This window comes from Nocardia sp. CY41, from assembly GCF_009829325.1.
GTDB lineage: Bacteria > Actinomycetota > Actinomycetes > Mycobacteriales > Mycobacteriaceae > Nocardia.
The window spans coordinates 1-114,803 of record NZ_VUOS01000023.1 but is presented as its reverse complement, the minus strand read 5'-3'; the positions used below and the strand labels follow the sequence as shown (position 1 = coordinate 114,803).

99 protein-coding genes and 1 tRNA gene (1 of these 100 running past the window's edge) are annotated in these 114,803 nt (G+C 69.5%); 51 read left to right on the top strand and 49 right to left on the bottom strand.

Features of this window, described 5'->3' with window-relative positions:
* On the top strand, nucleotides 1–1,502 hold the 3' portion of the coding sequence (locus GVY64_RS25425; RefSeq protein ID WP_236567166.1) for a hypothetical protein. It extends 106 nt beyond the left edge of the window; only the last 1,502 of its 1,608 coding nucleotides appear in the window; its start codon lies off the left edge, out of view; it ends in the stop codon at nucleotides 1,500–1,502.
* 217 nt (nucleotides 1,503–1,719) lie between these two features.
* On the top strand, nucleotides 1,720–3,552 hold the full coding sequence (locus tag GVY64_RS25420) for a phosphoenolpyruvate carboxykinase (GTP) (RefSeq protein WP_159846319.1): 1,833 nt from the start codon (nucleotides 1,720–1,722) through the stop codon (nucleotides 3,550–3,552).
* 113 nt (nucleotides 3,553–3,665) lie between these two features.
* Here the strand turns inward: GVY64_RS25420 and GVY64_RS25415 are convergent, their stop codons facing one another.
* On the bottom strand, nucleotides 3,666–4,442 hold the full coding sequence (locus GVY64_RS25415) for an HD domain-containing protein (RefSeq protein ID WP_159846316.1): 777 nt from the start codon (nucleotides 4,440–4,442) through the stop codon (nucleotides 3,666–3,668).
* 85 nt (nucleotides 4,443–4,527) lie between these two features.
* On the opposite strand from GVY64_RS25415, the gene GVY64_RS25410 reads away from it, so the two are divergent.
* A complete protein-coding gene (locus GVY64_RS25410) occupies nucleotides 4,528–5,484 on the top strand; it encodes a GlxA family transcriptional regulator (RefSeq protein WP_201298148.1) in 957 nt (318 codons plus the stop codon).
* 332 nt (nucleotides 5,485–5,816) lie between these two features.
* A complete protein-coding gene (locus GVY64_RS25405; protein WP_159846310.1) occupies nucleotides 5,817–6,020 on the top strand; it encodes a hypothetical protein in 204 nt (67 codons plus the stop codon).
* Here GVY64_RS25405 and GVY64_RS25400 read toward each other — a convergent pair whose 3' ends face one another.
* Complete coding sequence (locus GVY64_RS25400; protein WP_159846307.1) at nucleotides 6,021–7,466, bottom strand: aldehyde dehydrogenase; 1,446 nt, start codon at nucleotides 7,464–7,466, stop codon at nucleotides 6,021–6,023.
* Between the two features lie 209 nt (nucleotides 7,467–7,675).
* Here GVY64_RS25400 and GVY64_RS25395 point away from each other — a divergent pair, with 209 nt between their 5' ends.
* Nucleotides 7,676–7,987 (top strand): hypothetical protein, encoded by a 312-nt coding sequence (locus GVY64_RS25395; protein WP_159846304.1) that lies wholly within the window; start codon nucleotides 7,676–7,678, stop codon nucleotides 7,985–7,987.
* On the opposite strand, the gene GVY64_RS25390 is transcribed toward GVY64_RS25395, so the two are convergent.
* Nucleotides 7,984–8,769: a class I SAM-dependent methyltransferase gene (locus GVY64_RS25390; RefSeq protein WP_236567165.1), complete on the bottom strand. Its 786-nt coding sequence runs from the start codon at nucleotides 8,767–8,769 to the stop codon at nucleotides 7,984–7,986. The genes GVY64_RS25395 and GVY64_RS25390 overlap by 4 nt on opposite strands.
* A gap of 115 nt (nucleotides 8,770–8,884) precedes the next feature.
* Between GVY64_RS25390 and GVY64_RS25385 the strand changes: the two genes are divergently transcribed.
* Entirely contained in the window at nucleotides 8,885–10,057 is a 1,173-nt protein-coding gene (locus GVY64_RS25385) for a glycosyltransferase family 4 protein (RefSeq protein ID WP_159846299.1), read from the top strand.
* Nucleotides 10,058–10,116: 59 nt separating this feature from the next.
* Here the strand turns inward: GVY64_RS25385 and GVY64_RS25380 are convergent, their stop codons facing one another.
* Complete coding sequence (locus GVY64_RS25380; RefSeq protein ID WP_159846269.1) at nucleotides 10,117–10,713, bottom strand: RBBP9/YdeN family alpha/beta hydrolase; 597 nt, start codon at nucleotides 10,711–10,713, stop codon at nucleotides 10,117–10,119.
* A 54-nt stretch (nucleotides 10,714–10,767) separates the two neighbouring features.
* Here GVY64_RS25380 and GVY64_RS25375 point away from each other — a divergent pair, with 54 nt between their 5' ends.
* Entirely contained in the window at nucleotides 10,768–11,115 is a 348-nt protein-coding gene (locus tag GVY64_RS25375) for a MerR family transcriptional regulator (protein WP_159846266.1), read from the top strand.
* 22 nt (nucleotides 11,116–11,137) lie between these two features.
* On the opposite strand, the gene GVY64_RS38025 is transcribed toward GVY64_RS25375, so the two are convergent.
* Nucleotides 11,138–13,225, bottom strand: coding sequence for a hypothetical protein (locus tag GVY64_RS38025; RefSeq protein WP_236567164.1), 2,088 nt, complete (start codon nucleotides 13,223–13,225; stop codon nucleotides 11,138–11,140).
* Between the two features lie 251 nt (nucleotides 13,226–13,476).
* Here GVY64_RS38025 and GVY64_RS25365 point away from each other — a divergent pair, with 251 nt between their 5' ends.
* On the top strand, nucleotides 13,477–14,649 hold the full coding sequence (locus tag GVY64_RS25365) for a polysaccharide biosynthesis protein (protein ID WP_236567181.1): 1,173 nt from the start codon (nucleotides 13,477–13,479) through the stop codon (nucleotides 14,647–14,649).
* A gap of 24 nt (nucleotides 14,650–14,673) precedes the next feature.
* Nucleotides 14,674–15,033 carry a VOC family protein gene (locus GVY64_RS25360; RefSeq protein ID WP_159846263.1) on the top strand — a complete coding sequence of 120 codons (360 nt, stop codon included), beginning with the start codon at nucleotides 14,674–14,676 and terminating at the stop codon, nucleotides 15,031–15,033.
* Nucleotides 15,034–15,100: 67 nt separating this feature from the next.
* Here GVY64_RS25360 and GVY64_RS25355 read toward each other — a convergent pair whose 3' ends face one another.
* A complete protein-coding gene (locus tag GVY64_RS25355; RefSeq protein WP_159846260.1) occupies nucleotides 15,101–16,261 on the bottom strand; it encodes a DUF3068 domain-containing protein in 1,161 nt (386 codons plus the stop codon).
* 203 nt (nucleotides 16,262–16,464) lie between these two features.
* Here GVY64_RS25355 and GVY64_RS25350 point away from each other — a divergent pair, with 203 nt between their 5' ends.
* Complete coding sequence (locus GVY64_RS25350) at nucleotides 16,465–17,649, top strand: acyltransferase family protein (protein WP_159846257.1); 1,185 nt, start codon at nucleotides 16,465–16,467, stop codon at nucleotides 17,647–17,649.
* Nucleotides 17,650–17,665: 16 nt separating this feature from the next.
* Here GVY64_RS25350 and GVY64_RS25345 read toward each other — a convergent pair whose 3' ends face one another.
* The 6 genes from GVY64_RS25345 to GVY64_RS25320 all read right to left on the bottom strand — a co-directional run bounded on the left by GVY64_RS25345 (nucleotide 17,666) and on the right by GVY64_RS25320 (nucleotide 25,380).
* Nucleotides 17,666–18,112 carry a DinB family protein gene (locus tag GVY64_RS25345; protein WP_159846554.1) on the bottom strand — a complete coding sequence of 149 codons (447 nt, stop codon included), beginning with the start codon at nucleotides 18,110–18,112 and terminating at the stop codon, nucleotides 17,666–17,668.
* Nucleotides 18,113–18,284: 172 nt separating this feature from the next.
* On the bottom strand, nucleotides 18,285–22,646 hold the full coding sequence (locus tag GVY64_RS25340; RefSeq protein WP_159846254.1) for an alpha-(1->3)-arabinofuranosyltransferase: 4,362 nt from the start codon (nucleotides 22,644–22,646) through the stop codon (nucleotides 18,285–18,287).
* Nucleotides 22,627–22,797: a DUF2613 domain-containing protein gene (locus GVY64_RS25335; protein WP_159846251.1), complete on the bottom strand. Its 171-nt coding sequence runs from the start codon at nucleotides 22,795–22,797 to the stop codon at nucleotides 22,627–22,629. The genes GVY64_RS25340 and GVY64_RS25335 overlap by 20 nt, the downstream gene beginning before the upstream one ends.
* A gap of 147 nt (nucleotides 22,798–22,944) precedes the next feature.
* The gene (locus GVY64_RS25330) at nucleotides 22,945–24,039 is read right to left on the bottom strand and encodes an isochorismate synthase (RefSeq protein ID WP_159846248.1); all 1,095 of its coding nucleotides are present in this window, start codon (nucleotides 24,037–24,039) and stop codon (nucleotides 22,945–22,947) included.
* Between the two features lie 53 nt (nucleotides 24,040–24,092).
* Complete coding sequence (locus GVY64_RS25325) at nucleotides 24,093–24,581, bottom strand: universal stress protein (RefSeq protein ID WP_159846551.1); 489 nt, start codon at nucleotides 24,579–24,581, stop codon at nucleotides 24,093–24,095.
* A gap of 211 nt (nucleotides 24,582–24,792) precedes the next feature.
* The gene (locus GVY64_RS25320; protein WP_159846245.1) at nucleotides 24,793–25,380 is read right to left on the bottom strand and encodes a hypothetical protein; all 588 of its coding nucleotides are present in this window, start codon (nucleotides 25,378–25,380) and stop codon (nucleotides 24,793–24,795) included.
* Between the two features lie 488 nt (nucleotides 25,381–25,868).
* Between GVY64_RS25320 and GVY64_RS25315 the strand changes: the two genes are divergently transcribed.
* From GVY64_RS25315 to GVY64_RS25305, 3 genes are all read left to right on the top strand, one after another.
* Nucleotides 25,869–27,029, top strand: coding sequence for a glycoside hydrolase family 3 N-terminal domain-containing protein (locus GVY64_RS25315; protein WP_159846242.1), 1,161 nt, complete (start codon nucleotides 25,869–25,871; stop codon nucleotides 27,027–27,029).
* A gap of 99 nt (nucleotides 27,030–27,128) precedes the next feature.
* On the top strand, nucleotides 27,129–27,728 hold the full coding sequence (locus GVY64_RS25310) for a TetR/AcrR family transcriptional regulator (RefSeq protein ID WP_159846239.1): 600 nt from the start codon (nucleotides 27,129–27,131) through the stop codon (nucleotides 27,726–27,728).
* A gap of 110 nt (nucleotides 27,729–27,838) precedes the next feature.
* Nucleotides 27,839–29,089 carry a DUF5685 family protein gene (locus GVY64_RS25305; RefSeq protein WP_159846236.1) on the top strand — a complete coding sequence of 417 codons (1,251 nt, stop codon included), beginning with the start codon at nucleotides 27,839–27,841 and terminating at the stop codon, nucleotides 29,087–29,089.
* Nucleotides 29,090–29,207: 118 nt separating this feature from the next.
* Here GVY64_RS25305 and GVY64_RS25300 read toward each other — a convergent pair whose 3' ends face one another.
* Nucleotides 29,208–30,098 carry a MaoC family dehydratase gene (locus GVY64_RS25300; protein WP_236567163.1) on the bottom strand — a complete coding sequence of 297 codons (891 nt, stop codon included), beginning with the start codon at nucleotides 30,096–30,098 and terminating at the stop codon, nucleotides 29,208–29,210.
* The gene (locus tag GVY64_RS25295) at nucleotides 30,095–31,453 is read right to left on the bottom strand and encodes a 3-oxoacyl-ACP reductase (RefSeq protein ID WP_159846233.1); all 1,359 of its coding nucleotides are present in this window, start codon (nucleotides 31,451–31,453) and stop codon (nucleotides 30,095–30,097) included. Before GVY64_RS25295 ends, GVY64_RS25300 begins: the two co-directional genes overlap by 4 nt.
* A gap of 212 nt (nucleotides 31,454–31,665) precedes the next feature.
* On the opposite strand from GVY64_RS25295, the gene GVY64_RS25290 reads away from it, so the two are divergent.
* Entirely contained in the window at nucleotides 31,666–32,988 is a 1,323-nt protein-coding gene (locus GVY64_RS25290; RefSeq protein WP_159846230.1) for an acetyl-CoA C-acetyltransferase, read from the top strand.
* Between the two features lie 54 nt (nucleotides 32,989–33,042).
* On the opposite strand, the gene gnd is transcribed toward GVY64_RS25290, so the two are convergent.
* Complete coding sequence (gene gnd / locus GVY64_RS25285) at nucleotides 33,043–34,071, bottom strand: phosphogluconate dehydrogenase (NAD(+)-dependent, decarboxylating) (RefSeq protein ID WP_159846227.1); 1,029 nt, start codon at nucleotides 34,069–34,071, stop codon at nucleotides 33,043–33,045.
* A 439-nt stretch (nucleotides 34,072–34,510) separates the two neighbouring features.
* Here gnd and GVY64_RS25280 point away from each other — a divergent pair, with 439 nt between their 5' ends.
* Nucleotides 34,511–36,268: a VanW family protein gene (locus tag GVY64_RS25280; RefSeq protein WP_236567162.1), complete on the top strand. Its 1,758-nt coding sequence runs from the start codon at nucleotides 34,511–34,513 to the stop codon at nucleotides 36,266–36,268.
* A 71-nt stretch (nucleotides 36,269–36,339) separates the two neighbouring features.
* Here GVY64_RS25280 and GVY64_RS25275 read toward each other — a convergent pair whose 3' ends face one another.
* The 3 genes from GVY64_RS25275 to GVY64_RS25265 form a co-directional block, all read right to left on the bottom strand.
* Nucleotides 36,340–37,425, bottom strand: coding sequence for a DUF4185 domain-containing protein (locus GVY64_RS25275; RefSeq protein WP_159846221.1), 1,086 nt, complete (start codon nucleotides 37,423–37,425; stop codon nucleotides 36,340–36,342).
* 37 nt (nucleotides 37,426–37,462) lie between these two features.
* Entirely contained in the window at nucleotides 37,463–38,215 is a 753-nt protein-coding gene (locus GVY64_RS25270; RefSeq protein WP_236567161.1) for a helix-turn-helix domain-containing protein, read from the bottom strand.
* A 245-nt stretch (nucleotides 38,216–38,460) separates the two neighbouring features.
* On the bottom strand, nucleotides 38,461–40,296 hold the full coding sequence (locus GVY64_RS25265; RefSeq protein ID WP_159846215.1) for an acyl-CoA dehydrogenase: 1,836 nt from the start codon (nucleotides 40,294–40,296) through the stop codon (nucleotides 38,461–38,463).
* A gap of 538 nt (nucleotides 40,297–40,834) precedes the next feature.
* Between GVY64_RS25265 and GVY64_RS25260 the strand changes: the two genes are divergently transcribed.
* Nucleotides 40,835–41,425 (top strand): alpha/beta hydrolase family protein, encoded by a 591-nt coding sequence (locus tag GVY64_RS25260; protein ID WP_159846212.1) that lies wholly within the window; start codon nucleotides 40,835–40,837, stop codon nucleotides 41,423–41,425.
* Nucleotides 41,426–41,429: 4 nt separating this feature from the next.
* On the opposite strand, the gene GVY64_RS25255 is transcribed toward GVY64_RS25260, so the two are convergent.
* The 4 genes from GVY64_RS25255 to GVY64_RS25240 form a co-directional block, all read right to left on the bottom strand.
* Entirely contained in the window at nucleotides 41,430–42,101 is a 672-nt protein-coding gene (locus GVY64_RS25255; RefSeq protein WP_159846209.1) for a class I SAM-dependent methyltransferase, read from the bottom strand.
* A 9-nt stretch (nucleotides 42,102–42,110) separates the two neighbouring features.
* A complete protein-coding gene (locus tag GVY64_RS25250; RefSeq protein ID WP_159846206.1) occupies nucleotides 42,111–43,067 on the bottom strand; it encodes an erythromycin esterase family protein in 957 nt (318 codons plus the stop codon).
* A gap of 49 nt (nucleotides 43,068–43,116) precedes the next feature.
* On the bottom strand, nucleotides 43,117–44,223 hold the full coding sequence (locus tag GVY64_RS25245; RefSeq protein WP_159846203.1) for a DUF4185 domain-containing protein: 1,107 nt from the start codon (nucleotides 44,221–44,223) through the stop codon (nucleotides 43,117–43,119).
* A 176-nt stretch (nucleotides 44,224–44,399) separates the two neighbouring features.
* On the bottom strand, nucleotides 44,400–45,143 hold the full coding sequence (locus tag GVY64_RS25240) for a crotonase/enoyl-CoA hydratase family protein (protein WP_159846201.1): 744 nt from the start codon (nucleotides 45,141–45,143) through the stop codon (nucleotides 44,400–44,402).
* Nucleotides 45,144–45,260: 117 nt separating this feature from the next.
* Between GVY64_RS25240 and GVY64_RS25235 the strand changes: the two genes are divergently transcribed.
* Genes GVY64_RS25235 through GVY64_RS25225 form a run of 3 tightly spaced genes read left to right on the top strand, consistent with a single transcriptional unit; the run spans nucleotide 45,261 to nucleotide 48,228 of the window.
* Nucleotides 45,261–46,790 carry a thiolase C-terminal domain-containing protein gene (locus GVY64_RS25235; RefSeq protein ID WP_159846198.1) on the top strand — a complete coding sequence of 510 codons (1,530 nt, stop codon included), beginning with the start codon at nucleotides 45,261–45,263 and terminating at the stop codon, nucleotides 46,788–46,790.
* The gene (locus tag GVY64_RS25230; RefSeq protein ID WP_159846195.1) at nucleotides 46,787–47,551 is read left to right on the top strand and encodes a crotonase/enoyl-CoA hydratase family protein; all 765 of its coding nucleotides are present in this window, start codon (nucleotides 46,787–46,789) and stop codon (nucleotides 47,549–47,551) included. Before GVY64_RS25235 ends, GVY64_RS25230 begins: the two co-directional genes overlap by 4 nt.
* A 50-nt stretch (nucleotides 47,552–47,601) precedes the next feature.
* Nucleotides 47,602–48,228: a TetR/AcrR family transcriptional regulator gene (locus GVY64_RS25225; protein ID WP_159846545.1), complete on the top strand. Its 627-nt coding sequence runs from the start codon at nucleotides 47,602–47,604 to the stop codon at nucleotides 48,226–48,228.
* On the opposite strand, the gene GVY64_RS25220 is transcribed toward GVY64_RS25225, so the two are convergent.
* Nucleotides 48,212–49,003, bottom strand: coding sequence for an alpha/beta fold hydrolase (locus GVY64_RS25220; protein ID WP_159846192.1), 792 nt, complete (start codon nucleotides 49,001–49,003; stop codon nucleotides 48,212–48,214). The genes GVY64_RS25225 and GVY64_RS25220 overlap by 17 nt on opposite strands.
* A 97-nt stretch (nucleotides 49,004–49,100) precedes the next feature.
* Between GVY64_RS25220 and GVY64_RS25215 the strand changes: the two genes are divergently transcribed.
* The 4 genes from GVY64_RS25215 to GVY64_RS25200 all read left to right on the top strand — a co-directional run bounded on the left by GVY64_RS25215 (nucleotide 49,101) and on the right by GVY64_RS25200 (nucleotide 50,825).
* The gene (locus GVY64_RS25215) at nucleotides 49,101–49,325 is read left to right on the top strand and encodes a hypothetical protein (RefSeq protein WP_159846189.1); all 225 of its coding nucleotides are present in this window, start codon (nucleotides 49,101–49,103) and stop codon (nucleotides 49,323–49,325) included.
* Nucleotides 49,312–49,608: a hypothetical protein gene (locus GVY64_RS25210; RefSeq protein ID WP_159846186.1), complete on the top strand. Its 297-nt coding sequence runs from the start codon at nucleotides 49,312–49,314 to the stop codon at nucleotides 49,606–49,608. Before GVY64_RS25215 ends, GVY64_RS25210 begins: the two co-directional genes overlap by 14 nt.
* A 132-nt stretch (nucleotides 49,609–49,740) precedes the next feature.
* Complete coding sequence (locus tag GVY64_RS25205; protein WP_228829302.1) at nucleotides 49,741–50,070, top strand: hypothetical protein; 330 nt, start codon at nucleotides 49,741–49,743, stop codon at nucleotides 50,068–50,070.
* A 119-nt stretch (nucleotides 50,071–50,189) separates the two neighbouring features.
* Nucleotides 50,190–50,825 carry a hypothetical protein gene (locus GVY64_RS25200; protein ID WP_159846180.1) on the top strand — a complete coding sequence of 212 codons (636 nt, stop codon included), beginning with the start codon at nucleotides 50,190–50,192 and terminating at the stop codon, nucleotides 50,823–50,825.
* 33 nt (nucleotides 50,826–50,858) lie between these two features.
* Here GVY64_RS25200 and GVY64_RS25195 read toward each other — a convergent pair whose 3' ends face one another.
* Nucleotides 50,859–51,161, bottom strand: coding sequence for a DUF1905 domain-containing protein (locus GVY64_RS25195; protein ID WP_236567159.1), 303 nt, complete (start codon nucleotides 51,159–51,161; stop codon nucleotides 50,859–50,861).
* A gap of 388 nt (nucleotides 51,162–51,549) precedes the next feature.
* Between GVY64_RS25195 and GVY64_RS25190 the strand changes: the two genes are divergently transcribed.
* Together GVY64_RS25190 and GVY64_RS25185 are read left to right on the top strand one after the other, a co-directional pair.
* Nucleotides 51,550–52,773, top strand: coding sequence for an acyl-CoA dehydrogenase family protein (locus GVY64_RS25190; protein ID WP_159846174.1), 1,224 nt, complete (start codon nucleotides 51,550–51,552; stop codon nucleotides 52,771–52,773).
* Nucleotides 52,770–54,203: an LLM class flavin-dependent oxidoreductase gene (locus GVY64_RS25185; RefSeq protein WP_159846171.1), complete on the top strand. Its 1,434-nt coding sequence runs from the start codon at nucleotides 52,770–52,772 to the stop codon at nucleotides 54,201–54,203. Before GVY64_RS25190 ends, GVY64_RS25185 begins: the two co-directional genes overlap by 4 nt.
* Before the next feature lie 62 nt (nucleotides 54,204–54,265).
* On the opposite strand, the gene GVY64_RS25180 is transcribed toward GVY64_RS25185, so the two are convergent.
* Nucleotides 54,266–54,748, bottom strand: a complete 483-nt coding sequence (locus GVY64_RS25180) for a GAF domain-containing protein (protein ID WP_159846168.1) — start codon at nucleotides 54,746–54,748, stop codon at nucleotides 54,266–54,268.
* A gap of 98 nt (nucleotides 54,749–54,846) precedes the next feature.
* Here GVY64_RS25180 and GVY64_RS25175 point away from each other — a divergent pair, with 98 nt between their 5' ends.
* From GVY64_RS25175 to GVY64_RS25150, 6 genes are all read left to right on the top strand, one after another.
* Nucleotides 54,847–56,253, top strand: a complete 1,407-nt coding sequence (locus GVY64_RS25175; protein WP_159846166.1) for a styrene monooxygenase/indole monooxygenase family protein — start codon at nucleotides 54,847–54,849, stop codon at nucleotides 56,251–56,253.
* A 127-nt stretch (nucleotides 56,254–56,380) separates the two neighbouring features.
* The gene (sfnG, locus tag GVY64_RS25170) at nucleotides 56,381–57,496 is read left to right on the top strand and encodes a dimethylsulfone monooxygenase SfnG (RefSeq protein ID WP_159846163.1); all 1,116 of its coding nucleotides are present in this window, start codon (nucleotides 56,381–56,383) and stop codon (nucleotides 57,494–57,496) included.
* Complete coding sequence (locus tag GVY64_RS25165) at nucleotides 57,496–58,713, top strand: SfnB family sulfur acquisition oxidoreductase (protein ID WP_159846160.1); 1,218 nt, start codon at nucleotides 57,496–57,498, stop codon at nucleotides 58,711–58,713. The genes sfnG and GVY64_RS25165 overlap by 1 nt, the downstream gene beginning before the upstream one ends.
* Before the next feature lie 11 nt (nucleotides 58,714–58,724).
* Nucleotides 58,725–59,240: an NADPH-dependent FMN reductase gene (locus tag GVY64_RS25160; protein ID WP_159846157.1), complete on the top strand. Its 516-nt coding sequence runs from the start codon at nucleotides 58,725–58,727 to the stop codon at nucleotides 59,238–59,240.
* Nucleotides 59,233–59,748 (top strand): flavin reductase family protein, encoded by a 516-nt coding sequence (locus GVY64_RS25155; protein WP_159846154.1) that lies wholly within the window; start codon nucleotides 59,233–59,235, stop codon nucleotides 59,746–59,748. Before GVY64_RS25160 ends, GVY64_RS25155 begins: the two co-directional genes overlap by 8 nt.
* Before the next feature lie 346 nt (nucleotides 59,749–60,094).
* Nucleotides 60,095–61,207 (top strand): methyltransferase, encoded by a 1,113-nt coding sequence (locus GVY64_RS25150; RefSeq protein ID WP_159846151.1) that lies wholly within the window; start codon nucleotides 60,095–60,097, stop codon nucleotides 61,205–61,207.
* A 93-nt stretch (nucleotides 61,208–61,300) separates the two neighbouring features.
* Here GVY64_RS25150 and GVY64_RS25145 read toward each other — a convergent pair whose 3' ends face one another.
* From GVY64_RS25145 to GVY64_RS25125, 5 genes are read right to left on the bottom strand one after another with little or no spacing between them, the layout of a single operon-like run.
* Entirely contained in the window at nucleotides 61,301–61,495 is a 195-nt protein-coding gene (locus tag GVY64_RS25145) for a hypothetical protein (RefSeq protein ID WP_159846148.1), read from the bottom strand.
* Between the two features lie 12 nt (nucleotides 61,496–61,507).
* Nucleotides 61,508–61,963 carry a hypothetical protein gene (locus GVY64_RS25140; RefSeq protein ID WP_159846145.1) on the bottom strand — a complete coding sequence of 152 codons (456 nt, stop codon included), beginning with the start codon at nucleotides 61,961–61,963 and terminating at the stop codon, nucleotides 61,508–61,510.
* Nucleotides 61,964–62,004: 41 nt separating this feature from the next.
* Nucleotides 62,005–62,331, bottom strand: coding sequence for a hypothetical protein (locus tag GVY64_RS25135; RefSeq protein WP_159846142.1), 327 nt, complete (start codon nucleotides 62,329–62,331; stop codon nucleotides 62,005–62,007).
* Nucleotides 62,328–62,552: a hypothetical protein gene (locus GVY64_RS25130; RefSeq protein WP_159846139.1), complete on the bottom strand. Its 225-nt coding sequence runs from the start codon at nucleotides 62,550–62,552 to the stop codon at nucleotides 62,328–62,330. The genes GVY64_RS25135 and GVY64_RS25130 overlap by 4 nt, the downstream gene beginning before the upstream one ends.
* The gene (locus GVY64_RS25125) at nucleotides 62,552–62,857 is read right to left on the bottom strand and encodes a hypothetical protein (protein ID WP_159846136.1); all 306 of its coding nucleotides are present in this window, start codon (nucleotides 62,855–62,857) and stop codon (nucleotides 62,552–62,554) included. Before GVY64_RS25125 ends, GVY64_RS25130 begins: the two co-directional genes overlap by 1 nt.
* Before the next feature lie 27 nt (nucleotides 62,858–62,884).
* On the opposite strand from GVY64_RS25125, the gene GVY64_RS25120 reads away from it, so the two are divergent.
* Entirely contained in the window at nucleotides 62,885–64,327 is a 1,443-nt protein-coding gene (locus GVY64_RS25120) for a transcriptional regulator (RefSeq protein WP_159846133.1), read from the top strand.
* Between the two features lie 4 nt (nucleotides 64,328–64,331).
* Here GVY64_RS25120 and GVY64_RS25115 read toward each other — a convergent pair whose 3' ends face one another.
* The 4 genes from GVY64_RS25115 to GVY64_RS25100 form a co-directional block, all read right to left on the bottom strand.
* Entirely contained in the window at nucleotides 64,332–65,033 is a 702-nt protein-coding gene (locus GVY64_RS25115) for a 2'-5' RNA ligase family protein (RefSeq protein ID WP_159846130.1), read from the bottom strand.
* A 180-nt stretch (nucleotides 65,034–65,213) separates the two neighbouring features.
* Nucleotides 65,214–65,287 (bottom strand) — tRNA-Gly (locus GVY64_RS25110).
* Nucleotides 65,288–65,528: 241 nt separating this feature from the next.
* Nucleotides 65,529–66,251, bottom strand: coding sequence for a phosphatase PAP2 family protein (locus tag GVY64_RS25105; protein ID WP_159846128.1), 723 nt, complete (start codon nucleotides 66,249–66,251; stop codon nucleotides 65,529–65,531).
* A 316-nt stretch (nucleotides 66,252–66,567) separates the two neighbouring features.
* Nucleotides 66,568–67,341 carry an SDR family NAD(P)-dependent oxidoreductase gene (locus GVY64_RS25100; RefSeq protein ID WP_159846125.1) on the bottom strand — a complete coding sequence of 258 codons (774 nt, stop codon included), beginning with the start codon at nucleotides 67,339–67,341 and terminating at the stop codon, nucleotides 66,568–66,570.
* Nucleotides 67,342–67,453: 112 nt separating this feature from the next.
* Between GVY64_RS25100 and dcd the strand changes: the two genes are divergently transcribed.
* Nucleotides 67,454–68,053, top strand: a complete 600-nt coding sequence (dcd, locus tag GVY64_RS25095; RefSeq protein WP_159846122.1) for a dCTP deaminase — start codon at nucleotides 67,454–67,456, stop codon at nucleotides 68,051–68,053.
* Between the two features lie 74 nt (nucleotides 68,054–68,127).
* Here dcd and GVY64_RS25090 read toward each other — a convergent pair whose 3' ends face one another.
* A complete protein-coding gene (locus GVY64_RS25090) occupies nucleotides 68,128–68,577 on the bottom strand; it encodes a hypothetical protein (RefSeq protein WP_063016495.1) in 450 nt (149 codons plus the stop codon).
* 230 nt (nucleotides 68,578–68,807) lie between these two features.
* Between GVY64_RS25090 and GVY64_RS25085 the strand changes: the two genes are divergently transcribed.
* The 3 genes from GVY64_RS25085 to GVY64_RS25075 all read left to right on the top strand — a co-directional run bounded on the left by GVY64_RS25085 (nucleotide 68,808) and on the right by GVY64_RS25075 (nucleotide 73,170).
* Nucleotides 68,808–70,145, top strand: a complete 1,338-nt coding sequence (locus GVY64_RS25085; RefSeq protein WP_159846119.1) for a helix-turn-helix domain-containing protein — start codon at nucleotides 68,808–68,810, stop codon at nucleotides 70,143–70,145.
* A 100-nt stretch (nucleotides 70,146–70,245) separates the two neighbouring features.
* Complete coding sequence (locus GVY64_RS25080) at nucleotides 70,246–71,499, top strand: pyridoxal phosphate-dependent aminotransferase (protein WP_159846116.1); 1,254 nt, start codon at nucleotides 70,246–70,248, stop codon at nucleotides 71,497–71,499.
* 393 nt (nucleotides 71,500–71,892) lie between these two features.
* Nucleotides 71,893–73,170 carry a YibE/F family protein gene (locus GVY64_RS25075; protein WP_159846113.1) on the top strand — a complete coding sequence of 426 codons (1,278 nt, stop codon included), beginning with the start codon at nucleotides 71,893–71,895 and terminating at the stop codon, nucleotides 73,168–73,170.
* A gap of 206 nt (nucleotides 73,171–73,376) precedes the next feature.
* Here the strand turns inward: GVY64_RS25075 and GVY64_RS25070 are convergent, their stop codons facing one another.
* Together GVY64_RS25070 and GVY64_RS25065 are read right to left on the bottom strand one after the other, a co-directional pair.
* On the bottom strand, nucleotides 73,377–74,684 hold the full coding sequence (locus GVY64_RS25070) for an Hsp70 family protein (protein WP_236567158.1): 1,308 nt from the start codon (nucleotides 74,682–74,684) through the stop codon (nucleotides 73,377–73,379).
* 150 nt (nucleotides 74,685–74,834) lie between these two features.
* On the bottom strand, nucleotides 74,835–76,157 hold the full coding sequence (locus tag GVY64_RS25065; RefSeq protein ID WP_159846110.1) for a UDP-glucose dehydrogenase family protein: 1,323 nt from the start codon (nucleotides 76,155–76,157) through the stop codon (nucleotides 74,835–74,837).
* Between the two features lie 134 nt (nucleotides 76,158–76,291).
* On the opposite strand from GVY64_RS25065, the gene GVY64_RS25060 reads away from it, so the two are divergent.
* The 4 genes from GVY64_RS25060 to GVY64_RS25045 all read left to right on the top strand — a co-directional run bounded on the left by GVY64_RS25060 (nucleotide 76,292) and on the right by GVY64_RS25045 (nucleotide 80,644).
* Complete coding sequence (locus tag GVY64_RS25060) at nucleotides 76,292–76,828, top strand: YdcF family protein (protein ID WP_159846107.1); 537 nt, start codon at nucleotides 76,292–76,294, stop codon at nucleotides 76,826–76,828.
* 282 nt (nucleotides 76,829–77,110) lie between these two features.
* Nucleotides 77,111–78,340 (top strand): acyl-CoA dehydrogenase family protein, encoded by a 1,230-nt coding sequence (locus GVY64_RS25055; protein WP_159846104.1) that lies wholly within the window; start codon nucleotides 77,111–77,113, stop codon nucleotides 78,338–78,340.
* Nucleotides 78,340–79,488: an acyl-CoA dehydrogenase family protein gene (locus GVY64_RS25050; RefSeq protein WP_159846101.1), complete on the top strand. Its 1,149-nt coding sequence runs from the start codon at nucleotides 78,340–78,342 to the stop codon at nucleotides 79,486–79,488. The genes GVY64_RS25055 and GVY64_RS25050 overlap by 1 nt, the downstream gene beginning before the upstream one ends.
* Before the next feature lie 79 nt (nucleotides 79,489–79,567).
* Nucleotides 79,568–80,644, top strand: a complete 1,077-nt coding sequence (locus GVY64_RS25045; RefSeq protein ID WP_236567156.1) for an ADP-ribosylglycohydrolase family protein — start codon at nucleotides 79,568–79,570, stop codon at nucleotides 80,642–80,644.
* 74 nt (nucleotides 80,645–80,718) lie between these two features.
* Here GVY64_RS25045 and GVY64_RS25040 read toward each other — a convergent pair whose 3' ends face one another.
* Nucleotides 80,719–83,838, bottom strand: a complete 3,120-nt coding sequence (locus GVY64_RS25040; RefSeq protein WP_159846098.1) for a (Fe-S)-binding protein — start codon at nucleotides 83,836–83,838, stop codon at nucleotides 80,719–80,721.
* Nucleotides 83,839–84,298: 460 nt separating this feature from the next.
* Between GVY64_RS25040 and GVY64_RS25035 the strand changes: the two genes are divergently transcribed.
* On the top strand, nucleotides 84,299–85,003 hold the full coding sequence (locus GVY64_RS25035; RefSeq protein ID WP_159846095.1) for a hypothetical protein: 705 nt from the start codon (nucleotides 84,299–84,301) through the stop codon (nucleotides 85,001–85,003).
* Nucleotides 85,004–85,067: 64 nt separating this feature from the next.
* On the opposite strand, the gene GVY64_RS25030 is transcribed toward GVY64_RS25035, so the two are convergent.
* From GVY64_RS25030 to GVY64_RS25005, 6 genes are all read right to left on the bottom strand, one after another.
* Nucleotides 85,068–85,955: an NRDE family protein gene (locus tag GVY64_RS25030; protein WP_159846092.1), complete on the bottom strand. Its 888-nt coding sequence runs from the start codon at nucleotides 85,953–85,955 to the stop codon at nucleotides 85,068–85,070.
* A 138-nt stretch (nucleotides 85,956–86,093) separates the two neighbouring features.
* Nucleotides 86,094–87,419 carry a S1 family peptidase gene (locus tag GVY64_RS25025; protein ID WP_159846089.1) on the bottom strand — a complete coding sequence of 442 codons (1,326 nt, stop codon included), beginning with the start codon at nucleotides 87,417–87,419 and terminating at the stop codon, nucleotides 86,094–86,096.
* A 112-nt stretch (nucleotides 87,420–87,531) separates the two neighbouring features.
* Nucleotides 87,532–88,890: a S1 family peptidase gene (locus GVY64_RS25020; RefSeq protein WP_159846086.1), complete on the bottom strand. Its 1,359-nt coding sequence runs from the start codon at nucleotides 88,888–88,890 to the stop codon at nucleotides 87,532–87,534.
* A 161-nt stretch (nucleotides 88,891–89,051) separates the two neighbouring features.
* On the bottom strand, nucleotides 89,052–90,164 hold the full coding sequence (locus tag GVY64_RS25015; protein ID WP_159846083.1) for a hypothetical protein: 1,113 nt from the start codon (nucleotides 90,162–90,164) through the stop codon (nucleotides 89,052–89,054).
* 46 nt (nucleotides 90,165–90,210) lie between these two features.
* Complete coding sequence (locus GVY64_RS25010) at nucleotides 90,211–92,790, bottom strand: LuxR C-terminal-related transcriptional regulator (protein WP_159846080.1); 2,580 nt, start codon at nucleotides 92,788–92,790, stop codon at nucleotides 90,211–90,213.
* Complete coding sequence (locus GVY64_RS25005) at nucleotides 92,783–94,558, bottom strand: Hsp70 family protein (RefSeq protein WP_159846077.1); 1,776 nt, start codon at nucleotides 94,556–94,558, stop codon at nucleotides 92,783–92,785. Before GVY64_RS25005 ends, GVY64_RS25010 begins: the two co-directional genes overlap by 8 nt.
* Before the next feature lie 297 nt (nucleotides 94,559–94,855).
* Here GVY64_RS25005 and GVY64_RS25000 point away from each other — a divergent pair, with 297 nt between their 5' ends.
* From GVY64_RS25000 to GVY64_RS24985, 4 genes are all read left to right on the top strand, one after another.
* The gene (locus GVY64_RS25000; RefSeq protein ID WP_159846074.1) at nucleotides 94,856–98,290 is read left to right on the top strand and encodes a beta strand repeat-containing protein; all 3,435 of its coding nucleotides are present in this window, start codon (nucleotides 94,856–94,858) and stop codon (nucleotides 98,288–98,290) included.
* A 37-nt stretch (nucleotides 98,291–98,327) separates the two neighbouring features.
* Complete coding sequence (locus tag GVY64_RS24995; protein ID WP_159846071.1) at nucleotides 98,328–100,190, top strand: dynamin family protein; 1,863 nt, start codon at nucleotides 98,328–98,330, stop codon at nucleotides 100,188–100,190.
* Nucleotides 100,187–101,740, top strand: coding sequence for a dynamin family protein (locus tag GVY64_RS24990; protein WP_442939627.1), 1,554 nt, complete (start codon nucleotides 100,187–100,189; stop codon nucleotides 101,738–101,740). The genes GVY64_RS24995 and GVY64_RS24990 overlap by 4 nt, the downstream gene beginning before the upstream one ends.
* Before the next feature lie 116 nt (nucleotides 101,741–101,856).
* A complete protein-coding gene (locus tag GVY64_RS24985) occupies nucleotides 101,857–102,501 on the top strand; it encodes an endonuclease (RefSeq protein ID WP_159846068.1) in 645 nt (214 codons plus the stop codon).
* A gap of 7 nt (nucleotides 102,502–102,508) precedes the next feature.
* Here the strand turns inward: GVY64_RS24985 and GVY64_RS24980 are convergent, their stop codons facing one another.
* Nucleotides 102,509–103,672: a zinc-binding dehydrogenase gene (locus GVY64_RS24980; RefSeq protein ID WP_159846065.1), complete on the bottom strand. Its 1,164-nt coding sequence runs from the start codon at nucleotides 103,670–103,672 to the stop codon at nucleotides 102,509–102,511.
* A 385-nt stretch (nucleotides 103,673–104,057) separates the two neighbouring features.
* Here GVY64_RS24980 and dnaK point away from each other — a divergent pair, with 385 nt between their 5' ends.
* The 5 genes from dnaK to GVY64_RS24955 all read left to right on the top strand — a co-directional run bounded on the left by dnaK (nucleotide 104,058) and on the right by GVY64_RS24955 (nucleotide 109,866).
* Nucleotides 104,058–105,908, top strand: a complete 1,851-nt coding sequence (gene dnaK, locus GVY64_RS24975; protein WP_159846062.1) for a molecular chaperone DnaK — start codon at nucleotides 104,058–104,060, stop codon at nucleotides 105,906–105,908.
* Nucleotides 105,905–106,564, top strand: a complete 660-nt coding sequence (gene grpE, locus GVY64_RS24970; protein WP_159846058.1) for a nucleotide exchange factor GrpE — start codon at nucleotides 105,905–105,907, stop codon at nucleotides 106,562–106,564. The genes dnaK and grpE overlap by 4 nt, the downstream gene beginning before the upstream one ends.
* A gap of 24 nt (nucleotides 106,565–106,588) precedes the next feature.
* Nucleotides 106,589–107,749, top strand: coding sequence for a molecular chaperone DnaJ (gene dnaJ / locus GVY64_RS24965; RefSeq protein WP_159846055.1), 1,161 nt, complete (start codon nucleotides 106,589–106,591; stop codon nucleotides 107,747–107,749).
* A complete protein-coding gene (locus GVY64_RS24960) occupies nucleotides 107,749–108,165 on the top strand; it encodes a heat shock protein transcriptional repressor HspR (RefSeq protein ID WP_159846052.1) in 417 nt (138 codons plus the stop codon). The genes dnaJ and GVY64_RS24960 overlap by 1 nt, the downstream gene beginning before the upstream one ends.
* Nucleotides 108,166–108,696: 531 nt before the next feature.
* Nucleotides 108,697–109,866, top strand: coding sequence for an FAD-binding oxidoreductase (locus GVY64_RS24955; protein ID WP_159846049.1), 1,170 nt, complete (start codon nucleotides 108,697–108,699; stop codon nucleotides 109,864–109,866).
* Nucleotides 109,867–110,194: 328 nt separating this feature from the next.
* Here the strand turns inward: GVY64_RS24955 and GVY64_RS24950 are convergent, their stop codons facing one another.
* The 4 genes from GVY64_RS24950 to GVY64_RS24935 all read right to left on the bottom strand — a co-directional run bounded on the left by GVY64_RS24950 (nucleotide 110,195) and on the right by GVY64_RS24935 (nucleotide 114,299).
* Nucleotides 110,195–110,956: an FAD-binding oxidoreductase gene (locus tag GVY64_RS24950; protein ID WP_159846533.1), complete on the bottom strand. Its 762-nt coding sequence runs from the start codon at nucleotides 110,954–110,956 to the stop codon at nucleotides 110,195–110,197.
* Between the two features lie 29 nt (nucleotides 110,957–110,985).
* Nucleotides 110,986–112,143, bottom strand: coding sequence for an FAD-binding oxidoreductase (locus GVY64_RS24945; protein ID WP_159846046.1), 1,158 nt, complete (start codon nucleotides 112,141–112,143; stop codon nucleotides 110,986–110,988).
* 297 nt (nucleotides 112,144–112,440) lie between these two features.
* On the bottom strand, nucleotides 112,441–113,328 hold the full coding sequence (locus tag GVY64_RS24940) for an LLM class flavin-dependent oxidoreductase (RefSeq protein WP_159846043.1): 888 nt from the start codon (nucleotides 113,326–113,328) through the stop codon (nucleotides 112,441–112,443).
* Between the two features lie 35 nt (nucleotides 113,329–113,363).
* Entirely contained in the window at nucleotides 113,364–114,299 is a 936-nt protein-coding gene (locus GVY64_RS24935) for an NADP-dependent oxidoreductase (protein WP_159846040.1), read from the bottom strand.
* Nucleotides 114,300–114,625: 326 nt separating this feature from the next.
* Between GVY64_RS24935 and GVY64_RS24930 the strand changes: the two genes are divergently transcribed.
* The coding region (locus tag GVY64_RS24930; protein ID WP_159846037.1) for a Clp protease N-terminal domain-containing protein at nucleotides 114,626–114,803 on the top strand (178 nt) is incomplete at its 3' end.

Genomic DNA, 114,803 nt, shown 5'->3' with positions numbered 1-114,803 from the left:
CCGCGACCACGCTGACGCCCGAGCTCGCGGCCGTGGTGGAGCGGTGGAATCCGCAGGGCATGGCGCTGCTGCGCGCGGTGCACGGCTCCGGCGGCGCGGGCGCCGTTGTGGTGATCGGCCCCGCCGACGTGAACACGACCTTGTTGCGCACCGAGCTGGCCCGGTTCGAACCGCGCGTCACGCTGTCCGAGCCGCCCGCGGACGCGGGCGCGGGGTTGGAGGCCACCTCGCCCGCCGGTGCGGCCCCGCCCGCGGTGGCGTTGATCCTGCTCGACGCGGGCACCATCATCGGCGCGGACCTATTGGGCGTGATCGGCCGGTTGCGCGCGGACGGCACCCGCCTGCTGCTCGCCATGAACGGCGTCCACGCCTACCAGGACTGGCGGGCGGTGCGGGAGCGCGACTTGGAGTTGCTCGCCGCGCAAGGGGCGGGCGACCTGGACATCGTGCCGGTATCGGCGCGGCTCGCGGCCGCGGCGCGCACCGCGGGCGACGCCGGACTGCTCGATCGCTCCGGTGTCGGGGCGCTGCACGCGCAGCTCACCGCGGCCGCCGCCGCGGGGGGTGACCGGCCGGGCGCGGTCACCGCACGGGTGCTGGCCGATACCCGCCAGCGGGTGGCCGAGCAGGTGGCGACGCTGCGCTCCGGCGCCGAACCGGCGCGGCTGCGCGAGGAACGCGCCGTCCTGCTGGCCGGGCGCGACGGCGGACGAGCGACCGCCATGTCCACCTTGCGCGGGCAGCTGCACCTGGCCCGGGTGGATCTGATGACCGAGATCGGAGCGAGCATCCGGGCGCTGCACACTGCCGTGCGTGCCGATCTGGACCGGCTGCGCCCCGCCGATCTCGCCGGCTATCCGGCCCGGCTCCAGCAGTCCGTCACCGAACTGACCGGTGCTCTCGACCACGTCATCGATGAACGCATCGCCGATCTGAGCGCCCGGATCGAGAGCGGAGATCGCGGTGCGCCGACGCGACGGCGCGACCCGGCTCCACGGGTCGGACCGGATCCGGAGCCGCGCCATCGGGGTGTCGAAGATCACCTTATGATCGCGCTCGGCGCGTCGGCCGGTGTCGGCCTCGGTCGCTTGCTGGTTGCTCCGTTCTCCCTCGTCCCCGCCCTCGACGTCGCGACCGTGCCGGTAACGCTGCTGCTCGGCGGGGGCGCGGCGGCGTGGGTGGTGCGCGCCCGACGCCAACTGGCCGATCGAGCGCACATCCGGCAATGGGTCGCCGACGCGCTGGTCAACGTAAAAGCACAGCTCGAGCAACGTGTGGTGACCGCGCTCGTGGAAGCGGAGACCGTTTTGGCCGATCATGTGGTCCAAGCAAGCACCGCGCGAATGGTCGAGACGGATCGCCGGGTGGCCCGGTTGGAGGCCGATTTGCGCCGGATCGCGGCCGAACGGCCGGGGCAGCTCGCCGCGTGCGAGCGCGACATCACGATCCTCGATCGGTGGATCTCCCCTGTTGAAACGAACGACCGATTGGGTACACAGTGAGGAACCCGATACCGTACCGGCCGTCACATCGCGTTAACCTCTATTCAGGAACTTGGGCGTCCGCTAAGTCCTGATCTGCCGCCCTCCTGGGTGCGTGTTCGACCGGTCGGAGCGGGCGCCTTCCCGCCAACGGTGGCGCTCGGTGCATTCGCGCTGGTCATGGGCCTAGGGCCAGGCGGCGAAGCAGCGAGTAGCCGCCCATCTCAGGAGAGTTTTCATGACGTCAGCGACCATTCCTGGTCTTCGTGGATCCGACGGCAAGGCGCCGACCGAGCACAGCGAACTACTCGCCTGGGTACAAGAAGTCGCCGAACTCACCCAGCCGGATCGAGTGGTGTGGGCGGACGGCTCCGACGAAGAGTGGGAGCGGCTGACCGAGCAGCTCGTGGCAGCGGGGACGTTCAAGCGCCTGGACGAGAAGAAGAAGCCGAACTCCTTCCTCGCTCTCTCCGATCCCTCCGACGTGGCCCGGGTGGAGTCCCGCACGTTCATCTGCTCCAAGACCGAGGCCGACGCGGGCCCGACCAACAACTGGGTCGACCCGGCCGAGATGCGCGCCACGATGACCGAGCTGTACCGCGGCTCGATGAAGGGCCGCACCATGTACGTGGTGCCGTTCTGCATGGGCCCGCTGGGCGCCGACGACCCGAAGCTCGGCGTCGAGATCACCGACTCCGAGTACGTCGTGGTGTCGATGCGCGTGATGACCCGCATGGGCGCCGCCGCCCTGGAGAAGCTCGGCGCCGACCGTCCGTTCGTGAAGGCGCTGCACTCCGTGGGCGCGCCGCTGGCGGAGGGTCAGGCCGACGTGCCGTGGCCGTGCAACGACACCAAGTACATCACCCACTTCCCCGAGGACCGGGAAATCTGGAGCTACGGCTCCGGCTACGGCGGCAACGCGCTGCTCGGCAAGAAGTGTTACTCGCTGCGGATCGCCTCGGCGATGGCCCACGACGAGGGCTGGCTGGCCGAGCACATGCTGATCCTCAAGCTGATCTCCCCGGAGAACAAGGCGTACTACATCGCCGCCGCGTTCCCGAGCGCCTGCGGCAAGACCAACCTCGCGATGATCCAGCCGACCGTGCCGGGCTGGCGCGCGGAGACCCTGGGCGACGACATCGCCTGGATGCGTTTCGGCAAGGACGGCCGCCTCTACGCGGTGAACCCCGAATTCGGCTTCTTCGGCGTCGCGCCGGGCACCAACCGCAGCTCGAACCCGAACGCCATGGCCACCATGGAGGCGGGCAACACCGTCTACACCAACGTCGCGCTGACCGACAACGGCGACGTCTGGTGGGAGGGCCTGGAAGGCGAGCCCGATCATCTGATCGACTGGAAGGGCAACGACTGGTACCTCCGGGAGACCGAGACGCTGGCCGCCCACCCGAACTCCCGCTACTGCACGCCGATGGCGCAGTGCCCGATCCTGGCGCCCGAGTGGGACGACCCGCAGGGCGTGCCGATCTCGGCGATCCTGTTCGGCGGCCGCCGCAAGACCACCGTCCCGCTGGTCACCGAGTCCTTCGACTGGCAGCACGGCGTGTTCATGGGCGCCACGCTGTCCTCCGAGCAGACCGCGGCCGCCGAGGGCAAGGTCGGCACCGTCCGCCGCGACCCGATGGCCATGCTGCCGTTCCTGGGCTACCACGTCGGTGACTACCTGGGCCACTGGATCAATGTCGGCAAGAACGCCGATGCCGCCAAGCTGCCGAAGATCTTCTACGTCAACTGGTTCCGGCGCGGTGACGACGGCCGCTTCCTGTGGCCGGGCTTCGGCGAGAACTCCCGCGTGCTGGAGTGGATCGTCGGCCGCATCGAGGGTTCCGCGCAGGCCGAGGCGACCGCGATCGGCAACGTGCCGACCGCCGCGCAGCTCGACCTGGACGGGCTGGACGTCGACGCCGAGGACGTCGACGAGGCGCTCGCCGTGAACGCCGAGGAGTGGCGCAAGGAGATCCCGCTCATCGAAGAGTGGTTCGAGTTCGTCGGAGACAAGCTGCCTTCCGGCGTGCGTGACGAGTTCGAGGCGCTCAAGCAGCGTCTGGGCTGACACTCCACCCAAAGTAGCATTCGCCCGCACCATCTGGCAGATGGTGCGGGCGTTTTGTTCTGCGCGACAGACGTTTTGCGCGCACTGCGGGGGAATCCGGTGGGGCGACCGCGTTATTCGTGGAACGGTGACAGCCGGATCATGGTCAGGAAGCCCGCGCGGTTGAGCCAATGGATGCGGCCTTCCGGCATGGCCTTCGCTTCCGCCCGGAACGCCGCGATCACGTGCCGCTCGAATTCCAGGCGCGGGTGCCGCCGCAGCAGTTCGATGACCCAATCCCGGTCCAGTTCCGCGAGCCGCGTCCCGAGCACGTCCACGGACGCTCCGGCGGAGACGAAGCCGCCGGGATCGCCGAGATCGTCGGCGACGCCGGGCGTGATGTGCGCGGCGATCGCCGCGCCGATCGCGTCGGCCCGTTCCGGCGTGGCACCCGCATCCCGTGCGATCGCGGCTGCCCGTTGGCCGCCGACCACCGCGAAACACTTTCCGGTTGTGGGTCTTTCGAGTTGCAGGTCGTGCAGCAGGCAGGAGACGTAGACGAGTTCGTCGTCGTAGGGTGCGCCGTCGAGTTCGGCGAGGACCCGCCCGAAGTAGTAGGTCCGCAACGAATGGTGCAGCACATGCGGCGACAGCGACTCCCGCGCCTCGGTTTCCGCCGCGACGGCGAGCTTCGAATCGGGGAGCCGCAGACCGGCGAACTCCAGTTTCCCGCGGCCGCGCCTGCCCAGCGCGATCCGGACCCGGTTGGGCGCCATGGCGGGCAACGTACGGGCGATCGCGACGGCCAGTCCGCGGCGTTGCTCCTTCGACAAGGCGCCCCCCGTGCGGGTGGCCCATGCCCAGTCGAGACCCGTCGGTGCGGCCACGATGTCCTCCTTCTCCCCGGTCATTCGGTATGCCCTTGGAGTCAAGTGTGCGGCGAGGCCCGCGACGAGTGGCGGAAATGACAGTAATGCTCGGATTCGTGCCAAACTGCTGGGGATGAAGCAAGTGGTGGCGCTCGCGCTCGACGGGGTGATGACCTTCGACCTGGCCTGCGCTGTGCAGGCGTTCCGGCACGGGCCGGGGAAGGCGGGGGAGCCGTCCGGCTTCGAGATGCGGACGTGTGGGGTGCGGCCGGGTCCGGTGTGGACGCCCAACGGCTTCGACCTGCGGGTCGAGCACGGACTGGAGGCGCTGGCGGACGCGGATGTGGTCGTCGTGCCCGGAATCGGCATTCCGACGCTGCCGACGCCGCCGCGGGCGTTGACCGCGTTGCGGAGCGCGGCCGGGCGCGGCGCGACCATGGTGAGCATCTGCGTCGGTGCGTTCGTTCTGGCCGAGGCCGGACTCTTGGACGGACGACCGGCGACGACGCACTGGGCCTACTGCGGCGAGTTCGCCGAGCGGTATCCGGCGGTGCGGCTGGACCCCACCGCGCTGTACGTGGACGACGGTGACGTGCTGACTTCGGCCGGGCTGTCGGCGGGCCTCGATCTGTGCCTGCACATGGTGCGCCGGGAGCTGGGCGCGCACGCGGCGGCGGAGCTGGCTCGGTGGAATGTCACCGCGCCGCACCGGGAGGGCGGCCAGGCGCAGTACATCCCCGATGGACCGGCCGCGCGTGCCACCGACGGAGGTCTCGCCGCGACTCTGGCCTGGGCGGTCGCCGAACCCGCTGCGGCAGTGGACGTTTCCGCACTGGCCGCGCACGCGTTGATGAGCGAGCGCACCTTCATCCGCCGCTTCAAGGCGGAGGTGGGCACTACGCCGCGGCGCTGGCTGGACGCTCAGCGCACCGCTCGGGCCAGGGAACTTCTGGAAACCACATGTTTGCCAGTGGAAGTCGTCGCGGCCAAGGCCGGGTTCGGCAGCGTCACCGCGTTGCGGGTGCACCTGCGTGCGGCGACGGGCGCCACACCTGCCGCCTATCGCCGATCAGTGGGCGGGTGAGTTCGCCGCAGTGACCACGAATGCCATTGCAGGAGAAGTCATTCCGCCGAACCGCAGCGGTGATCGGCGGTGCGCCCGGTGCGGGCCGTCGTGGCGTCGGTCGCTGGTCGACGAAATTCCTACGGATCAAGGGGTTTAGCCGGGGGTGGGAAGGGGTAATGATCTTGTTGAGAGATTTCGTGTATTCGTAACTTATGCTTGGCGTGTTCTTCCTTCCGCATCACCCAGTCGGATTACTGACAGTTAACTGATCGACTGAACTACTTCCCTACCGACATCGGACCCGCGATGCCGCGGCGCACGGCGAGATCGACGCGAGAGGTGGATGGAGCATGGCCGATCTGGAGACGGCGACGTCCCTTGCCCCCACGGTGGCCGAATTCGAGTTCGCGACCGCGAGCACCCCGCTGCGCCGGGTCGCAGGGCGGCTGCGGGCAGTGCTGCCGCCGGGGTGGCGCGTCGAGATCGTCGAGGCGCCACCCCGGCGTTACGGCAACCGTGCGCCGCTGCTGCGGGTGGTCATGCCACCGGACTGATCACCCGGTCCAGCCGAGCGGCATGAGCAGCGACTTCTGCTCGCAGAACGAATCGAGACCCTCCGGGCCGTTCTCGCGTCCGAGCCCGGAGGCCTTGTAGCCGCCGAACGGCGAAGTCGGGTCGAAGGCATACCAATTGATCGCGTAGGTGCCGGTACGCACCCGCGCCGCGATTTCGGCGCCGTGCTCGATGTCGGTCGTCCACACCGAGCCCGCGAGGCCGTAGACCGAGTCGTTCGCGATGGCGACGGCCTCGTCCTCGGTCTCGTACGGGATCACCGACAACACCGGCCCGAAGATCTCCTCCTGGGCGATGGTCGACTTGTTGTCCACGTCGGCGAAGATCGTCGGCTCGACGAACCAGCCCCGGTCCAGCCCCTCCGGGCGGCCGCCGCCGAGCACGAGGCGCGCGCCTTCGGCCTTGCCCTTGGCGATGTAGCCCTCCACCCGGTCGCGCTGGCGTTCGGAGATCAACGGGCCCAGCTGCACGCTGGGGTCGTTCGGGTCGCCCACCTTCATCGTCTTCACGTGTTCGACCAGTGCGTCGAGGATCTCGTCGTACCGGCCGCGCGGGGCGAGGATGCGGGTCTGCGCGACGCAGCCCTGCCCACTGTTCATCAGGCCGGAGAAGGCGAGCACCGGGATGCCTGCCACCACGTCCATATCGGGCAACAGGATCGCCGCCGACTTGCCGCCGAGTTCCAGCGAGACGCTCTTGAGCTGACCGGTCGCGATGGCGCCGATCTTCCGGCCGACCGCGGTGCTTCCGGTGAAGGTCACCTTGTCCACGCCGGGGTGCGAAACGAGGTATTCGGCCGCGTCGGGCTCGGAGGGCAGCACCGAGAGCACGCCTTCGGGCACTCCGGCCTCGGTGAAGATGTCGGCCACCAGGTTGGCCGTGATGGGCGTCAACGGGGCGGGCTTCAGGACCACGGTGCAGCCGGCCAGCAGGGCGGGCGCGAGCTTGTTGACCGCGAGAAACAGCGGAACGTTCCACGCGGTGACCGCCGCGACGACGCCGCGCGGCTCGCGCGTGACGCGCGTGGTGCCGAATCCGCCCACCCTGGTCTCCTGCCAGGGAAAGGACTCCGCCAGGGCCGCGTAGGCGTCCAGGGCGGCGACGGCGGGGAGCTGATTCAGGGTCATCGCGATCATCTGCGGCGCGCCGACCTCGGCGGTCAGCGCGGCGAGCAGGTCCGCGGAGCGCTGTTCGATCAGCCGCGCCGCGCGGGTGAGCACTGCGGCGCGCTCCTTCGGCGGGGTGGCGGGCCACGGGCCGTGGTCGAAGGCGTGCCTGGCCGCGGCGACCGCGGCGTCGACGTCGGCCCGGCTCACCGCGGGGACGCTGCCCACCGGCTCGACCGTGGCCGGCGAGATGACCTGGATGCGCTCGGCGGTGGCTGGCGCGGTCCAGCGGCCGCCGATGAACAAGCTGTCGTAATGCATGAGAACACGTTACAGTTTTGCCCCGGTTCTGTCTGTAACCTGTTTCAGTTTTGCCCGCCGTCGAGGCGCTGACCGGTGTGAATCCCGACCTCTCGGTTCGCTTTTCGCAGAACGCACTATTGCGTTCTGTTGCTGGAAGGGGGATGCTGTAGCGACATATCAGCTCGCTCCATTACCGAATCGTTACCGCAAACTGGGGAGTCCGAGTCATGGCGGTGCAAGTGATCGGCCGGTCGCTGATGACCAGTGATCAAACCGAGCATCAGGCTAAAAGTGTCGGCAGCGGCGGGTGGGTGGTCTCCTTCCTACCCGGCCGCACCCTGACGATCGAGCAGGCGACGGCGGCTATGCAGGCCGCGGAGGCGGTCGCCGCCGTCGGAATGCTGGCCGACCTGGTCGGCCTCACCACGCTCGAGACCGTCGGGTTGGCGATGCGTGAATCGCCGTGGAGTGAGCCTGTGCATGCCCCGTGCGGGAAGCGGCACTGGCGCCGCGGATGGCTGGAGCCTTACCTCCGCTAACTTTTGGTTGCCACCACAACCAGATTGCTGACAAGTAACTCGCGCACCATCGGCACCCGGACCAACCACCACGCCCAGCGGGGGTGGTAGCGCGGAAACACCGTGCGCACCTCCGCCGGAGCACCTGCCGCCCAGCGCAACCCGTCCGCGGCCCGCACCGCGAACAGCGACGTGCCGAACCTGTTCTTGGGTTCACGGCCGTGCTTGCGCCGATACCGGCGCGCGGCGTACTCGCCACCCAGGTAGTGCCACGGCCCGGTCTCGTGCCCGCCGAACGGGCCGTGCCACACCGTGTAGGACAGCACGACCAACCCGCCGGGCCTGGTCACCCGCACCATCTCGTCGGCCATCAGCCACGGCTTCGAGACGTGCTCGGCGACGTTCGACGAGAAACAGATATCCACCGCGTCGTCGCGGAACGGCAGCGCCATTCCGGACCCGCGGACCGCGCCCGCGACCGAGAGGCCCGCGGCGTGCATCTCCGTGGGGTCGGGCTCGACCGGAATGTAGCGCGCGCCGGTGCGGGCGAACTCGTCCGCGAAGTAGCCCGGCCCGCCACCCACGTCCAGGATCGTCGCCCCGTGTAGCGACCGGCCGGTGAGGTCGGCGTAGAAGTCGCCGATCATCGCCGCGCTGTCGGCGGCCAGACCTCCGTAGAACAGCGCCGGGTCGGTCTGCTCGAACCGGAAACTGCCGAGCAGCCGCAGCGACCGGCGCAGGGTCGCCCGGCGGGCGAACCGGAGCGAGCTGCTGCGCGTCGGCGTCTTTTCGGCTTGGAGCACGGCGCCGAGTTTCGCACAACCCCGATGCCGGGTATCTCGGGCGGGTGCTCGGGTTAGGGTGTAGCGCGACATCCGGCGTTCCCACCGGGACCTACTGACCGAGAGAAGCTCCACCGTGCGCGAAGTCCTCCTGCTCTGCTGGCGTGACACCGGGCACCCGCAGGGCGGCGGCAGCGAGCGGTACCTCGAGCAGGTCGGCGCGCAGCTCGCGGCACGCGGGGTCAAGGTCACCCTGCGCACCGCAGGCTACCCGGGAGCGCCGCGGCGGGAACGCGTCGACGGCATCGATATCAGCAGAGCGGGCGGCCGCTACACGGTGTATCCGCGAGCGCTCGCCGCGCTGCTGCTCGGCAGGATCGGTCTCGGTCCGTTGCGCGGCGTGCGGCCGGACGCGGTGATCGACACTCAGAACGGCATCCCGTTCTTCGCCACCGCCGTCACCGCGGCGCCGTCGGTGGTGCTGGTGCACCACGGCCACCGCGAGCAGTGGCCGGTGGCGGGCCGACTGGTCGGCCGTATCGGCTGGTGGATCGAGTCGCGGCTGTCACCCCGCGTGCATCGCCGTAATCAATACCTGACCGTTTCGCTGCCGTCGGCGGAGGAGTTGGCCACGCTCGGTGTGGACCGTTCGCGAATCGCGGTGGTGCGCAACGGTGCTGAACCTGTTCCAGTCGACGCGCCCACCGGCGCGGCGGAAACCCGCAATGCCGCACCCACTGTCGTGGTTCTGTCCCGCCTGGTGCCGCACAAGCAGATCGAGGACGCGCTCGCGGCCGTTGCCCGGCTGCGCGACCGCGTACCGGGGCTGCGCCTCGACGTGATCGGCGACGGCTGGTGGGCGGACAACCTGCGGGACAACGCCCACGCACTCGGCATCGCCGACGCCGTCACCTTCCACGGGCACGTGGACGAGCGCCGCAAGCACGAACTCCTGGCCCGCGCGTGGGTGCATGTGCTGCCTTCCCGGAAAGAGGGGTGGGGGCTCGCGGTGATCGAGGCCGCCCAGCACGGCGTGCCGACGGTCGGTTACCGGAGCTCGCGCGGCCTCACCGATTCCATCGTCGACGGCGCCACCGGAATCCTGGTCGACGACGTCGCCCAGCTGGCCGATGCCGTGGGCGATCTACTGGACGATCCCGGCGCCCGCACGGTCATGGGTGAGAAGGCGCGCGCTCGCGCTCGCGAATTCTCTTGGGAGCAGACCGGGAACGGTGTGTACGAAGTGCTGGCAGCGGCCGCACGAGGCGAGCACACGAGCGGATTGCTCGCGCCCCGGACCGTCGACTGAACCGTCGCCGGTTGCGGTCGGACAAGACGTCTTCCCTCTCGGCGCGGTAGCCGGCATCTTCACGCCGAAGCGGCCTGCTCCGCGTGGGGCTCAGTGCGCAGGACGCCGAGGACCTCGCGGAGTTCGGTGATGCCGTCGTCGGCGAGGAAGTGGCCGGTGCCGGGGATCGTTCGCGCGGTGACGCCGAGCAGGGCGGCGAGGCGATCGGTGTGCGCGGTGGGGACGTACTCGTCCTCGTCGGAGCGGAAAATGGTCAAGCGGTTCACCTGAGCGGGGATCGCGCTCACCTCGCAGCCGGATGCGATGTAGGCGTCGAGTTCGGGAAGGGCGGGGAGCGGGTCCACGAAACCGGCGACCAACACCAGATGGCCGAGGCGCCACCGGCCCGGAAGCGCCGTGAGGTGACGCAGGACGGTCAGGCAGCCGAGACTGTGCGCGACCACGGCGTCCCCCTCGTCGGGAGTGCCGACGGCCCTCGCGGTGGCGGCGAGCCATGCCTCTGGATCGGGATCACCGGGGTCGGGCATGGCGGGGACGTCGGTCGCGGTGCCTGCGGCTTCGAGGCGGTCGGCGAGCCAGGGGAACCAGTGGTCGTCGGGGGTGGCGTGGTAGCCGTGGATGACGACGGCGCGGGTAGGCGTTGTTCGTGAGGTCATAGCGTCCGACGGTAGGAGTTCACGTCGGCGTGAAGGTCAAGGCGAGGAGGACACGTGCTCATCGGGGAACTTGCGGAGCGCACCGGGGTGAGCGTGCGCGCCCTGCGCCACTACGAGGAGAAAGAGCTACTGGCGCCGGAGCGCGACGCGAACAGCTACCGGTATTACGACGAGTCCGCCGTCGCCGTGGTCGCGCAGATCCGGGTGATGCTCGAAGCGGGGCTGAACGCCGCTGCCATCCGGCGATACCTGGACTGTGTGCGCACCGGCGAGCACGGTGTCACTGTCGACATGTGCCCCGAGCTGAGCGACGAACTCGACCGCATCGCCGCGCGGCTCGCCGCGCAGCAGAAGGCGCTGGAGGCGACGCGTCGCAGGCTGGACGCGCTGAGGAGTGCGTGACAGCGCGCGCCGTCGAGGTTCGTCAGTTCCGCGGTCTCCGCTGGAATCGGGCTCGTGTGCCGAGGGCGGTGAGTGGGCCCGCGACGAGCAAGGTTCCCCACAGTAAGTGGGCCGCGGCGGCGACCGAGCGGTCTGTGGTGGTCGGCCGGGCGCGCTCCGCCACACCGGGCACTCGATACAGCGCGACGTCGGCGTCCTCGTAGACGCGCTCCAGTCGGCCGAGAGCCGAGGCGGATTCCCCGAGCGGCCCGGGAGTGGTGCGTTCGACGAGGACCCAGCCCACTGCGAGACGGGCCAACTTCGTTGCGGAACCACCCCTGAGCAGCAGCGTTTCCACTTCCCTCGCGCGGGCGCCCTCGCCGGACACCGTGCGCCCACGCACAGGCAGCTCGCCGGTCTGCAGAACGTCGTTGGGCAGCATGCGCGGCGCGGGGTCGAGAACGGGGGCTGCGCCGCTGTAGCGGAACTTCCGGAACATCCCGCCGGGCAGCACCGCGATGTCGCCCGGGCCATCGATCCGTTCGGCGACCTGCTGCCAACCGGCGGGATAGTGCGACGGGCGAACAGCTCCACCCACGCCCCAGGCGAGATCGTAGAGCGGCAGTACGAGAAGTGCGACGAATACTGCGGCGATCGTGGTCGTCACCGTTGAGGACGCCGTCGCGGGCCGGGACGCCGACGCGTTGCGGCGCGCGGAAGCGAGCAGCCGGGTCGTCACCGTGCATCCCGCCGCCGCGCACACGGCGTAGGCGGGCATGGCCAGGGCCGTGTATTTCTGGGTGTCTCGCAGCAGACCCGCACCGGGCAGGTGGTCGACCAGCCATTCCATCGCGTGCGTACCCCCGGCTGTCGCGCCGAGTGCGGGGAACAGGATCGCGACCGCCGCGAGCGCCAGCAGTGCCCGGCGGACGTGGCGGTTGTCGGGATCGCAGCCGCCAGCGGCCACCGAGCGCACACCCAGCGCGACGATCGCCAGCAACGCCAGGGTGCCGAGCGCGGCCAGCAGTGTGGTGCGCGAACCGGGCACCGCCTCGGCATTCCAGATTCCGCCGAGCCCGGCCAGGCTGCCGAGCGTGCCGAGGCCGGGTTCGGCACGCGCGGCGAAGGCCGCGATACCCGCGGGATCGGACGGCTCGGTAGCGGCGCCGGACAGCGCCGTCGCGGCGAGCCACGGCGCCGAGGCGGCCAGCCAGAGGATGAGCATCGCGGCGAGTTGCCGCCGATGGACCAGAGCGACGGCGGTCGCGCCCGCCAGCAGCGCTCCGGTCGGTGTGAGGCCGGCGGCGGCGAGTGATCCGGCTAGGGCCGCCCAGGCGGACGGTATCCGGATGTGCCCGTGCCGTGCCGCCGCGACGATGCGCTGATGCCACCGGTCTCTGTCCGATGTGCGGGTGGATGTGGGAGGTCGCCGCTCGATATCGCCGGATGCGACTCCGCCGTGGTGATCGACGACGGATATGCCCGGCGGCGGTTCTGTCGGGGTGGCCGGTCCGGTGTGGATGGGCGGCCTGGTGATGTCGCTCGGCAGGACTGCACCTGGGTGAGCGGACGAGCTGGGCGTACCCGGTGGTGGCGCGATTGCGGTAGTGGACGGCTCGGCCTCCGCTATCGGGGTGCTCGCCAGCATTCGCCGACGTCGTCTCGCGGTGGCCGTCGCTCGCAGGTGGTAGGCGGTCAGCGCTGTCCACGGCAGCGCGGCATAGCCTGCCAGCAGACTCCAGTGCCCTTGGAGCAGGCGCTCGGCCACGTACGGGTTCCACAGCGCGAGGGTCGCGGCGACCAGTTGCGGCCCGAGCGAGGCGTGCAACAGTTCCCGCGCCAGTGTCGCCGCGCCGTAGGCCGCGGCCCACAGCGCGACGACCAAAATCGCTTTGACCAGCAGCCCGCCGTCGACGAACGCCGAAAGCGCGGCCAGCATCGCGTCCTGCGGCACCGCCCGCGGCGCCGCGTCGCCGAGTCCGAGGGCCGAGTCGGTCGGATAACTGCGCGGTGTGCTCACCGCGTCCCGCAACAACAGGTATCCCGGCGCCAGCAGAGGTCCGGTCACGAGCAGTGCCCCCGCCGCGCTGTATCCCGCAGCCACCACTCGGTTCCGACCGCTCCCGCTCACGCCTGAGCACTGTACGTCCCGGTCCCCGCCGCCGAGCCAGCGGTGCGCATCCGAGCCACGACGGTGCCGCGGCCCGCAGGACGCCGCCCGGCTGGTAAACCCCCGTGGCACGTCGGGTCCCGGCGGCGCTTGGGGTCGTGCTTCAGCGGGGCGGGGCGGGCGATCGGCCTTGCGGGTGGGACGATGAGCGCGTGTCTGCTGTCCGTCGGTTTCCTGTGGTGGCGGATCTGACGTGGGTGACGGCCGGTGCGATGACCGCGAACGTCGCCGGGTATCTGTTGCAGCTGCTGGCCGGGCGCTGGCTGGGGGTCACCGGCTACAGCGAGTTCGCGAGTCTGCTCGCGGTCCAGCTGTTGTGCGCGGTGCCCGCGCTGGCGTTGCAGAACGTGGTGGCCAGGGAAGTCGTGCGCGGCGCGGGAACGGCGGCGCTGCGCGGGCTCCAGTGGCGGTGCGCCGTGATCGTCGCCCTGGTGGCCGCGGTGCTGGTGCCCCTGGTCGCCGTCACGCTGAACGTCGGGGTGGCCGCCACCGCGGCGGCGCTGGGCGCGGCGCCCGCACTGGTGTTGTTGTCCGGTGAACAGGGGGTGTTGCAGGGCGGCAAGCGGTTCAGGGCGTTGGGCACGGTGCTCGGCGTCGCCGGGATCGCCCGGGTAGCGCCCGCGCTGGTGCTCCTCGCGCTGGGCGGCGGCGCGACGCTCGCCTTGTGGGCGGCGGCGGGTGGGATCGCGGCGGCGGCGCTGCTGGCCAGGATCGTCGCCGGTGCGCCGTCCACGCGCGCCCGCGCCCTCGAGCCGGGCGGGGTCGCCGCGGCCCCCGGCGTACTGCCGGTGCTGCGGGCCGCCCAGGTGCAGGCGGCCATGATGGCGCTGTCGTCGGCGGACCTGATCGTGGTCCGGATCGTGCTCGATGATGTGGACGCCAGCCGGTACGCCCTCGGCACGATCGCCACCAAGATCGCCTTCTGGCTGCCGCAGGCGGTCGGTGTGGTGCTCTACCCACGGATGGCGCAACCCGCGCACTCCGCCGGCGCGATCCGGTCGGCGCTGGCGGTGCTCAGCGGAATCGGCCTCATCGCGGTGCTCGGAGCCGCGCTCGCCGCGCCGCTCGCCCCGCTGCTGGCGGGCGAGGACTATGCCCCGATCCAGGGCCTGCTGTGGCTGTTCGCACTGCACGGCGCGCTGCTGGCCGTGCTGCAAGGCGCGGTGCTCTCGGCTATCGCCGTCGACCGCACCTCACTCGCGCTGGTCGCCTGGCTGGGGCTGGCCGTCGAGGTCGCCCTGATGCTGTCGCTGGCGCGTTCGATTCCCGCGCTGATCACCACGGCCGTGTCGGTCGCGGCCACCACCACAGTGGTGGTCGCCGTCATCGTCCTGCGCGCGGCCTCCCACACGACGCGGCCGGAACCGCTGCGCCCGGTCGGTTGAACCGCCGCCGCCTACGATCGTTCCATGATCACCGCGGCGCACACCCTGGTCTACGCGGACGATCCGGAGGCGGCCCGCGCGTTCTTCCGCGATGTCCTGCGCCGGCCGAACCTCGACGCTCACGACGGCTGGCTGTTGTTCGCGACCGGCCCGAGCGAACTGGGCGTGCACCCCACCGAAGGAACGCCGCGTCACGAGATCTCGCTCATGTGCGACGACCTGGATCGAACGATGGCCGAGCTCGCGTCGCGTGGCGCGCGGTTCGAGGGCGAGGTCGCCGAGCGGGGCTTCGGCCGCTGCGTGGACCTGCGCGTGCCGGGCGCGGGCACGATGCTGCTGTATCAGCCGCGGCATCCGGTCGCCTATCCGCTCGCCGAACAGTAGCGGACCCCGAAACGAAATCGGCTCCCCCGCCGGAAGGCGGGGGAGCCGAAGTCAGGTGCGCGGTCGATCAGGGTTCTTTGTTGATCCGGATCTGTTCGGTCGGCGCGTCGTCGGCACCGCGGTTGACGCGCGGAGCGGGAGCGGCGGGAGCCGCGCCGCTCGGACGCTGGCCGGGAGCGCCACCCGCCCGAGCGGGCGTCGGAGCCGAGCCGCCGCGGATGCCGAGGACCACGCCCACGATCAGCGCGATCACGCCGAGAACGCCGAGGATGATCGGCAGCACCCGGCCGTACAGCGACAGCTTGTCGATGTTCTCCTTGGCCACCGCGAGCTGCGACTCGATCGTGTTCTCGTCGAACACGATGTGCGACTTCAGTGCGGTGACCTCTGGCTTGTCCGCGGTGCGCGAGTAGTAGAGGTGCAGCGCCTCGCCGCCCTTGACGACCGTGCCCGTCTGCGGTTCCACCCACAGGTCACGGGTGTTGGTGTAGTAGCGGGTCATGGTCACCGGGGCCTCGCCGCCCTCGACGCCCCACTTGGCGGCGGGCAGGCTCAGCCGGTTGGTCGGCGCCTGGACGACGTCCCACAGGCTGGTGGCGGGCACCGACATCTGGAAGTGGTAGACCTTCGTGTTGTTGATCTCGGTCTCTTCGATGAAGTTGGCGTCGTAGGTCTTGCGCACGTTGAGATCGAAGTACGGGTAGGTCTTCTTCTCGGTGCCGATCGGGAACCGGTACTGCAGACCGGTGTGCTGCACCGGCTCGGCGATGCTCTCACCCTGCGGGTTCGTGGTCACCGCGATGGAGCCGTTCGGCTCCTTGGCGACCGGCTCGCCGGTCACCCGGTCGATGGTCACGCGGTCGATGGTCGCGGTGAGCAGGCCGGTGTCGCCCTGCTTGTCGATGCGCCGCAGCGTCTGGCCCGCCTGCACCGTCATCTGTTCGGCGTCGGCCGGATCCTCGACGGTGAGGAAGCGCTGCGAGACCAGCGGGACGTTGGTGTCGACCTTCGCCGATCCCTCCGGAGCGGTGAGCGACTTGGCGTCGAGCACCAGGCTGTCTTCACCCTGCTGGTTCGTGGCGATCGTGGTGATCTCCAGGTCGAGGGGAGTTTTCGCCAGCTTGTCGACGGTGTAGGTCGGGATCATGATTGCGGCGACGATCAGCAACGCGCCGAGACCCACGAGCAGGCAGGCCACCGTCCTTCTGGTACCGGCACTCAGTGCCATGCAAACTCTCCTCGTCGTAGAACACAGGTCGCTCCGTCGAGTACTGCGGGCAGGCCGCGGCACTCGTGAGCCCCGACACTAACAGTCCGATGTCGTACCATGCGCCGTCGAGGCCGAAACGGCCGAGAAATCGCCCGAGTCTAGCGCGAAATCTGAAACGTCGGGTTATCAACTGTGGATTCGTCAAGGCAGACTGGAGCCCGATGACAGCGACCCTGCCCACCGCCGCCCCCGTGACCGAACGGGTGCGCCCGCGCGCGTTCGTGCCGGCCTTGGAAGGCATGCGCGGCATGGCGGCGCTCGGCGTGCTGCTGACCCACGTCGCGTTCCAGACCGGCGCCGCGGGCACGCCGGTCATCGGCCGGGTGTGGGGCCGGTTCGACATGGCGGTCGCCGTGTTCTTCGCGCTGTCCGGATTCCTGCTGTGGCGTCCGCACGCCGCGGCCGCGCGCGGACTCGACACCGCCCCGCCGGTCGGCTACTACCTGCGTCATCGTGCCGCGCGCATCCTGCCCGCGTACTGGGTCGTGGTGTGCGCGGTCCTGGTGCTGCTGCCCGGTGCGTCCGGGACCGCGGGTCTGCGGGTGTGGGTTTCGAACCTGGCGCTGTGGCAGATATACGTGCCCCTGACGCTCACCGACGGCCTCACCCAGATGTGGAGTCTCGCGGTGGAGGTCGCCTTCTATCTGGTCTTGCCCGTGCTGGCCTTCGCGCTGGTGCGCCTGCGCGGACCCGCGGCGCGGTGGCGAGTGCCGGTGCTGCTTTTCGTCGCTCTGCTCAGCCTCGGCTGGAACTTGATTCCGGTGCCCACTCCTGACGCGATCCACGCCGACAACTGGCTGCCCGGCTATCTGCCGTGGTTCGCCGGGGGCATGATCCTCGCGGAGCTCGCCGAACATAGCGTCCGGCTATCACGCTGGTGGAAAGTCGGCGCGAATCAGCCACTGATGTGGAGCGTCGCGGTGGCGGCCTTCCTGCTCGCCGCGACCGATCTGGCCGGTCCCGCCGGGTTGACCCGGGCCGAACCCTGGCAGTACGTGGTGAAGATGGGTCTGGGCGCGATCATCGGATTCGCGTTGCTCGCGCCGCTGGTGCTGCGGGACCCGGCGGCTCGGGGGCACCGCTGGCTGGAGTCGCCGGTGGCCGCGACGCTCGGACGCTGGTCGTACGGGATCTTCATCTGGCACCTCGCGGTGCTGTCGATCGTGTTCCCGGTCTTCGGCCTGCTGCCGTTCCAGGGCGACTTCGGCTATGTCCTGGTCCTCACGATCGCCATCACGCTGCCGGTCGCGGCGGCAAGTTACGCCCTGGTGGAGGAGCCGGTACGGCGCTGGGTCCGTCGCCGGGACCGGGTGCGGCGAAGCGCAGAGCCCGAGCCCGCGCCCTGATCGGCGAGCCGCGAGCTCAGCCGTCGAGCTGCCGGTGGATGTCCAGCAGGTGGTGGCGCAGCTCGTGCAGGGTGTGCACCGCGAGCCAGCGCAGGGAACGATCCGCGGGTTCGGGGTAGGGGAAGCCGAGGGTCCGCTCCCAGTCGTCGTCGCCGAGGCGCTCGAGCACGTTGGCGAACAACAAGGCGGCATCGCGGATCTGACGTGCGACGTCCGCGGGGTTCTGCTCGGCGTACCCGTCGTGCTCGACGCGCTCGTCCCGGCCCATCGCCGTGGCGAGCGGGTTGTCCGAGCGGCGCGCGGCCAGCACCCGCTCGCGTTGCGCCAGCAGCACGTCCCGCACATGGCAGGCGTACTCCAGCGGCGACCACACATCGGGCTTGCCGCGCTCGCGCAACTTGGCGCTGTCGGCGCCGAGCAGGTCGGCGTATTCCACTGCGTGCTCCCGCGCCAGCGACGGCACCTCGGCCGCCGAAGCCAAGTCGTAGACGAAACCGCATTCGGCACAGGTGTTCACGCGGGGTCACGTTAGCAACGAGTGCTCTTGCGGTGCACGGCGAATGCGCGTCCGATCGGGCGCCGACGCTGCGCATCACGTGGGCCGGGGCTGCCGGGCCGGTGTGCGGCGCGGGCGGTCAGTGCTCGTGCGTCCCGGATTCGAAGTCGTCGGACCGGCTCACTCGGGGCCGATCGGCGCGTTTCGACCAGGGCAGCGCCGCGATGCCCACCGCGATGATCGCGAGCAGAGCGGGCAACTGCACCAGCACGGATCCACCCATATAACCGTCGGGCGAGCGCCAAGGGCCTTTGGACAGGGCGGCGGCGGAGAGGGTCGTGCCCACCCCCGCCACGACGACGAGCACACGGGCGGTGACATACGGCGTGAATCGGGTTGCGGCCAACGCCATGACCGTGCCGGCGGCGCCCACCGGACCAGCGATCAAGGTGGCCGCCCCGGTGAGTCCTACCGCGCCCATCCAGCGCCTGCCCCAAGTGCCGGGCACTGCCGCGCTCGCATCAGGCCGGTCGGTGGATCCCGCCGGCTCGGCTCCGTCCGTCTCGGCCCGGGCGGCGGCCGGCCGCGTGCGACGGGGGATGGCCAGGACCATGAGCGGCAGGAGCAGCAGCAGGCCGCCGAAGATGGCGAGGCGGTACCACCGGTCGACCGGGAAGGCGATCGTCACCGGGCCGGTGGCATCGGCGGGCAGCAGCCAGCCTTGCTGCCAGCCGTCGACCACCACGGGGTCGAGAACCCGCCCGTCCGCGCTGGTCGCGCGCCACCCGACGTTGGTGCTCAACGGCAGCACGAGCAGCCGGGTCCCCGAGTCCGCACCCGGTGCGGCATCGGCTTCCGTCCCACTCCGCGGCAAGCCCAACCGATCGACGAAGAACAGATCGGTCGGCCCGACCGCCACGTCGGCCCGGCCCTGCGGCAACGCGAGCTCGCCCGGCGCGCCGGGCGCGTCGTCGGCGCAGACCCGGGCGGGAACGGGTGCGCCGGAGCGCAATTCGCCGACGGTGGCGGTCACCGTGGTGCGCAGGGTTCGCCCGCCCGCGTCGATCGTCGGCCCCAGCTCGCAGGGGACGGTGAGCTCGCGGTCCAGCGGAGCCGCCGCGGGATAGTCCGGCCCCAGCACCGTCACCTCCGCCAGGCCGGGCGGCTGGGTCTGCACGAAGCCGAGCGCGGTCTTGTCCAGCACCGGCCGCCACGTCCGCATGCTGAGTTCGATGCGGTCGGTCACGGTGGGATACAGAGAGATCCGTGTGGGTGTGCCCGGTCCGTCGTCGTCCAGCTCCCGCACCTGCGGACCGCCACCCAGGTTCACCGTCACCGAGGTGGGCGCCGCGGGCAGGCCGCCGAGGGAGGGGGTCAGCTCGAGGCCGGTCACCAGGGTGGGTTCGGGCAGCTCGAGGGTGAGTGTCGGCCTTCCGCCGGTCGGTTCGCGGACCGAATCCTCCGGCGCGGTCCAGCTCGTGCGGGGATCGCCGTCGGTCGCGGCGAAAGCGGCCCCCCGCAAATCGCCGACGTCGGCCTTGCCGCGCGCCACCGGCCGGGCGTGGTCGGTGAGCAGCGCCTCCAGGGCCGGGCCCTGTCTGGTGCGGACGGTCAGTTCGGGGACTACCGACATCGGTTCCGGGACGGTCAGCGTGCGCTGGTACGTTCCGGGTTCCTCCGGCGCCAAGGCGAGGCCTTTGCTGCAACGCACCCGGTCGGGCGCGTCGAAACAGGCACTGCGGCCGGGGAATTCCTGACCGAGATCCCAGCCGCGCACCTGTGCGGCCGTCGGAGCGGACGGCACCACGGTGCGGTGGCGGATGTCGACCCGGACCGGCGCGTTACGTATCGAATAGTCGTCCAGCGCGAGTTCGCTGATACCGAATTGCCCCCCGCCGGAGCCGTTCTCGGTGCGAATGGCGGTGATGGTCAACCATTCCGTGCGGCCGGCGGGAAGCGAGACCGACACCGGCGCACCGGGTTCGGAGACCCGGACCGAGACGGTGCCGTTCGCGGTGCGCACCTCGATCCATTTGACCGGGTCGCCGATGGCGGCCGAACTCGTGGTCAGGTTCAGCTGCCCGGCTCCGATCGGGCGGTCGAGATCGAGCCGCAGCCACTGCCCGAGGGCGTGCTCGGTGCCGTTGCTGATCCACGCGGTGGCCGGATCACCGTCCACGACGGCCGCTGTCGAACTGCCCGGCGCGGAGCCGCCGAGCTGGGTGGCGTCCGCGGCCGAACTCGACGCGGTCATCGTGGCGCCCGACCATTCGCCGCGCACCAGCTCGGCGCCGGGCACCGGATAGTCGGGCACCAGGTTGAAGGTGCGGCGAGCGTCGTCAGGGGCACGCAAAGCCGAGTTGTGGTTGTCCACCCGGCCGAAATCGGCCTCGCGATCCATCGGCGTGTCCGTGACGGTCACCGGACCGAGCGGCAGCCCGGCCCTGGTCGCGTCGGCGGCGAGCAGCGCGGGCGCGCGGGCCGGGCCGGAATCGCGGCGCATCCGCTCCAGCACCTCGGGTCCGCCCTGCACCACCGGGACTTCGCCGAGCGGGACGGTGTACGCGCCGGGGAACGCCTTCGGCGCGCCGGTGCCTGCGCGCACCTCGGCGGGCGTTCCCCGCCCCGGCGCGTCCACCCGGTAGATCTCCACCGCCCGATACGGCGGCCGCAGGTCACCGTCGGCGACCAGGTCGTCGGCGATCACCACCGATTCGATCGGGTTGCCGAACTCGGCCACCTTGCGCAGGCCGGGCGATCCGTCGAGCGCCTGGTGGGCCAGCATCGGCCGGGTCGAGCGCGAGGTCTCCGGATCGAGGTCGTTGCGTAGGACGACGACGCCGATGCCCTGCGCGTTCAGCGTCGCGGCCAGCCCCGCCGACGGTCTCCCGTCGGCGATGAGCCGCTGCACCGAGTCCATCGCGCGAATGGTGCCGGGCGGATTCAGCGGCACCGCGTCACGGATCGCCCACGGCGTCGCGGCCAACGCTTGCAGCGGTTCGTCACGAGTGAGCCCCCAGACCTGGCTGCCGAAGGGCGCGCCCGGCACCACCAGGGCGCGCGTATCGGCGGCATTGTCCTTCAGCCACTCCGCGGTCTGCTGCCAGTACTCGGGCACCCGGTCGTAGGCGCCGCGCGGCGCGAGCTTGCCGGTCCAGGCCAGCGAGGTGGACAGGGCCAGCGCGGTCAGGATCAGCGCCGCGACGGCGACCGCTCGGTCGCGCTCCGGGTGCGCGAACGCGCCGCGCCAGACCTTCCACGGCACGGAGGCGGGCAGCGGAACCCGGGCGAGCAGCTGCGCCAGCCCCAGCACGAGCGGGATGCGGATCAGCGGCTCCAGCTTGTGCACGTTGCGCAGCGGGGCGCCGCCGGAGTCCAGGAAGACGCGCACCGACTCCGCGAACGGTCCGCCCAGCTCACCGACGAATCCGGCGCAGATGCCGACCAGCCCGACGCACAGGATCAGCACGAGCCTGCCCCGGTACGGCATGGACCGCAGGGCCAGGCCCGCCATGCCCGCCGCCGCCACCAGCCCGGTCGCGAGCACCGCGGCGGGCTGGGTCACCAGCACCGCGCCCGCGATGCGTTCCGGCGAGACGAACGGCGTCCAGCTGTCGGTGCCGCGCAGCACCTCGCCGAGCGAGGCCCACTGCGTGGTCACCCCCGACGACTCGATGTAGTCCAGGAACGGCGGACTCACCTTGCCGAGCAGCAGCAGCGGCACCGCCCACCAGAACGTGGCCAGCACCAGCAGCGGAATCCAGGCCGCGGTGAAGCGCCACCAATTGCGGTTCGGCCGATAGGAGCCCCACCACAGCAGCGCGGGCAGGAAGGCGGCCACCGTCGCGACCGCGTTGACCGAGCCCATCAGAGCCAGTGCCAGCGCACTACCGGCGGGCGAGGCGGCTCCGCCCCGCCGCCGGGCGTGCCCGGCGACCCCGAGCGCGGCGGGCGCGAGCAGCACCCACGGCGCCAGCATCATCGGCAGCGTCTCCGAGGAGATCGACCCGACGGTGGTCAAGACCCGCGGCGACAGGGCGAACGCGAGCGCGGCGACGACGCGCGACCCCCGCGTGCCGATGCCCAGCGCCTCGCACAGGCGGACGATTCCCCAGAATCCGGCGAGCAGCAGCAGTGCCCACCAGATCCGTTGCGTCATCCAGGCGGGCACGCCCAGCAGATGGCCGAGTGAGAAGAACGCGCCGTGCGGGAAGAAATAGCCGTAGGCCTGGTTCTGCACCTGGCCCATCGGCGCCTGGCTGCTCCACAGATGGCTCGCGCGTTCGAGGAAGCCGAGCGGATTCTGCGCCAGGTCGTATTTGGTGTCGGCGACCGTGAGGCCGGGCGCCTGCACGAAGGTGAGCAGGAACGCCACGACGACGGTCGCGGCGAACCAACGTCTGCCCAGCGGCGCGGTGCTGTGCTGCCCCGGCGCCGCGGACGATCCGAGCGAGTCGGCGGGTGAAGCGGAGGTCAGCGGGTCAGCGGCTGCCGTACTCAACGTTGTTCAGCAGCGAGGAGTCCTTGTCGCCGCTGCGATCGATCTCGGGGCGCGAGTTCTGCTGGATCGCGAGGGTGATGAGGAAGACGCTGAGCACGCCCAGCGCGGCGCCCGCGACAGCACTCGCAACACCCGGGACAGCAAACTTCATCGCGGCACTCCAATACGTCGATGCAGGCACGTTCCCGGCCAACCTAGCAGGACGTCCGGTATTTGTATGCGTTCAGGCCGCGGATTCTCCTCCGGATCGCCGCTGAGGCACGCGGCGACGACCCGGAAACGGACGGAACCGGACGCGTCAGGGGGTGGGCAGAGCGCAATGCAGCGCGCCGAGCAGGGTGCGCAGTTTCGCGGTGGTCTCGTCGAGTTCCGCCTGCGGGTCGGAGGCCGCGACGATGCCGCCGCCCGCGTATGCGCGCGCCGTCCGGCCGTCGGCCGAGAGCTCCGCGCACCGGATGGCGACCACCCAGGCGCCGTCGCCCTCCGCGTCGCACCAGCCGACGGCGCCCCCATAGAACCCGCGGTCGTCCTCGATCCGCGTGATGGTGTCCAGGGCCAGTTCGGTGGGTGTGCCGCAGACCGCGGGCGTGGGGTGCAGCAGCAGCGCCAGGTCGAGCGCGGTGATCGCGGTGTCGCGCAGGCGTCCGGTGATCGGCGTCGCCAGGTGCCACACCTCGTGCGTGCTGACCAGTTCCGGGCTCTGCGGGATCGACAGCTCGGCGCAGACCGGTCCTAGCCGCTCCCGGATCCAGTCGATGACGAACGCGTGTTCCTCGCGATTCTTGGCGCTGCCCAGCAACTCCCGGGCCTGCGCGGCATCGGCTTCCGGGTCGGCCCGCCGCGGCGCGGTGCCCGCCAGCGGGCGCAGCGTCACCAGGTCGCCCTGCCGGGCGATCAGCACTTCGGGCGTCGCGCCCACCAGCGTCGCGCCGGGGCGCCCGGCCGGAGTGAGGTCGACCGCGAAGACGTTCGCGTGCGGATGCCTGGTCAGCAGGTGCCCCGCGACGACTTCCGGGTCGAGCGCGGCCTGCGCCTCGGCCAGCACCGCTCGCGCCGCGACCACCTTGCGCAGCGGTTGCGCGGGATCGTTCAACTGCTCGACCAGTTTCGTCACCCGCGCCACGTGCTCGGCGGGGCTCGGGATCTCGGTCACCATCCGCACCGCGGGCAGGTCGGGCAGTGCGGCGGGCCGCCATGGACCCGCGGTGTGCATCGCGCGCTCCGGCACGCTGAGCGCGGCGGGCTCGCGGGGGTCGAAGGGCAGCGCCCCGACCACCAGCGGCGCGCGGCCCTCACGCAACGCTGCCTGCGCCGAGCGCGCGTCATCGAAGCAGGCTCGGCTCCCATGACCCCGAACAACCCCGTCGGCCCGAGCTAGCAGGAACCCATCCATGACCCCAACCTAGCCCCGGTGCGACGCCCCGAGGCGATGGAGCGATTTACATCTCACGGTGCGCGATTCGAGGATTCCTTGCCGGGCGGGACGAGCAGGACGGGACGGTGGCAGTGCTTGAGGACGGCGTCGGCGACGCTGCTGTGCAGCAGCGCGCGGATGCCGGTCGCGCCACGGGTGCCCGCCACGATGATGTCGACGTCCAGTTCGTCGGCGCAGTCGACGATGGCGTTCCAGATGGTGGTGGTGCATTCGGCGGTGCGCGCCTCGGCGTTCAGGCCCGCCAGTTCGGCCAGCCGCACGCCCTCGGCATTGGTGGCGCGCGCGTCGACGTAGGCGATGTCCTCGATCTCGTCGTCCGGCACCCATTCCGGTTGCATGACACCCGACAGCCCGGACAGGCGAGCGGCTTGCCGCACCATGGGCTCCCAGGCGGTCAGCACGACGGCGCGGTCGGCGCTGAGGAACCGACCGGCGTAGGTGATGGCGCGCTTGGCGTTCTCGGAGCCGTCGTAGGCGATGAGCATCAGATCGCAGGGCACGATGACCTCCTGAGAAGGACGCACGGCGATACCTCGAGATTACCCCGCGCAGACCCGGGCGAGCCGCCGTTTTCCTCGGTATGACCTGCGCAAACGTCAGCGCGGCCGTCCCGCCCTCCCCCGCCGTCGCGGCATACCGACCGAACACGCCGGTACATCACCCTGCCTGACGGCTTCCGGAGTGCCGGGCCGGATAGGCGAGCCGTCCGGGCTACGGCTCGACCGGCCGGACTTCGCTTGCCTTGCAGTACTTTCCGTGCCGACCTTCGCCGATGACCCATGTCACCGGCATGCCCGGCGTGATGAGTTGTTCGTCGCCCTGGTATTGCCAGAGGGAGAACCACACGTCGCCGGAGCGGCTGGCGATGAGTCCGTCGTAGGTGTCGGGCAGCCACCACCGGACCACACCGTCGAGGCCGGCATCAGGCTCCTTCGCCGTCTTGACCTGCCCGTACGGGATGACGCCGCCCTTCCCGTGCCACCCGTCGGGAGTGGGGAGCAAAGGCTGGTCCCCGCCTTTGGGGTCGGCGGGCCAGATCTTTCCACTGCGGGACAGGACGTCGTCGTGGACTTCCCGGGCCAGCCTGCACGCCACACCGTTGGGAGTGCGCTCGACGGGGGTGGTGCCAACCATGACGCTCAAGGTCGGGACGGTGAATTCGATCCGCCATCCCGGTGGATCGGCCAACCGGCGAAGATGCCCGGGGATCGTTTCGTCGATGAGTACCTCGAAACCGAGAGCCGACTCGATGTCGGCCGCCAGCAGGTCGGCGCCTTGCCGTGATGTCTCCTGGTCCATGTGGCTATCCTGCCGTGTAGGGGACGGTGCAACGGTGGGAACGCACCCAGACCCGGATCGGTTCCGTCGCAACATGATTTGTGTGTCATGCATCCCCCCCGTAGACGGCTCCGCAATCGGCTCGCACACCACTGCCCGCCGGACGTGCTTCCTGGAACGGCCCGCCCCGCGCGGCCCGGCCTGCGGCAACTCCTCAGCCTGGTACGACCGCCGGCGAGGGCCGCCGGCACCCGCGTGACCGGTTGTCGCATGTCGATCAGTGCTATGTCCGCGCCCTGCGATCCGGGGCAAACCGGCCGCGGCCGCACAACGGCAGGTGGTGGACCGCCTTCTGTCATAAATCGTCAGCGCCCGATTTCTGGTCGTTGCTCCCGGGTCCCGGTACGGCACGCGCGGGGCAACGATTCGATATCGGCGCGTGAGTTGCCTGCTCGGTAGCGACGTAGCGAGTGCGGTCGCGCACGTCGCGACGAGTACGGTTGACCTCTATGCGGAAGACGCCCCTGCTCGTCCTCGCCGTTCTCGCCGCCGTCGCGACCGCCTGCTCGAACGGCGGCTCCACCGAATCGGCGGCGTCGAGCACCACCACGCGGGAAGCGACCACCGCCGTGATCCCCGCGACCAGCGCGGCGCCGCCGGACTGCAACGCGGGGTACCTCGGGCAGTTCACCACCCGGGAGAAGCTCGCGCAGTTGCTGACGGTCGGCGTCACCGGCGCCGACGACGCGACGAACGTCGTGCGCAACGAGCAGATCGGCGGCATCTTCGTGGGCGGATGGACCGACCAGGCGCTGCTCGCCTCGGGGCAGATCACGCAGGTCAAGCAGGCGGCCAAGGTGCCACTGATGGTGACCATCGATGAGGAGGGCGGCCGCGTCTCGCGGGTGCGCGACCTGATCGGCGCGGCGCCATCGGCGCGGGAGACGGCGCAGACCATGACCCCCGAGCAGTTCTACAGCGCGACGCTGACCAGGGGCCGCGCGCTGAAGGATCTCGGCGTGACGATGGACTTCGCCCCCGACGTGGACGTCAGCTCCCAGCCGGACGACTCGGTCATCGGCGACCGCTCCTTCTCCGACGATCCGGAGGTGGTCACCCGCTATGCGGACGCCTACATCCGCGCCATGCGCGAGATCGGCGTCGGCACGGTGATGAAGCACTTCCCCGGGCACGGATCCGGTTCGGGCGACTCGCACACCGGAGCGGTGCGCACCCCGCCGCTGGATCAGATGCAGAACGTGGATCTGGTGCCGTTCCGCAACCTGATCGGCTCGGGCGCGGGCGTGATGGTGGGGCACTTGGACGTGCCCGGACTGACCACCCCGGACGTTCCGGCCAGCATCAGCCCGGAGGCGATGCGGTTGCTGCGCGACGGCACCGGATACGGCGCCGCGCCGTTCTCCGGGGTGATCTTCACCGACGATCTCGGCGGCATGGCGGCGATCACCAGCCGGATGTCGATCGCGGACGCCGTCGAAGCCGCACTGGTCGCCGGCGCGGACAATGCCCTGTGGATCACCACCGACGCGGTGCCGCAGGTGCTCGACCGGCTGGAGCAGGCGGTGTCGAGTGGACGACTGCCGATGGCGCAAGTCGATGCGTCGGTGTTGCGGGTGGCGGCTTACAAGGGTGCGTTGCCGCGCTGCTGAGGCGCGCCGCACGGCCGAGTCGGGCGACTGGTGAGCAAATCGGACCGCCGGAACTTACCTTGGAGTAATATATGGGATTAACCTGTGGTAGGAGTGTGGATGGCGGGCGGTACGAAGCGGCTTCCGCGGGCGGTACGCGAGCAGCAGATGCTCGACGCCGCCGTGGAGGTCTTCTCGCGTAAAGGCTTCCACGACACGTCGATGGACGCGATCGCCGCCGAGGCGAAGATCTCGAAGCCGATGCTGTATCTGTACTACGGCTCCAAGGACGAACTGTTCCGCGCCTGCATCCAGCGGGAGGGGATGCGCTTCATCGAATCCGTCGCACCCGCGGGAAATCCCCTGCTCACGCCGCACGAGCAGGTGCGCACCGCGTTGGAGGGCTTCCTCGGCTTCGTCGACCGCAACCGCCGCTCCTGGCAGGTGCTCTACCGGCAGGCCATCGGCCAGCAGGCGTTCGCCTCGGAGATCGAGAACGCGCGCGAACGCGTCATCGAGCTGACCGCCAAACTCCTGGAGTCCAGTGCGAAGCACGCCGAGCCGGGGACGAATTTCGACGTCGTCGCGGTCGCCGTGATCGGCGCGGGCGAGGCCATCGCCGACCGGCTTGCCAGCGGGCGGATCGAGGTCGCCGAGGCGGTCGATCTGCTCGACGATCTGGCCTGGCGCGGTCTCGCCGGCCGGAAGAAGGCCGAGTAGCCCGCCTATTGCCCGGACCGGTTGCTTCCGCGCCGCCCTCCTGCCACAGTGCGTGAGTTCGCACAGCGCGGACCGGCTCCTTCGACGAGCCGGAGAGAAACGGGGCGGAAGTGTTCGGGTTGCTCAGGCCGTGTGCGCACGGCGCTCAGAAGTATGGAATCGATGCGGCCGAGTGGCGGGCGCATCTGTGCGGTTTGTGTCTCGGGCTGCGGGACGGGCACGGTCAGCTCGCCCGCGCCACCACCAACAAGGACGCGCTGGTGCTGAGCATGCTCACCGAGGCGCAGTCCGGTGCTACGACCCGCATCATCGCGGCGCCGTGTGCGTTGCGCGGCATGCGCCGGGCGTCGGTGGTCACCGCCGACTCGCCGGGTGTGCAACTCGCCACCACGGCGTCGCTGCTGTTGGCCGCGGCCAAGATTCGCGATCACGTGGACGACGGCGAAGTCTCCGCGCTCGCGCGCAGGCCGCTGGCGAAAGCCGCGACGCGCTGGCACAGCGAGGCTCGCGCCGGCGCGGCGCGGATCGGCCTGGACGTCGAGCCGCTCGTCGCGGCGCTCGCCGCTCAGGTAGGCCTGGAGCACGAGGCGAAAAATACGGCCGCCGTGGGCGGTTCGGGTTCGGTGGCGAGACGGGTGCCGGAATCCCTTGCCGCTTCTTCGTATTGGCATGCGGCGATGGCGGAGTCGTCCGATCCGCTGGACCGCTTGACCGCGCCCACTCAGCTGTGCGCGTCGGAGTTCTTCGCCCACACCGCCGTGCTGGCCGACCGCCCGGACAATGTGGAGGCGTTGCGCGCGGCGGGGTGGCAGTTCGGCCGGATCGCGCATCTGGCCGACGCCCTCGCCGACTACGACGACGACGCGGCCCACGATCGCTTCAACCCCCTCATGGCCACCGGCACGACCATTCCCGAGGCTTATGATCTACTGCGGCAATCGAATTCGGGCCTGCGCGCGGCCGTCGCGGCGGCCGAACTCAGCCGCGTGCCCACCGTGCGCTGGATGCTGCTGGACCCGCTGACCGCGGTGGTGCGGAGGCTCGGTGGCGGGCTGGGAGCGCTTGCCACACACACGTGCTCGGTGCCGTCCGAAGGGGCTTCCCGCGCCGGGGCCGGCGTCCGCGCGCGCACCGGTCACCGTCCGCCGACCCGGCGGCCGGGGGTGGGCGAATCCCTCGCGCTCATCTTGGGCGGTTACTGCACCGGCTACGCGTGCTGCGCCGACCACACGCAACCGTGCACCGGCGAACGCAAGGAGGCGTGGATCAACAACTGCGATTGCAGCGATTGCGGCGAATGCGATTGCGGGTGCTGCAATTGCGGGGACTGCAACTGCTGCGACTGCGGTTGCGACTGCTGATCGGAGACGCGCGGCCGCGAGCCGGCCGCTCGGATGTGCGACGGAGGGGCTCGAGCCGATCTCGCCGAAAGTACGGAGCCGCACCCGATTCGCGAATCGGGTGCGGCTCCGGTTCCGCTCAGCGCAGGGTCGCCGTCAGGTGCGGGTATCCCTTCTTCGGGTGGCGCAGCGCCAGATCCCACCCGCCTTCTGCCTGGTCGGCATACAGGTTGACGGTGGAGGGCAGCAGGATCGGCTTACCGAACTTGACCGAGTACGTGGTCTGCTCCGGAATCCGGCCCTCGACCGCGCCGAGAACGGTCGCCGCCGACCACATGCCGTGGGCGATCGACCGCGGGAAGCCGAACGCCTTGGCGCCCAGCGCCGACGTATGGATCGGATTGTGATCGCCCGACGCGGCCGCGTACCGGGTGATCGTCTTCTGATCCACCCGCAGGGTGCGCAGCGGCGGCGGCGGAACCTCGTCCGGCTTCGGCTCCTGCTTCGGCCCGCCCGACAGCGAGGTGCGCTGCTGGTGCAGGAACGTGGTCACTTGGTGCCACACCAGCTCCCGGCCCACCTTGACGTCGCTGATCGCGTCCACGAGCAGACCCTTGGGGTGCTCGCGCAGGTTCTCGATGTGCGTGCGAATGTCCAACGGCTCGCTCACCGAGATCTCCCGGGTGCGCTCGATGACGTTCTGCGCGTGCACCGCGCCCACCGCGACGAACGGGAAGTCCCGCGCCACCACCAGCTGCATGGCCAGTGGGAAGGTGAGGATGAACGGATAGGTCAGCGGGAGCGCGTCGCCGAACCGCAGGCCGGTCGCGCGGCAGTAGGCGGCCAGATGATCCGGATCGACCCGCAGCCCGTCGAGCTGCACCGCCCGGTCCGGCAGCGCCGGCTTGCGCGCCGACAGCAGCGGCACGGCGCCGAGCGCGGCCTTGACGAACAGGCGGCTGTTCTTCGGCGGTTCGGTGAGGCTGATCACCTCGGTCTTCTCCTTGCCTGCCGGAGCCTGGGTCATCATGCTCCGATCAGGCTCTGCCCGCAGACCCGCACGACGTTGCCGGTCACCGCGTTCGACGCCGGGCTCGCGAAGTAGGCGATGGTCTCGGCGACGTCCACGGTCTGGCCGCCCTGCAGCAGCGAACTCATCAGCCGCCCGGCCTCGCGGGTGGCCAACGGGATGGCGGCGGTCATGGCGGTCTCGATGAAACCGGGCGCGACGGCGTTGATGGTGATGTTCTTCTCCGCCAGCTTCGGCGCCTCGGCGTTCACCATGCCGATGACGCCCGCCTTGGAGGCGCCGTAGTTGGTCTGCCCGCGGTTGCCCGCGATGCCCGCGATCGAGGACACGTCGATCACGCGGCCGCCCTCCTTCAGCGCGCCCCTGGCCACCAGGCCCTCGGTGATCCGGTGCGGCGCGGCGAGATTCACGTTGATGACCGCGTTCCACCGGCCCTCGTCCATGTTCGCCAGCAGCTTGTCGCGGGTGATGCCCGCGTTGTGCACGATGATATCGATGCCGCCGAAACGCTCGGTGGCGAACTCGGCCAGCTTTTCCGCCGCGTCGGGCGCGGTCACGTCGAGCGCGAGCGCGGTGCCGCCCACTTTGTTCGCGGTCTGCGACAGCGCCTCGCCCGCGGCCGGGATGTCGGCGACGATCACTTGGGCGCCGTCACGGGCGAACACCTCGGCGATGGTCGCGCCGATGCCGCGCGCCGCGCCGGTCACCACCGCGACCTTGCCGTCGAGCGGGCGGTCCCAGTCGGCGGGGGCGCTCGCGTCGTCCTTGCCGACCCGGATGACCTGGCCGTCGACGAACGCCGACTTGGCCGAGAGCAGGAAGCGCAGGGTCGACTCCAGGCCGGTCGCCGTGGCGGACGCCTCCGGATGCAGGTAGACCAGTTGCGCGGTGGAGCCGCGAAGCAGTTCCTTGGCCACCGAGCGGGTGAAGCCCTCCAGCGCACGCTGAGCGATCTGCTCGTCCACGCCGGAAGCCAGTTCGGGGGTGGTGCCGATGACCACGATGCGGCCGGACGGGGTGAGGCTGCGCAGGGCGGGCTGGAAGAACTCGAACAGCTGCGAGAGGTCCTCGATGGTGCCGATGCCGGTGGCGTCGAACACCAGGGCGCCGTACTTGGTGCCCTGGCTCAGCGCGTCGGCGAAGGTGTAGTCCGACAGCAGGGCGCGCACCGGCTCGGCGACCCGGCCCTTGCCGCCGATCAGCACCGGGCCGGACAGCGGCGGCTCGCCCTTGACGTAGCGGCGCAGCGTCTCCGGCTTCGGAAGGCCGAGCTTGCCGGCCAGGAACGCGCCAGGCGCGGAGTGTACGAACGATCCATAGAGGTTGGGAGCACCCTTGCTCTTGCTGGCTGCCACTATTCCTACCTTTTCTGAGTTCTGTCTCTCGGGTCTGGGGTATCGCCCCGGCGTGGTCTGCTGGCGCACTTTTGCGGGGGTACGTGTCGACATTAAACTTACTCCAGAGTAAGTTTAATGTAAACAACCGCGACGGGGCGCCGAGCAGCGCGGAAATGTCCGCGTTCGACCGGGCCGCCGGGACACCCATCCACGAGACCTTGGAGACTCGAGTGACTAGCAAAGCCCGTTCGGCGAAGAGCATCGCCAAGACCGGTAAGACCACCCGTCCGGTCGCGATCGTGGGCGGCAACCGGATTCCGTTCGCTCGCTCCGACAAGGCGTACGCGCACGCCTCCAACCAGGACATGTTCACCGCCGCGCTGGACGGGCTGGTCAGCCGTTTCGGCCTGCAGGGCGAGCGGCTCGGCATGGTCGTGGGCGGCGCGGTCCTGAAGCGGGTCGGCGAGCACGGCCTGATCCGGGAGAGCGTGCTCGGCAGCAAGCTCAGCCCCTACACCCCGGCCCACGACCTCCAGCTGGCCTGCGGCACCGGCCTGCAGGCGATCGTCACCGTCGGTGACGCGATCGCGGCAGGCCGGATCGAAGCAGGTGTGGGCGGCGGCACCGACACCACCTCCGACGCCCCGATCGGCGTGAGCGAGGGCATGCGCGAATGGATGCTCGACGCCAACCGCGCCAAGACGAACAAGGACCGTCTCAAGCTGGTCGGCCAGCTGCGCCCGAGCATGCTCGGCATCGAGATCCCGCGCAACGCCGAGCCGCGCACCGGCTTGTCGATGGGTGAGCACGCCGCCATCACCGCCAAGGAATTCGGCATCCCGCGCGAAGCCCAGGACGAGCTGGCCTACCTGTCGCACAAGAACATGGCGGCCGCCTACGACCGCGGTTTCTTCGACGACCTGATCACGCCGTTCCTCGGCCTCACCCGCGACGACAACCTGCGGCCGAACTCCTCGATCGAGAAGCTGGCGACGCTGAAGCCGGTCTTCGGGGTCAAGGCGGGCGACGCGACCATGACCGCGGGCAACTCCACCCCGCTGACCGACGGCGCCTCCGCGGTGCTGCTGTCGAGCGAGGAATGGGCCGCCGAGCGGAACCTGCCGGTGCTGGCCCACCTGGTCGACAGCGAGGTCGCGGCGGTCGACTACATCCACGGCCCCGACGGTCTGCTGATGGCGCCGACCTACGCGGTGCCGCGCCTGCTCGCCCGCAACGGCCTGACCTTGCAGGACTTCGACTACTACGAGATCCACGAGGCCTTCGCCTCGGTGGTGCTGGCCACCCTGGCCGCCTGGGAGTCCGACGCCTACTGCAAGGAGCGCCTCGGTCTCGACGGCGCGCTCGGCTCGATCGATCGCAGCAAGTTGAACGTCAACGGCTCGTCGCTGGCCGCGGGTCACCCGTTCGCCGCCACCGGCGGCCGCATCGTGGCCGCCACCGCGAAGCAGCTGGCCGAGAAGGGCTCCGGCCGCGCGCTGATCTCCATCTGCGCCGCGGGCGGCCAGGGCGTGGTCGCCATCCTGGAGCGCTGAGTCGCGTCCACGTGGTCCGGCCGGAATTCCGGCCGGACCACCTTTCGTCCCGGCCTATTTACCGGGGAGTTCGATGTGCCCGCCGAAGGCTTTGCGCATCGCCGAGAGCACTTTGTCCGCGTACAGCGCTTCGCCCCGCGAGGAGAAGCGCGCGAACAGCGCGGACGACAGCACGGGCACGGGCACACCGGTGTCGATGGCGGCATCGATCGTCCAGCGGCCCTCGCCCGAGTCGGACACCCGGCCGCTGTAGGAATCCAGGTTCGGGTCCGCGTGCAGGGCGGCCGCGGTCAGATCCAGCAGCCAGGACGCGACCACCGACCCTCGACGCCACACTTCGGTGATCTCCGGCACATCCAGGTCGTACTGGTAGTACTCGGGATGCTCCAGCGGCGTCTCCTCCGCGGAGAACTCGCCGCTGTGCTCGGCCCCATAATCGGCCCGCCGCAGAATGTTCAACCCTTCGGCGTAGGCGGCCATCGCCCCGTACTCGATGCCGTTGTGCACCATCTTCACGAAGTGGCCCGCCCCCACCGGCCCGCAGTGCAGATAGCCCAGCTCGGCCGTCGACGGTTCGCCGGTGCGTCCCGGTGTCCGTTCCGCCGCCTCGAGGCCCGGCGCGATGGATTTCAGCAGCGGGTCCAGGTACTTCACCGGCTCGGACTCGCCGCCGATCATCAGGCAGAAACCGCGAGTCAGGCCGAACACCCCGCCCGAGGTGCCGATGTCGACGTAGTGAATGCCCGCGGGCTTCAACCGTTCGGCGCGCGCGAGGTCCTCGTGGTAGCGGCTGTTGCCGCCGTCGATGACGATATCGCCCGGGTCGAGCAGCTCGGCGACCTGGTCGATCACCGCGCCGGTCGCGCCGGCCGGGATCATCACCCACACCACGCGCGGCGTCTCGAGCATGCCGACGAATTCGGTGAGATCGGTGCTTCCACGGAAGCGGTCCCCGAGTTCCGTGCTCAATTCGTCGATGTGCGCGGAGTGACGCTCGTATCCGACGGCGGTGTGTCCGTCCCCGACGACGCGACGCACGATGTTCGCACCCATCCGGCCGAGGCCGATCATTCCCAGCTGCATGCCATCCATCTCCTCGTGTAAGCGAAGTCTTGCCGCGGGGTCGTCTCGATTCTCCCGCGTGGGATCGGTCACGGTTCGGCGCGCGGATGTAACGCCGCCCGCACAGACCCGATAAACAGGTCGGCTCCGCGCAGTTGCCAGACCCCCGACCCGGCAACTGCGCGGGCCTCTTTGTGTGGTGTACCCGGTTCTCCGCGTGGGATGTGCGCTGTGCCGACCACTGTCGGCGGAACCGTTATCTTGGTGGGGACTCGCATCGGCGCGGGTCCACAATTCAATCGAACGGGGAGGACGGTTCGTGACGAGCCAGCCGAGCACCGGAGGACGCGGCCCACAGCCAGGGGGCGAAGTCGGATGGCGCCAGCTCCTCGGGGCCGAGCGCCCCCAAGGATCGGACCGGTCGGTCGCCTGGAGTGGCGACGAACAGCTCACTCAGCCTTTGCAAACTACCCGGCGCAGGCCCGCGCCGCCCGCACCCCGCCGTGCGCCCGCGCGTCGCCCGGTCTCCACTCCGCCGCGCAAGCGCCTGGACCGCGCGACCGTGCGCCGCGCGGGTATCGCGGTCGGCGCCGTGCTCGCGGTCGCGGGACTCGGCTACGTGGTGGACTTGGTGATGTCCTCGGGGGAGGTGCCGCGCGGCACCGTCGTGGCAGGCGTCGACGTGGGCGGCATGGACACCTCCGCCGCCGACGCCCGGCTGCGCGCCGAACTCGAGCCGAGGGCGGGGCGGGAACTGCCGCTGCGCATCGGCGACGTGCAGACCCGCATCGTGCCGAGCGCTGCCGGACTCGGTGTGGATTGGGACGCCACCTGGTCGCGGATCGGCTCCCAGCCGCTGAATCCGTTCACCCGGCTCGCCTCCTTCGTCACCACCCGCGATGTGTCGATCGTCAGCGCGATCGACGAACCGGCGCTGGATCGTCAGCTCACCGAGTTGCGGGTGCACGATCGGGCTTCGGTCGACGGCACCGTCACCTTCGACAAGGCCGAACCTGTTGCCGTCCCGCCCGTTCCGGGGCGGGTCCTCGACGTGGCCGCCGCACGCACGGAATTGGCCGACCGGTGGGTCACCGGGTCGACGGTGGACTTGCCGGTCGTCCCCGCGCCGTTGCAGGTGCGTCCGGAGGCCGTGGACAAAGCCCTGCGCGAGGTCGCCCAGCCCGCCGTGCGCGCGCCGATCTCGTTCGCGGGCAAAGGCGGCTCGGGCAAGCTCGATCCCGAGCAGATCGCGTCCGTCCTGGCCTTCGCGCCGGACGGCCAGGGCGGTCTCGCCGTGTCGGTGAATCAGGACGCCGCGATCGGTCTGCTCGCGCCGCAGCTGGCCACCACGGAGGTCGAGCCGAAGGACGCGACGTTCGCGGTGTCGGGCGGCAAGCCGTCGGTCGTGCCCGCCGTGGTCGGCGACAAGATCAACTGGCCGAAGACCTTCGAACAGTTCACCGCGCTGCTGGTCGCACCGGGCGAGCGGACCGCCCAGGTGGTCTACGAGCGGATCGAACCGAAACTGACCACCGAGGCCGCGCAGGGGCTCGGCGTGATCGAGCCCGTCGGCTCGTTCACCACCGGCGGTTTCAGCGGTCCCTCCGGCGTCAACATCCGGACGGTGGCCAAGAAGGTCGACGGCGCGATCGTGAAGCCGGGAGAAACGTTCTCGCTCAACGATTTCACCGGTCCCCGCGGCACCGCCGAGGGCTACGTGGAATCCGGCATCATCGACCACGGCCGCCCGAGCACGGCGGTCGGCGGCGGCATCAGCCAGTTCGCCACCACGCTCTACAACGCGGCCTATTTCGCCGGCCTGGAGGACGCGGGCCACACCGAGCACAGCTACTACATCTCCCGCTATCCCGCCGCCCGCGAAGCCACCGTGTTCGACGGCGCGATCGACCTCAAGTTCCGCAACAACACCCCCACCGGCATCTACATCGAAACCGTCGCGACCAGCACGGATATCACCGTCCGCCTGTGGGGCACCAAGACGGTCGAGGTCGAATCCATCACCGGCGAGAAGACCAAACCGACCGAGCCGAACACCATCACCCTGCCCAAGGGCAAGGACTGCATCGCCTCCGAGGGCGCTCCGGGCTTCACCATCTCCGACACCCGCGTCATCACCGACCGGAAAACGGGCCGCGAAGTCTCCCGCAAGACCCGCACGGTGAAGTACGACCCGATCCCGGTCGTGAAGTGCGAGTGAGGGCGTAACCTCCCGCGCGCCGGGAGCGAGTCCGCCCGGTCAGTCGCCGGACCGGGCGGACGCTCGCAGCCTCACAGCGGAGTTCTCATCAGCAGCACGTTGTACTGAGTGTGCTGCGTGACCAGGAAATAGAGATCGCGGCCGGTCTGGTAGGGGTAGATCATGGGCGCGTACGCGGTGGGGAGAGAGCGGGCGTCGATCAGGACGCGGGGTTCGCTCCACGGCCCTTCCGGCGCGGGCGCGGTGCGCAAGACGACGCTGTTGGCCGGGTCCGTGGTCAGCATGACGTACTGGCCGAGGTAGTCGTTCCACATCACCGAGAGTTCGGCGACGCCGCCGACGACGGGAGCCGCGGCCTTGGCATCGGTGGGCTTCCACTCCTTGCCGTCCCAGTACGCGTAGGCGTCGATATTCGCGATATCGGATTCCTTCGCCCGAGAGACGAATCCGGGGTTGTTGCGGCCCGCGGGCGTGCCGTAGCGGTAGACGTGGCCGCCCGCTTTCAGGAAGGCGTTCTGCTGGAAGTTCTCGTGGCCGTCGACGTTGGCGCGCCGGGTGTGGGTGAGCTGCGTCCAAGTGGTGCCGCCGTCACCGGAGGCGGCCAGGGTGGAGAAGTTGGTCTTCCACTTCCCGTGGTCGCCCCATTCGCGGACCGACATCAGGCTCATGTATTGCACGCCGCCCACCGCGATGCCCGCGGTGGGGATCAGGCTGATCTCGATGCCCGGGATCTTGGGGCTGGGTAACGGATTCGGGACCACGTCGTCGAAAAGGATGCCCTCGGCCGGGTTGTGCGAGGAACTGCGGAACAGCACGTTGCTGGTCCACGCCCAGATGCTGCCCGCGAGGAGATTGGGAACGCCCAGGCCCGCGCTGTCGCCGAAGGCGGTGATCATCCGGCCGTTGCCGTCGTCCCACATGATGCCGAGGTCGGTGCCGAGCACGTTGACGCTCTGCGTGCGGTTCGGGCTGTCCATGCCGGTCACCTGGAACACCGCTTCGGTCGGTCCGGGCAGTTGGGGCAGGCCGTGAATACCGTTGAGGGCCGGGATCGGGATGACGTTGTTCGGATCGGCTCCGGCGGGCGCGGCCGCGGCCACCGCGAGGACCGCGGCGAGCGCGCCGGTTCGGGCGAGGGCGGACAGCGATCGGCTCATGCTGGGTCATTCTGCCCGCTCGCCGTCGCGCTGTCGCCTACATCCGCGCCCGAGCCTCGGGCGTTCGACCGATCGTCACCAGCCGGAAAAGCCACCACGGGCGTTCCGGGAGTTCGGGGCTGTAGACCCGCATGCTCATCGTGCGGACCCGGCCCGTGGCGAGCTCGCGCACCTGCAATCGGCGGCGCGGGATGTCCGCGGCGTGGACTTCGGTGGTCCACATGCGGTCCCAATCAGGGGAGCGGCGGCAGCGTTCGGCGATCTGCTCGACGCGCTCGCGCGGGGCGAGGGGGGACAGGAAGCGGAAGGCGTCGACGAGCAGATGCGCCTCCACTGCCCAGTCCACCATCACCCGTCGCGCCGCCGCGTCGAGGAACATCCACTCCAGCACGTTCCCCCGGGCCACCGCATCCGGGAACACGCGCTGGTAGGCGGAATTGGCCTCCACCAGATCCTGCGTGGGCATCCGTTGATAGCAGGACGGGTCGGGAAGGCTGTGCAGGTCGGCTCGATCGTCCGGAGTCGGCGTGTCGGGGCCGGGTCCGTAGGCCGCCGCGAAGAAGCTCGGCTGGGTCAGTGCGACGATGTGCTTGCGGTACCAGATCGGCACCTCGAGCGCGTCGAACAAACGCTGCAGCAGTGGGTGATTCGGCGCTACCGCCCCGGTTTCGAGCTGGTCCAGCCCGGCCTCGGTGAGTCCGGCGCGGGCTGCGAGATGGGCGGCCGTCAGCCCCGCGGCGAGGCGTCGTTCGCGCAGATAAGCGCCGATGCCAGTTGCGTTGCGCGTCACCTCGGGCACCTCTGCCGACATGTCCTTTGTCGAACTATGTGAAGCGGAAGGTTTCTGTGGCCTCCCGGGAGCACGCAATCTACCGGAGAGGATCGGCGTCGAGCGGTGATCGAACGTCACGAAACGACAAATGTAGACGACAACGGCCCGGAGAAGATCTCCGGGCCGTTGTGCTGTTTGCGGCTGCCTCGCCGTCGCTCGATCCGCGGACGGACTACCGCGTCATCGAGACGGGCGGGCGCGCGTCAGAACGCGGCTTCGTCCAGCTCCATGATGTCGTTGTCCAGGTTGGACAGCACCGCGCGGGTGGCGGTCAGCTCCGGCAGGATGTTGCGGGCGAAGAACTGCGCGACCGCGATCTTGCCGTTGTAGAACGCCTCGTCGGCGCCGGTCGCGCCGTTGTCGAGGGCCGCGATGGCGACCTCGGCCTGGCGCAGCAGCTGCCAGCCGATGAGCAGGTCCCCGACCGAGAGCAGGAAGCGCACCGAACCCAGGCCGACCTTGTACAGCTCGCTCGGCTGCTCCTGCGCGCCCATCAGGTGGCCGGTGAGCGTGGCGGCCATGGCCTGCACGTCCTCCAGCGCCGTGGCCAGCAGCTTGCGCTCGCCCTTCAGGCGACCGTTGCCTGCTTCCGCGTCGATGAACTTCTGCACCTGCCCGGCCACGTGGGCCAGGGCGACGCCGCGGTCGCGGGCGATCTTGCGGAAGAAGAAGTCCTGCGCCTGGATGGCGGTGGTGCCCTCGTAGAGCGAGTCGATCTTCGCGTCGCGGATGTACTGCTCGATCGGGTAGTCCTGCAGGAAGCCGGAACCGCCCAGGGTCTGCAGCGACTCGGTCAGGTACTGGTAGGCCCGCTCGGAGCCGACACCCTTGACGATCGGCAGCAGCAGGTCGTTGACCCGCGCGGCCAGGTCCGCGTCCGCGCCCGAGACCAGCTGCGCCACATCGGCGTTCTGGTGAGCGGCGGTGTAGAGGTACACAGCCCGCAGGCCCTCGGCGTACGCCTTCTGGGTGGCCAGCGAACGGCGCACGTCCGGGTGGTGGGTGATGGTCACGCGGGGCGCGGCCTTGTCGGTCATCTTGGTCAGGTCGGCGCCCTGGACCCGCTCCTTGGCGTAGTCCCGCGCGTTCAGGTAACCGGTCGACAGGGTCGCGATGGCCTTGGTGCCCACCATCATGCGGGCGTGCTCGATGACGTCGAACATCTGCGCGATGCCGTTGTGCACCTCGCCGACCAGCCAGCCCTTGGCCGGGATGCCGTGGCCGCCGAAGGTGACCTCACAGGTGGCCGAGACCTTCAGGCCCATCTTGTGCTCGACGTTGGTGACGAAGACGCCGTTGCGCTCGCCCAGCTCACCGGTCTCGTGGTCGAAGTGGAACTTCGGCACGAAGAACAGCGACAGGCCCTTGGTGCCCGGTCCCGCGCCCTCGGGGCGGGCCAGGACCAGGTGCATGATGTTCGGGAAGAGGTCGTCGGAGTCGGCGGAGGTGATGAACCGCTTGACGCCCTCGATGTGCCAGGTGCCGTCTTCCTGCTTGATCGCCTTGGTGCGGCCGGCGCCCACGTCGGAACCGGCGTCGGGCTCGGTGAGCACCATGGTGGCGCCCCAGCCCTGCTCGGCGGCGATCTGCGCCCACTTCTTCTGCTCGTCGGTGGCGTTGTTGTAGAAGATGTTCGCGAAGCCGGGGCCTGCGGCGTACATGAAGGCGGCAGGCTGCGCGCCCAGGATCAGCTCGGCGACGGCCCAGTAGGCCGCGCGCGGGATCGGCAGGCCGCCGAGCTCCTCGGCGATGCCCAGCTTGTCCCAGCCGCCGTCCTGCAGGGTGCGGTAGCTCTTCTTGAACGATTCGGGCAGCGTGACCGTGTGGTTCTCGGGGTCGAAGACCGGCGGGTTGCGGTCGGCGTCGGCGAACGACTCGCCGAGCGGACCTTCGGCCAGGCGACGTACCTCGTTGAGCATCTCCTTCACGGTGTCCGTGTCGAGATCGCCGTAGGCGCCGCTGTCCAGGATCGACCCGAGGCCGAGAACCTCGAAGAGGTTGAACTCCAGGTCGCGGACGTTGCTCTTGTAGTGACCCATTGTCAGTACTCACTCTCCGTTGAGTTGGTGCGGTCGGTATGGTTGCCGTTCCCGCCCGTTGTTCGCTCCACCGGGTAGTCGTCGCCGGTTTTCCGCATGCTACTCGCGGGTAACTTATGTAACATATTACCGGCCGGTAATGACTGCGCAAAGAGCTGAGCAGGCAATGTGACGAGTTTTACAGTGTTTGATTTGCCGCGCCTTCGCGCGGCGGGTTCGCGGCCCCCCTGGTGGCTCGCGTTCGAGCGACCGCCGCTTGCTCGTTCGTCGCGGACGCGGCGGCCGCTCGGACGCGAGCCGGGCCGCGAACGGCGGATGCTCGGTCTCCTTCGCTCGACGCACCCAGCGCACTTCGACCACGTCTTGCATGCGAAAGGCGAGTCGGACCGGGGGGCATGGCGTCGGGTTCGCCGCACGGCATAGCGCAGCGTGTGGTGGCCAGGGCTGTAGTCCGGACGGCGCGTCAGGGCAGGTCGATAGCTGGGAGCGGCGGCGCGGGCTCGCGGTGTTGTGGAACCGGCGCGGCAGAATGACTTCGATGCGGATCGAGACGAGTGCCGGGCCGGCTGAGGTCGAGCTCGAACAGCCGCGTAGGCCGGCGTTTCTTCTGCTGCTCACGCATGGCGCGGGTGGTGGGGTGGAGGCGAAGGACCTGCTCGCGGTGCGAGATGCCGCGCTGCGGTTGGGGGGCGGGGTCGCGCGGGTGGTCCAGCCGTATCGGGTTGCGGGACGGCGTGCGCCGGGGTCGGCGGTCAAGCAGGACGAGGCGTGGCTGGAGGTCGTCGCTCGGTTGCGGGGGCGCAAGCGCATTCCGTTGATCCAGGGTGGGCGTAGCAACGGGGCTCGGGTGGCCTGCCGTACGGCGGTCGCGGCACGGGCCCGTGGTGTGCTCGCGCTCTCGTTCCCCCTGCATCCGCCGGGCAAGCCGGAGAACTCGCGCCGGGACGAACTGCTCGCTCCCGGCGACATCGAGGTGGTGGTCGTCAACGGAGCCAACGACCCGTTCGGCATTCCCGATCCCGCCGACGCCGCGGAGGTCCGCGTCATCCCGGGACAGCCGCACGCCTTCCGAGCCGGGTTCGACCTGATCGCCGCGACCGTCACCCCGTGGCTGGAGCGCTGGTCCTGACTCCCTACTCGGCCGGGCGGGTGGCGATGACCAAGGCGTCGATCGCGTCGCCCGTCTCGGTGGGCCGGTAGACGCGGTCGGCGAGGCGCACGCGCACCTGGCTCGCCGCCGCCAGGGGGCCCAGGTCGGCGACGATGTCGTCGGGAGTGAAGAGGATGGCCGGGTCCTGCGGCCCGCCACAGCCGTCGGTGATGTTGGTGGTGTCGTGGCCGAGCACGAGCAGGGTGCCCTCCGGAGCGAGCAGGCCGGCCGCCTTGCGGACCAGCGCGCGGCGCGGTTGCGCGGGCAGGTGCAGAAAGACCATCAAGACGAGTTCGAACGGCCCGGTGATACCCGCCTCGTCCAGGTCCGTGACGTCGGCGCACTGCCAGGTGATGCGACTGCGGACCGAGCGGGACAGGCGCGACGCCACGGTGCGGCCCTTGTCGATGCCCACCTGGGAGTAGTCGACGGCGTGCACCTGCCAGCCGTGCGTGGCGAGCCACAGGGCGTTGCGGCCCTCCCCGCACGCCAAGTCGAGCGCGCGGGGGAACTCCGGCGCCTCGCCCTCGGGCGTGGTCTGCAGGGGCGCACGGCGTTCCAACCCGTAGACGTGCTCCACCACGGTGTTGTTCGGCGGTGCGCCCCAGACCAATTCCGTTTGCGCGTAGCGCTCGTCCCAGTCGGCCGCATCCATATCTCGAGTCTATTGATCGCGCGTCCCGTACTCCGGGGGTTGCCCGAGTCGGTCCGATACCTGCGAGAGCCAGCGCACCGGCGTGGTCTCGCGCAGGTGGATCAGCACGTCGAACGCGTCGACGAGCGAGGAGAGCCGGATGTGCGCCGTGGCGTCGGCCGCCGGGTCGTAGACACCGCTGATGGTGCGCAGCTTCGCCGGGCCGGTCAGCCATTCGCGGACCGGTTCCGGCGCCGTGGCGTGCAAGTCGACGTAATAGGCCGGGAACTCGACCGCACCCAGTACGGCATCGACCAAGTCCGGCTGCGGGTCGGGCGCTACGGCCGCACCGAGATCGCCGTGCCGGAAGCCGATGCCGACGGACGCGTATCCGTCGCCCAGCTCAGCGCGCAAATGACTTCCGGTACCGCGGAACTCGGCCGAGCCGAGCACGATCGGCAGACCGCTGGTGTGCGCGAGCCCGTCCCAGTAGACGATCTTGGCGCCGGTCGAGCGTCGCCGTTCCAGCACCCTTTCGGCGGCAGGCCGTTCGTCCCGGGCGAATCCTCGGTTGGCGACGCTCTCCCGGTGGAAGTCGAGGATCAGGCGGGCTTGGGCGAGCGCGGTGGTCCGCTCGCTCGTGTCCGGCAACTCCGCCAGCAGCGCGAGGGCGTCCTCGGCATGCTCGACGAACGGGCGGCCGGGGTGGGTGCCCTGGTGCCGCTGGACATGCTCGTCGACCTGGTGTGCGGTACGGATCGGGGCGAGGTGCGCCTCGATCGCGCCGAGCCGGTCGGGCGCCACCTGGCGCACATGGTCGAGCACCGCGTCGTAGTCGCTCGGCTCGGCACGCGGTGGTTCGACGCCGAAGATGCGCACCGGGTCCTCCGGATGCGCCAGGTTGTACGCGCGGATCCAATGCAACGTGGCCACCGATTCCTCGGTGCGCCATGGGCGTGTGAACGATCCAACGCGATGCAGCCTCATACATCAACCATTGTTGAGGTCAAGCGTCGCGTCGGATCGCCGCTCCGGACTACAGCGTGGTGCGCATCAGCAGGACGTTGTACTGGCTGTGCACCGTCGTGAGGAAATACAGGTCACGCCCGGTCTGGTACGGGAAGATCGAGGGTGCGTAGGCGCTCGGCAATTCCCGTGTGTCGATCAATACTTCGGGTTCGCTCCACGGGCCCACCGGCGAGGAAGCCCGCCGCATCACCACGGAATTGAATCGGTCGGTGGTGAGCGAAATGTATTGGCCGAGATAGGCGTTGTACATCACAGACAACTCACCGACGCCGAACATGATCGGCGCGGCGGCATTCACGTCGTTCTTTCGCCAGGCGTGGCCGTCCCAGTATTCGTATTCGGCGAGGTTCGCGATGTCCGGCGCGCGCACGCGGGCGACGTGGGCGGTGTGATTACGCCCGGACCGCGTGCCGTATTCGTAGATGTACCCGCCGTCGGAGAGGAAGGCGTTCATCTGGAAGTTGGCGTTCCCGCCCTCGTTGTTCCGCCGGGTTTCCGGCAGTTCGGCCCAGGTCTCGCCGTTGTCCCCGGAGACGGCGAGCCCAGAGAAATTGGTGCTCCACTGCCCGACGTCGTCCCAGGTCTTCACCGACATCAGGCTCATGAACTGCACGCCGTCGACCGAGATGCCGGCGGTGGGGATGCGGCTGATCTCCAGGAAAGGGATTTTCGGGCTGGGAATCAAGTCGCGCGCCTGGCCGAACACATCCCGCACCACACTGTCGAAGAAGATGCCCTCGGCCGGATCGGTGGTGTGGCTGCGCAGGAGGATATTGCTGCGCCAAGCCCACATGCTGCCCGCGAGCAGATTGGGGAATCCCACGCCCGCGGTGTCGCCGAACGCGGTGAGCATTTCGCCGTGCCCGTTGTCCCACATGATGCCGAGATCGGTGCCGAGGACGTTGTAGGTCTGGGTGTTGTTCGGGCTGGCCATGCCGGTCACCTGGAAGACCGCTTTGGTGCGGCCGAGCAGATTCGGTAAACCGGTCGTGCCGTTGAGCACGGGAATCGGATTGATGGCGTTCGGGTTGGCGATGGCGGGGGTAGTCGCTGTGCAGAGCAGGGCCGAGACGCCCGTCAGCGCCGAGAGCAGGAAAGATGCGGTCTTTCGCACTGTCTGTGAGCCCTCCGGTTTCTTCCCGAGAGCGGTGCGAAACACAGACGTCCCGCGATACACAGACCCTTCGCAGCGTGCCTCGCACCACTAGTCGACTGGCTGGCAAATCGTGCAAATGCTAGCAGTGGAATCGGTCGCGGGAAGCCGTCTTCAGCATATTGGCAAATTTGTAGCTATCTACCGATTGCCTTACGGATGATCAACGGTAATTGGGTCGCGCGCTCGACGGCGAGAGTTCGCCGTGTGGATGCTTGCCACGACTTCTCGAAGAGTCGTTTGGCTGCGGCGACCGCGTGGGGCGACCGCGTCGCGAGGCGGTCGGCGAGCTTCTCGGCCTCCGCGACGGGGTCCGGCGCCAGCTCGGTGACCAAGCCGATCCGTGCGGCGTAGGTCGCGTCCACGGTGTCCGCGGTCATCGCGAGCAAGAGGGCTTTGTCCATGCCGATCAGCCTGGACAGCGTTGCCGCGCCGGTCATGTCCGGAACCAGGCCGTGCTTGACCTCCATGACCGCGAACTCCGCGTCCGGAGTGGCGAAACGGACGTCCGCCGCGAGCGCGAGCTGCAGCCCGCCGCCGTAGCAGCGCCCGTGGACGGCGGCGATCACCGGCACGGGCAGGTGCCGCCAAGCCCAGCACGCCTCCTGGAAGGCGTTCGTGCCGCGCCAGGGCGGGGAAACGAAGTTGCGAATGATTGCCAGAGGATCGCTGGTGGCTGCGGCGACGTCCAGACCGCTACTGAAGCTGGGTCCGTTGCCGGACAGGATCACCGCCCGAACATCGCTGCGGCGGGCCACCAGCTTCGCGCTGGCAACCAAGCTGTTGAGCATATCGATGGTCAGTCCGTTGTGTTTGTCCGGCCGGTCGAGCGTGACGTACGCGCGATGGTCGTCGAACCGCACGGCGATGTTGGTGCTCATTCCCGAATCTTACTCGTTAGTCAGTTGAGCCGCTCGCGCTGTTGCCCGAGGCCTCGGCCTCTGTTCTAATCGGACTCGAGTTACCGTCAATGTTGACGGTTCTGGAGCGGAGGACACATGCTGCCAGCCGGAATGGACCCGAGGACGCCGGTGCTCGTCGGCGCCGGGCAGGTCGTGCACCGACCGGGTGAGCCGGGCTTGCCCGGTCCGGTCGAACTCGCCGCCGAGTCCCTGCGCCGAGCGGGCGCCGACAGCGGCGTCGGTGACCGGCTGCTGCGGTCGGCCGATCTGATCGCCGCCGTCGCCCCGGTCAGCCGCCCGTACGGCGACTTGGGTGCGCTCGTCGCGGCCGACCTCGGCGTCACCCCGAGAAGGACCGTGCAGTCGGTGCGGTTCGGCGGTGACGCGCCGCAGCGCCTGCTGAACAGCGTCGCGCAGGCCATCGCCGACGGCCGCTCGGACGTCGCGCTGCTGACCGGGGCCGAAGCGGTGTACTCCGGAACGGCGGCCCCGCGGACCGGCACGGCGGTGGACTGGCCCGATCAACCGGACGACGCGGGCCCGGACGAGATCATCGGCTCCGATCGCGGCCCGAACTCGGATATGGAGACCGCCGCGGGCCTGTGGGGGCCGGTGTACTTCTACGCGCTCATGGAGACGGCGCTGCGCCGCAGACTCGGTTCGAGCGCGGCGGCGCACAACGAGCGGATCGGCGCCTTGTGGTCGCGGCTGTCGGAGATCGCGGCCCGCAATCCGTACGCGTGGCAGCCCACCGCGCAGTCCGCCGCCGATCTCGTGACGCCCGCGCCCGCCAACCGGATGGTGTCGACGCCGTACCCGAAGCTGACGGTCGCGAACCTGACCGTCGACCTGGGGGCCGGACTCGTTCTGTGCAGCGCGGCGGCCGCCGACGCCGCCGGTGTGCCACGGGACCACTGGGTGTTCCCGCACGCGGGCGCCACCGCGACCGACGAGTGGTTCGTCTCCGAGCGCGCGGACATGTCACGCTCGCCCGCCATCGCCGCCGCGGGAAGAGCGGCGCTGGGTGCGGCGGGGATCGCGATAGACGATATCGCGCACATCGACCTCTACTCGTGCTTCCCGGTCGCGGTGCAGATCGCGGCGGAGGAACTCGGTCTGCCGATCGATGATCCGGCCCGGCCGCTGTCGGTCACCGGCGGCCTGACCTTCGCGGGCGGGCCGGGCAACAACTACACGACGCACTCGATCGCGACGCTGTCCGGCATCCTGCGCGCGGAACCCGACGCCTACGGCCTGGCGACGGCGCTCGGTTGGTACAGCACCAAGCACGCTATCGGTGTGTACTCGGCCAGGCCGCCCGAGCGGCTGTTCCGTGCGATCGAGGCGGAAGTGCCCGCGGCGCGGCGCGAACCGGCGCCCGGGTACATCGGTCCCGCCACTGTCGAGTCCTACACCGTGGCCTACCGCAAGGGTCCTGCGCCCGACCGCGCCGACGAGCCGGAAGCCGTTGTGGTGAGCGCGCTGACGCCCGCGGGGGCCCGCATACTGGTCCGGGCGTCGGATGCCGACACCCTCGCGGCGTTCACCGCGGGCGACCCGCTCGGCGCGGACGCCGAGATCGCCGCGGACACGTTCACCCTGCTCACCGAGAGGAGCGCCCGATGAACGACTCGGTCCTGATCGAGCGGCGCGACGCCGTCACCGTGCTGACGGTCGACCGTCCCCAGGCGCGCAACGCGATCAACCTGGCCACCGCCCAGGCCATCGAGGCCGCCGTCGACGAGTTCGAAGCGGACGCTTCCGCGCGCGTGCTGGTGCTCACCGGGGCGGGCGGAACCTTCAGCGCGGGTATGGATCTCGTCGCCGCGTCGAAGGGCGAGATGCCGATGACGCAGCGCCGCGGTCCGCTCGGTATCACGGCCAAGCCCCCGGCGAAGCCGATGATCTCCGCGGTCGAGGGCTTCGCGCTGGCCGGTGGTTTCGAGCTTGCCCTGGCAGGCGATCTCATCGTCGCGGCACGCGACGCGCAGTTCGGCATCCCCGAGGTCAAACGCGGTCTGGTGGCCGCGGGCGGTGGCGTGTTGCGCTTGACCCAGCGGTTGCCGCGCAGCATCGTCGCCGAACTCGCGCTCACCGGCGGGCGGATCGGCGCCGAGCGGCTCTACCAGCTGGGTCTGGTCAATCGGGTCACCGATCCCGGTGCGGCGCTGTCGGTGGCGCTCGAACTCGCGGCCGAGATCGTCGCCGCCGCACCGCTCGCGGTGGCCGCGAGCAAGCGCATCATCGACGAGTCGCCGGATTGGCCGGTCGCGGAGGCGTTCGCGAAGCAAGGCGAGATCGCCCTGCCCGCGTTGATCTCCAAGGACGCCGCCGAAGGCGCGCTGGCGTTCGCGCAGAAGCGCGAGCCGCAGTGGCAGGGTCGCTGAGGGGCGGGCCGGGACACGTCCGGCAGCCGCAGGCGCAGCGCAGGGAGCGGATGCGCACGCGGTTGCTGGACGCGGCGGTGGAAAGCTTGGTGGAAGTCGGTTACACGGGCACCACCACGCTCGAGGTGCAGAAGCGGGCGGGCGTGCCGCGCGGGACGTTGCAGCACTATTTCCCCACCAGGGCCGACCTGCTCGCCGGCGCCGTCGAGCACGTGGCGCGTCGCCGATTCGACCAGCTGACAAGCGAATTCCAAGCCATTCCGGACGACGCGGACCGGTTGGAGACGGCCGTCGAGCTGACCATGCGGATGCTCAGCGGCCCGTCGTTCTGGGCGGCGCTGGAGATGTGGGTGGGCGCGCGGACCGATCCGGAACTGCGGGCGGCGTTCCTTCCGCTGGAGGTCCGCCTGTTCGAAGTGATGCACACCAGCATTCGCGACAGCTTCCGGCGCGAGTTTCCCGACGACCCCCGGGTGCCGACGATCACCGAGTTCACCATCGAGATCTTGACCGGACAGGCCCTGCGCGTGTTGCTCACCGGTGACATGTCCCGGAACCGGATCCTGCGGCATCGGTGGGGCAACGCCGTGCGCGTCTTGCTCGGCCCGGCGGGCTCGGACACTTTGCTCGACCCGCCCGCGGGCCGCGACGGTCAGGCGCCTACCGCCGACGGGTGATCGTCTCCAGCAGGACCTGTGCGCAGCCCGCCGGGTCGTCGAAGAACGGCGTGTGCCCGCTGCCGTGCAGCGTGACGTGCTCGGCGTCGGGCAAAACGCCGCGCGCCTTGCGGCTCTGCGTCGCGTAGGTGAGCAGGATATCGCGGCTGCCCCAGGCGATCGTGACCGGAATGTCGGCCAGCGCACGGATTTCGAGCGGCCGGACGTCGGTGAACGAGGCGATCGCCTCGTCGAAGCCGGCCGCGTCCGCCGCCCCGAGTGCGGTGTCCACCGCCACCTTCGCATCCAGTGCCCATGGTTTGCCGAAGACCAGCGAGAGGAAGACGGTCCGGCCCGCGGCGGTGCCGAGGACGGACGGAAGGGCGGGACGCAGCTTGCGCGCCAGCGCCCGCGACTTGCCCAGCGACTGCTGGCACCACACCCGGCCCGCGGTGTCCCAGAACCCGATCGGCGAATAAGCGGTCACCGAGCGGGCCAGCCCGCGGGCGCCCAGCTCGAGTGTGATCAGCCCGCCCATCGAGTTGCCCGCGAGATGCGGTTGTTCGATCCCTTGCGCGGCGAGGAATTCGGCGAGCGCCTCGGTGAGGTTGGGTACCGTGTTGTGCGCGAGAGGGTGCGTCGATCCGCCGAAGCCGGGCAGGTCGACCGCGATCACCTCGTACGACGCGGCCAATGTGTCGATGATCGGCTCCCACACCTGCCATCGGCTTCCGACCCCGTGGACGAGCACGAGCGGCTCGCCCGCGCCGACGCGGTGATGGTGCAACGTCGTCATGCGCCAACCCTAACAGCAGTCACGTGTCGTCAGTTGGGATCGCGACCGTGTGGCGAGGGCTGGCGCAGGGTTGTGTGTTGTCGGTAGGATAATTGGTATGGCAACGCGTAAGGTCACCCTTTCGCTGGACGAAGCCGCCTGGTCGTACGCCGAACAGGCGGCAGCTCGTGCGGGAATGTCGCCGTCGGCTTGGATATCGAAGGCCGCGCGACGGGAGGCCGTGCGCACCGGGGTCGGTCCGGTGTCGGATGTGACCGCCGAGGCCGCCGCGGACGCGGCCGAGCTGGCGGCCGCCGAGGAGGAGATGCGTGCGTCGGGGTGAGCTGTGGACCTACAACCCGCATGGTTCGCCGCGTCGCCGAACGGTGGTGCTCATCAGCAGTGACGGCATCAACGAATCGCCGCGCCCCTGGCTGATCGCGGCCGAGGTGATCGAGGACGATCCGCAGGACATCCTCGCGGTTCCGGTAGAGGAGCACGGCTGGGTGCACGCCGGGAACATCGGGCGCATCTTCCGTGGTTGGCTGGCCGAGCGGGTGGATGTGGTGGACACCGACACCCTGGAACGGCTCGACACCGCGCTGCGTGCGGCGATGGATCTCTGATTCCGAGCGTTGTGCGGCAACGTGACTCGCGTAGGTCACCGCGGACGACTACCGCTGGACGGCACACGGCATTATGGTGGCCACGCCACCGACAGTGGTCAGTCGAGGAAGAGGAGTCAGGTGCGGATCTGCATGATCGCCGCGGCGCTGATCGCGCTGCCGGTGCTCGCGGCATGCGGCAGTGACGAAGAGACGGCGGCGCCCACGGTGACGCAGGCCGATCTCGCCAAGTCGTTGCAGGACAAGGGCCTCAAGAACAAGGAGCTGGCCGACTGCGCCGCGAAGGTGTTCGTCGACCAGGGGATCTCGCAGGACGGACTGCGGATCATGATCAGCGACGAGTACGACACCAAGGCTCCCAACCAGGAAACACTGGGGATGAGCAAGGAGGACGCGGACAAGGCGCGCTCTGCCAGCGGTCGCATCGCCAGCGAGTGCATGTCGGCGGCCCAGCCTCGGTGAGAAAAGGACGGTCGCCGTCGCGGTGCGGCGGCCGACGTTTCGCGTAGCGAGGCAGTTCGGCAGACCGTACGCTGACGCTACGTCGACGCGGGTGTCGACCAGAAGCCGAGGATCCGACCGTGTCACAGCCGCCTTTTCCGACATCGCCGAACTCGGTCGGAACACCGGCCCCGCGACCGATCACCCCGTCCGGTCGCTGGTTCGCGCTGGGTGGCGCGCTGATCGCCCTCGGCATCATCGGCGGGATCGCGATCGGTGGCTTCGGTTTCCTGCAGACCTCGGCCCGGATCGACGACTTCCAGCGGGTGAAGGTGCCCGGCTCCGGCGTCGTGAACTTGTCGGAATCCGGCGGATACACGGTGTACGTCGAGTACTCCGGGGCGTCGTCCCGGGGCACTCCCGGCACGGTCAACCTGCGGGTGCTCGACCCGGACGGCAAACATGTGGAGTTGCACAAGTACGACGCGACCATCACCTATTCCTTCGGCGGGCACGAGGGACGGGCCGGGTTCTCGTTCGAGGCCGCGAAGCCGGGCGCCTATCGCGTGACCACGGCCGGTAGCTCCCAAGTGACGGTAGCCGTCGGCCGAGGTCTCGGCCCGTCGTTCGTCGGCACCCTCCTCGGCGCGCTCGCCCTGGGTTTCGGTGGCGTGGTGCTCGGTGTACTGGTGATCGTGGTGGTGGTGGTCAAGCGAAGCGCGAACAAGCGCGATGCCGCGGCGGGGCGGTCTTCGGGTCGTCCGCTCGAATACTGAGCTCCGCGCGGCTACGTGCGCGATCCGTCCGCCTCACAGCGCGACGGTGAGCTCGATCAGCGCGGTCGACCCCGCTTCCAGCCCCTCCGCGACCCGGACCGCCTTCTTCATCGGCAGCACGTAGGTCGCCCGCGACTTGTCCGGGAACAGCGACGTGGACCAGCTGCTGTCGCCGACGACCACATGCACCCGCACCGCGCCGAACCCGCCGGACCGATGCGCGTAGCGCTCCTCGATGTCATCGGCCACGTCCTCGGGCAGCGAGACGAAATGCCAGGCGGCATCCCCCTTGTGCTCCCACACCTCCGCCGTGAACGAGTACCGCGAACCACTCACGCCGCGACTGTAGCGGTGGGCACCGACAGTCATCCGCCTCGACCGTTGGAGCGCCTGCGACTGCCACGATCTACGACCGCGTCGGCCCGCTGGGCACTCCAGGGCATCGTCTGACGTGCGCAAGCCGATCGACCTGTCCGCGTCCTCTCGGATTCACACGACGAGGGGCGGCCATTCGGCGTCGTCCGGGAGGCGCGAGTACGGCAACAACGGCCGTAGACCACGGAGTAATCGACCTGGTCTACCCATGGGGCATGGTGAGTCGCCGGAAACGGTTCTCGGGGCCGGTCAGGCGGTCCGGGACGTTTGACGCCGGGCGCGGTCCTGGATTCCGATCGCGCTGCGTGCAACCCGTGAGCGACCGGACGGGGTGCGCGATCGTGGGCTGATGACGACCACCGAGGCCCAATCCACCACCGATGCCGAACTGGATGCGATCTTCGGCCCGATCTTCGACCGGATCGCCCAAGGCGCCGTGGCACGGGAGATCGATCGCACCCTGCCCTACGACGAAGTCGGCGAGTTGCGCGCGGCGAAATTCGGCGCGCTACGCGTTCCGGTCGAGTTCGGCGGGTACGGCGTCACCGTCCGGCAGCTGTTCCGATTGCTCATCGAACTCGCCGCAGCCGAATCGAACTTGCCGCAGGCGCTGCGAGTGCACTTCTCGTTCGTCGAGGATCAACTGCTGGCCGAGCATGGGCCGGAGCGGGAGCGCTGGTTGCGCGCGGCGGCCGGAGGCACCCTGGTGGGAAACGCGATCACCGAACCGGGCGTCGGCGCGGTGGACCGCTACCGCACCACGCTGACCGAGGACGGCGGGCGTTGGCTGCTCAACGGCGTGAAGTACTACAGCACGGGATCGCTCTACGCGGACTACATCCTGGCCGCCGCCGACCGGAACGGTGAGCGGGTGGGGGTCCTTGTGGACGCGAACGCCGAGGGAGTGCGTCAGCACGACGACTGGGACGGCTTCGGTCAGCGGCTGACGGCCAGCGGCACCACGGAATTCACCGACGTGGTGGTGACCGAGGATCGGATTCTCGGTCCCGGCTACGGTGCGCCCGGCCCCACCTATGCGACTTCCTACCTGCAACTGGTCCAGCTCTCGGTGCTCGCGGGCATCGCCAAGCGCGCCGAACGCGACATTCGGGCATGGGTCGCCGCGCGCACCAGGGGCTACACGCATTCCGCCGCCGATCTGCCGCGCCATGACCCGCTGGTGCAGCAGGTGATCGGGCGCCTTTCGGCGGCCGCGTTCGCCGCCGAGGCCAGTGTGCTCGCCGTCGCCGACGTGCTCGACGGGGTGCTGGCCGGCGGCGCGAAGGAGGAGAGCGCCTTGGTCGCGGCCGAACTCGCGGCGGCTCGGGCGCAGCTGGCGGTCATCGATCTGGTGCTGCCCGCGACGTCGCTGCTGTTCGAGGTGGGCGGCGCTTCGGTGGTGTCCGAACAGCTGCGGTTGGATCGGCACTGGCGCAACGCCCGCACCATCTCGGTGCACAATCCGGCGATCCAGAAGGCGCGCGCGATCGGGGATCACCTGCTCAACGGCGCCGACCTGCCGTTCGCGTGGAGCGCGGGCGAACGCACCCCGGCCCCGGGAGCCGCGCGGTGACCCGCCGGATCCGGTTCAACGCCTTCGACATGAACTGCGTCGCCCATCAGTCACCCGGGCTGTGGCGGCATCCGGACGACCGGTCGCATCGCTACAAGGAACTCGGCTACTGGACCGAGCTGGCGAAACTGCTGGAACGCGGCCGCTTCGACGGCATTTTCATCGCCGACGTCCTCGGCACCTACGACGTCTACGGCGGCAACGACATCGCCGCGCTGCGGCAAGGCGCGCAGATCCCGGTGGCCGACCCGCTGCTGCTGGTCTCCGCCATGGCCGCGGTGACCGAGCATCTCGGGTTCGGCATCACCACCGGCACCGGATTCGAGCATCCGTACCCGTTCGCCCGGCGGCTGTCCACGCTCGACCATCTCACCAGCGGCAGGCTCGGCTGGAATGTGGTGACCGGCTACCTGCCCTCGGCTGCGCGCAATTTCGGTGCGGCCGACCAGCTCGACCACGACGAGCGCTACAACCAGGCCGACGAGTACCTAGAAGTGCTCTACAAGCTGTGGGAAGGCTCGTGGGAAGACGACGCGGTGGTCCGCGACGCGGCCGCGGGCGTCTACGTGGACCCGGCCAAGGTGCACCACATCGGTCATCGCGGCACGCACTACACCGTGCCCGGCATCCACCTGTCGGAGCCGTCGCCGCAACGGACGCCGGTGATCTACCAGGCGGGCGCGTCGCCGCGCGGCGTGCGGTTCGCGGCCGAGAACGCCGAGGCCATCTTCATCGCCGGTCCGTCGAAACGCGTTCTGGCGCAGACTGTGTCCCGGATCAGGGACGCGCTGGAGGCGGCGGGCCGCGCTCGTGACGCGGCGCGCATCTACGCGCTCGCGACGATCGTCACCGACGCGACCGACGAGGCGGCGCGACGCAAGCACGAGGAGTACCTGTCCTATGCCAGCGTCGAGGGCGGGCTGGTGTTCATGTCCGGCTGGATGGGCATCGATCTGTCCCGCTACGACCTCGATGACCCGATCGGTCAGGTGCAGAGCAACGCCATCCAGTCGGCGGTAGCGGCGTTCCAGGAGTTCGACGACGACGGGCGGGAATGGACCGTCCGCGACATCGGCAGGTGGGCAGGCATCGGGGGTATGGGGCCGGTGTTCGTCGGATCGGGGGAGACGGTCGCCGATCTGCTCCAGGAGTGGGCCGCCGAAACTGATCTCGACGGCTTCAACCTGGCCTACGCGATCACGCCGGGAACGTTCGAAGACATTGTCCGGCACGTGGTTCCGGTGCTGACCGCCCGAGGCGCGTATGCCGAGGAGTACGCGCCCGGCACACTGCGCAACGCGCTGTTCGGTGCGGGTGACCGGTTGCCCGCCGACCACCGGGGCGCGAGCTACCGGCTGGGCGGTGCGGGATCGACGGCTCTGCCGGACACCGTCTCGCGGCCGGGAGCGACGGTCGAGGCGAACTCGTAACGTGCTCGGATGGCGCCGGAGCCTTCGTGGTCCGGCGCCGTCCGGTATTTCGGGTCCGCGAATCAGATCGCGGCGAGGAATATCTCGGCTATCGCCTCCAGCCCCGCCCGATCGATTTCGTCGAAGCGCTCGGGCAGCGGACTATCGAGATCGAATACTCCGATCAGCACATCATCCCGGACCAGCGGAACGACTATTTCCGAACGTGTGTCGGCGTCGCACGCGATGTGCCCGTCGAATGCGTGTACGTCGGGCACGAGTTGGGTTGCCCTGGTCCGCGCCGCGGTGCCGCACACGCCTTTCCCCAAGGCGATGCGCACGCACGCGGGTCGACCTTGGAACGGGCCGACGACCAGTTCGCGGCCGTCGTAGAAATAGAAACCCACCCAATTCACATTCGGTAGCGCGTGGAATACCAGCGCGGCGAGATTGGCGGCGTTGGCGATGCGGTCGGTCTCGCCCGCGACCAGCGCTTCGGCCTGGGCGGCCAGCTGGCGATACTGCTCGGTACGGTCTCCGGTGAGTTCGGCGACGACGAACGACATGGCCCGAATGGTACGCGCTGGGAATTCGCTGTCTGCCCATTGATTCTCGATGATCGCAACACTCCGCGAGCACCGTGCGGCCATCGCATCATCCCTGCATGACTTCGCAGCAATCCGTTTCCCGTTCCACTCGTTCGGCCGCGGTTATCGGTGCCGGACAGACCGGCGTCACTGCGGCGCTAGGACTTCTCGACGCCGGTTTCGACGTCACGCTCTACAGCGAGCGCGATCAGCGCGCTCTGCGCGACGACGTGCCCGCCACCGGTACCGCCCTCGAATTCGGTGAGACCCAGCAGGCCGAGGCCGCGCTCGGATTGGACAGTTACACCGCGCGAGCGCCCCGGCACACCGGCTTGAGCGTGCGCATCGCCGGACCCGGCCCCGACCGTCCCGAGTTGATCCAATTCGACGGTCATTTCGACGGATACGTCGGCGTCGCGGTGGACACCCGGCTCAAGGCCGACGAGCGGCTCACCGCGTTCCGCGAGCGCGGCGGCCGGTTCCTGGTCGAACCGGTGACGCCGGAGACACTCGACGGCATCGCCGCCGCCAACGACCTCACGTTGGTCGCGACCGGACGTGGCGGGCTTTCGGACCTGTTCCCCGTCGACCCGCAGCGCACCCCCTACGACGCGCCGCAGCGCTCGCTGCTCACCGTCGTCGTGACCGGACTCGGCCACGACGAGAACGTCTTCGCCCATCGCAGCGTGGCGGGCGGCGCGCACAGCGGTTTCTCCATCCTCGCCGACCAGGGTGAAGGGTGGTGGGGCCCGTACCTGCACAAGGATGCGGGGCCGAGCTGGGCGTTCCTCGGCTGGGCGTTCCTCGGCTGGGCGCGTCCCGGCAGCGATTGGGAGAAGCGTTTCGCCGCGGCGGACTCCGCGGAGTCGGCGCACCGGATCGTCCAGGACCTCTACCGCGACTACATCGACTGGGACCTGCCGGAGGTACTGGCCACCAAGACCATCCCCGAGGACCCGCACTCGTGGCTGAAGGGCGCGGTGCGCCCGGTCGTGCGGTCGGGGTTCGGGCGCACCGCGGGCGGGCACGTGGTCGCCGCACTGGGTGACACCGCCATCGCCTACGACCCGATCGCCGGGCAGGGCGCGCAGAGCGGCCTCATCCAGGCGCAGCGGTTGGTCGCGGCGGCCGCCGTGCACGAAGGGCCGTTCGACGAGGCGTGGATCGCGCGGCAGTACGCCGCCTTCCTGGCCGCCCGCGCCGACGCCGCCAACAAGGTGACCAGGCTGTTCCTCAGCGATCCCGAGCTGGCCGAGGTCGGCAACGCGTTCTTCGCCGCGGCGGCCGTGGATCCGGCGTTCGCCTCGGCGCTGGTCGGGCTGCTGCACCGCCCGCAGCCCTTCCTCGCGGTGGACTCGCCGGAAGCGGTCGGCGAGTTCATTACGCGGGTCACCGGCGAGGACGCCGCCGCGTTGTTGGGCCGTTTCGCCCCGGCGGGCGAGTTCGCCAGGTCGACCTACTCGCCGGCCCTCGCCGACGCCTGATCCGAATCGCACAGATTCAAAACCTCGTCCCGTCCGGGGGCCGGTGCTGGAGTGGAAGGAGCGCCGGACGCACGCGTGGCGTCCGGCCTCCGATCCGACGGCTACCCCCGATAACCATGGAGCAGCTATGACCACGGAGCAGATCGCCGAGCAGATCCGATTCGCCTACTGGGTGCCCAACGTCAGCGGGGGACTGGTCACCAGCGACATCGAACAGCGCACCGGCTGGGATTTCGAATACAACAAGAAGCTCGCGCAGACCGCGGAGAACAACGGCTTCGACTACGCGCTGTCCCAGGTGCGCTACACCGCCTCCTACGGCGCGGAGTACCAGCACGAATCCACCTCGTTCAGTCTCGCGCTGCTCGGTGCGACCGAACGGCTGAAGGTCATCGCGGCGGTGCATCCCGGGCTGTGGCACCCCGCGGTGCTGGCGAAGTTCGGCGCCACCGCCGACCACCTGTCCAATGGCCGGTTCGCCATCAACGTCGTCTCCGGCTGGTTCGCCGGCGAGTTCACCGCGCTCGGCGAGCCGTGGCTCGAGCACGACGAACGCTACCGCCGCAGCGCGGAATTCCTCGAGGTGATCCGCAAGATCTGGACCGAGGACAACGTGAACTACGGCGGCGATTTCTATCGCATCCGGGATTTCACCTTGAAGCCGAAACCGCTGAACACCCCCGAGCGGCCGAATCCCGAACTCTTCCAAGGCGGCAACTCCACCGCCGCCCGGCGCAACGGCGGCCGCTACGCCGACTGGTACTTCTCCAACGGCAAGGACTTCGACGGCGTCACCGAACAGCTCGACGACCTGCGCGCTGTCGCCCGCGCCAACGACCGCGAGGTCAAGTTCGGGCTCAACGGCTTCATCATCGCCCGCGACACCGAGAAGGAAGCCCGCGACACCCTGCGCGAGATCATCGCGAAGGCGAACAAGCCAGCAGTGGAGGGCTTCCGCGACGCGGTGCAGCAGGCGGGCGCGTCCACCCAGGACCGCAAGGGCATGTGGGCCGACTCCACGTTCGAGGACCTGGTGCAGTACAACGACGGTTTCCGCACCCAGCTGATCGGCACGCCGGAGCAGGTGGCCGAGCGGATCGTCGCCTACAAGCAGCTCGGCGTCGATCTGATCCTCGGCGGTTTCCTGCACTTCCAGGAGGAGATCGAGTACTTCGGCGCGAAGGTGCTCCCGCTGGTGCGCGAGCTGGAAGCCGCGCAGCGGCCTGTCGCGGCGGTGAACTGATGACCGCGGTCGCCGCCGATCGCATTCTGTCGGCGGCACAGGCGTTCGCGGTCGCGCAGCGGCTCGCGGCCGACTTCGCGTCGGGCGCCGCGGAGCGCGACCGGGATCGTGTGCTGCCGTACCCGGAGGTCGATCGGCTGGCGGCCAGCGGTTTGCTCGCGGTCACCGTCCCCGCGGCCTACGGCGGCGCGGACCTGCCGCCGAGCGTGGTCACGGAAGTGACCCGGATTCTCGCCACGGCCGATCCCAATATCGCGCAGATCCCGCACAGCCATTTCGTCTACGTGAACCTGCTGCGGCTCGCGGGTACGCCGCAGCAGCAGGAGCGGTACTTCGGACGGGTGCTCGACGGTGGGCGCATCGCCAACGCGCAGTCGGAGCGAGGCGGCGCGACCGTCGCCGAGATCGCGACCACGTTGCGGCCGGTCGGCGACCGGTTCCGGGTGGACGGCGTGAAGTACTACTGCACCGGATCGCTGTTCGCCGACCTGTTCGCGGTGCTTGCCCGGCTGGACGATCCCGAGGAACGCAGCGGTCTCGAGCCCGGGGAGTACATCGCCTACCTGCCCGCGAACACGCCGGGCGTGCAGGTCGTGGACGACTGGAACGGCCTCGGACAGCGCACCACCGGCAGCGGAACGGTTTCCTTCGACGAGGTGCTGGTCGACCGTGACCAGGTGATTCCCCGCTCGGGCGCGGTGCGCGCGCCCACCGGCTACGGCGCGTTCGCACAGCTGCTGCACGCCGCCATCGACACCGGCATCGCCCGGGGTGCGCTGAGCGCGGCCACGAATTTCGTGCGCACGCAAAGCCGTCCGTGGTTCGAGGCGGGGGTGGCGAACGCGGTGGACGATCCGCTGCTGATCCAGCGCTTCGGCGAGCTGTCCGTCGCGGTGACCGCCGCGGAGGCGACGCTCTCGTCCGCCGGATGGGCGGTGGACGCGGCCACCAGGACCGATCCGAGCGCCGCGAACATCGCCCAGGCGTCGCTGGCCGTCGCGACCGCCAAGGTCCTCGCCGATCGCGCCGCCAACGACGTGTCCGCCGCGCTGTTCGAGGTCAGCGGAACGCGCAGTGCCGCAGCGGATCTCAACTTGCACCACTTCTGGCGCAACGCGCGCACGCACACCCTGCACGATCCCGTGCGCTGGAAATACCAGCACATCGGCAGGGCCCTGCTGCACGACGCCGCGCCGCCGCTGCACGGTGTGATCTGAAAGGAGACGAAATGACAGTTGCTGTCGTCGTCGGCAATCCGAAACCCGCCTCCCGCACCCTGACCGCCGCCACCTTGGTCGCCGAGGGACTGCGGCCGGAAGTGGAACCCACCGTGATCGACTTGGTCGAGTTCGGTCCCGGTCTGCTCAGCTGGGGTGATCCGGCCGTGGCCGAGGCGGTGCGCACCGTGGCGGGCGCGGAACTCGTGGTCTTCGCCAGCCCGACCTTCAAGGCCACCTATACGGGGTTGCTGAAACTGTTCCTCGAACAGTTCGAAGGCGGAACCGGGTTGGCAGGCGTGCTCGCGGTCCCGGTGATGCTCGGGGCGGGACCGGCCCACGCCCTCGCGCCCGACCTGTTGCTCAAGCCCGTGCTCGTCGAAATCGGGGCCACCGCCGCGTTGCCCGGGCTCTACCTGTCCGATCGCACATTCGCCGAAGACGGCGTCATCGACCGGTACAGTGGTCGGTGGCGTTCGGTCGCCCAGGCACTGGCCCACAGCTCGAAGGCTGCGAATCATGCATGACCTGTTCGAATTCCCCGCCGACGGAGCCGGTCTGCGTCGCGCGTTCGCCAATTTCCCCAGCGGTGTCGTCGCGGTGTGCGCCGAGATCGACGGCGTGCCGCACGGTCTCGCGGTGAGCACGTTCGTTCCCGTCTCGCTGGATCCGCCGCTGGTTTCATTCTGCGTGCAGAACTCCTCGGCCACCTGGCCCAAGCTCGCCGCCGCGAGCCACCTCGGCCTCAGCCTGCTCGGTACCGATCAGCAGGCCGCCGCCCGCTCCCTCGGCACCCGTGACGGCGACCGCTTCCGCGACATCCAGCTGCACCGCGGCTCGGGCGACGCCGTGTTCATCGACGGCGCCTCCGCCTGGATCGAGGGCGTCCAGGAAGCGCATGTCCCCGCGGGCGACCACGCCGTTGTCATCCTCCGCATCCACCGCATCGCCACCCGCACCGACGTCGACCCGCTGGTCTTCCAGGGCAGCAGGTTCCGCCGGTTGCACGCCGAACCGGCGAACGGGGCGGCCTGAGGTAGCCGTCGCGTTCCTCCGTAACTGACGGACGTGCCTCCTCGGCCCCTCGGGGTGCGCGTATCGCCGACTCGAGCGGCGTTCGGGACGCCGCGACGGACATCCGGTGCCGGTCGTCTCAGGGTCCGGACTTCGCACTCGATCAGGACTGTGGGAGACTCTGGTGTCTCTTTACGGAAAGGTCCGGTCATGACGCTCGGCATGGTTCTCGGCGACTTCCCGCGCACTTCGGCGCGGGTCTAGACGAACCTCGGGTGATCCCTGTGCGATAGCCGCACAGTCTTTTCGCGACTCCGCGGCGAAGTGCTCGTCGTGCCCATGCACGTTCGATCATGAGGAGTACGCGGTGTCCACCGTTTGCTGGACCGAAGACCACAACACCTGCCCGACCGCCCGCTGGCATTCCGAGAACGGCGCGCCGCCGCCCGAATCCCTTGTGGTGGTGGACGACTGGATCACCGCCGACGCGGCTTGCCGAACGGCGCGAGCCGGGACCGGTCTGCTGTGGCGCGGTGATTTCCACAATGCTCGGCAACTGCTGCGTGCGATGGGGCGTCGCATAGATCGGAGGATTTCCCTCGGCGACGGTCCGGCCGAAGCGTTCCAGCGGTACCGCGCGTCGCGTCGTCGGCGCGCGCAGGTGCTCGGCAAGTTGCTCGTGCTCCTCGAAGACGACTATTCGCTGGCGTTGCGTCGCGCCCCCGATGTGCGAGGCGCGTGCACCGAGGCGTACGGGGCGCCGCACGGGCGCATGGTGGTTGCGCTCACCGAATTGCTCGGCGTGCTCGGTGCGGCGCAGTGGCGGGAGAAGGGCGTTTACGTGCCCGCGCTCGATGATCGCATCCATCCGCACTACGGCGTGTTCTCCCCCGTCCGCGGCGAGTACGTCGATCTCGTCGCGTCCGCGCCGCTACCCGCGCGGGCCGAGACGGCCTTCGATCTCGGCACGGGCACCGGCGTGCTCGCCGCGATCCTGGACCGTCGTGGAATCCGGCGAATCATCGCCACTGACAACAGTCTTCGTGCGCTGACCTGCGCCCGCGCCAACCTCGACCGGCTGGGCATGTCATCGGTCGACGTGCGCGGCCCGGCTCTCTTCCCGGACGGCAAGGCCGACCTCGTGGTATGCAATCCGCCCTGGCTCCCCGGCACGCCCACCTCGGTACTGGAAAGCGGCGTCTACGACGAGAACTCGTCCATGCTGCATGCCTTCCTGTCCGGCCTCCCAGCCCACCTGAACCCAGGCGGCGAAGGCTGGCTGATCCTCTCCGACCTGCCCGAACGCCTCGGTCTGCGCACACACGGTGAACTCCTCCACCGCATCACAACCGCAGGCCTCCACATCACCGCCCAACTGACCACCCGCCCCACCCACCGCCGAGCCCACGACTCCACCTCCCCCCTCCACCACGCCCGCACCCGCGAAACCACCTCCCTCTACCGCCTGGCACCTCGTTGAGTGGCACATGACGGAGGGTCTACTCGCGATTCGCCTATCGCCGCGCCGACGCCGTCTCAGCTATGCGCCAATCGACGTCAGCCGCCTCGGGTTTTACGTAATCGGGTGATTCGGATCGTGGTCGCCATAGTCTCGGGGGCCGGGCGCTGCGGCGGCGAGTTCGGCTGCCGCCTGTTGCAGCGACACCGCCGCTGGATGTTCGGCACCGAGCAGGGCCGCTACTTCCTCGTAGATCGGTTGGACCTTGTCCCGCAATTCCCGGGACTTGCTCACGTCGAAGTTCGGCACCGGAGATTCCTCTCATCGGCTCGGGCATTGGCTGGTGGATACATCGCGCGTTCTCGAGTGGTCACTGAACACGAACGGGTTGCCCTGGATGCGGCCTGTCACGCTCATACTGACACGCCAGGTGCCCGCGTAACATGCTGCGCTCACCTCGTATGTCCTGGATTTCGGCGGGGCCGGCGGGATCGCGGCATCGGTGATGTGGGCGGCGTTCACCCACCTACCGCCTTGCTGGTATTCCAGCGCCAGGGTCAAGATGTGCTCTTCGGGTGGCCCGTCGCACTGGGCGACGCCGTTTCCCGTGATCTTCGGTGCGTACACCGATGGCCGACTGTAGGTGAATTCGAAACCGCAGGATTTGGCGGCGATGAACTCCGTATGGATGCCGGTCATAGCCTCGGCCGGTGCCGTGCCGAGCACGGCAGAGCCGAGTATTCCGACGAGAATGATTGCGATACAGCGAGTCAGCATGAGGTTCCCCATTCCTTCCTCTATCTGAGCGGCCTGCGCGCTCAGTACTCCCGTGAGGTGTCAGGCTTCATCCGGCCCGCGCTGATCAAGACTTGCCGCGCTGCCGCCTTACGCGGACACTCGTCTGCGCGGCACCCGCGATGCCGTTGCATTGTCATGTGCGCCTCGTGGATACCGAGATCGCGATCATGCGGATTGTGCGGAAAATCCTTAGCCCGCAACATGTTTTGCGTTCGCTGCTCGGTGATGCGCGTCTTGGCGGCCTCGCGGTCGGCGGGAACCTGCCACCACATCGTGGCCGCGACCACGGGCACCATCACCATGAGCGCGGCACCGAGCCCGATTGCGAATGCGACCCACCCGTTCACTCGGCGTCCCCCTCGTTCAGCTCTGGCGTGCCGAAAGCGGTACCGACGATGGTGAATTCGTCGCCCGGAGTGCCGTACTCGTCGACCAAAGCCCATGTCTGCGACTTGTCCACAGCCATCCACAGCGGGCCGTCTTTGCGGGCGATAGCGAGCTTGGCGGCGTCGTCGGCTGTGAAGATGGCGCGTACGGCGTCGAGTTCGGCCGAGGCATGAGGTTCCATCACTCCTCCGGGTACTGCACGTGGCCAGGGTCTTCTGGACGGATGTGACCACGCTGCATACCGCGGTGACCTCGTCCATCAGGCGCGGGCATGTGACGCGCCTCAGCGATCACAACGACCGCCGCGCGGTGCAAGAGGATCCGCGCGAGTAAACAGGTGCCGCAATCGGGATCGATCTCGTCACCGGCCGAGAGCATCTCGACGAGCGTGAATCCTCGGTCGGCTAGTTCGAGGATTGTCGTAACATCGAGCTGAGGGTCTTCTGCGAAGTCCTTCTGCAGGGCCCCGATTGCCTTTGCGGTCATACCGTCCTCGCTGCTGGGTGCGTTGGTGTGCACCCGGCGCCGGGGCTCTCGCCATCGACTGGGGGTCAGCGCTGCCGATGGACTGGCATCACCCGGCGTCGGGTGCCTACCAGCACTTTCCAGCGGAAATGCAGGCAATTGAATCCACGCGACTACTACGGAACATCTACGCTGGCGTTCACGGACGGACGCACAGATGGGCCAGATCAGATGATCGTGACCAAGTGGACGGGGGTCGAGGTTCGTGCATTGCGCACCGCGGCGCTGCGTGTCAGTCAGCTGGAATTCGCCGAGATCCTGGGGTTCACCGTCGCGGCGGTGCGCAAGTGGGAAGGTCGGCGACAGACCATAGAGCTGTCAGGCAAGTACGCCGCGGCCATGGACACCATGCTCGACCGGCTCACCGATTCTGAGCGGGCGCGGTTCGAAGCTGCATTGATGCCGGGCTCACGACCAACTCACATGCGGACGGTGGCCGACACCTTCGAGTCGCCAACGGATATCGCGCGGCGGGTCCAGGGACTTTCCGAACTCGACGCGGACGGCAGTGTGATCGACGTCCTGTCGCTGGCAGTCGATGACATTGTCGACCGCTACGAGCTGGAGGGGCCGCGCCGATTGGCCCCGGAAGTGGTCTCGGCGCGCCACCAAGTCGAAGTGATGCTCGGGCAGCGCCGTCACCCCGCTCAACTTCGCATGCTTTACTCGATCGCCGCCCGCCTGTCGGGCGTGCTCGGCTACATGGCGGTCAACCGCGGGCGATTCGGGCACGCCCGGATGTACTGCCGCGAGGCGTTCGTCATCGGCGAGTTGCTCGGCGACACCGACCTGCAGGCGTGGGTGAAGGGCACCGAGAGCTTCTGTGCCTACTACCAAGGCGATTACGCGGCTGCGGTCCGGGCCGCCTATGAGGGATTGGACCTAGCCAACGGTGGGCCGCAATCCATTCGCCTGTACTCGAACGGATTGGCGCGCGCGCTCGGCAAAGTCGGGGACTCGGCTGGTGTCGCTGCGGCGATCGACGCGGCAACCACCACTGCGGCGACGCTCGACACGGGACCCGGACTCACGCCCGCATTGACCTTCGAGGCATACGGCGAGGCGCGGCTGATGGCGAACGCGGCCACCGCATTCCTCTCTGCAGGGGAGTATCAGCGCTGCCTGGACTACGGCCAGCAGGTCGAAGACCTGGTCGCCGAGTCCGATTCGGTGTGGAGCCGGTCTCTGGTGCGGCTCGACATGGCTGCGGCGATGCTCGGCGCCGGTCGTCGTGACGTCGAGCGCGCTGTTCGCCTGGGAATCGAGGCGCTCGAAGCGTCCCGCGACCGGCCGATCCGCTCGGTCTGGCAGCGGGCACACGAACTCGGCGCGATCATCGGTGCGAGCCCGGCCCGCGGGTCCGGCGAGTACCTCGGCTTCCTGCAGGAGTGGTCGTCTTCCGCGCGGGAGTTCTCGGCACCGCAGGGGTAGGGGCTCAGCCGAGCGGGAGCACGGCACACTGGGTCCAGCGATACCGGCGGCCGTCGCGGCGCAGCTCGACGAGATCGACCTTGTTCACGCGCACGCTCACCGGCGGCAGATCTCGCAGCGCGGCCACCTCGGCGATCAGCGCCGCAGCGTTCTGGGGGCGGTTGATGTAGCCGATTCCGAGGTGCGGCCGGAACTCGGTCGTCTCGGCGATGCGGCTCGTCGGCCGGTGCACTGCGGTCGCCTCGCGAACGGCACGATGCAGCCTGAACAAGTTGTCCCATGGGGCTACCGAGAATCGCAGCGCGCTACGGGAGCCGGTGAGCGGCCCGACCTCGACGTCGAACGGCGCGATGTCGACCAGCCGTGAACGCGCTGCGGCGGTGATACCCGCGAGCTGTTCGCCGGAGACATCGCCGACCTTGCCGACGTTCAGCAGTGTCATGTGCAGGGCGTCGAGCGGAACCGGGTCGATCCCGTCGTCGGCGAGAGTCTTCTGGCATCTCTCGGCGAGATCGGTCAGCGCCGGATCATCGAAGGTGAGGTACCAGTAGTAGCCGGACTGCCCGGGCGCCCATGACTTGAGGGTCCAGTGGTCATACAGATCCCCGAGCTGACGGAACGCCGTCCAATCGTTGGAACGAATGGCCGAAGGGTCGGACGCAGATGCGGGTTGCAGCAGCGGGAATGGACGCTTGGTGGGAACCACGCCGTGAGTGTACGGATCAACGAGCGACCATATCCGGCAACAAATCCGCCTGACCCGGACTGTTTCGCCCGATTCGACCGCACACCACTGCAAAAGTGTGTTGGGCACAGCTTGGATGCGGTTCCCTACTCGCCTGACGGTCGCAAACGAAAACCCGCCCTGGGCAGGGCGGGTTTTCGGTGGAGCCGATGACGGGAATCGAACCCGCGCTGTCTGCTTGGGAAGCAGAAGTTCTACCATTGAACTACATCGGCAGAGGCGGATGTGCCAACCGAGACTGTAGCAGAAGCCGCGCGTGGGGTGGGAAAAGTCCAGCTAGAAGCCGTTGACCTGGGGTAATGATCCCCCGTGCGGTCGGGCGGCGACTCGGTCTTCGGAGTTCGCGTCGCTTCCTGTCCGGTTGATCGCCATCGTGTCGAGCTGTCGGCTCGGCCGGCCGCGTCGGTCGACAGGGATGTCGTCAGATCTCATCCGACTCCGCACGCTGAATGCGGTCTATTTCGCTCCAGAGGTCGATGAAGCCTCGACATCGCCGGGTCCCGTGCTGGAAAGGTCGTCGGGAGACGTGGTCGACTCTCGCTCGGAACGCACCAAGTACCAGTACACCGTCAGGCAGAGGATGAGCCAGAGCGCGCCGAAGCACCAGCCGGCGAGGACATCCGTGGTCCAGTGGACGCCGAGGTAGATACGGGACAGGCCGACCGTGAGGACGAACAGTGCGGCGGCGACGGCGGTGCACGCGCGGAGGGCGGGGCCGTGCACGCTGGGCAGCGCGACCACCAGGACGATGCCGACCACGACGAACGAGCCCATGCTGTGTCCGGAGGGATAGGCCTGGTTGGAGACGCTGATCAGGTGATCCTCGACGGGCGGGCGGTCCCGGTCGGTCAGGCGCTTGCCGCCGCGAACGAGTAAGCCGCCGCCAAGCCCGGTGATCGCGACGAGCGCCGCCGACGTCCAGCGCCGCCGCCAGGTCAGCACCAGGCAGGTCGCGGTGGCCAGGGCGGTCATGGCGAGCGTTCCGCCCAGGACGCTGATCACCACCGCGGCCGGGGTCAGCGCGTCGATACGGTGCGCGACGGCCCAGTCGGCGATGCCTCGATCGACTCCGCCGGGGCCGCGATTCCCGACCACTCCTGCGGTGAGAGCTGCGGCGCACACCACCAGCAATGCGGTGAGCACCCCGAGAGCGTTGCGAATGCGAGGGGAGGTCACCATTCCACGTTGCCATCTTCGGCGCTGGAAGGTAACCCGGGCCGTTCCCAGCTGGGACGACACCACGCCGACGACCCGACCATCGCCGGCAAGATCGGAGCCATCGGTCCAGGCGTGAGCCGATGGACCGGCGTCGCCGGACGGCAGCGATGCGCGATGAGGCGATCGCGCCGCACGCGGGTCACGGCAGCGGCGTCCATGCCGCCTGTGTGCCGTTGTAGGCGAGCAGTGCTCGACGACCCGCTGCGTCCAGCTGGTCGTGTCGAGCGTCTGCCGGGCCGCCGTGGCAGAGCGGGTCCGAGCAGCGGCCGACGCCGACTCAGAACTTGCTGTAGCCGCCGTCGATCAGGAGGGTGTCGCCGGTGTGGTAGGCGCTGGTGGGGCTGGCGAGGTAGACGGCGACGGATTCGAAATCGCTCGGCATGCCCCAGCGGCGAACCGGGATCCTGGGGTGGACCCGTTCGCGGAAACGGTCCCAGGCGAAGGCCCCTTCGGTCATCGGTGTCTCGACCCAGCCGGGCAGCACCGAGTTCGCGCGGATGCCGTGTTTGGCCAGCTCCACCGCGATCGAGTTGACCATGGCGATCAGCCCCGCCTTGCCGGCCGCGTAGGACTGCCCGCGCGGAACGCCCTGGCGGGCGGCCAGGCTGGCGGTGGCGACCAGACTGCCGCCCTCGCCTTGGGCGAGCATCACCTTGGCCGCTTCGCGCAGGGTCACGAACGCGGCGTCGAGGTTGAGGGAGGTGACCCGGCGGAATTCCGCGAGATCGGTCTCCACGAACGGGATGAAACCCTGACTGACACCGGCGTTCACGAAGCAGGAGTCGATGCGGCCGAGTTCGTCGGTGGCGCGGCCCATGGTGTCGATCACCTGCTGCTCCTCACCCACGTCGCAGCTCAGCGCCAGCACGCGCCCGCCGAACTCGCGCAATTCGGCGGCGGCGGCCTCGTTGCGTTCGCTGTTGCGGCCGACGACGCAGACATCGGCGCCTGCTTTCGCGAGCCCACGGGCGAATCCAAGACCGATGCCGGAGTTGCCTCCGGTGATGACGGCGACGTGGCCGGTGAGGTCGAACAGCGAGCCCTCGGTCATGGTTCATCCCTTCGATCGCGGGCGGCGCTGCCCGAATGAATGCGAGGATATCGTTCTCTCCATATCACTGTGCGGCGGAGGAGTCCCGGCGAGCAGGCGCTACGCTCGTCGCGTGCTGCTTTCCGATCGTGACATCCGCGCGGAGATCGCCGCTGGGCGTCTCGGGGTCGAGCCGCTGGTGGAGAACCTCATCCAGCCGTCGAGCATCGACGTGCGCTTGGACCGGATGTTCCGGGTGTTCAACAACACTCGCTACACCCACATCGATCCCGCGCAGCGGCAGGACGAACTCACCAGCCTGGTGGAGCCGGCCGAAGGCGAGCCGTTCGTCCTGCATCCCGGCGAGTTCGTGCTGGGCTCCACCCTCGAAGTGTGCACCCTGCCGGACGACCTGGCCGGCCGGTTGGAGGGCAAGTCGAGCCTGGGCCGATTGGGTCTGCTGACCCACTCGACGGCGGGTTTCATCGATCCCGGCTTCAGCGGGCACATCACGCTCGAGCTGTCCAACGTGGCCAATCTGCCGATCACGCTGTGGCCGGGCATGAAGATCGGCCAGTTGTGCCTGCTCAGACTGACCAGCCCGGCCGAGCACCCCTACGGCAGCGCCGTGGCGGGCTCCAAGTATCAGGGCCAGCGTGGACCCACTCCGTCGCGGTCCTACCTCAACTTCCCGATTCCGGCCGCCGCGATCGACGCCGCCGAATCACGCTGACGTCGCCGGGCCCGCTTCGTCGACTGGGGAAGCGGACCCGGCGGACGGCAGCGGGGATCTGACCGCGGAGGTGATCAGTCCCCGCCGCCCGCTCCCACCGCGAGCGCCGTAGTGAGGATGACGGACAGCGGAGGAAGCGTGTCACCGCGGCTCGGCGGGCTGACCCAGAAGCACCCTTCCCGGGTCCAGCGACCGAGACCGGTCGGCAACATCACGGCGCTGCCGACGGCGGGCAGGCCGATATCCAGCCGATTGAGCACCTCGAGCACCTGTGGTCCCGGTCGACTGTCGGGCTCGGCGAGGAAACTCCATCGGATCTGCCTGGCCAACATGGGACCCCTCGTTCCCTGCTGTTCCAGTGCGGCGCGCACCTTTTCGGCACGCGCGGTAGGCAGGTGGACGACGCAAACGCGGCCGGTGATCGGCAGCATGGCGAAACCGCCACGCTCGGTGACCGGCAGTCCGAACTCGTGCCGATAGAACGCCACCCAATCGTCCACGGTTCTGAGCTTCTCGACATTCACGGCGAACTCCTTGCCTTCCGACTCAATGGTCCCGGCTCATGCCGTGATTCGGTATCGCCCGCCTGCCCGCCTTCCGCTGCCCTTCCGCTGCCTTTGATGCAGACCACATTTCACCTGTGGCCCTGCTCACAAAGCGCTCGTACTCTGGAAGGGGTTCGTTCGGAAGGGATGGCACCGTGGTCAGGCATTGGTCAGGCAAAGAGGCCCGCGCCCTTCGCGATGCCAAGCGGATGAGTATCAGGGAATTCGCGGCCCATCTGGGTGTGCACGAACGCTTGGTGTCGAAGTGGGAAGCCGGGGGCGTCCGGGTTCATCCACGACCGATCAACCAGGCCGCTCTGGACACCTCCCTGGCCAGATCCGACGACGTGGTGCGGGCCCGGTTCGCGGCCTTGATCGATCAGCCCTCGAGCGATCGAGCCGTCCCGCCGGGATTCGACGCGCGCGCCGACGCCTCGGCCCGCGTTCATTATTCGAGCGACGCCGACCTTTTGGCTCTCATAGACGCCGGTGCGATGAGAGGTGTTGCGTTAGCAGCGATTTCGGAGAGGGATCTGATCATGGCGGCTGCCCACGAGGCCAGCGAGCACGCCGGCAAGGCCGAGAGCACCAATGTCGGTGCGAGCACTTTGGAACAGCTCGACGCGGATGTCGTGCGCATCGCCAACGATTACGTGCGTATTCCGCCGGTGCCGATGATGGTGGAAATGGTGCGGGTGCGCCGCCGGGTGTATCGGCTGCTGGAAGGCCATCAGCGGCCCGCAGACACGGGTCATCTGTATCTTCTGGCGGGCACGCTCTCGGGCCTGCTCGCCAACGCCAGCACCGACCTCGGCTACTACGACGCGGCGGGCGAGCAGGCCCGGGCCGCGTGGGCCTACGCGGAACTGTGCGGGCACAACGGCCTTCGCGCCTGGACGCGCGGCATGCACGCGCTGATCGAGTATTGGTCGCAGCGCCCCCGCCGGGCGGTCCAGTTGGCCCAGAGCGGGCAGGAGTTCGCCGAGTCCGCGACCGCGCAGGTGCGCCTGCTCAACATCGAGGCGCGCATCTGGTCGGCGCTGGGCAGCGGCGCGGACACCGATCGCTGTGTGCGGGCGGCCGACGACGCCCGCGAGATCGCCGCGACCGACACGCTGCACGACGAGGTGGGCGGCGTCTTCGGCTTCAACGACGCCAAGGCCAACTACTACGCCGGGGCCACCTACATCCACCTCGGTCAGGCCGAGCCCGCGCTCGGCGCCACCCAGCGCGCCATCGAGCTGTACTCCAAAGGGCCCTCCGAGCAGCGCTCTTACGGCGCGGAGGCGCTGGCCAGGGTCGATTGCGCGGTCGCCCACCTGATCAACGGCAGCCTGGACGGCGCGGCCGAGGCGCTGCAACCGGTGCTCGGGCTCGACGAGGACAAGCGCATCGCGCAGCTCGAGGAGCGGCTGACGGGTGTACGCAGGCGGATCGCGGCTTCGGCCTTCCGCGACTCGGTGGAGGCGCGCCGGTTGGACGAGCGGATCGAGGAATTCTGCGGTTCCACCGCGGCCAGGAGCATCCCGCCGGGCGCGGCTCACTGAGTGACGCGTCACATCCGGCCGGGGCGTGGCCGCCGTCCCGGGCGGATCGGCCCCGGGCGGGTTCGGACAGGCGATTTATCCAGTTGCGACGGATGGCACCATGGGACGGGTGAGTCCTCATCATCCGCACCGCCCCCCGCGTGTTCTGGAGCAGTCCACGAAGCTGCAGAACGTCGTCTACGAGATCCGTGGACCGGTACACGCGCACGCGGCACGGCTGGAGGCCGAGGGCCACCGCATCCTCAAGCTCAATATCGGCAACCCCGCCCCGTTCGGGTTCGAGGCGCCGGACGTGATCATGCGCGACATCATCGCGGCGCTGCCGTACGCGCAGGGCTACTCCGAATCCAAGGGCATCCTCTCGGCGCGGCGCGCGATCGTGACCCGCTACGAGCTCGTGCCCGGCTTCCCCGAACTCGACGTGGACGGCGTCTACCTCGGCAACGGCGTCTCCGAGCTGATCACCATCACCATGCAGGCCCTGCTGGACAACGGTGACGAAGTGCTGATCCCGGCCCCGGACTACCCGCTGTGGACCGCCATGACCAGCCTGGCCGGCGGCACTCCCGTGCACTATCTCTGTGACGAGGCCAACGGCTGGCAGCCGGATATCGCCGACATCGAAGCGAAGATCACCGACAAGACCAAAGCGCTGCTGGTGATCAACCCGAACAACCCCACCGGCGCGGTGTACTCCGCCGAAGTGCTCCAGCAGATCGCCGACCTCGCGCGCAAGCACCAGCTGTTGCTGCTCGCCGACGAGATCTACGACAAGATCCTCTACGACGACGCCAAGCACATCTCGCTGGCCACCGTGGCGCCCGACCTGTTGTGCCTGACCTTCAACGGGTTGTCCAAGGCCTACCGGGTGGCCGGCTATCGCTCGGGTTGGCTGGCGATCACCGGCCCGAAGGAGCACGCGGCCGGATTCCTGGAGGGCATCGACCTGCTCGCCTCCTCGCGGTTGTGTCCGAACGTGCCCGCGCAGCACGCGATTCAGGTCGCCCTCGGCGGTCATCAGAGCATCGAGGATCTGATCCTGCCCGGCGGCAGGTTGCTCGAGCAGCGCGATGTCGCCTGGGAGCGGTTGAACACGATTCCCGGAGTGTCGTGTGTGAAGCCGAAGGGCGCGCTGTACGCGTTCCCGAAGCTGGACCCGAACGTGTACGAGATCTACGACGACTCGAAGCTGATCCTGGATCTGCTGCTGCAGGAGAAGATCCTGATGGTGCAGGGCACCGGCTTCAACTGGCCGCACCACGACCATCTCCGGATCGTCACGCTGCCCTGGGCCCGGGATCTGGCGGTCGCGATCGAACGCTTCGGCAACTTCCTCGCCAGCTATCGCCAATAGTGGGAAGAGCGGCGGTTGTCAATATAATCGCCCCGCTTCCGGCCCGGAAACAAACTCGATGTACGGATACCTGTCGGATTTGGCGACTAGCTAGCGCAAAAGAAGTACTTTTGTGTACAGTGGTCCTCGGCACTCTGAGTGCCTGGTCGGATTGCCTACCCCCCCTGGGCATATCCGACCTCGGGTTAGGCCGCCTACCCCCCTGGGCCGCCTGCCCTGCGGGCGGCGGAGACATCCCCCTGCTCTCCGCCGCCCCCCTCTAATCTCGTTCTTTGTGCGATCGGATCGCTCTGACCGTGTATTCGCAGTGTTCGGCAACCGCCGCGCCGGTCTTGAAAATGAAATCCTTTAGGCTCGCTCCGGGCAGAACCACATCTGACAGGTAGGAGCGCGGTGAGCGACCACCACCATCACCACGATCATTCGGGACCGATCGCGATCGGCGCGACCGCGGCACGCGTGGTCATCGGGCTACTCACTGTGATCGGGGTCGTCGTTGTCATCGGCGCGATCGCGCTGTGGCCCAGCAAGCAGCACATCGACATCCCGCTGCCGATGCAGAACGCGGGCGGCGGCGCGGTGCAGACCGAGGCGGGCACCGTGGTGCTGCAGGACATCGGACCGTGTGGCAGTCCGTCGCTGGGCAAGGTATTCGTCGACCAACCCGAGCCGCCACGCAGCACCGCCTACACCTGTCAGCGCAGCCTGATCGCGATCGAATCCGGGCCGCACAAGGGCAACCGCACATTGCTGGAGATCGCCCCCGGCCCAGGGCAGCCCGACCTGCGCGCCGGTGACGAACTCCGCCTCGTCCGCCAGACCGATCCGAGCGGGACGCCGCTGTACTCGTTCGAGGACTACTCGCGCGGACTGCCGCTCACGCTGATCGTCGTGGCGTTCGTGGTGGTGATCATCGCGGTGGCGCGCTGGCGCGGCGTCCGCGCGCTGCTCGGCTTGGTGTTCGCCTTCGCGGTGCTGGTGTTGTTCCTGCTGCCCGCGCTGCTGGACGGCAAACCGGCCATCCCGGTCGCCCTGGTCGCGGGCTCGCTCATCCTCTACGCGGTGCTGTATCTGGCGCACGGGGTGAACCTGCGCACCAGTTCGGCGCTGCTCGGCACGCTCACCTCGATGCTGCTGGCCGCCGCGCTGTCCTGGCTCACGATCGAGCTCACCGATCTCACCGGGCTTTCGGAGGAACAGAACACGAACGTCGCGACCTACCTCGAGCACGTCAGCATCACCGGCCTGCTGCTGGCCGGATTCATCATCGGTTCGCTGGGTGTGCTCAACGACGTCACGATCACCCAGGCATCGGCCGCGTTCGAGCTGGCCGCCCTCGACGAATCGGCGTCGCGCCGGGAGGTTTTCGCCGCCGCCATGCGTGTCGGCCGCGACCACATCGCCAGTACCGTCTACACCCTGGTGTTGGCCTACGCCGGTGGAGCGCTGCCGCTTCTGCTGTTGTTCAGCGTGGCGGGGCGGTCCATCCGCGACGTGCTGACCGGCGACGCGGTGGCGATCGAGATCGCGCGCTCGGCGGTCGGCGGCATCGCGCTGGCGCTCTCGGTGCCGTTGACCACCGGCATCGCGGTGCTGCTGGCCCGGCCCTTCAAGACCAAGGAACCCAGCCCGCCTCCGCCTCCGCGCCGAGCCCGGCACGCCAGGGTCTGAACTGCATCCAGCCACCGCGCGCAGCCCGGGCGGCTCAGCCCCTGAGTTCGCCCTGGGCACCCGGTGCGGATCCCGGCAGGCCAGCGCGTTCGCGCCTGAGCAACGCGAGTCTCGCGCGGGCTCGGCACGCCGAACGACGGCCACCCGCGTGCAGCCCGGCGCGTCAGGGTAGTTCGGCCCCGCCGCGAGTTGTGCTGCCGCCCGGCTCAGCGTGGTGGCGGCGGGGGGAAGGGGAAGACCTCCGGCGGGATCGTGGGGACCACGATCGGCGGGAGGCCCGGCACCACAATGGTGTTGGGGCCGGGCGTCGGCGGCGCCTCGCTGGTGGTCTGCCGCCGGTTCGGCGGGGGCGCGGCGACCGATTCGTGCGCGGGCGATTCCGTGGTGCCCGGCGCGACCGCGATCTGCGGATCCAAGCTGGTCGTGCGCGGTGCGGTGGTCGGGGACAGGGACGGCGAGCCCTCGCTGGTATGCGAATCCCGTTCCAGCACCTGGGGTCCGTAGCCGAGGCCGAGCCCGATCGCGGCGACCACGGCCAGCGCGCTCACCGTCAACACGGCGCCGCTGATCTCGCGTTTGCCACGCTGGGCCGGGGCCGACAACCAGGCGGGCGACAGCTCGTCGTCCAGCGCCGCGGCCGCGGCGGGCGTCTCCTTGCGAACCGGTCTGGCCAGCAGCGCGGCGCCGCGTGCCATCACGGTCTCCGGGCTGTCCGGCACGATGACGGGCACGCCCATCCAGCGTTCGAGCACCTTGGCCACCAGCGGGATCCGCGCGCAACCGCCGATGGCCAGCACGCCGTGCACCGGGCGGTCCGAGCGCACGATCACGTCGCGCGCCATCCGCGCCGACGACTCGATGGCCAGCATGATCAGCGATTCGAAGTTCTCCTGCGCGAGCAGGACCAAACCCTGCTCGCTGGGCAGCGCCACCGCGGTATTGCTGGTCAGCTGCTCCTTCGCCTCCCGGCACAGCGCGTCCAGCGCGGCCAGGCCCGCGGCGTTCGGCGGATGCGCGATGCGCCCCGAGGCGATCTGCTGCTCTCGGATCAACGAGTCGAGATAGTCACCGCTGATATCGCTGGTGCGCTCGCTGTGCCGCACCTCGCGCGTCTGGGTGTCGACCACGCTCACAGTGAGACCCGAGCTGCCCAAGTCGTAGACGACCAGCGAGGAGATGCCCCGAATATCCCCGGTGGCCTGCGCGAACTCGAGTGCCGCCGCGATCTCCGGCACGAGTTCGTAATTGGTGAGCTGCTGGCGCGCCATCGCGGCGCGGATGGCGCGGGCGTGCTGCTCGCTGCGGTAGGCGATCGCGGTCGCGCCGATTCCCGGCGTGGCTTCCAGGGTGACCCCGATGGCTTCGGCCGCCAGCTCTTCCACGCTTTGGTCCAGGACCGGGATGGTCTGCAGATCGAAAGAATGCGGGGAGACATGCCCGTGGGGGTTACCGGCGTGCGGCCGCGCCATACGGACAGCGCCGGCCCCCACCGAAACTCCCAGTACCGAACTCATCAGCTGCCCATCTCGTTCACACTTCACGACATGCGAGCCTGCGCCGTCCGTCGGCGGAGACCCGCTGGACGGACCCTACCGCCGGCGATCAGCTGTGCTTAAGGCAGGACTGGTCGTCTGTCTGGCAGTAGCCCGCCTCGCCCCGCAACTCTACGGTGTACCGAGTCCGGCGTACACCCATCCGGCTGCTCTCCAGGTGGCACGATTGAGACAGTTCCGGCCGTCGATGATCGAGCGGGCCCGCACCACACCGTCCAGGTCCTGCGGCCGCAGCGCGGTGAATTCGTCCCACTCGGTGAGCACGAGCACCACATCGGCCCGCTCACACGCCTCGGTCACGGAAGTCGCGTAATTCAGGGTGGGGAACACCCGTCGCGAGTTCTCCAGTGCCTTGGGGTCATAGACGGTCACCACGGCCCCGTGCAGCTGGATCATGCCCGCCACGTTCAACGCGGGCGAATCGCGGACGTCGTCGGACTCCGGTTTGAACGCCGCGCCGAGCACCGCGACGTTGGCTCCCAGCAGTGAACCGCCGCAGGCGCGGGCGGCCATGTCGACCACCTTGGTCCGGCGGCGCATATTGATGTTGTCCACCTCGCGCAGGAAGGCGACGGCGTGGTCGGCGCCGAGTTCACCGGAGCGGGCCATGAACGCGCGGATGTCCTTCGGCAGACACCCGCCGCCGAAACCCAGGCCCGCGTTCAGGAATCGGCGGCCGATGCGCGCGTCGTAGCCGAGCGCGTCGGCCAGCATGGTCACGTCGGCGCCGGTCGCCTCACACACCTCCGACACCGCGTTGATGAACGAGATCTTCGTGGCCAGAAAGGCATTGGCGGAGACTTTCACCAATTCGGCTGTCGCCAGGTCGGTGAGCAGGAACGGGACCTCGGCGGCGAGGAGATCGGCGTAGATCTCGCGCACCAGATCCTCGACCCATCCTGCCGCGGCACGCCCCGGGTCGACGCCGAGGACCAGCCGGTCCGGCCGCAAGGTGTCCTTGACCGCGAAGCCTTCCCGCAGGAATTCCGGGTTCCACGCCACCTCCACGTCGGTGGAACTCAGGGCGCGAGCGCGGGCTCCGAGCGCGGCGGCCGTGCCGACCGGAACCGTCGACTTGCCGATGATCACCGAGGGGCGCTCCAGCAGCGGGGCGAGCGTATCCACCACCGCGTGCACGTACTTCAGGTCGGCGGCGTACTCGCCCTTCTTCTGCGGGGTGCCCACGCCGAGGAAATGCACCTCCGCGTGCGCGGCCGCCTCGGCGTAGGAGGTGGTGAACCGCAAGCGGCCCGCGTCGAGGTTGCGACGCAGCACACCCTCCAGGCCCGGTTCGTAGAACGGCACCACCCCGTCGGACAGCTTCGCGACCTTGCCCGGGTCCACGTCCACTCCGATGACGTCGTGCCCGAGTTCGGCCATGCACGCCGCGTGCGTGGCCCCGAGATACCCGGTTCCGAAGACTGTGCATCGCATGATCGATTGGTAAGCCTCTCCGGTGGCCGCGCCACGTCAGCGAGGCAAGGGTCCGGGCAACAGCAGATGTACATGCGGCGACATCGGTGATTACGGTGCCGTGACCTGGCATAACGGTCGCTAGTATCGACGTGGTGCGACGTCGTCGGTGGGTGTGGAGCGGGCTCGGCGCCTGCGTGGCGGTGGTCGTCGCGACGGTCGCGCTGTGGCCGGTCTATGTGCGCCCGCGGACCGACCCGCCCGTGTCGGCGGACGCTGTTCTCGTCCTGGGCGGGGCGCACGACGGCCGCGAGCAACTGGGTCTGCGCTTGGCGCGCGAGGGGTACGCGCCTCGCGTGGTGTTCTCCGATCCCTATGAGAACAGCGCCATGCTGAACCGTATCTGCCACGGCGGCTACAGCTTCGAAGTCGTGTGCTTCGACCCGTCCCCCCGCACCACCCGCGGCGAGGGGCGCGAACTCGCCCGCCTGGCCCGCGCCCACAATTGGCGGCGAGTCATCGTCGTCACCTTCACTCCCCACATCTCCCGAGCCCGCTACGTCTTGCAGAAGTGCTGGAACGGAGAACTCCTCTTCGTCGATCCCGAACCAGACCTCTCCATCCCTCGCTGGGCCTACGACTACGCCTACCAATCCGTGGGCTTCACAAAGGCATTTTTCGAGGACTGCTGAATCACTGCGGGCCCATCGGGCGTTGTCCATCGCAGGCCCGCCGAACGATATCCGCGAACCCGCGGCGGACCACTCCGGAGGCGGCAACTCGGCCCGAAGTGATCCGGCGGCCGGGGGCGTGATGTGGGCCCTGCTGCCCAGCTGCGTCGGTACTACCTGGTGAACAATCTGCGGGCGGATGACGTCACTTTGACTCTGTGAAAGAAGTAGCCGTACATTCTGTCGCGTAGTGGCGGGATGGCCGCCATGGAAGCAATGGTGCACACCTCTCCGGGAGGGCAGATGGATTACGACTGGTCAGCGGAGGATCTGGCGTTTCGCGACGAGGTGCGCGCATTCCTCGACGCGAAGCTGACGCCGGAATTGCGGCGGGCCGGGCGCTTGGCGACGAGCGTGTATCCCGACCACGAGGCGAGCATGGAATGGCAGCGAATCCTGCACGAGCGCGGCTGGGCGGCGCCGGCCTGGCCGGTGGAGCACGGCGGATGCGACTGGAGCCTGACCCAGCACTACATCTACCAGCGGGAATCCGCGCTGGCCGGCGCGCCCGCGCTCTCGCCGATGGGCATCAGGATGGTGGCGCCCGCGATCATCGCGTTCGGCACGGAAGAGCAGAAGGCGTTCTTCCTGCCGCGCATCCTCACCGGCGAGGTCTTCTTCTGCCAGGGATACTCCGAGCCCGAGGCGGGATCGGACCTGGCCGCGTTGTCCATGGCCGCCGTCGACGACGGCGAGGATTTCGTGTGCACCGGCAGCAAGATCTGGACCACCCACGCCACCGAGGCGAACTGGATCTTCTGCCTCGTGCGCACCTCGCGCACCGGGAAGAAGCAGCAGGGCATCACGTTCCTGCTGATCGACATGACCGCGCCGGGCATCGAGATCCGGCCGCTGGTGATGACCTCCGGTGAGCAGGTGCAGAACCAGGTCTTCTTCGACAACGTGCGGGTGCCCAAGAGCAATGTGCTCGGCCGGATCGACGACGGGTGGACCGTCGCGAAATACCTGCTGGTACACGAGCGCGGCGGAGCGGCCGCGCCGTGGCTGCAGGTCATGGCCGAGGACATCGCCGCCAACGCGGCGCAGCAGCCCGGCCCGGACGGCAACCCGCTGATCGATGACCGCGCCTTCGCGGCGAAGCTCGCGGATCTGCGCATCCGCACCGAGGTCCTGGAGATCCTGGAATATCGCACCATCTCCGCGATGGCGCAGGGCAAGAACCCGGGCCCGGCATCCTCCATACTCAAGATTCTCGGCACCGAACTCAGCCAGAAGCTCACCGAACTGGCGCTGGAGGCCGCGGGACCGCGCGGGCGCCTGTACCAGCCGCACGCCACCAAGCCCGGCGGGCCGATCGCCCAGTTCACACCCCCCGCCGACGGTTACCACAGTGGCGCGGCTTGGCAGGCCGTCGCGCCGCTGAAGTACTTCAACGACCGAGCGGGCTCGATCTACGCGGGCAGCAACGAGATTCAGCGAAACATCCTCGCCAAAGCAGCATTGGGGCTCTGATGGACTTCACGCTTACCGACGAGCAGGAAATGCTCCGCTCCGCGATCGCCGGCTACCTCGGCGCCCGATACGACCTGGAGAAGAGCCGCATCGCGGCGAAATCGGAGGTCGGCTGGCAGCCCGCCGTATGGCGCGGCTTCGCCGACGAACTGGGCATTCTCGGCGCGACCCTGCCCGAGCGGGTGGATGGCACGGGCGGCGGGCCGGTCGAGCTCATGGTGATCGCCGAGGAACTCGGCCGGGCCTTGGTGGTCGAGCCGTTCGTGGACACGGTGGTGATCGGCGCCGGATTGCTCGACCGTTGCGGCGGGGAGCAGGCCGATGCCGTGCTGCGCCGGATCGTGGCCGGGGACGCGCGCATAGCATTCGCCGCGCTGGAACCGACTTCGGGGCATGCCCTGTACGACGTGTCCACCACCGCCCGCCGCGACGGCGACGCCTGGGTGCTCGACGGCGCGAAAATCGTGGTGACCGGCGCCCCGTCGGCCACCGACCTGCTGATCACCGCACGCACGTCCGGCGAGCGGCGCGACAAGGCGGGGATCTCGCTGTTCCGGCTCCAATTCGACGCCGGTGATCCGCCCCCCGGCGTCGAGGTGCACACCTACCGCACCATCGACGACCGTACCGCCGCCGACCTGGTGTTCACCGGCCTGCGGCTGCCCGCCGACGCTCTACTCGGCGCGGAGTCGGACGGCTGGGCCGTCATCGAGCCGACCATCGCGGAGGCGACCGCGGCGATCTGCGCCGAAGCGGTCGGCTGCATGCGCAAGGTGCTCGCCGACACCATCGACTACGCCAAGCAGCGCGAGCAGTTCGGTCAGCCGATCGGCAGCTTCCAGGCGCTGCAACACCGCATGGTCGATATGTACATCGAACTCGAACAGGCCATCGCGGCGGTCCATCTCGCCGTCCACTCGCTGCGCGCGCCCGCCGCGGACCGCGCCCGCGCCGTCTCGGCGGCGAAGGTCACCGTTGCCAGGGCGGCCCGGTTCATCGGACAGAACGCCGTGCAACTGCACGGCGCGATGGGCATGACCGAGGAACTGGCCATCGGCCACTACTTCAAGCGGCTCACCGTGATCGAGCACGAATTCGGCTCCACCGACGAGCACCTCGCCAGGTACGCCGCGCTGACCCGGCCGTAGGTTCGGGAGTCGCGCAGACGACTCGCGCCCGCAACAGTTCGGGATGGCGCGACCCGAACCGATGGCCGATGCTGTTGTAGTGGAACAGGTGTCGGTCATCGACCGGGTGCGGGGTGCGCTGCTCGGCGGTGCGGTGGGTGACGCGCTCGGACGGCCGCTCGAGTTTCTGCGACTGGAGCAGATCCGCAAGCGGTACGGCGCCAACGGCGTGACGGACTTCCTGCCGTCACGGCCGAAGGGTGCGCCGCGCCAGATCACCGACGACACCCAGATGACGTTGTTCACCGCGGAGGGACTGCTGCGTTCGGCGCCGGGGACGGATCCGGTGCCCGCCTTGCGCCGGGCGTATCTGCGCTGGTGGCACACGCAGCTGCGGAAGAAGCCCGGGGCAGAGCCCGACGGCTGGCTGGCCGGTCTGCCGTTTCTGTATGCGGTTCGCGCGCCGGGAAACGCATGCATGTCCGGCTTGCGCAGGCAAGCGCGGGAGTATCTTCCGCCACGTCCGCTCGGGGCGACCGGCCGCGTGAATCCGGACTCCAAGGGATGCGGCGCCGTCATGCGGTCCGCGCCGTTCGGGTTGATCGGCGCGGGACCTGATCGCGCGTTCACCATGGCCGCGAGGGCGGCGCAGCTCACCCACGGACATCCCACCGGATATCTCGCCGCGGGCGCCTTGGCGGCGCTGGTCGATCGCGTCGTGGACGGGACCGAGCTATCGCAGGCGGTGCGGCAGACCATCGCTCAGCTCACCGCGCTGCCCGCGGGTGCGGAAACGGCAGTGGCCCTGACCCGAGCCGTCGAGTTGTCCGGGCAGGCACCCGCCGCTGAACAGGTCGAGCAGGTCGGCGCCGGATGGGTCGCCGAGGAGTGCCTGTCCATCGCGGTCTATTGCGCTCTGTCCGCGGCCCGGACCGGCGATGTGCGCGCGGCGTTGCTGCTGGCGGTGAACCACTCCGGCGACTCCGATTCCACGGGCGCGGTGGCGGGCAACTTGATCGGAGCCGTTCACGGCCTTTCCGCGTTACCGATGGACTGGGCATGCGCGGTCGAGGGCCATGACGTGCTGGCGCAGGTCGCGGCGGACGACCTCGTCGACTCCCGCCTCGGCGCCCGGTCGGCACTCGGAGCCCGATACCCGATCGACGACGGCTCGTAGAACGGGCCGGGCTCGGGAAACGGAAAGAGCCCGGGTCCAAGTGGACCCGGGCTCTTTCCGTGCTCATGCCGTGCTCAGCCCTTCCGGCCCGGCGCTTTCGCGCCGGCTTTGAAGCCGAGACCGCCGGGCTTGGCGGTGGGCGGCGCGGCTTCGGGTGCACCGTTGCCGTTCGCGCCGTTGGACTGCTCCGGTTCGGCGGCGGGTTCGGGCTGCGCGGCGGAAGTTTCCGCGACGGGAGCCGGTTCGGCGGGAGCCGCGTCCTTCGGGGCAGCTGCCGACTTGCCGGGGGCCTTGGGACCGGGCCGCTTGAATCCGGACTTCATGGCCAGCCCCTTGGCGGGCACCGTCGGCTTGGTCTCGGTCGGGCCGGTTTCGGCCGTTTCCGTGACCGTTTCGGCCGACTTCGCCTCGGCCGGTTCCGCAGCCGCTTCGGCGGACGCTGCCTCGGCCGCAGGGGCGGACGCCGGCGCCTTGGCCGCGCCCTTCATGGCGAGACCACCGCCGGGCGCCTTCGCACCGCCCTTCATGCCCAGTCCCTTGACCGGCTTGGCCGCGGGAGCTTCGGTTGTGGACGCCTCGGCCGGGGCTTCGGCGGCGGGGGCCGCGGCGGCCTTGGCGCCGGGCGCTTTGGCTCCACCCTTCATGCCCAGGCCGCCGGGCGCCTTCGCCGGGCCCTTCATGGCGAGACCCTTGACCGGAGCGGCGGGAGCCGACGTGGCCTCGGTCTCCGCCGATTCGGCGGTGGGAGCCTTGGCGCCGGGCGCCTTGGCCGCACCCTTCATGCCCAGGCCGCCGGGCGCCTTCGCCGGGCCCTTCATGGCGAGGCCGCCACCACCGGGCGCCTTCGCCGGGCCCTTCATCGCCAGGCCGCCGCCGCTCGGCGCGGCCTTCGCCGGCGCGGGAGCCTCGGCGGCCGGGGCCGGTTCGGGCTCCGGTTCGGGCTCCGCCTCGGGCGCCTTCGGCTCCTGGACGACCGTCAGGTTCTCGGTCAGCACCGCGGGCTCGACGCGCTCGATGGCGTCCAGCATCAGCTGGGCGACGTCCACCACCTCGACGCCTTCGCCTTCGCCCTTCTCCTGACGCGCGGTGACGCCGTCGGTGAGCATCACGCGGCAGAACGGGCAACCGGTCGCGATCTTCGCCGGGGAGGTGGTCAGCGCCTCGTCCACGCGGTCGATGTTGACGCGCTTGCCGAGCTGCTCTTCCATCCACATCCGCGCGCCACCGGCGCCGCAGCACATGGACCGCTCGCCGTGCCGGGGCATCTCGACCAGATTCGAACCGGACGCGGCCATCAGCTCGCGCGGCGCGTTGTAGATCTTGTTGTGCCTGCCCAGGTAGCAGGGGTCGTGGTAGGTGACGTTCTGCGACACCGAGGCCACCGGGATCAGCTGCTTCTGCCGCACCAGGCGGTTGAGCAGCTGGGTGTGGTGCACGACCTCATAGGTGCCGCCGACCTGCGGGTACTCGTTGTTGAGCGCGTTGAAGCAGTGCGCACAGGTGACGACGATCTTCTTCTTGCGATCCTCGACGCCCTCGAACACCGAGTTCAGCAGCTCGATGTTCTGCTGGGCCAGCTGCTGGAACAGGAACTCGTTGCCCGCGCGGCGAGCGGAGTCACCGGTGCAGGTCTCCTCCGCGCCGAGCACCATGAACTTCACGCCCGCGGTGGCCAGCAACTCGGCGACCGCCTTGGTGGTCTTCTTGGCGCGGTCCTCGTAGGCGCCCGCGCAGCCGACCCAGAACAGGTACTCGTACCCGTCGAAGCTGTCGGCGTCCCGACCGAACACCGGGGTCTGGAAATCGAGCTCGTTGATCCAGTTCAGCCGGTCCTTGGCGTTCTGGCCCCAGGGGTTGCCCTTGTTCTCCAGGTTCTTGAACAGACCGGCGAGCTCGGAGGGGAACTCCGACTCGATCAGCACCTGGTAGCGGCGCATGTCGATGATGTGGTCGACGTGCTCGATGTCCACCGGGCACTGCTCGACGCACGCGCCGCAGGTGGTGCAGCTCCACAACACCTCGGGATCGATGATGCCGTTGACCTCCGCGCCGCCGACCAGCGGTCGCTCGGCCTCGGCCTTCGCCGCCTCGGAGATCTTGGCCAGCTTCGCCTCGTTCGGGTTGCCTTCCGCGTCGACCAGACCGACCTCGTCGCCACCCATGTCCTTGCGGCCGCCGGCCAGCAGGTAGGGGGCCTTCGCGTAGCCGTGGTCGCGCAGCGACATGATCAGCAGCTTGGGCGACAGCGGCTTGCCGGTGTTCCAGGCGGGGCACTGCGACTGGCAGCGGCCACACTCGGTGCAGGTGGTGAAGTCCAGCCAGCCCTTCCAGGAGAAGTCCTCGATGCGGCCTGCGCCGAAGGTGTCGGTGTCCGGGTCGGCGGTCTCCATGTCGACCGGCTTGCCCTTCGACATCATCGGCTTGGCCGGGCCCAGCGCGACGCCGCCGTCCTCTTCGCGCTTGAAGTAGATGTTCGGGAACGCCGAGAACCGGTGCCAGGCCACGCCCCAGGTGACGTTGCGACCGACGAAGTAGAGGAACGCCATTCCCGACATCAGCTTCACGAAGGCGAACAGCGCCACCATCGTGGTGTTCGCGGGCAGCAGCTTCGCCACCTGCATGGTGAAGAAGTCGGTGGCCGGGTCGGCGTGGCCGTAGGCGGCGATCTTGCCCGCCTTCACGAAGATCATGCCCAGGCCCTCGAGCAGCACGATCGCCTCGATGACGTAGGCCGGAGCGAACTTCGAACCGCTGAAGCGGGACAAGCGCTCGGGCAGGCGGGGGTGGTTGAGCTGGCGCAGGACGATCAGCGTCAGGATGCCGACCACGGTGCCGATGCCGAGGATCTCGTCCCACAGGTGGTAGACGGCCAGGTTGCCGATGATCGGCCAGTGGAAGGCCGGATCGAAGGTCTGCCCGTACGCCTCGAACCACAGCATGGCGCCGCCGATGAAGCCGATCATCACCAGCCAGTGCGCCCAGCCGACGGTGCGGAATTTGTTCATGCGCGTATGCGCGAGGAACTCCACGATCATCTGCTTGAAGCGCGGGAAGAAGGGCCGCCAACGGTCCGGCGCGGGCTGTCCGATCATGATGGCGCGGACGATATTGCGGACGCCGCCGATGAACGACGCCCAACACAGGAGGCTGAGCGCCGCCCCAATCGTGCCCAGCGTCACTGTCAGGGCATTCATGTCGCGACCTTTCTTTAGAGGCACCTCGACCGCGGCCGCATTCTGCTACCGCGTCGGTTGGCTCGTATCCTAACTGGCAGTAAGTTACCCGCCAGTAACAACCATGTCCATCGTACGATCGGCTTTTGGGCTATAGCCCCATATGCTGGGGCTTGACCCATTATTTACCTGTGATCAATGTCACAGTAATTTCGGCCGATCCCGCAGCTGGCCGGTTGTTCACCACCGTAAACGCCGAAGCATCCCGTCCAGTCGGTAAGGATTGGCTTAGTCCCCATGCCTGATAGGGGATCTCGCTTAAAACGCGCCGTTCTATTAGGCTCACGACGTTCTGATCACTGCGACCGTCTTCACACTGCTCGGGGAGGATCCGGAGCCGACCACCCGGATGTGCTGGATAGAGCTCTCGCGTGCTGAAGAGCAGCGGTGACGTACGACCTGATGATGGATTGGAAACTGAATGAAATTCCGCAGAACCACCGCGGCGGCCGCGATGGTCATCGGTGCGATGACCATTGGACTGGGAACCGCCCATGCCGATGCCGAACCGGCCGCTGACCCCATCCGGTACTCGGTCAAGCTGGTGGAGAAGACCGTCGTGACGACGCTCAAGGGGGGAACCTTCGAGCTGGCCAAGTCGTCCGAGGACGTCAAGGAAGACGACGTCTACCGGATCAAGGACTCCCAGGGCAACGCGGTCCTCACGCTGCCGATCGCCTTCAAGGTCGCCGACACCGTCGTTCCGGTGAAGCCGGTCGTGAAGGACGACAACACCGTCCTCGAGCTGACGCCCGAGCAGGGTGTGACCGTGCCCAAGGACAAGCCGGCCAACGCGGTCAACGTCGTCGCGCAGCCGATCGCCTCGCCGATCGAGAACCAGCGCGCACAGAACGAGTTCGCCAGCCAGTTCGGCATCGCGACCGCGGTGGGTGGCTTCCTCGGCACCGCCGTGGGCGTCATCGGCGGTGCGGTGATCGGCTGCATCCTCGGCCTGCCGTTCCTCGGCGTCGGCTGCATCCCGGCCGCGATCGCGGGCGCGGGCATCGGCGGCATCCTCGGCACCGTGGCGGTCGGTGGCCCCATGCTGGCCGTCGCGGGTATCGACCTGATCAACACCCTGCAGGCGCCGGAAGGCACCACGAAGTGGGCGGACAAGCCGAACTAGGCATTCGCCTGTTCGTTCGAATCATCGGCGGCCCGCTCTCCTCGGAGAGCGGGCCGCCGGTCGTTCACCCGGCCAGATCGAGCAGCCCGCGCACGACGACCTCACCCAGTTCCTCGCCCAGCCTGCCGAACGAGCGCTCGACCATCTCGAACGTCCCGTCCTCGCGAACGACCAGCACCGTGCTCGCCCTGGTGCCGTGCACGGTGTGCGCGACGAACCTGGCGGAGAGCGCCCGCTCCAGTTCGTGCGGCACGCCGGTCCGCGGCAGGAGATCGTCGGGGGCCTCGGTGCGGTCGGCCAACACCTCGAAGTAGCGGTCCACCGCACCGGGCTCGGTGTGCACCACATCGCGCAACTCGGTCACGCCCGCCCGTATCTTGGGCCAGACGGGCTGTGGCGCCGTCAGATCCGGTACGACCGGGTTCGGAACCGCGGAGGTGACGAACGTGCCGTTGGAGAGGCCGTGGAAGCCCGGAGCGAGTTCGCGCGGCTCCGCTGCGCTGCGATTGGAATGCCACCACAGCGTGCGCAGGTCGGAGACCACCAGGTTGTAGCCGTTGTAGTCGTCCGGAGCGGCGGCGACGTCGAGGACGTATTTCTCCGGCCCGGGGGATTCGCCCGCCGCACCGCGGTCGGAGGCGCCGCGCAGGAAGTCCATCAGCAGCGCGCCCCGGGAACGGGCGTCGAGGCGTAGATCGGCGGGATTGCGCACGTTCGTGACGGCGGCGAAGCGATTGTCGCCGTGGGGCTGAGTGCTCAGGCCCAGCCACGTCCCGGGAGGCTCACCGTGGGCCCGGCCCGGGGCTCCGGTGTCGCGTCCGGCGAGCAGGCCGGGCGCCTCGGGCCACCAGCGCATGGACTCGGTCGGCCGAGTGTAGAACTCGTCTCGGTTGGCGGCCACGATCAACCGGTATTCCGGGTGCGCGCGCCAGCCGATCAACACCAAACACATGCGGTCCAGGATGCCGGACCGCCGCCGCACCCCATGCGGGGTTTCCGGCGCAGGGGGCCGCGTAAGGGCAGTGGAAAGCCCCTGAGACGGCGAAAAGGCCGACAGCTCGACGCTGCCGGCCTTTCCTCGTTCCTGCTGTCAGTTGGTGCGCACGCGCAGCCCCGGGTTGTCGGAGAGCACCACGTGCACCGGCTGCGCGAACAGCTGCGGCACGTTGCCGGTAAGGGCGCCGATGAGATTCGGGATCTCGCAGATCGGGTAGTCCGCCACCGACGACGCGCTGGAGATGCCGAGCGCCAGGCGGCCGGTCACGATCGGACCGCCGCTGTCGCCGGGCAGCGCGCAGATGTTGGCCGAGAAGCTCTGGGTGAGTTCCCGGTCGCCGACCTGCACCGTCTGGTCGACGGCGTTGACCACACCGCAGCTGAAGCCGGTGCGCGCACCGGACTTGCAGACCGGCGCGCCGACGACCGGGGTCGCCACGCCGTCGACCGGGATCGGAGCCGCGCCGGGCGCGCGGACGCCGTTGTTCGCGAAACGGTCCTTGGCCTGGTCGTTGACCCGAATGATCGAGTAGTCCTGCTCGCCGAGCACCGACTTCTGGAAGACGCCTAGCTGCGCGCCGAGGCGGTCGCCGTTCATCTCGTACACGCCCGCGGCGTTGCCGCTGCCCGCGGAGGGGATGTCGGGGTTGCAGTGGCCCGCGGTGATGTTCACCGTATTGCCGTTGCGGTCGGTGCCGTTGAAGCCGAGCGAGCAGCGCAGCGAGCTGCGTCCGGCGACCGAGGCGTAGCCGTCGCCGCCCGCGAGCGCCCCGCGCGCCTCTCCGGCGATCTCACCGGCCTGCACGGGGCCCTGCTCGCCCGCCACCGGCGGGGCCATCACGATGACGCGCGCCGGGTCGATGAAGTTCGGCATCGGCAGACCCGCCTGGTCCACGCGCACGGCGATCGCGTTGTTCACGGTGTCCACCACCGCGCCGCGCACCAGCGACCGCACCGCCTCCGGCTGGCCCTCCAGCCAGCGCTCGAACGCACTCTTCTCGCCACGCAGCGCCGCTTCGCTCTTGGCGACGTTGCGGACCTCGAAACCGGCCGACTCGGCGGCCTTCTTCGCCTCGTCTGCGCCGGGACCCTGCGCCAGCGCCACGACCGCCTTGCCCGCGTCGTCCAGCCAGGAGCCGGCGAACACGGCCGGGTACTGCCGCTGGGCGGTGGTGGCGAACGCGGCCACCTGCTGCGCCACCTCCGCGCGGTGCAGGTACTCGTCGGGCGAGATCTTCAGATCGCGGGTCACCGCGGCGACCAGTTCGGCGGGCAGGCCGGGACCCTGGTCGGGCTGAGCTGTCGCTACTGCCGCCGTGGGCCCGAACAGCAGTATCGCCGCCGAGGCGGCGATCACTGTCTTTCGGATTACGGTCTGTCGCGCAGTCGAGCGGGGAGGTCCTATACGTGGCAGGAGCATGAGCAGACTATATGGGGTTTGACGCGGTATGCCTACTCATCTCGTGCTTCTCGATTCCGGCATAGCCCCGCGACCGGGGATATGTGGGATGCCACAGATTTCGGGCTCGCGCTCAGCTCGCGTTCGGCCGCGTGCGCACGGCGATTCCGCTGCCGATTCCGCCGCCGGAAGAGGCGTCGATGTCGGCCAGGATGGCCCGGATCGGGATGCCGAGCGAAGCGGTGCCGCCGTACTGCGCGAGCGCGATGTTGGCCTCGTTGCAGTTCGGCGCGTCCGCGGCGTTGGAACCGCTGGTGATGCCCAGCGCCAGGGTGCCGGACACGATCGCGCCGCCGCTGTCACCGCCCAGGGTGCAGGCCGAGCTGGCGAACCCGCGCACGGTCTTGCTCTCGCCCTCGGCCGTGTAGAGCTGCGTCTCCACCCGGTCGGCCACGACGAAGCCGCAGGTGAAAGTGGAGGACTGGCCCGACTTGCAGACCGGGGCGCCGGTGATCGGGTCGGCGGTGCCGGTGATCGCGAGCGTGGTGCCGTTGGCGCCGCGCACCGAGGGCTGGTCCATGCCCGCCCGCACCGCGCGCTCGTTCAGCTTGATCACCGAGTAGTCCAGCGCGGATTGTCCGCCCAGCGAGGCGCGCACGAACGTGCCGAGTTCGGGGCTGGCCGGGATGTCGCGGACGTTCGGCAGGTACACGCCGGCTTCCTGGTTGCCCTTGCCCAGGTTCGGATCACAGTGGCCCGCACTGATGTTCAGCGCGTTGCCGGACGCGTCGATGCTGTTGAACCCGAACGAGCACACGTCGACCGCGCGCAGCGACGAGTCGGCGAGCGAACCGGGAGCGCTGATGTAGGTGTCACCGCCCATCGGCCTGCGCTCGACCGGGCCGCCGCTGTTCGGCGACAGGATGACCTTGATGTTCGCCAGCAGGGTGGGCAGGTTGAGCATGTGACCCGCGGGCGTGTTGGCGACGCTGAGCACCAGCTGGCTGTTCAGGAAGTCGATGGCCACGGAGTTGATCGCCTGCGAGATCTCCCGCGGTAGTCCGGTGATCCACTGGTTGAGCTGCACCAGCGAGCTCTCCAGGCTGTCCGCGGACACCGGGGCCAGCCGGGTCTGGTAGCCGTCGGCCGCGGCGATCTTGGCGGCGTCCAGTGACGTCACCGCCATGACGGGCTTGCCGTCGGCGCCGATCCAGGCGCCCGCGAAGGAATCCGGTCGCTCCGAACGGAAATCGCGCGCGTAGTCGCGCAACTGCTGGGCGCGCGCGGCGCGGTCCAGGTACTCCGTGGGGGTCATCTTCAGATCACGCGCGATGGCCTGCACGAGTTCCGGGGGGAGATTGTCCGCCGCGAGCTGCGCCGGGGCTTCGGGAACCGCCGAGGCGGTGGTCGTGCCGAACAAGGGAGCCAGGAGAACGGTCGATGCGATGGCGACAGCCTTGACCGCGGCGCGACGCGCCACCAACTTGCGCATGAAGTCCCTTCGTCGGCACGCACGTGCCAGCTAAATCCGTGGCCACGGGCAGAATCCGTTGGCGCACAGCCTTCGTCCAGCAACCGACCGGTGTGGGAATTCATCCGACAACACGGTCAGCGCAACACTCTAAGCCACAAACCCGGATAGGACGCTACTAATCACCGACTACCCGGTATTCCCATGCCGGGGATGGTGGGGATCTGCGGCAGCTGCTGCCCGAACGGGTTGGTGGTGGGCGTGGGGGTCCGCGTGGTCGAGGTACGAGTGGTGGTGGTCGGCGTCGTCGTCGGCGGCTCGGTGGTGGGGGGCGGCGTCGTGGTGGTCGGCTCCGGCGTCGTCGTCTCGGTGATCACCACCGGCGGTTCGGGCGGCTCGGTGGTGGTGGGCGTCATCGAGGTGGCGAGCGGCGGGGGCGGGGCCGGGCTGACCGACGTCGGCTCGGACTTGGCGTCGGGCAACGGCGGCACCGGTGTCTCGCCGCCGTCGCGGAAGAGCAAGGCCACCACGATGCCGCCGAGCACCAGCCCGACCACCGCCGCGCCCGCGATCAGCAGCGGGATGCGTTTCGATTCCTTCGCGGGAACCGCTGCCTGCGCCGGTTTCTCGGGTTCCGGCTCGGATTCGGCCACCAGGGTCGGCTCCGAGATCGGGATGGCCGCCGAATACGCCTGCGGTAGCGCGTCGGCGGCGGGCACGGCCGGGATGACGATGGTGTCCACCGTCGAGTTCTCCGCGGTGGACGGGTCCGGCGGGGTGGCCCCGGCCGGGGTGGCGAGCACGGCGGCGAGTGCCCCTCGGGCCGCGTCGTGGGCGAAGGACCTACCGTCGGCTCCGGTCTCGGCGCTGGGCAGCTCACCCTCGCTGACCAGCAGCACCGAGCGCAGACCCAGGTAGTCCAAGGCGTCACGCAGCGAACGCACATACTCGGCGGGCCAGTGCGCCGGATGGGTCGCATAGAACTCGGCCGCACCGCTGAGATGTTCGGCGGCCAGGTTGATCAGGCAGAACAGGGCGGTCGCGACGAGGTCCTCGGCGCGATACGCCTCCCCGTCGTCGACCGGGATGCCCGCCGGGTCGCCCACCGCGGACACGAAGCCGCCGATCGAGTGCGAGTCGCCCGTGGGCGGGGGACCGCCCAGCTCGGCGTCACCATCGTCGGACATGTGCAGAACCGACTCACGGACGATGTACCGCGGCTCCTCGTCACCGTCGGTGACGATGACCGCCGTGCACTCGTCGTCGGCGACGCGCAGGCCAACCCCAGTGGCCATCTCACCTACCTCGCTTCGGCGTTCCCGCTGACGGAACCGCACCCGGTCACACCAGAAGCGAACCGTGTCCCATGGCGCGGAGCATCGACAATAACTCCGAACGGGACCGGGCACCGACCCGGCGTCGGATGCGCGCGACGTGATGCTCGACTGTCTTCGCCGAAATGTACAGGCGCGCACCGATCTCGCGGTAGGTGAGCCCGAGCAGAACCAGCTCGGCCACTTCGCGCTCCCGTTCGCTGAGGATCGCGGCCTGCGGCGGCGTGGGCGGCGGAGCGTCGCCGTTGTGCGTCACCGGTGCGGCGGGCCGAGCCTGCGCCTCCTGGGGACGGGCGTCGGCGCGGACCGTGCGGGCCAGTTTCAGCAGTGCGGTGGCCGTGGCGGAGTCGGCCGCCGCGAGCGCCGCCTCGCTGGCCAGCCGGGCGCCGTCCCAGATCATGCCGATCTCGGTGAGCGCAGCGACGGCCGCGTGCACCGGTGCGGTGGCCACTTGGCCGCGCAGCACCAGCACCCAGGTGCGGCCCGCGTCGGCGAGTACCGCGGCGTGCCGGTCGCCCGCCTCCGCCGCGGTTTTCAACGCGTGCGCGTGCGGCAACAGGTCCTCGGGGCTCTCGTGCGCGATCGCGGCCTGCACGCCGTACCAGTGGAAGGCGTTGGACCAGGCGGGCGGATCGTTCAGGCGGCGCAGCAGCGCGAGTGCGGCGTCCACCAAGGGCGCGATCCGGCGTTCGTCGCGCATCCGGATGGCCGCCAACCACAGCTCACCGATCGGCAACAGCGCCAGCAGGTCGGCCTGCACGTCGTCGAACAGCGGATACGCGGCCTGCCACGCGCGGGCGAGCGCGGTGTGGTCACCGCTGCGCCGCGCGAGACCCACCGCGACGCCGTGCGCCAGCAGCCGATCGCGCACATCGAGCCGGTCGTGGTCGAGCGCGGCCACCGTGGCCGCGGCGGCGCGCTCGTCGCCGCCGAGCATCGCCGTCCAGGCCGCGAGCACGTCGAGCTGATGGCAGCGCAGCCCGCTGGCGGTGGCGCGGCGCAGCGCGTCCTGGGCCCGGCGGGGCTCGCCGGTGCCGAGCGAGAGCAGAGTGGCGATGGAGGCCGCCGTGCAGGGCAGGAAGCGGTCCACGCCCGCGTCCGCGTGGGCCGCCTGGACCAGCGCCGACACCGCGGCCGCGGTGTTGTTGCCCGGTTCGATGGTGTCCGCGAGCGCGGTCGCGATCAGCCGGGCGTGCGCACCGGCTTCGGTGGGCGGCCATTTCGTGGCCGAGGACGACATCTCCCTGGCGCCCGGCACGTCACCGGCCAGGCACAACACCGTCGCGCCGACCGCCCAATCCGGTCCGACCCGATGTCCGCCGAGCCAGGTGTACAGCTGCGCCGCGCGGCCGACCAGGCCCCGGCGGGTGAGCACCGCCGCGCAGATCCGCACCGCCGTCGCGAGCTCCGTGCCGGTGCTGCCCGACCGCGCCAGCATCGGCTCGGCCAGCCGCATGGCCGTGTCGCCGTCGCCGGTCCGCGCGGCGGCCTCGGCCCAGCGCAGCGCGATCAGATCGAGTTCGGCCCCCGCGGCCGCCGCGGCGGCGTAGTAGCGGACCGCCTCACGGCCGGCTTGGCCCGCCGCGTCGACGAGGAAGTCGGCCAGACGCGGATCGCGGACCCCGGATTCGGCCAGTTGCAGCGCCGTGCGGTCGCGCAGCAGGCCCGCCTCCAGGCGAGCGCCGAGCAACCGGCGTTCGACCGCGACGAACCTGCGGTCGCCGAGCAGCGTGCGCAGGGGGGCGACGGCGGGTTCCAGCAGCAGGTCCGCGTCGGTCACCAGAGCGCTGGCCCTGGCGCGGTCGATGAGATCCTGCGCGACGGACTGCTCCACGCCGAGCACCTCGGTGAGCTCGCTGGAATCCAGGCCCGTGCCCGTGGTGGCGACCACCAAGGTCTCCAGCAGGTCGGGTTCGAGGTTGTCCAGCAACCCGCGAGCCCACGAGGCGACGGCCGTGTCGACGGCGGTGATGCCCGCGTCCAGACGCGCCGAGCACGCGGCCGTCAGCGCCGCCACCACGCCGCCGCGGATACCAGCCGTCTGCACGTGGATGTGCTGAGCGACCTGGCGCGGCACCATCATGCCCAGCTCCCGGGCGAACGGCGCCATGTCCGCGACGCCGAGCGGGCGCAGATCCACGACGCGCCCGCGCCGGGCGATCGCGTCGGCGAGCATCCGCAACCGCGGATCGTGCGGGCGCGGCTGCGTGGCGACCACCATCGTGCGATGCCCGGATTCCACTGCGGCGCAGAGGTATTCGAGATCGATGGGGCCGAGCGTGTGGGCGTTGTCGATGATCAGGGCCGGGCGGGCGGTATCGGTGGTGACGCCTGCCGTGCCGCTGCCCTGCGCTCGGGTCACCGGGTGCGAGCCGTTGCGCGCGTGGGCATGCTGGAGAGTGGCGATGTCGTCCTGCAGCGAGACGCCGCGGGCACGCAGACGGGCGCGGATCTCCGCGAGCAGCGTCGATTTGCCGGTCTGCGATCGGCCGCGGATCAGATAGACCACCGGCTGGTCGTCGGCGGAATCCAGATCGCGGAAGATGTCGCGAGCGCAGGGGAGTGTGTCGAAGGCGGTATCAGCCACCGGAGCCTCCCAGGATTTCTCCGGGAGCGCGCAGCACCGTGCCGAGGGTGTCGCCCAGCACGCCGGTCGGCAGGCTCGGCGCGGTCGGCGGCGTCGGCCGGGGCTGCTGCTGGGTGGGGGCGGGCGGGTTGGTCGGCGCGGGGGCGGGGGCCGGGGGAGGCTGCTGGGATTGCGGCTGGGGCGCGGGCTGCTGTGCCGGGGCGTCCGCGGGCGCGGGAGCGGGCTGATCGGGGTTCTGCTCGCTGTTCACCACGGCCACGGTGCTGTTCTGTGCCGCGGACGACGGCGAACCGGCTCCTGGCGCCTCGGTTTTCGGTCGCCCGGTGGCGGACGCGGAATCCGTGGCGGCGACAGCGGACGGTGCGGACGGGTCCCCCGCATGCGCTCCCGTCGTCCCGGCGACCTGCACGGCGCCGGTGCTGGACTGGTCGGTCGAGGCAGGCGAGGTCGAACCGGACTGGATGCCGGTGCCGATGGCGAGCGTGCCGGTGGCCAGCACGCCGATGGCGGCCGCGACACCCGCCACCACCGCGATGCGCTGCCTGCCGGTCAGTGCCCGCCTGCGCGGAGCGGGCTCCTCGGGCAACGCCGCGAGTCCGGCCGAGGGGAGCGCCCGGGGCTGCGGCACGGTCTCGTCCTCGGCCACCGGATCGACCACCGAGGGGAGCTGGTCGGTCTCGGCGGCGAGCAGATCTGCGGCCAGCAGCGCCGCTCCGCGGGCCGTGGTGTGCTCGGGGTCGGGAGCCGCCACCACGGGCAATCCGAACTCGGAGGAGATGAGTTCGGCGACCAGGGGGATGGCGCCGCCGCCTCCGGTGAGCAGGACGCGGCCGACGTCGCCGATGTCCAGCCCGGCCCGGTGCACCGCGTCGTGGATCAGGTTCATCGCACTCGACAGCGGTCCGCGCAGCAGGTCTTCCAACTCGCCGCGCACCAGCCGCACGGTGCTGCCGTGCGGATCCGCGGGGTCCACCCGGACCGGAACGACCGTCGCGGTATTTATGGAAAGCTCTTCTTTCGCTTTTCTGCAGCGTTCTCGCAAAGCCGATAATTCGCGTTCCACCACCGGATCGAACGGATCGAAATCCGCGGCGAGCACCGCATTTGCCAGGACATAGCGCATGGTCAGCAGATCGAATTCCGCGCCGGCCACGTCGGTGCTGCGCAGCGGCGTGCCCAGCAGGCTGGCATGCTCGCCGGTGCGGACCACCGAAACGGTCGACCCAGATGCCCCGAGATCGAGGACGATCACCGCCCCGTCGTCGCTCCGGCCGTGCGCGGCGTCGAGCCAGCGGATCGCCGCGGTCGGCTCCGGAACCAGCGTGACCTCGCCGAGTCCGGCCCGTTCGAGTGCGTCGCGCTGGATGTCGACGGTGTGCCGCGACCACCAGGCCGGATGACAGGCGACCATCGCCTGGACACCGCTTCGCCCCGTCTCCGCGGCGATCTCGTCGACCAGGCATCCGATCGCGGTGGCCACCAGGTCGGGCGCCGAATACGAGGAACCGTCCTCGGCGAGCATGCCGACCGGGTCGCCGACCCTGGCGAGGAAGCCCTCCAGCATCACGTCGCTGGAATGTCGGCCGGTGGAGCGAGCGCCCGCGCCGAGCGTGGGCGCCATGTCCGGCGAGAGCCGTAGCACGCTCGGATGCGAGCGTAGAAATCCGCCGCCGGAGGGGCTGAGGCCGTCGTCGCCCTCTTCCGTTGCCGCCACGGCGACCGAATTCGACGCCCCGACAGTGATGCCGAGCGCCAGGCGCTGTGTCATTCGAGAACCCCGTTCGAGAAAACTGTCTGGTCCGGTGTCGCTGCTGTGTCCGAGCTGGTGCGCTGGGCGGTGTAGTTGCCGACGCAACCGTTCTGTCGGTTGCTGGCCATCAGCCGTTACCTCGTTAGGGGATCGTTTAGGGAAATTCCCCTAATTCCGCTCCCACCCCTATCGGGTGCCCTCGGCCGGTCATAGGGGTTCGCCCCGTTTCGGCGTAACGCGATGCGCTCCTAGCGTGATTTGCATTCCAACGACTGCGGATCAGCGAGGTCCGCCGGGACTCAGGAGACGATTCTCATGACACCCAACGCGATTCTGGAGTTCATCCTCGATCTGCTGCGGAACCACGAGGCCGCGGTCGCTTACTGCGCCAACCCGACCCAGGCGCTGGCCGCCGCGGGCCTGAGCGCGGTGACGCCGGAGGACATCGCCCTCTGCGCCCCGATGGTCGCGGAGTCGGCGCTGGTGACCGGCGGCTCCCAGTTGCAGTCCATCGTCGCGGCGGGCGCGCAGACCGGTGCGGCCGCCGCGGTCGGCGCGGCGAGCACCGTGGGCGCGGCGGCGGTGGCGGACGCCGGCGTCGACTTGGGCGCGGATCTGGGCGTCGATCTGGGCGCGGGTGGCGGGGTCGACGTCGACCTGGGTGTCGGCACGGGCGTCGACGTGGGCGCGGGCCTGAACACCGCGATCGAAACCGGGCTGGAGATCGGCGCGGGCCTGGGCGCGGGGCTGGCCACCGGCCTCGACACCGTGGTCGACGCGGGCGCCGACCTCTCCGCCGCCGTGGGCGGCCTGCTCGGCGCGGGCGCTCAGGTGATCAGCGGCATCGGCGCGGGCCTCGATCTCGATGCCGAAGGCGTGGGAGACATCGCCGCCGGACTCGAGACCGGACTGTCTACCGGTATCGGCGCGGGCGCGGGTCTCGGCGCGGGCTTGGAAGGTGCGGTGGACGCGACGACCGGCATGGGTGCCGGGCTGGAGGGCGCGGTGAACGGGGCGGCGGACCTCGGCGCCGGAGTCGGTGCGGGACTGCAGGGCGCGGTCGACGCCGCAACCGGACTGACCTCGGGACTCGACGCGGCGTTGGGCGCCGGTGCGCAGGCGGGTGCTGGTCTCGGCGCGGGCCTCGGGGGTGCCGTGGACGCGACGACCGGCCTCGGCGCAGGCTTGGAAACCGCCATCGGCGGTGCCGCGGACATCACCACGGGTCTCGGCGCGGGTTTGGAAGGGGCCGTGCAGGGTGCCACCGACATTTCCGCAGGATTGAACGCAGGTCTCGAAGGTGGTCTGGGTGCGGCGACGGATGTCACCGCAGGCCTTGGCGGAGGGGTCGGCGCGGGTCTGGAAGGCGCTGTTGAGGCGACGACCGGCCTGGGTGCGGGTCTCGGTGCGGGTCTGGATGGGGCAGTGGATGCGGCGGCCGGGCTCGGTGCCGGTCTGGAGGGTGCTGTCGATGCGACGACCGGTTTGACGACCGGGCTCGGCGCAGGACTCGGTGGTGCCGTGGGTGGCGCGGCGGATGCCTCTGCCGCTCTGGGTACGGGTTTCGAAAGCGCGATCGGCGGGGCGGCGGACCTGGGCGCCGGTGTGGGTGCGGGTCTGGAGGGCGGTCTGGGCGCGGCGACGGATATCACCGCGGGTCTGGGCGCGGGCCTGGAGGGCGCTGTCGATACGACGACCGGTCTTGGCGCGGGTCTCGAGGGTGCGGTTGGTGGCGCGGCGGACGTCACCACGGGTCTTGGTGCCGGGCTGGATGGAGCCGCAGGTGCGGCGACCGATCTGAGTGCGGGGCTCGATGGGGCAGTGGATGCTGCGGCCGGTCTTGGCGCGGGTCTCGAGGGTGATGTCACCACGGGCTTGGGCGCGGGTCTGGAGGGTGCTGTCGATGCGACGACCGGTTTGACGACCGGGCTCGGCGCAGGACTCGGTGGCGCCGTGGGTGGTGCGGCGGATGCCTCTGCCGGTCTGGGTGCGGGTTTCGAAAGCGCGATCGGCGGGGTGGCGGATCTCGGCACCGGTATGGGTGGTGCGGTGGATGTCACCACTGGTCTTGGGGGCGCTGTCGATGCGACGACCGGTCTGGGTGCGAACCTCGGAGGTGCTGTGGGGGGTGCTTCCGGTGCGGCGACCGATTTGGGCGCGGGGCTCGGCGCGAGTGTCGGCGGCGCTCTGCAGGGTGCCGTCGACGCGGCCGGTGGTTCGAATGCGGGTATCGATGTGGCGCTGGGCGCGGGCGGCGCGGCTGGTGCCGGGCTCGGCGCGGCAGTGGATGCTGCGGCCGGGCTCGGTGCGGGTCTGAATGGTGCGGCTGATGTCACTACGGGCCTGGGCGCGGGTCTGGAGGGTGCCGTCGATGCGTCGACCGGATTCGGTGCAGGGCTCGAAGGCGCGGTCGACGCGACGACCGGTCTGGGTGCGGGTCTCGGCGGTGCTGCGGGTGCGGCGGCCGATCTCGCGGGTGGCGCCGGCGCGGGTCTGGAGGGCGCGCTGAACGGAGCCGGTGAGGTGACCACCGGTCTGGGTGCGCAGGCGGGTGCCGGGCTCGGCGCGGGAGTGTCCACCGGACTGCATGGAGCGGCCGACGCGGGCGCGCAGATCGGATCCGGTCTGGAGGCCGGGCTGGGCGGAGCGCTCGAGGCCACCGGCCAGGCGGCGACCGGCCTCACGGGCGGAATCGACACCGCCGCACAAGGTTCCGGCAACCTCGCCGCCGGACTCGGAAGCAATTTCTCTTCGGCCATCGGCGGAGCGGGCAACGTGGGGACGCAAGCGACGGCGGGCCTGGAGACCGGGCTCGCCACGGGTCTCGGCGCGGCCGTGAGCACCGGAGCGGAACTCGGCGGCGGTCTGGACAGCTCGCTGAACACCGGCGGGCAGGCCGGCGCGGGTCTGGAGTCGGGGCTCGGCGGGGTGTTCGATGCCGGGGTCCAGGGTGCGACCGGCTTGGAGACGGGCTTGTCCACCGGTCTCGGCGGTGGTCTGTCCGGCGGTTTGGACGGCGCGGCGCAGGCCGGTACCGGGCTCACCGGCGCCCTCGATGCCGGCGCGCAGGCGGGCGCGGGCCTGTCGGGCGGGCTCGATGCGGGTGCCCAGGCAGGCGCCGGACTCGGCTCCGGCCTTTCCGCCGGAATCGACAGCGCGGGCCATGCCGGTGCGGGTTTGGAGTCGGGTCTGTCGACGGGTCTTGGTGCGGCGGGCAGTGCGGGTGCGGGTTTGGAGTCGGGTCTGTCGACGGGTCTTGGTGCGGCGGGCAGTGCGGGTGCGGGTTTGGAGTCGGGTCTGTCGACGGGTCTTGGTGCCGCGGGCAGTGCGGGTGGGGGCCTGCCGAGCGGTCTGGAAGGCACGTCGAGCGCGGGCGCGCATCTCGGTTCCGGCCTGGACAGCGGCATCGGGTCGCACGCGACCTCCGGCCTGTCCTCGGGTCTCGACGCGACGGCCGGCCTCGGCGGCGCGGCGCAGTCGACCGTCGGCGGCGCGGCGGACGCGGGCGCCGGACTGGCGGGTTCGGCGAGCGGGACGGCGCACGGCGCGGTGGACACCGGCGCCGGCCTCGGCGGCAGCGTCGGCTCGACCGCGCATACCTGGTCCTCGCTGGACGTGTCGAGCGCCTTCGGCTCGGGCCTGGACAGCAGCGGTCAGACCGATGCGGGCCTGTTCGGCGAGAGCCACGCGAGCACGGAGTTCAGCGGTTCCGCGGGTGCCGATCCGGGTGGCGATACATTCCTGCACTGACAGTTGCCCGGTAATACGGAAAGAGGTCCATACCGCGATGGGGACGCCCGCGCCGAACGCCACTCCACCGGCGGTACCGCTGCTCTCGGTACTCGGTGAAACCATCGCGGCGGCCCGCGCCGCGGGCCGCAACGATCTGGTCGGCCGCCTGGAAGTGGCGGCCGACCGGGTTCGCGACCCGCGCCGGCGCATCGTCGTCGCCGGACAGTTGGACCAGGGCAAGAGCAGTTTCGTCAACGCGCTGCTGAACCTGGACGTCTGCCCGGTCGGCGACGACGCCACCACCACGGTGCCGATGCTGCTCGCGCACGGTCCCGAACCGCGCGCCGAGCTGGTGCTCGCGGCGCACGGTGATTCCAGCGGCGCGGAGACCAGGGTGTCGGTGCCGGTCGCGGAGATCGGTGCGATCGACCAGCGCTCCCCGCTCGCGCAGGGCAGGCGGATCGTGCGCCTGGAGGTGCAGATACCGAACGCGCTGCTGGCCGACGGCATCGTGCTGATCGACACTCCCGGTGTCGGCGGGCACGGCAACGCCCACGCCGCGGGCGTGCTCGGACTGGTGCCCGCCGCGGACGCGGTATTCGTGCTGTCGGACGCGTCGACCGAACTCACCGAGCCGGAGCTGGCGTTCCTGCGGCAGGTGCGGGAACTGTGCCCGACGGTCGCGCTGCTGCTCACCAAGACCGACCTGTATCCGCACTGGCGGCAGGTGCACGAGGCCGACCTGGGCCATCTCGCGCGGGCACGCCTCGACGTGCCGATGATCCCGGTGTCGTCGCTGCTGCGCGGTCACGCGATGCGGTTGCAGGACAGGCAATTGGGTGTGGAATCCGGCTTCGGCGTGCTCTACACCTTCCTGCGCGACCAGGTCGTGGCGCGCGATCAGCAGGCCACCCGCACCGCCGTGGCCCGCGACATCCGCTCGGCAGCCGAGCATCTGGCGCTGGCCCTGGGCAGTGAGCTGGTCGCGGTCCGCGATCCCGCCCAAGGCGCGGCGGCGGTGCGCGAGCTGCAATCCGCCCGTTCCGCGGCCGAGGAACTGCACCGCAGGACCGCCGCCTGGCAGCAGACGCTCGCCGACGGCATCACCGATCTGGCCGGGGACGTCGACCACGATCTTCGTGACCGCCTGCGCACTATCGCGCGCACCACCGAGGAATGGATCGACGAGCACGATCCTGGCCGCCACTGGGATCGCATCGCCGAACACCTCACCGGCACGGTCGACACCGCGCTCGGCGACAATCTGCTCTGGACCCATTCCCGGGCGATTCAGCTCGCCGAGCGTGTCGCCGAGCATTTCTCCGAACTGGGCGCCGTCGACCTGCCGGACGTGCGCCCCGGCGCGGGAGCCGACACCGGCCGCGCCGTCTCCGGCACGCTCGCCGATCTGGAACCCGATATCGGTTTCGGCAGCAAGCTGCTCGTCGGCATGCGCGGCTCCTACGGAGGCGTGCTGATGGTGGGGCTGGCCAGCACCTTCGCCGGGCTCGCGCTGCTCAACCCGATCTCGATCGGCGCGGGACTGATCGTGGGCGGCAAAGCCTTCCGCGACGACAAGCAGGCCCGGCTGGCCAAGCGGCGCAACGAGGCGAAGGCGGCGGTGCGCCGGTTCGTCGACGATGTGGCGTTCCAGGCGGGCAAGGAGTCGAAGGACCGGCTGCACCGCATCCACCGCGCGCTGCGCGACCACTACGCGGGTGTCGCCGAACGCAGCCTGCGCTCGATCGACGAGTCACTGCGGGCCGCACAGGAGGCGGCGTCCATGGTCGCCACCCGCCGCGCCGAACGTGGCGCGCAACTCGAACAGCAGCTGCGTGTGGTCGCCGAACTGCGCCGCTACGCCGATGCCATGCAGACCGCACTACCGATGGGACCCGCCGGTACGGTAGCCCCGTGAGACGTGATGGTGGCCCGGTGCCGGGAATCGTCGCCGAGGCGCATCGGCTGGTCGGCGCGGCACAGGCGGCGCTGTCGGGCGAGCCGCGCGCGCGTGCCCTGCTGGCCGACTGCGCCCGCCGCTTGGATCAGCCGCTGCGGGTCGCGCTCGCCGGTTCGATCAAGGCCGGCAAATCCACCCTGCTGAATTCCCTTGTCGGACAGGACATCGCTCCCACCGATGCGACCGAGTGCACCAGGGTGGTCACCTGGTACCGCTACGGTTCGACACCCAGCGTGACCGCCTACGCCCCCGACGGCGCCCGTGCGCACGTCGTGGTCCGGCGTGGCAGCGGAACCCATGGGCTGACCTTCGACCTGGACGGGCTCAACTGGAACGCCCCGGCGGCGCGCGAGGTCGACCATCTCGAGGTCGAATGGCCGGCCGCGGCGCTCGCGCACACCACCATCATCGACACGCCGGGCACGTCGTCGCTGTCGCGCGAGGTGTCGCGGCGCACGGCGCGCCTGCTGACGCCGGGAGCGGACGACGAGCGCGCGGAGCAGGGCATCGCCATCCCGGGCGCCGACGCGGTCGTCTATCTGCTGCGCCGGTTGGACGCTACGGACGTGCAGTTCCTCGAGCGGGTGGGCGCCGGAACCGCCGCGGCCAACGGCGGGCCCGGGGCGCCCGGTCCGCTCGGCATCGTCGGCGTGGTGTCGCGGGCCGACGAGATCGGGGCGGGCCGGATCGACGCGCTGCACTCGGCGCGCGATGTCGCCACGCGCTTCGCCGGGGAATTGGAACGGACGGGTCTGTGCCAGGCCGTGATACCGGTCGCCGGGCTGCTCGCGTTCGCCGCGGCGACGCTGCGTCAGCAGGAGTTCGCGGCGTTCGAGACGCTGGCGCGGGTCCCGGTCGACGAGCTGAGCGCCGCTTTGCTCTCGGCCGACCGCTTCGCGCGCGCGGACGTGCCGCTGCCGGTGCCGCCGGAACTGCGGGCGCAGCTCGCCGAGCGGTTCGGGCTGTTCGGCATCCGGATGGCCGTCACGCTGATCCGGCTCGGGGTGCGCGATTCGGCCACGCTGGCCGCCGAGTTGACCAGCCGCAGCGGTGTGGACGAACTGCGGTCGGTGCTCGACGTGCAGTTCGGGCAGCGCGCCGACCAGCTCAAAGCGCATTCCGCGCTGACCGCCCTGGCCCGGGTGCTGACCGCCTACCGCGGCACCTCGGCCGACCGCCTGCTGCCCAGGGTGCGCACCTTGCTCGCGGACGTGCACGGTTTCGCCGAGCTGCGCCTGCTCGGCCGCCTGCGCACCGACGAATTGGCGCTGCCCGCCGACGATCTCGCCGAGCTGCACCGTCTCATCGGCGGCTCGGGCATCGCACCCCACCTGCGTCTGGGTCTTCCGTTCGACGCGCCCCTCCCCGCGCAGCGCGCGCAAGCGGTGGCCGCGGTCCGGAAGTGGCGGGCCCGGGCGCGTCACCCCCTCGCCGACCAGTTCACCGCGACGGCCTGCCTGACCGCCGCCCGCAGCGCGGAGGGCACTTTGAGCGTGCTGCCGGAATGATCCAGCGCTGCCTCCTCTGAGTCCCGTGACCTGCGGTGATGATCCCACCCCGCCGCCACGGGCGGTGTAGTCGACGTGCGCCCGGGTATGCGCCCTGGTAGCGAGAGGAGGTAACGATGAGCCAAAAGGACGTCGTACACGAATTGCTCGTCCGCGCCGGCACGGGATACGCCGAGGAAGCGGGCATCACGCTCGACGACAAACCGGCCGCGCTTTTCCAGTTGCTCATGCTTTCCCAGCTGCTCAGCGCCCGGATCTCCGCCGATATCGCCATCGGGGCCACACGAGAGCTGATCGGCAGCGGCTACCGGACGCCGCACCGGGTCGCGGACGCGGAGTGGCAGGAACTGGTCGACGCGCTGGGGCGGGGGAACTATCGCCGCTACGACGAGAGCGCCGCGACGCGGCTGGGCCACAACGCCTCGCGCTTGCTCGACCGCTACCACGGTGACCTGCGGGAACTGGCGAAGAAGGCGGACAACGACCCGCAGCGCGCCGCGGAACTGCTCCAAGAGTTCGACGGCATCGGCCCGACCGGGGCCGATATCTTCCTGCGCGAGATCCAGGACATCTGGACCTGGGTCCGGCCGCACTTCGACGAGCGGGCCTTGCGCGGCGCCAAGCGAGTGCAGTTGCCGGAAGACCCCGACCGGCTGGCGCGCCTGGCGCCGGATCACCACACCGCGGAGCTCGCCGCGGCCCTGGTACGGGTCACGCTGGACGAGAAGATCGCCGACGACGTCCTCGCCGCCGCGCCCTGAGCGGTCCTCAACTCAGGGCGGCGCCGGAGCCGCGCGGGTCGATGAGGATCTTCGCGTGCCGCTCCGGGTTGCCGAGTGCGGTGAAGGCGTCCGCCACGCCCTCCAGTCCGACGGTCCCGGTGATCAGCGGGCTCGGATCGACTTTGCCTTCGGCGAGCATGTGCAAGGTGTCGCGGAACTCGCCGGGGTCGTAGCCGAACGCGAACCGCAGTTCGATCTCCTTGTTGATCGCCACCGCGGGGTGGAAGCGGTCGGTTTCCATGCACACCCCGACCACCACCACGCGCGACAGCGGCGGTGCGGCCGTGATGATCTGGTCGATGACGCCGGGCACACCGACGCATTCGAAGATCACCGGCCCGGCGGGACCCGCGTTCACCGTGTGAGCCAGCCGGAAGACATACCACCACGGCAGGTTCGGTATCCGCCGCAGGCGATCCATGGTGTCGAACCCGAGCACGAGTATGTCGGTGACGCCGTTGATCCGGCCCTTCTTCGGTGCGGCCGCCCAGGGCGACTCCGTGGCGGGGTCGACCACGACGTCCGCGCCGCAGGCGGTGGCGAGTTCGCGCCTGCGCGGCGAGAAATCGCCGGCGATCACGGTGCGCACGCCCGCCGCCTTCAGCATGCTGATCACCGCCAGGCCGATCGGCCCGCAACCGATGACGAACGCGGTCTGCCCCTTGCCGACCCGGCCTTTGCGTACCGCGTGCCAGGCCACCGCCATGGGCTCGGTCAACGCGGCGTGCTCGGTGGACAAGCCGTTGGGCACCGGCATGGTCATAGATTCCTGCGCCACCACCTGTTCGGCATAGGCGCCGGGCGCCGCGGTGGACAGCCCGACCAGATGCGGTTGGCGGCCGTGCCGGACGATCGGGAGCGCCACCACCGGCGTGCCCGTCTTCCACCTTCTGCGGCAGTCCGGCCCGTAATCGACGACCGTCCCGCTGAATTCGTGGCCGAGCACCACGCTCTGGTCCGAGCGCATGAAGTGCTCGTAGCCCGTGGCGGCGGCCAGGTCGGCCAGTTCGTCGGCGTGGGTGCGGGCATGCAGGTCCGATCCGCAGATGCCGCAGCGCGACACATCGATGAGCAGTTGACCCGCGCCCGGCCGGGGCGCGGGCAGCTCCGCGACCTCGAACTCGGCGGCGGTGACGACGGCGGCCCTCATGGCGACTCCTCGGATCGACGGCGCACGGCGAGCGGCCCGGGCCGCCCGCGGTCACCCTACTGCGCGCGAACGTCCGTCGCGGCTTCCTCGGCCGTCCGGCTCGGGCTCCACCGTGCGGCGGATCACACCTCGTTGTCGGCTGCGGGGAATTAATCGCGCGGATCGCCCGTTGAGCTTTTCGACAAGATTGAGTGCGATCGACTCAAGTTTCGGTTGACTCCGAGACTCCTGCGCGGCAGGATTGAGCCGACCACGCTCAGTGTTGCTGGGGCCGTGCTCCGTGAGGTGCTAGGGGCGAGGTCTCGCGGCGTCCTTCATCGGACGTCGCAGGGCGGTTTTCGCCCGGCACCGACACACATTGGTACGTCAACTAGGAGGAACCACAATGGCTCGTGCGGTCGGAATCGACCTCGGGACCACGAACTCGGTCGTCGCCGTTCTCGAAGGCGGCGAACCGGTCGTCGTCGCCAACTCGGAAGGATCGCGCACCACCCCGTCGATCGTCGCGTTCGCGAAGAACGGCGAGGTACTGGTCGGCCAGCCGGCCAAGAACCAGGCCGTCACCAACGTCGACCGCACCATTCGCTCCGTCAAGCGGCACATCGGCACGGACTGGACCGTCGAGATCGACGGCAAGAAGTACACGCCGCAGGAGATCAGCGCGCGCACGCTGATGAAGCTGAAGCGCGACGCGGAGGCCTACCTCGGTGAGGAGATCACCGACGCGGTCATCACCGTGCCCGCCTACTTCGAGGACGCCCAGCGGCAGGCCACGAAGGAAGCAGGGCAGATCGCGGGCCTGAACGTCCTGCGCATCGTCAACGAGCCCACCGCGGCGGCGCTCGCCTACGGCCTGGACAAGGGCGACAAGGAGCAGACCATCCTGGTCTTCGACCTCGGTGGCGGCACCTTCGACGTCTCGCTGCTGGAGATCGGCGAGGGCGTCGTCGAGGTCCGCGCCACCTCCGGCGACAACCACCTCGGTGGTGACGACTGGGACGAGCGAGTCGTGCAGTGGCTGGTCGACAAGTTCAAGGCCAGCTCGGGCATCGACCTGACCAAGGACAAGATGGCCATGCAGCGGCTGCGTGAGGCCGCCGAGAAGGCCAAGATCGAGCTGAGCTCCTCGCAGAGCACCTCGATCAACCTGCCCTACATCACCGTCGACGCGGACAAGAACCCGCTGTTCCTCGACGAGCAGCTGACCCGCGCGGAATTCCAGAAGATCACCTCGGACCTGCTCGACCGCACTCGCGCGCCGTTCCAGTCCGTGATCAAGGACGCGGGCATCAAGGTGTCCGACATCGACCACGTGGTGCTCGTCGGCGGCTCCACCCGGATGCCCGCCGTCTCGGATCTGGTCAAGGAACTGACCGGCGGCAAGGAGCCCAACAAGGGCGTGAACCCGGACGAGGTCGTCGCCGTCGGCGCCGCCCTGCAGGCCGGTGTGCTCAAGGGTGAGGTCAAGGACGTCCTGCTGCTCGACGTGACCCCGCTGTCGCTGGGCATCGAGACCAAGGGCGGGGTGATGACCAAGCTCATCGAGCGCAACACCACCATCCCGACCAAGCGCTCGGAGACCTTCACCACGGCCGACGACAACCAGCCGTCGGTGCAGATCCAGGTGTTCCAAGGTGAGCGCGAGATCGCCTCGCACAACAAGCTGCTCGGTTCCTTCGAGCTGACCGGCATCCCGCCGGCCCCGCGCGGCGTGCCGCAGATCGAGGTCACCTTCGACATCGACGCCAACGGCATCGTGCACGTCACCGCGAAGGACAAGGGCACCGGCAAGGAGAACACGATCAAGATCCAGGACGGCTCCGGCCTGTCCAAGGAAGAGATCGATCGGATGATCAAGGACGCCGAGGCGCACGCGGCCGAGGACAAGGCCCGCCGCGAGGAGGCCGAGACCCGCAACCAGGCCGAGTCGCTGGTGCACCAGACCGAGAAGTTCATCAAGGAGAACGAGGAGAAGGTCCCCGCGGACGTCAAGACCAAGGTCGAGGCGGCCATCGCCGAGGCGAACGAGGCGCTGAAGGGCACCGACATCGCCGCGGTCAAGGCGGCGGTCGAGAAGCTGGCGACCGAGTCGCAGGCCCTCGGCCAGGCCATCTACGAAGCCTCCGCCGCGGACGCCGCAGCGCAGGGCAACGGCGCGTCGAGCAGCGCGCAGGACGATGACCAGGTCGTGGACGCCGAGGTCGTGGACGAGCCGGTCGACACGGAGAAGAAGTGAGCGAGGGCAACGCCGAGAAGGAGCCGGTCACCTTCGTCGACAACCGGAAGATAGATCCGGAGACCGGTGAGATCAGGCAGCCGGCCGCGGACAACGGCGCCGCGGCCGCGCAGGCCCCGGAGCCGGGCGACGGTGCGGACTTCGGCAACGGCGACGCGCTCGCCGACACCATCAGCGGCGAGCTCGCCGAGCGCACCGCCGACCTGCAGCGACTGACCGCGGAGTACGCCAACTACCGGCGCCGGGTCGAGCGCGACCGCAAGGCCGCGATCGATTCCGCCAAGGCGTCGGTGGTCACCGAATTGCTCGGCGTGCTCGATGATCTCGACCGGGCCCGGGCGCACGGCGACCTGGAGTCCGGCCCGCTGAAGTCGGTGGCCGACAAGCTGTCGGCCGCGCTGCTCAAGCAGGGTCTCGAGGAGTTCGGTTCGGAAGGTGAGCCTTTCGACCCGACCCTGCACGAGGCCGTGCAGCACGAGGGCTCCGGCCACGATCCGGTGATCGGCATTGTGATGCGCAAAGGCTATCGCTTCGGCGATAGGGTGCTTCGGCACGCGCTCGTCGGGGTAACCGACGGCGTGGCCGATCTGACGGAGAACGAGAACCAGCCGACCGAAGAGGCATCGGATGTTGATGCCGGCGCGAACGAACAATAAGGACGCGAGAGGAGGAGATGCTCGGTGAGCCAACGGGAGTGGATCGAAAAGGACTTCTACAAGGAACTGGGTGTTTCCTCCAGCGCCTCGCAAGACGAGATCAAGAAGGCCTACCGCAAGCTCGCGCGCGACTTGCACCCGGATGCCAACCCCGGTGACGCCAAAGCCGAGGAGAAGTTCAAGGCCGTCAGCGAGGCGCACGCCGTGCTGTCGGATCCGGCCAAGCGCAAGGAGTACGACGACACCCGCAAGCTCTTCGCGGGTGGCGGCTACAGCCGCGGTGGGTTCGGGTCCGGCGCGGGGGGCGGCTTCTCGCAGGAGTTCAATCTCGGGGACATCTTCGGCGGCGCGAGCGCCGGTGACGGTGGCCTCGGCGACCTGCTCGGCGGTCTGTTCAACCGGGGCGGCGGTGCGCGGACGTCGAGCCGCCCCCGGCGCGGCGCCGACGTGGAGACCGAGACCACTCTCGGTTTCCGGGAAGCGGCCCAGGGCGTCACGGTTCCGCTGCGGATGACCAGTCCGTCGCCGTGCACCACGTGTCACGGCAGCGGCGCCAAACCGGGCACGAGTCCGCGAGTCTGCCCGATCTGCAACGGAACCGGCATTGTCAGCCGTAACCAGGGCGCGTTCGGCTTCAGCGAGCCGTGCGACGAGTGCCGGGGCAGCGGGTCGATCATCGATGACCCGTGCCTGGACTGCCAGGGCAGCGGTATCCAGAACCGCACCCGCACCATCACGGTGCGGATTCCCCCGGGAGTGGGTGACGGGCAACGGATCCGGCTGGCCGGGCAGGGCGAGGCGGGATTGCGCGGGGCGCCCTCGGGCGACCTCTATGTCACCGTCCACGTCAGCCAGGACAAGGTCTTCGGCCGCAACGGTGACGACCTGACCCTGGTGCTGCCGGTCAGTTACAGTGAATTGGTTCTCGGCACCACGGTTTCGGTGCCGACGCTGGACGGCCGGGTCGGCGTCAAGGTGCCTGCGGGCACCGCCGACGGCCGCACCCTGCGGGTACGCGGCCGTGGCGTGCCCAAGCGCGGCGGCGGCGCGGGTGACCTGCTGGTGACGGTGAAGGTGGCGGTGCCGCAGAAGCTCGACGGCGACGCCGTCGAGGCGCTCAAGCGCTACCAGGAGGCCGAGCGGGCCAGCGGCTTCGATCCACGTGCGGGATGGGCAGGTGCGTGATGTCCTCGGAACCGAAGAACGCGTCCGGCGGGTCGCGGGCCGAGTTCTTCATGATCTCGGTGGCGGCCCAACTGGCCGGCATGCACGCGCAGACGCTGCGCACGTATGACCGTCTGGGACTGGTCACGCCGCAACGGACTTCGGGTGGCGGGCGGCGCTATTCGGCCCGGGACGTCGAGCTGCTGCGCGAGGTGCAGCGGCTGTCCCAGGACGAAGGCGTCAACCTGGCGGGCATCAAACGCATCATCGAACTGACCAATCAGGTGGAGGAACTGCGCCAGCAGGTCGCGGAACTGTCGGCCGAACTGGAGCGGACCCGGGCCGGATACCGTCCCGATCTCGTCCCGCAGCGCAGTACCGCGCTGGTGGTCTGGCAGCCGCGGCACCGTCGCGAGGACGGTCAGCGCAGACGATAACCGGCACGACGACGGCCCCGGCCTCGGTCGCACACCGCGACCCGACGCCGGGGCCGTCGTCGTTGGACGGCGCCGCTCCGATCATTTGCTGAAAATAAGCCATATTATGCTCGGCGGAAGGGCTGCGGCAGAGTTTATTTCGTTGTCGAATCAACTGCTCCTTTTCACCATAGTTTTGTTTACGGAACGAGATCGGTTTGCCGGGTTCGTGCATCGTGCACCGTTCTGCATGTTGCCCTGAAGTCGCTAGAACAGACCAACCGGGACGTATTTCACCAAGAGGAACTTACCTTTTCGGTGTGCAGAAGACCGATTTAGCGGCAGATCTACGGTCTTTCAGTCGGTTTCTCTGGCGTGTCTCGCTGGATATCCTGGTTTCGAGGAAATTGCACGCGTGATGTTCCTTCGAAAGATTCCGTTGCTGGCAAACCTCGCCTACACTCCTTGCCATCGGCTGCTGTCGAGTGGCCCCGCAGCACCTCACTCGCCGGCATGGTTCGTGAACGAGTGCGAAATGGGGTTGTGAGATCAATGGATTCACGCACTGTCGCTTTGATCAGAACTACTTTCAAGGCGGTTGCTGCGGAGGATGGGGGGCCGGAGAAACTGGCGAGATCGTTCTACGCGATCTTGTTCACCGACTACCCGCACGTCCGCGATTTCTTTCCCGCCGCGATGGACTTGCAGCGTGATCGCCTGGTCAAGGCGATCTCCTATGCGCTGGACCGGTTGGAGGAGCCCGACAAACTGCTGCCCTTCCTCGCCCAGCTCGGTAGGGACCACCGCAAGTACGGTGTGCAGCCCGCGCACTACACCGCCGTCGCCACCGCGCTGAAGACCGCCGTGAAGGTCTTCGCGGGCACCGAGATGTGGACCGACGAGGTCGACCACGCCTGGGACGAAGGCCTGAAGATCATCTCCGACACCATGATCGGCGCGGCGGAGAAGGAGACCACGCCGTCGGCGTGGACCGGCACGGTGATCGAACGCCGGGAGGTCCTGCGCAACCTGGTCATCGTTCGGCTGCAATTGGACCAGCCGATGAGCTACGCCGCGGGTCAGTATCTGAGCGTCCAGATCCCGTCGCGGCCGCGCATGTGGCGCTATCTCTCGCCCGCCGTTCCCGCGAACGCCAACGGCGAGATCGAGTTCCACGTCCGGAGCGTGCTGGGCGGCTGGGTCAGCTCGGCCATCGTCGGCCAGACCGTCGTCGGCGACCAATGGCTGCTCGGCTCACCGCTCGGCGGTCTGGGGATCCCGCGTAACGCCAAACGCAAGATGCTGATGATCGGCTGCGGCACCGGAATCGCGCCGCTGCGCGCGCAGCTCATGGCGATGGCGATGCGGCGCATCAATCCGAAGGTGCACCTGTTCGTCGGCGGGCACCACCCGTGCGACCTCTACGACCTGGAGACGCTGAGCAAGCTGGCGATGGCCAACCGCTGGCTCACCGTCACACCGGTGAGCGAGCACGAGGAAAACCCGTGGTGGTACGCGGAACCCGACGAACCGCGCACCACCCGGCCCGGCCTGGAACCGCGGGTGACCGGCCAGATCGGCAAGGTCGTCGCGAGCTTCGGCGCCTGGTCCGACCGCGACGTCCAGATCGCCGGTTCGCCCTCGATGGTGCAGACCACCAAGTTCCGCCTCATGGCCGCGGGGACGCTGGCGAAGAACATCCGCCACGACCCGTTGTATTGAGCTGTGTTTGTTTTTCCAGCGCCTGCGGCGCCGCGAACGGTGGTTGCTCGGTCTCGCTTCGCTCGAAACCTGGGGTCGAGGTGCGCTGGGCGCGTCAGGGCCGAGCGCTACGGCCCGTGGCTGGCCGTTTCGGGAGACTCCTCTGGGCGGCCGCCGCTTGTTCCTTCCTCGAGGCGGCCGCGCAAACGCGAGCCGGGCCGCGAACGGCGGTTGCTCGGTCTTGCTTCGCTCGAAACCCGTGATCGAGTGGGTGTGGTTGCGTCGGTTGCGATCGACGAACTCACGGTGGGCCGTTCGGATGACTCCCTATGGCGATCGGCTGGATCGGTTAAAGCCCCTCGAATTGGATTCGCTCCGGTGGGGTTCCGGTTTCGAGGAGGCGGTCGACGGTGGTCTGGACCATGGCCGGAGAGCCGCAGACCAGCACTTGGTGTTCGAGGAACGCGCCGTGGGAGCCGAGGACGTCGGCGAGGGTGCCGTAGAGGATGTCGTCGGGTGCGAAGCCGATGTCGACGCGGGACTGCTCGTACCACTCGTCGACCCAGTTCGGGTCCTGCGGGTTCTCCACCACCGGAATCACGGTGAGCCAAGGCAATTCGGCGGCCAGCAGGTACAGCATGTCGGACGCGTAGAGGTCGCGCGGGGAGCGTCCGCCGACGAAGAGGTAGGTGGGCGGCGGGGAAGGCTTGCGCGCCAGCTCGAGGATCTGGGCGCGCATCGGCGCCAGACCGGTGCCGCCGGCGATCATCACCACCTCGCCGCCGTCCGGGTCGACCCAGAACCCGCCGGCCGGAGCGCCGATCCGCCACTCGTCGCCCGGCTGGGTGTCGGCGACGATCGCGCCGCTGCACCAGCCGCCCGGCACCGTGCGCACGTGGAACTCCAGCTTGCCGTCCAGCGAGGGCGGCAGCGCGGGGGAGAACCTGCGGCGCACCCCGGGGTGCTGGGGCACCCGGACCTCGACCGACTGTCCGGCGGCGAACGGCACGAACTCACCGATCAGGCGAATCACCGCGAGATCGTGCCGCAGCCGATGGTGACCGACGACGGTCGAGGTCCATTCCGGCGCCTGATGACCGTTACCGAGCATGCTCGGATCCCCCAACGGGGCCTCCTTCGTTACACAGGGTCGCAGCTGATGTTCTGCTCCGGCGTGCCGACCGCGAGCAGCGCTCGCCGGGTGTCGGCGATCATCCGGGCCGAACCGGCGATCTGGATCTGCCGGTCCGCCCACGCGCCGAAGCTCGCGACCACGGCGCCAAGGTTACCGATCAGGCGCCGGTGCATGCCGTACGGTGCGTCCTGCGGCGGATGCGGGTACCACCAGGGGTTGGTCTTCTGCTCGCACACCGGGACGATGGTCAGCCACGGGTTGCTCTGCGAGAGTTGCCACATGTTCTCCACGTCGTACAGGTCGCAGGGATAGCGGCCGCCGATGAAGAAGTGCACGCGCGGGTTGATGCCGCGCTGGCCCATCTCGATCAGCTGTGCGCGCAGCGGGGCGATGCCGGTGCCCGAGCCGATCATGAGCACGTCTCGGCCGCTGTCCCGGTCGACGTGCAGCCCGCCGAGCGGGCCCGCGATCCGCCATCGGTCGCCCACCCTGGTCTCGTTGACGATCGCGGGGCTCACCCAGCCGCCGCGGATCTTGCGCACGTGGAACTCGATCTCGCCGTACGGGTTGGATGGGATCGCCGGGGAGAAGTAGCGCCACATCTTGGGCCGCTGCGGAATCGTCACCGGCACGTATTGCCCGGCCTGGTAGGGCACCGGTCCATCGGACTGCAGGCGCACGATGGCCAAGTCCTCCAGCACACGGCGATGGCCGACCACGGTGGCCTCCCACACCGGCTGCGACTTGTCGGAGTTGGCGCCGATTGCCATGGAGGCGGAGATCAGGATGGTGATGTCGCGCCAGCCCTCTTCCAGGGCCCGATTCCAGACCGCGCCGTTGTAGACCCGGAACGCCGCGAGCAACGCGCGGCCCGCCATGTCGTAGTGCGCCGCCTCGACGCCGTACTTGCGATGGTCGCGGGCGAGTTGCTCCAGGAATTTCTGCGCCCGGTCCCAGTCCTCCAGGTGGTCGAGCACGTACTGGATGGCCGTGGCGATCCGTTTGGCCTGCATCTCCATGGCGGGCGGGAACAATTCGCGCAGCCGTGGGTTCTCGGCGAACAAATGTCCGTAGAACGCACTGACCAACCGCTCGGGTCCGTTCGGCGACTCGATCACCGAACGAAAATTGGCGCGGACCAGCGCAGCCGAACGCGCATCCACGACGTGGAGCTTCCTTTCCCTCAGTTCTGCCCGGGGACATACCCGTTACCGGTGGTCTCCCGCCGACAAGTATCCCCGAAAATGCCGTGGTCGTGTGGGTATAGGCGTACCTCGCCTTCCCTGCGGCCCCGGACGGGCCGGCGACGGACCGCGCCCGCCGGCGCCGTGCGACCCGCGCACACGGTAATCGGTGGGCAAACGGCGGATGCCGCTGCCCCGGCAGGAACCGGCGCCGCGGGTGAGCTGTGCCGGAATCCCGCCGTCCGCCCTGGACCCGCGGAGGTAGTTTCCGGCCGGTCAGGTCCCGGCGCCGGCGCGGACCGCGGGCACGACCCGCTCGGTATAACGACGGATCTGCTCGACCGGTTCCCCCTCGGTCGGCCAGAAGACGAATCCGTCGATCCGCTGGTCACGGTGCAGGGCGAGCAGATCGTCGACCCAGCGCTCGGCGGGACCCTCCAGGAAGCCGCGGTCGGCCCCGTCCGAGGTGATGGTCCCCGACACGTTCAACACCCGCCGCACCGTCAGCGGGTCCCGGTCCGCCGCGGCGGCCGCGTCATCGATCCGTCTGCCGGCTTCGGCCAGGAACTCCGGCGGGGCCCACGCGGCCGACGGCACCCAGCCGTCGGCGACGCGACCGGTGAGCTCGAGCATGCGCGGCCCCCGCGCGCCCAGCCAGATGCCGGGATCGTGCTGCGGACGGGGACCGGGATGCGCACCCGCCAGGGAATAGAAGGCGCCCGTCACCCGGACCGATCGCGCGTCGCTCCACAGGGCGCGGATGACCGCGATCGCCTCGGCCAGGGCGTGTACCGCCTCGCCGCCGGTTCGGCGCGGTCCGCCCATCCCGGCGACGGCGTCCCAGAACGCGCCCGCGCCGAGGCCGAGCTGGATCCGGCCGTCGCTGATGATGTCCAGCGAGGCCACCGCCTTCGCGAGCAGCGCGGGATGGCGCAGCGGCAGGTTCGCCACGTCGGGGAAGAAGGTGATCCGCTCGGTCCGCGCGGCGAGCGCGGTGATCAGGGTCAAGGTGTCCAGGAAGCGGCGCTGGTAGGGGTGGTCCTGGATGCCGATCAGGTCGAGTCCGGACACGTCCGCGTAGACGCTCAGCTCGGCGAGCCTGCGGAAGTCGTCGGCCTCGGGGATCAGGAACAAGCCGAATTGGGGTGATCGGGTGCTCAGCACAGACCTCCGGGGTGGTGTCGCGGGGCCGGGACGGCTCAGATGGCGAGCACGGTCTTGCCGCGCGCGCCGGGCGCTCCGATGACCGCGGGCCCCTCCGCGAGGGGGACGGTGGCATCGATCGGCACGACCACGTCACCCGCCGCGACGCGCTGGATCAGCCGGGCCAGTTCCGGCGCGCTGCCCTTGGATTCGATGTTGCCGCCCTTGATCGACCGTGCGCGCAACGCGTCCTCGTCGGCGGCGAAGATGGTGGAGTACACCGTGCCGCCGTCGCGGACCAGCGTGGTCAGCTCCGCGAGCGCCTCGGGCGGGCTCACCAGATCGAACAGCACGTCGATCCCGTCCGGATGCGCGGCGGCGACCTGGTCGCGCACCGGGCCCGCGGTGTAGTCCACCGTCTCGGCCGCGCCCAGCCGGGTCATCTGATCGGCGGAGCTGCCGCGCGCCGTCGCGATGACGTGCGCGCCCGCGATATTGGCCAGTTGCACCAAGAAGGAGCCGACGCCGCCGGTCGCGCCCACGATCAGCACCGTTTGGCCGGGCTGGATATGCGTGGCGTCCACGAGGTCCTGCGCGGTCACCCCGGCGGTGGGCAGCGCGGCCGCCGCGACGGTCGGCACGCCAGGCGGGATCGGCACGAGCGTGCCGCCCTCCGGCAACACCGCGTATTCGGCGAAGCTGCCGTGGCCCACCGGTGGGGTGAGGAACTTGCCGACCACCCGGTCACCGACGGCGAAGCGGCTGACGCCCGCCCCGATCGTGGCGACCGTGCCCGCGCCGTCCACGCCGAGGATCATCGGAAAGTCGTGCGGCAGTTTGCCGTCCAAGATTCCGTCGGCCACCTTCCCGTCGAAGGGGTTCACTCCGGCCGCCTGGAGCTGGACCCGGACGGCTCCAGGGCCGGCCTCGGGCATCGGCATCTCGGCCAGTTCCGGCGTCGCTCCGAACTTCCGTACCACGATCGCGCGCATCCATTCGCTCCTTGATTCGGGGTGAAGAGCTCACGGCCGAGGTCATCGTAGGCACCCGGAGGCCGTCGACGTGCGGAATCATCGCATCGGCGGTGTCGCGCGGCGTCGCATTCGCCGGTGTCGGGGCGTAGCGTTCGACACGATCCGGCGGCATCGGACCGGCGCGGTGAAAAATCCCAAACTTGAGCGGAACAGACTCAACCTTTCGGACGTTGGACGGTAAGGAACGGCGCCGAGCCGAAGCGGAGCGGGCGCGTCGGAGCGTGGGCTCCGGCCGGACGGCCGCGCTCGGTAGCCGTGTGCATCGACTAGTAGGAAGGTGACTCGTGGACTCGTTCAATCCCACCACCAAGACCCAGGCGGCGCTGACCGCCGCCCTGCAGGCGGCCTCCGCCGCGGGCAACCCGGAGATTCGTCCGGCGCACTTGCTGGTGGCGTTGCTGGACCAGACCGACGGCATCGCCGCGCCCTTGCTGAAGGCCGTCGGAACGGATCCGGCGACCG

Bases quoted from the DNA above. Each gene is read 5' to 3' on its own strand.
- GVY64_RS25405 (WP_159846310.1), top strand. From the start codon at position 5,817: ATGGCCGATCTGGAGACGGCGACGTCCCTTGCCCCCACGGTGGCCGAA.
- GVY64_RS25320 (WP_159846245.1), bottom strand. From the start codon at position 25,380: ATGGACCAGGAGACATCACGGCAAGGCGCCGACCTGCTGGCGGCCGAC.
- GVY64_RS25030 (WP_159846092.1), bottom strand. From the start codon at position 85,955: ATGTGTTTGGTGTTGATCGGCTGGCGCGCGCACCCGGAATACCGGTTG.
- GVY64_RS25080 (WP_159846116.1), top strand. From the start codon at position 70,246: ATGGGACGGGTGAGTCCTCATCATCCGCACCGCCCCCCGCGTGTTCTG.
- GVY64_RS25105 (WP_159846128.1), bottom strand. From the start codon at position 66,251: ATGGTGACCTCCCCTCGCATTCGCAACGCTCTCGGGGTGCTCACCGCA.
- GVY64_RS25215 (WP_159846189.1), top strand. From the start codon at position 49,101: ATGGCAACGCGTAAGGTCACCCTTTCGCTGGACGAAGCCGCCTGGTCG.
- GVY64_RS25265 (WP_159846215.1), bottom strand. From the start codon at position 40,296: ATGGGTCACTACAAGAGCAACGTCCGCGACCTGGAGTTCAACCTCTTC.
- GVY64_RS25420 (WP_159846319.1), top strand. From the start codon at position 1,720: ATGACGTCAGCGACCATTCCTGGTCTTCGTGGATCCGACGGCAAGGCG.
- GVY64_RS25365 (WP_236567181.1), top strand. From the start codon at position 13,477: ATGACCGCGAACGTCGCCGGGTATCTGTTGCAGCTGCTGGCCGGGCGC.
- GVY64_RS24985 (WP_159846068.1), top strand. From the start codon at position 101,857: ATGAGCCAAAAGGACGTCGTACACGAATTGCTCGTCCGCGCCGGCACG.
- GVY64_RS25130 (WP_159846139.1), bottom strand. From the start codon at position 62,552: ATGGAACCTCATGCCTCGGCCGAACTCGACGCCGTACGCGCCATCTTC.
- GVY64_RS25065 (WP_159846110.1), bottom strand. From the start codon at position 76,157: ATGCGATGCACAGTCTTCGGAACCGGGTATCTCGGGGCCACGCACGCG.
- GVY64_RS25190 (WP_159846174.1), top strand. From the start codon at position 51,550: ATGACGACCACCGAGGCCCAATCCACCACCGATGCCGAACTGGATGCG.
- GVY64_RS25400 (WP_159846307.1), bottom strand. From the start codon at position 7,466: ATGCATTACGACAGCTTGTTCATCGGCGGCCGCTGGACCGCGCCAGCC.
- GVY64_RS25165 (WP_159846160.1), top strand. From the start codon at position 57,496: ATGACCGCGGTCGCCGCCGATCGCATTCTGTCGGCGGCACAGGCGTTC.
- GVY64_RS25255 (WP_159846209.1), bottom strand. From the start codon at position 42,101: ATGGATGCGGCCGACTGGGACGAGCGCTACGCGCAAACGGAATTGGTC.
- GVY64_RS25350 (WP_159846257.1), top strand. From the start codon at position 16,465: ATGACAGCGACCCTGCCCACCGCCGCCCCCGTGACCGAACGGGTGCGC.
- GVY64_RS25100 (WP_159846125.1), bottom strand. From the start codon at position 67,341: ATGACCGAGGGCTCGCTGTTCGACCTCACCGGCCACGTCGCCGTCATC.
- GVY64_RS25140 (WP_159846145.1), bottom strand. From the start codon at position 61,963: ATGCTGACTCGCTGTATCGCAATCATTCTCGTCGGAATACTCGGCTCT.
- GVY64_RS25230 (WP_159846195.1), top strand. From the start codon at position 46,787: ATGAACGACTCGGTCCTGATCGAGCGGCGCGACGCCGTCACCGTGCTG.
- GVY64_RS25240 (WP_159846201.1), bottom strand. From the start codon at position 45,143: ATGAGCACCAACATCGCCGTGCGGTTCGACGACCATCGCGCGTACGTC.
- GVY64_RS25360 (WP_159846263.1), top strand. From the start codon at position 14,674: ATGATCACCGCGGCGCACACCCTGGTCTACGCGGACGATCCGGAGGCG.
- GVY64_RS25020 (WP_159846086.1), bottom strand. From the start codon at position 88,890: ATGCGCAAGTTGGTGGCGCGTCGCGCCGCGGTCAAGGCTGTCGCCATC.
- GVY64_RS25250 (WP_159846206.1), bottom strand. From the start codon at position 43,067: ATGAGGCTGCATCGCGTTGGATCGTTCACACGCCCATGGCGCACCGAG.
- GVY64_RS25125 (WP_159846136.1), bottom strand. From the start codon at position 62,857: ATGACCGCAAAGGCAATCGGGGCCCTGCAGAAGGACTTCGCAGAAGAC.
- GVY64_RS25000 (WP_159846074.1), top strand. From the start codon at position 94,856: ATGACACCCAACGCGATTCTGGAGTTCATCCTCGATCTGCTGCGGAAC.
- GVY64_RS24995 (WP_159846071.1), top strand. From the start codon at position 98,328: ATGGGGACGCCCGCGCCGAACGCCACTCCACCGGCGGTACCGCTGCTC.
- GVY64_RS25025 (WP_159846089.1), bottom strand. From the start codon at position 87,419: ATGCTCCTGCCACGTATAGGACCTCCCCGCTCGACTGCGCGACAGACC.
- GVY64_RS25160 (WP_159846157.1), top strand. From the start codon at position 58,725: ATGACAGTTGCTGTCGTCGTCGGCAATCCGAAACCCGCCTCCCGCACC.
- GVY64_RS25220 (WP_159846192.1), bottom strand. From the start codon at position 49,003: ATGACGACGTTGCACCATCACCGCGTCGGCGCGGGCGAGCCGCTCGTG.
- GVY64_RS25275 (WP_159846221.1), bottom strand. From the start codon at position 37,425: ATGAGCCGATCGCTGTCCGCCCTCGCCCGAACCGGCGCGCTCGCCGCG.
- GVY64_RS25180 (WP_159846168.1), bottom strand. From the start codon at position 54,748: ATGTCGTTCGTCGTCGCCGAACTCACCGGAGACCGTACCGAGCAGTAT.
- GVY64_RS25035 (WP_159846095.1), top strand. From the start codon at position 84,299: ATGAAATTCCGCAGAACCACCGCGGCGGCCGCGATGGTCATCGGTGCG.
- GVY64_RS25300 (WP_236567163.1), bottom strand. From the start codon at position 30,098: ATGATGACCCAGGCTCCGGCAGGCAAGGAGAAGACCGAGGTGATCAGC.
- GVY64_RS25055 (WP_159846104.1), top strand. From the start codon at position 77,111: ATGGATTACGACTGGTCAGCGGAGGATCTGGCGTTTCGCGACGAGGTG.
- GVY64_RS25335 (WP_159846251.1), bottom strand. From the start codon at position 22,797: ATGAAGTTTGCTGTCCCGGGTGTTGCGAGTGCTGTCGCGGGCGCCGCG.
- GVY64_RS25395 (WP_159846304.1), top strand. From the start codon at position 7,676: ATGGCGGTGCAAGTGATCGGCCGGTCGCTGATGACCAGTGATCAAACC.
- GVY64_RS25205 (WP_228829302.1), top strand. From the start codon at position 49,741: ATGATCGCCGCGGCGCTGATCGCGCTGCCGGTGCTCGCGGCATGCGGC.
- GVY64_RS25260 (WP_159846212.1), top strand. From the start codon at position 40,835: ATGCGGATCGAGACGAGTGCCGGGCCGGCTGAGGTCGAGCTCGAACAG.
- GVY64_RS25085 (WP_159846119.1), top strand. From the start codon at position 68,808: ATGAGTATCAGGGAATTCGCGGCCCATCTGGGTGTGCACGAACGCTTG.
- GVY64_RS25015 (WP_159846083.1), bottom strand. From the start codon at position 90,164: ATGGCCACTGGGGTTGGCCTGCGCGTCGCCGACGACGAGTGCACGGCG.
- GVY64_RS25175 (WP_159846166.1), top strand. From the start codon at position 54,847: ATGACTTCGCAGCAATCCGTTTCCCGTTCCACTCGTTCGGCCGCGGTT.
- GVY64_RS25005 (WP_159846077.1), bottom strand. From the start codon at position 94,558: ATGACACAGCGCCTGGCGCTCGGCATCACTGTCGGGGCGTCGAATTCG.
- GVY64_RS24955 (WP_159846049.1), top strand. From the start codon at position 108,697: ATGGATTCACGCACTGTCGCTTTGATCAGAACTACTTTCAAGGCGGTT.
- GVY64_RS25415 (WP_159846316.1), bottom strand. From the start codon at position 4,442: ATGACCGGGGAGAAGGAGGACATCGTGGCCGCACCGACGGGTCTCGAC.
- dnaK (WP_159846062.1), top strand. From the start codon at position 104,058: ATGGCTCGTGCGGTCGGAATCGACCTCGGGACCACGAACTCGGTCGTC.
- GVY64_RS24980 (WP_159846065.1), bottom strand. From the start codon at position 103,672: ATGAGGGCCGCCGTCGTCACCGCCGCCGAGTTCGAGGTCGCGGAGCTG.
- GVY64_RS25225 (WP_159846545.1), top strand. From the start codon at position 47,602: ATGCGCACGCGGTTGCTGGACGCGGCGGTGGAAAGCTTGGTGGAAGTC.
- gnd (WP_159846227.1), bottom strand. From the start codon at position 34,071: ATGCAGCTGGGAATGATCGGCCTCGGCCGGATGGGTGCGAACATCGTG.
- GVY64_RS24935 (WP_159846040.1), bottom strand. From the start codon at position 114,299: ATGCGCGCGATCGTGGTACGGAAGTTCGGAGCGACGCCGGAACTGGCC.
- GVY64_RS25330 (WP_159846248.1), bottom strand. From the start codon at position 24,039: ATGGATGGGTTCCTGCTAGCTCGGGCCGACGGGGTTGTTCGGGGTCAT.
- GVY64_RS24960 (WP_159846052.1), top strand. From the start codon at position 107,749: ATGTCCTCGGAACCGAAGAACGCGTCCGGCGGGTCGCGGGCCGAGTTC.
- GVY64_RS25155 (WP_159846154.1), top strand. From the start codon at position 59,233: ATGCATGACCTGTTCGAATTCCCCGCCGACGGAGCCGGTCTGCGTCGC.
- GVY64_RS25355 (WP_159846260.1), bottom strand. From the start codon at position 16,261: ATGGCACTGAGTGCCGGTACCAGAAGGACGGTGGCCTGCCTGCTCGTG.
- GVY64_RS25235 (WP_159846198.1), top strand. From the start codon at position 45,261: ATGCTGCCAGCCGGAATGGACCCGAGGACGCCGGTGCTCGTCGGCGCC.
- sfnG (WP_159846163.1), top strand. From the start codon at position 56,381: ATGACCACGGAGCAGATCGCCGAGCAGATCCGATTCGCCTACTGGGTG.
- GVY64_RS25310 (WP_159846239.1), top strand. From the start codon at position 27,129: ATGGCGGGCGGTACGAAGCGGCTTCCGCGGGCGGTACGCGAGCAGCAG.
- GVY64_RS25315 (WP_159846242.1), top strand. From the start codon at position 25,869: ATGCGGAAGACGCCCCTGCTCGTCCTCGCCGTTCTCGCCGCCGTCGCG.
- GVY64_RS24950 (WP_159846533.1), bottom strand. From the start codon at position 110,956: ATGCTCGGTAACGGTCATCAGGCGCCGGAATGGACCTCGACCGTCGTC.
- GVY64_RS25070 (WP_236567158.1), bottom strand. From the start codon at position 74,684: ATGAGTTCGGTACTGGGAGTTTCGGTGGGGGCCGGCGCTGTCCGTATG.
- GVY64_RS25040 (WP_159846098.1), bottom strand. From the start codon at position 83,838: ATGAATGCCCTGACAGTGACGCTGGGCACGATTGGGGCGGCGCTCAGC.
- GVY64_RS25050 (WP_159846101.1), top strand. From the start codon at position 78,340: ATGGACTTCACGCTTACCGACGAGCAGGAAATGCTCCGCTCCGCGATC.
- GVY64_RS25380 (WP_159846269.1), bottom strand. From the start codon at position 10,713: ATGACCTCACGAACAACGCCTACCCGCGCCGTCGTCATCCACGGCTAC.